This window comes from Corallococcus sp. bb12-1 (assembly GCF_026626765.1).
Lineage (GTDB): Bacteria > Myxococcota > Myxococcia > Myxococcales > Myxococcaceae > Corallococcus > Corallococcus terminator.
The window spans coordinates 226,658-342,000 of the sequence record NZ_JAPNJZ010000003.1; the positions used below are offsets into that span (position 1 = coordinate 226,658).

The 115,343-nt window shown below is 70.1% G+C and carries 74 protein-coding genes, 2 tRNA genes and 1 pseudogene (2 of these 77 running past the window's edge); 39 read left to right on the top strand and 38 right to left on the bottom strand.

Annotated features, from left to right (window positions below):
* The 21 genes from OV208_RS08615 to OV208_RS08715 form a co-directional block, all read right to left on the bottom strand.
* Nucleotides 1-570, bottom strand: partial view of a HEAT repeat domain-containing protein gene (locus OV208_RS08615; RefSeq protein ID WP_267573345.1) — the start only. It extends 1,422 nt beyond the left edge of the window; the window shows 570 of its 1,992 coding nt (coding positions 1-570); the start codon lies at nucleotides 568-570; its stop codon lies beyond the left edge, outside the window.
* A gap of 114 nt (nucleotides 571-684) precedes the next feature.
* Nucleotides 685-1,212 carry a chemotaxis protein CheW gene (locus OV208_RS08620; RefSeq protein WP_267573346.1) on the bottom strand — a complete coding sequence of 176 codons (528 nt, stop codon included), beginning with the start codon at nucleotides 1,210-1,212 and terminating at the stop codon, nucleotides 685-687.
* Nucleotides 1,209-1,772 (bottom strand): chemotaxis protein CheW, encoded by a 564-nt coding sequence (locus tag OV208_RS08625; RefSeq protein WP_267573347.1) that lies wholly within the window; start codon nucleotides 1,770-1,772, stop codon nucleotides 1,209-1,211. The genes OV208_RS08620 and OV208_RS08625 overlap by 4 nt, the downstream gene beginning before the upstream one ends.
* A gap of 35 nt (nucleotides 1,773-1,807) precedes the next feature.
* Nucleotides 1,808-4,141: a chemotaxis protein CheA gene (locus OV208_RS08630; RefSeq protein WP_267573348.1), complete on the bottom strand. Its 2,334-nt coding sequence runs from the start codon at nucleotides 4,139-4,141 to the stop codon at nucleotides 1,808-1,810.
* Nucleotides 4,138-4,512, bottom strand: coding sequence for a response regulator (locus tag OV208_RS08635; protein ID WP_120540517.1), 375 nt, complete (start codon nucleotides 4,510-4,512; stop codon nucleotides 4,138-4,140). Before OV208_RS08635 ends, OV208_RS08630 begins: the two co-directional genes overlap by 4 nt.
* Nucleotides 4,513-4,568: 56 nt before the next feature.
* Complete coding sequence (locus tag OV208_RS08640) at nucleotides 4,569-5,060, bottom strand: M17 family peptidase N-terminal domain-containing protein (protein WP_267573349.1); 492 nt, start codon at nucleotides 5,058-5,060, stop codon at nucleotides 4,569-4,571.
* Entirely contained in the window at nucleotides 5,057-5,479 is a 423-nt protein-coding gene (gene nusB / locus OV208_RS08645; protein ID WP_267573350.1) for a transcription antitermination factor NusB, read from the bottom strand. Before nusB ends, OV208_RS08640 begins: the two co-directional genes overlap by 4 nt.
* A gap of 4 nt (nucleotides 5,480-5,483) precedes the next feature.
* Complete coding sequence (ribE, locus tag OV208_RS08650) at nucleotides 5,484-5,984, bottom strand: 6,7-dimethyl-8-ribityllumazine synthase (protein WP_120533836.1); 501 nt, start codon at nucleotides 5,982-5,984, stop codon at nucleotides 5,484-5,486.
* A gap of 95 nt (nucleotides 5,985-6,079) precedes the next feature.
* A complete protein-coding gene (locus tag OV208_RS08655) occupies nucleotides 6,080-6,742 on the bottom strand; it encodes a riboflavin synthase (protein WP_267573351.1) in 663 nt (220 codons plus the stop codon).
* A 41-nt stretch (nucleotides 6,743-6,783) separates the two neighbouring features.
* Nucleotides 6,784-7,947, bottom strand: coding sequence for a bifunctional diaminohydroxyphosphoribosylaminopyrimidine deaminase/5-amino-6-(5-phosphoribosylamino)uracil reductase RibD (ribD, locus tag OV208_RS08660; protein WP_267573352.1), 1,164 nt, complete (start codon nucleotides 7,945-7,947; stop codon nucleotides 6,784-6,786).
* Between the two features lie 10 nt (nucleotides 7,948-7,957).
* Nucleotides 7,958-8,461 (bottom strand): transcriptional regulator NrdR, encoded by a 504-nt coding sequence (gene nrdR, locus OV208_RS08665; RefSeq protein ID WP_120540522.1) that lies wholly within the window; start codon nucleotides 8,459-8,461, stop codon nucleotides 7,958-7,960.
* Nucleotides 8,462-8,471: 10 nt separating this feature from the next.
* Nucleotides 8,472-9,728, bottom strand: a complete 1,257-nt coding sequence (glyA, locus tag OV208_RS08670; RefSeq protein ID WP_267573353.1) for a serine hydroxymethyltransferase — start codon at nucleotides 9,726-9,728, stop codon at nucleotides 8,472-8,474.
* A gap of 54 nt (nucleotides 9,729-9,782) precedes the next feature.
* A complete protein-coding gene (gene rpiB / locus OV208_RS08675; protein ID WP_267573354.1) occupies nucleotides 9,783-10,229 on the bottom strand; it encodes a ribose 5-phosphate isomerase B in 447 nt (148 codons plus the stop codon).
* 96 nt (nucleotides 10,230-10,325) lie between these two features.
* Entirely contained in the window at nucleotides 10,326-11,582 is a 1,257-nt protein-coding gene (gene fabF, locus OV208_RS08680) for a beta-ketoacyl-ACP synthase II (protein WP_267573355.1), read from the bottom strand.
* Between the two features lie 88 nt (nucleotides 11,583-11,670).
* A complete protein-coding gene (acpP, locus tag OV208_RS08685) occupies nucleotides 11,671-11,919 on the bottom strand; it encodes an acyl carrier protein (protein WP_120540526.1) in 249 nt (82 codons plus the stop codon).
* Nucleotides 11,920-12,022: 103 nt separating this feature from the next.
* Nucleotides 12,023-12,772: a 3-oxoacyl-[acyl-carrier-protein] reductase gene (fabG, locus tag OV208_RS08690; protein WP_267573356.1), complete on the bottom strand. Its 750-nt coding sequence runs from the start codon at nucleotides 12,770-12,772 to the stop codon at nucleotides 12,023-12,025.
* Nucleotides 12,769-13,707 carry an ACP S-malonyltransferase gene (fabD, locus tag OV208_RS08695; RefSeq protein ID WP_267573357.1) on the bottom strand — a complete coding sequence of 313 codons (939 nt, stop codon included), beginning with the start codon at nucleotides 13,705-13,707 and terminating at the stop codon, nucleotides 12,769-12,771. Before fabD ends, fabG begins: the two co-directional genes overlap by 4 nt.
* Nucleotides 13,708-13,735: 28 nt before the next feature.
* The gene (locus tag OV208_RS08700) at nucleotides 13,736-14,743 is read right to left on the bottom strand and encodes a beta-ketoacyl-ACP synthase III (protein WP_267573358.1); all 1,008 of its coding nucleotides are present in this window, start codon (nucleotides 14,741-14,743) and stop codon (nucleotides 13,736-13,738) included.
* A 51-nt stretch (nucleotides 14,744-14,794) separates the two neighbouring features.
* Nucleotides 14,795-15,856 carry a phosphate acyltransferase PlsX gene (gene plsX, locus OV208_RS08705; protein ID WP_267573439.1) on the bottom strand — a complete coding sequence of 354 codons (1,062 nt, stop codon included), beginning with the start codon at nucleotides 15,854-15,856 and terminating at the stop codon, nucleotides 14,795-14,797.
* Between the two features lie 20 nt (nucleotides 15,857-15,876).
* Entirely contained in the window at nucleotides 15,877-16,065 is a 189-nt protein-coding gene (gene rpmF / locus OV208_RS08710) for a 50S ribosomal protein L32 (RefSeq protein ID WP_267573359.1), read from the bottom strand.
* 57 nt (nucleotides 16,066-16,122) lie between these two features.
* A complete protein-coding gene (locus OV208_RS08715; RefSeq protein WP_267573360.1) occupies nucleotides 16,123-16,722 on the bottom strand; it encodes a YceD family protein in 600 nt (199 codons plus the stop codon).
* Nucleotides 16,723-16,887: 165 nt separating this feature from the next.
* On the opposite strand from OV208_RS08715, the gene OV208_RS08720 reads away from it, so the two are divergent.
* From OV208_RS08720 to OV208_RS08825, 22 genes are all read left to right on the top strand, one after another.
* Entirely contained in the window at nucleotides 16,888-17,814 is a 927-nt protein-coding gene (locus OV208_RS08720; protein WP_267573361.1) for a hypothetical protein, read from the top strand.
* Complete coding sequence (locus OV208_RS08725; RefSeq protein WP_267573362.1) at nucleotides 17,811-18,314, top strand: hypothetical protein; 504 nt, start codon at nucleotides 17,811-17,813, stop codon at nucleotides 18,312-18,314. Before OV208_RS08720 ends, OV208_RS08725 begins: the two co-directional genes overlap by 4 nt.
* Before the next feature lie 130 nt (nucleotides 18,315-18,444).
* Nucleotides 18,445-19,125 (top strand): response regulator, encoded by a 681-nt coding sequence (locus OV208_RS08730; protein WP_267573363.1) that lies wholly within the window; start codon nucleotides 18,445-18,447, stop codon nucleotides 19,123-19,125.
* A gap of 11 nt (nucleotides 19,126-19,136) precedes the next feature.
* Nucleotides 19,137-20,492, top strand: a complete 1,356-nt coding sequence (locus tag OV208_RS08735; protein WP_267573364.1) for a sensor histidine kinase — start codon at nucleotides 19,137-19,139, stop codon at nucleotides 20,490-20,492.
* Nucleotides 20,493-20,505: 13 nt separating this feature from the next.
* On the top strand, nucleotides 20,506-21,459 hold the full coding sequence (locus OV208_RS08740) for a metallophosphoesterase family protein (RefSeq protein ID WP_267573365.1): 954 nt from the start codon (nucleotides 20,506-20,508) through the stop codon (nucleotides 21,457-21,459).
* Between the two features lie 189 nt (nucleotides 21,460-21,648).
* Nucleotides 21,649-23,244 carry a S1C family serine protease gene (locus tag OV208_RS08745; RefSeq protein WP_267573366.1) on the top strand — a complete coding sequence of 532 codons (1,596 nt, stop codon included), beginning with the start codon at nucleotides 21,649-21,651 and terminating at the stop codon, nucleotides 23,242-23,244.
* A 104-nt stretch (nucleotides 23,245-23,348) separates the two neighbouring features.
* Nucleotides 23,349-25,106: a chloride channel protein gene (locus OV208_RS08750; RefSeq protein WP_267573367.1), complete on the top strand. Its 1,758-nt coding sequence runs from the start codon at nucleotides 23,349-23,351 to the stop codon at nucleotides 25,104-25,106.
* On the top strand, nucleotides 25,107-25,355 hold the full coding sequence (locus OV208_RS08755; protein WP_267573368.1) for a hypothetical protein: 249 nt from the start codon (nucleotides 25,107-25,109) through the stop codon (nucleotides 25,353-25,355).
* A gap of 91 nt (nucleotides 25,356-25,446) precedes the next feature.
* A complete protein-coding gene (locus OV208_RS08760) occupies nucleotides 25,447-26,310 on the top strand; it encodes a sulfite exporter TauE/SafE family protein (protein ID WP_267573369.1) in 864 nt (287 codons plus the stop codon).
* On the top strand, nucleotides 26,307-26,762 hold the full coding sequence (locus tag OV208_RS08765; protein ID WP_267573370.1) for a DUF1634 domain-containing protein: 456 nt from the start codon (nucleotides 26,307-26,309) through the stop codon (nucleotides 26,760-26,762). The genes OV208_RS08760 and OV208_RS08765 overlap by 4 nt, the downstream gene beginning before the upstream one ends.
* Nucleotides 26,763-26,823: 61 nt before the next feature.
* On the top strand, nucleotides 26,824-27,303 hold the full coding sequence (locus OV208_RS08770) for a SixA phosphatase family protein (RefSeq protein ID WP_267573371.1): 480 nt from the start codon (nucleotides 26,824-26,826) through the stop codon (nucleotides 27,301-27,303).
* Nucleotides 27,304-27,404: 101 nt separating this feature from the next.
* Nucleotides 27,405-28,094: a response regulator gene (locus OV208_RS08775; protein ID WP_267573372.1), complete on the top strand. Its 690-nt coding sequence runs from the start codon at nucleotides 27,405-27,407 to the stop codon at nucleotides 28,092-28,094.
* 112 nt (nucleotides 28,095-28,206) lie between these two features.
* Nucleotides 28,207-29,031 carry a phosphate ABC transporter substrate-binding protein gene (locus OV208_RS08780; RefSeq protein WP_267573373.1) on the top strand — a complete coding sequence of 275 codons (825 nt, stop codon included), beginning with the start codon at nucleotides 28,207-28,209 and terminating at the stop codon, nucleotides 29,029-29,031.
* Nucleotides 29,032-29,089: 58 nt separating this feature from the next.
* On the top strand, nucleotides 29,090-30,085 hold the full coding sequence (pstC, locus tag OV208_RS08785; protein ID WP_267573440.1) for a phosphate ABC transporter permease subunit PstC: 996 nt from the start codon (nucleotides 29,090-29,092) through the stop codon (nucleotides 30,083-30,085).
* Nucleotides 30,082-30,993, top strand: coding sequence for a phosphate ABC transporter permease PstA (pstA, locus tag OV208_RS08790; RefSeq protein ID WP_267573374.1), 912 nt, complete (start codon nucleotides 30,082-30,084; stop codon nucleotides 30,991-30,993). Before pstC ends, pstA begins: the two co-directional genes overlap by 4 nt.
* Before the next feature lie 42 nt (nucleotides 30,994-31,035).
* Nucleotides 31,036-31,779, top strand: coding sequence for a phosphate ABC transporter ATP-binding protein PstB (gene pstB / locus OV208_RS08795; RefSeq protein ID WP_267573441.1), 744 nt, complete (start codon nucleotides 31,036-31,038; stop codon nucleotides 31,777-31,779).
* Between the two features lie 32 nt (nucleotides 31,780-31,811).
* Nucleotides 31,812-32,498 carry a phosphate signaling complex protein PhoU gene (gene phoU / locus OV208_RS08800; RefSeq protein ID WP_120535119.1) on the top strand — a complete coding sequence of 229 codons (687 nt, stop codon included), beginning with the start codon at nucleotides 31,812-31,814 and terminating at the stop codon, nucleotides 32,496-32,498.
* A gap of 90 nt (nucleotides 32,499-32,588) precedes the next feature.
* A complete protein-coding gene (locus tag OV208_RS08805) occupies nucleotides 32,589-33,776 on the top strand; it encodes a glycosyltransferase (RefSeq protein WP_267573375.1) in 1,188 nt (395 codons plus the stop codon).
* A 79-nt stretch (nucleotides 33,777-33,855) separates the two neighbouring features.
* Complete coding sequence (locus tag OV208_RS08810; protein WP_267573442.1) at nucleotides 33,856-34,689, top strand: metallophosphoesterase family protein; 834 nt, start codon at nucleotides 33,856-33,858, stop codon at nucleotides 34,687-34,689.
* Between the two features lie 95 nt (nucleotides 34,690-34,784).
* A complete protein-coding gene (locus OV208_RS08815; RefSeq protein ID WP_233595729.1) occupies nucleotides 34,785-35,168 on the top strand; it encodes a response regulator in 384 nt (127 codons plus the stop codon).
* Nucleotides 35,169-35,250: 82 nt separating this feature from the next.
* Nucleotides 35,251-36,534, top strand: a complete 1,284-nt coding sequence (locus OV208_RS08820; RefSeq protein WP_267573443.1) for a hemolysin family protein — start codon at nucleotides 35,251-35,253, stop codon at nucleotides 36,532-36,534.
* 277 nt (nucleotides 36,535-36,811) lie between these two features.
* Entirely contained in the window at nucleotides 36,812-37,909 is a 1,098-nt protein-coding gene (locus OV208_RS08825; RefSeq protein ID WP_267573376.1) for a glycosyltransferase family 4 protein, read from the top strand.
* A 57-nt stretch (nucleotides 37,910-37,966) separates the two neighbouring features.
* Here the strand turns inward: OV208_RS08825 and OV208_RS08830 are convergent.
* A tRNA-Arg gene (locus tag OV208_RS08830) sits at nucleotides 37,967-38,040 on the bottom strand.
* 171 nt (nucleotides 38,041-38,211) lie between these two features.
* Here OV208_RS08830 and OV208_RS08835 point away from each other — a divergent pair.
* Nucleotides 38,212-38,877, top strand: a complete 666-nt coding sequence (locus OV208_RS08835; RefSeq protein ID WP_267573377.1) for a hypothetical protein — start codon at nucleotides 38,212-38,214, stop codon at nucleotides 38,875-38,877.
* A gap of 4 nt (nucleotides 38,878-38,881) precedes the next feature.
* On the opposite strand, the gene OV208_RS08840 is transcribed toward OV208_RS08835, so the two are convergent.
* On the bottom strand, nucleotides 38,882-40,045 hold the full coding sequence (locus OV208_RS08840) for an esterase/lipase family protein (RefSeq protein WP_267573378.1): 1,164 nt from the start codon (nucleotides 40,043-40,045) through the stop codon (nucleotides 38,882-38,884).
* 239 nt (nucleotides 40,046-40,284) lie between these two features.
* On the opposite strand from OV208_RS08840, the gene OV208_RS08845 reads away from it, so the two are divergent.
* Nucleotides 40,285-41,118 (top strand): mechanosensitive ion channel family protein, encoded by an 834-nt coding sequence (locus OV208_RS08845; protein ID WP_267573379.1) that lies wholly within the window; start codon nucleotides 40,285-40,287, stop codon nucleotides 41,116-41,118.
* Nucleotides 41,119-41,129: 11 nt separating this feature from the next.
* Here the strand turns inward: OV208_RS08845 and OV208_RS08850 are convergent, their stop codons facing one another.
* From OV208_RS08850 to OV208_RS08875, 6 genes are all read right to left on the bottom strand, one after another.
* Entirely contained in the window at nucleotides 41,130-41,663 is a 534-nt protein-coding gene (locus OV208_RS08850) for a DsbA family protein (protein ID WP_267573380.1), read from the bottom strand.
* On the bottom strand, nucleotides 41,660-42,175 hold the full coding sequence (locus tag OV208_RS08855; RefSeq protein ID WP_267573381.1) for a redoxin domain-containing protein: 516 nt from the start codon (nucleotides 42,173-42,175) through the stop codon (nucleotides 41,660-41,662). Before OV208_RS08855 ends, OV208_RS08850 begins: the two co-directional genes overlap by 4 nt.
* A 186-nt stretch (nucleotides 42,176-42,361) precedes the next feature.
* Nucleotides 42,362-43,099 (bottom strand): SDR family oxidoreductase, encoded by a 738-nt coding sequence (locus tag OV208_RS08860; RefSeq protein WP_120539926.1) that lies wholly within the window; start codon nucleotides 43,097-43,099, stop codon nucleotides 42,362-42,364.
* A gap of 15 nt (nucleotides 43,100-43,114) precedes the next feature.
* Nucleotides 43,115-44,506 carry an FAD-binding oxidoreductase gene (locus OV208_RS08865; RefSeq protein ID WP_267573382.1) on the bottom strand — a complete coding sequence of 464 codons (1,392 nt, stop codon included), beginning with the start codon at nucleotides 44,504-44,506 and terminating at the stop codon, nucleotides 43,115-43,117.
* A 13-nt stretch (nucleotides 44,507-44,519) separates the two neighbouring features.
* A complete protein-coding gene (locus OV208_RS08870; protein WP_267573383.1) occupies nucleotides 44,520-45,968 on the bottom strand; it encodes a UbiA family prenyltransferase in 1,449 nt (482 codons plus the stop codon).
* A gap of 138 nt (nucleotides 45,969-46,106) precedes the next feature.
* On the bottom strand, nucleotides 46,107-47,492 hold the full coding sequence (locus tag OV208_RS08875) for a di-heme oxidoredictase family protein (RefSeq protein ID WP_267573384.1): 1,386 nt from the start codon (nucleotides 47,490-47,492) through the stop codon (nucleotides 46,107-46,109).
* A 383-nt stretch (nucleotides 47,493-47,875) separates the two neighbouring features.
* Between OV208_RS08875 and OV208_RS08880 the strand changes: the two genes are divergently transcribed.
* The 3 genes from OV208_RS08880 (at nucleotide 47,876) to OV208_RS08890 (ending at nucleotide 53,560) form a co-directional block, all read left to right on the top strand.
* The gene (locus OV208_RS08880; protein ID WP_267573385.1) at nucleotides 47,876-50,893 is read left to right on the top strand and encodes a DEAD/DEAH box helicase; all 3,018 of its coding nucleotides are present in this window, start codon (nucleotides 47,876-47,878) and stop codon (nucleotides 50,891-50,893) included.
* A 112-nt stretch (nucleotides 50,894-51,005) separates the two neighbouring features.
* Nucleotides 51,006-51,980, top strand: coding sequence for an NADP-dependent oxidoreductase (locus OV208_RS08885; protein ID WP_267573386.1), 975 nt, complete (start codon nucleotides 51,006-51,008; stop codon nucleotides 51,978-51,980).
* A gap of 164 nt (nucleotides 51,981-52,144) precedes the next feature.
* Entirely contained in the window at nucleotides 52,145-53,560 is a 1,416-nt protein-coding gene (locus OV208_RS08890; protein ID WP_267573387.1) for a hypothetical protein, read from the top strand.
* 55 nt (nucleotides 53,561-53,615) lie between these two features.
* Here OV208_RS08890 and OV208_RS08895 read toward each other — a convergent pair whose 3' ends face one another.
* Nucleotides 53,616-53,921, bottom strand: coding sequence for a hypothetical protein (locus tag OV208_RS08895; protein WP_267573388.1), 306 nt, complete (start codon nucleotides 53,919-53,921; stop codon nucleotides 53,616-53,618).
* A 238-nt stretch (nucleotides 53,922-54,159) separates the two neighbouring features.
* On the opposite strand from OV208_RS08895, the gene OV208_RS08900 reads away from it, so the two are divergent.
* Complete coding sequence (locus tag OV208_RS08900; RefSeq protein WP_267573389.1) at nucleotides 54,160-54,447, top strand: hypothetical protein; 288 nt, start codon at nucleotides 54,160-54,162, stop codon at nucleotides 54,445-54,447.
* A gap of 24 nt (nucleotides 54,448-54,471) precedes the next feature.
* Here OV208_RS08900 and OV208_RS08905 read toward each other — a convergent pair whose 3' ends face one another.
* From OV208_RS08905 to OV208_RS08935, 6 genes and pseudogenes are all read right to left on the bottom strand, one after another.
* Entirely contained in the window at nucleotides 54,472-54,903 is a 432-nt protein-coding gene (locus OV208_RS08905) for a hypothetical protein (RefSeq protein WP_267573390.1), read from the bottom strand.
* 333 nt (nucleotides 54,904-55,236) lie between these two features.
* Entirely contained in the window at nucleotides 55,237-55,995 is a 759-nt protein-coding gene (locus OV208_RS08915; RefSeq protein ID WP_267573391.1) for a DUF5953 family protein, read from the bottom strand.
* A gap of 1 nt (nucleotide 55,996) precedes the next feature.
* Entirely contained in the window at nucleotides 55,997-56,656 is a 660-nt protein-coding gene (locus OV208_RS08920; RefSeq protein ID WP_324291359.1) for a DUF6310 domain-containing protein, read from the bottom strand.
* A 544-nt stretch (nucleotides 56,657-57,200) separates the two neighbouring features.
* Nucleotides 57,201-57,917, bottom strand: a complete 717-nt coding sequence (locus tag OV208_RS08925; RefSeq protein WP_267573448.1) for a hypothetical protein — start codon at nucleotides 57,915-57,917, stop codon at nucleotides 57,201-57,203.
* A 258-nt stretch (nucleotides 57,918-58,175) separates the two neighbouring features.
* A pseudogene (locus OV208_RS08930) lies at nucleotides 58,176-58,280 on the bottom strand (IS3 family transposase); the annotation flags it as partial.
* Nucleotides 58,281-58,412: 132 nt separating this feature from the next.
* Nucleotides 58,413-58,498, bottom strand: a tRNA-Leu gene (locus tag OV208_RS08935).
* A gap of 304 nt (nucleotides 58,499-58,802) precedes the next feature.
* On the opposite strand from OV208_RS08935, the gene OV208_RS08940 reads away from it, so the two are divergent.
* Genes OV208_RS08940 through OV208_RS08955 form a run of 4 tightly spaced genes read left to right on the top strand, consistent with a single transcriptional unit; the run spans nucleotide 58,803 to nucleotide 87,471 of the window.
* Complete coding sequence (locus OV208_RS08940) at nucleotides 58,803-67,874, top strand: type I polyketide synthase (RefSeq protein ID WP_267573393.1); 9,072 nt, start codon at nucleotides 58,803-58,805, stop codon at nucleotides 67,872-67,874.
* Nucleotides 67,871-77,206, top strand: a complete 9,336-nt coding sequence (locus OV208_RS08945; protein ID WP_267573394.1) for a non-ribosomal peptide synthetase — start codon at nucleotides 67,871-67,873, stop codon at nucleotides 77,204-77,206. The genes OV208_RS08940 and OV208_RS08945 overlap by 4 nt, the downstream gene beginning before the upstream one ends.
* A complete protein-coding gene (locus OV208_RS08950) occupies nucleotides 77,207-83,284 on the top strand; it encodes a non-ribosomal peptide synthetase (protein WP_267573395.1) in 6,078 nt (2,025 codons plus the stop codon).
* Nucleotides 83,281-87,471, top strand: a complete 4,191-nt coding sequence (locus OV208_RS08955; RefSeq protein ID WP_267573396.1) for an amino acid adenylation domain-containing protein — start codon at nucleotides 83,281-83,283, stop codon at nucleotides 87,469-87,471. Before OV208_RS08950 ends, OV208_RS08955 begins: the two co-directional genes overlap by 4 nt.
* A gap of 24 nt (nucleotides 87,472-87,495) precedes the next feature.
* On the opposite strand, the gene OV208_RS08960 is transcribed toward OV208_RS08955, so the two are convergent.
* A complete protein-coding gene (locus tag OV208_RS08960; protein WP_267573397.1) occupies nucleotides 87,496-87,825 on the bottom strand; it encodes a hypothetical protein in 330 nt (109 codons plus the stop codon).
* 63 nt (nucleotides 87,826-87,888) lie between these two features.
* On the bottom strand, nucleotides 87,889-89,079 hold the full coding sequence (locus OV208_RS08965) for an ArsA family ATPase (RefSeq protein ID WP_267573398.1): 1,191 nt from the start codon (nucleotides 89,077-89,079) through the stop codon (nucleotides 87,889-87,891).
* A gap of 250 nt (nucleotides 89,080-89,329) precedes the next feature.
* Between OV208_RS08965 and OV208_RS08970 the strand changes: the two genes are divergently transcribed.
* From OV208_RS08970 to OV208_RS09000, 7 genes are all read left to right on the top strand, one after another.
* Nucleotides 89,330-90,556 (top strand): cytochrome P450, encoded by a 1,227-nt coding sequence (locus tag OV208_RS08970; RefSeq protein ID WP_267573399.1) that lies wholly within the window; start codon nucleotides 89,330-89,332, stop codon nucleotides 90,554-90,556.
* 20 nt (nucleotides 90,557-90,576) lie between these two features.
* The gene (locus OV208_RS08975) at nucleotides 90,577-91,539 is read left to right on the top strand and encodes an alpha/beta fold hydrolase (protein ID WP_267573400.1); all 963 of its coding nucleotides are present in this window, start codon (nucleotides 90,577-90,579) and stop codon (nucleotides 91,537-91,539) included.
* Between the two features lie 73 nt (nucleotides 91,540-91,612).
* On the top strand, nucleotides 91,613-96,280 hold the full coding sequence (locus tag OV208_RS08980; protein ID WP_267573401.1) for a non-ribosomal peptide synthetase: 4,668 nt from the start codon (nucleotides 91,613-91,615) through the stop codon (nucleotides 96,278-96,280).
* The gene (locus OV208_RS08985) at nucleotides 96,273-103,757 is read left to right on the top strand and encodes a non-ribosomal peptide synthetase (protein WP_267573402.1); all 7,485 of its coding nucleotides are present in this window, start codon (nucleotides 96,273-96,275) and stop codon (nucleotides 103,755-103,757) included. The genes OV208_RS08980 and OV208_RS08985 overlap by 8 nt, the downstream gene beginning before the upstream one ends.
* A 16-nt stretch (nucleotides 103,758-103,773) precedes the next feature.
* On the top strand, nucleotides 103,774-112,170 hold the full coding sequence (locus OV208_RS08990; RefSeq protein ID WP_267573403.1) for a non-ribosomal peptide synthetase: 8,397 nt from the start codon (nucleotides 103,774-103,776) through the stop codon (nucleotides 112,168-112,170).
* A gap of 33 nt (nucleotides 112,171-112,203) precedes the next feature.
* Nucleotides 112,204-115,014: a type I polyketide synthase gene (locus OV208_RS08995; protein ID WP_267573404.1), complete on the top strand. Its 2,811-nt coding sequence runs from the start codon at nucleotides 112,204-112,206 to the stop codon at nucleotides 115,012-115,014.
* A 32-nt stretch (nucleotides 115,015-115,046) separates the two neighbouring features.
* Nucleotides 115,047-115,343, top strand: the beginning of a protein-coding gene (locus tag OV208_RS09000) for a patatin-like phospholipase family protein (protein WP_267573405.1). It continues 720 nt past the right edge of the window; the window shows 297 of its 1,017 coding nt (coding positions 1-297); it begins with the start codon at nucleotides 115,047-115,049; the stop codon falls past the right edge of the window.

The window sequence follows — 115,343 nt, forward strand, 5'->3', positions numbered from 1 at the left end:
CATCACCCGGGCGGTGGACGGAGCCTTGCGCAGCGCCGCCAGTCCCTCCAGCGCGGCCAGCCGGAGCAGCGACGTGTCCGCGTCCAGCAGCGCCTCCAGCGCCCGCACCGCGGCCTCGCCACCGATGCGCCCCAGCGCCTCGGCCGCGGACACGCGCACGTTGAGGTCCACGTCGGAGAGCGAGCGCAGGATGACGTCCTCCACCTCCGTGCGGCCCAGCTGCCCCAGGATGTCCACCGCGAGCTTGCGCTGATCCGGATCCTCGTGTTCCAGCAATTGCACCAGCGGTCGCAGCGCCACCGTGCCCATGCCGGCCAGCGCCTCCGCCGCCGCGTTGCGCGCGCCCGTCTCGCCGCGCTCGCCCAGCACGGAGATGAGCCGCGTCACGACGCCTTCCGCGTCCGGCAGGCGCCGCAGCCCTTCCGCCGCCGCGTGCCGCACGCGCCAGCTCTCGTCATGCAGTCCCTCGGTGAAGGTCTCCAGGGCCCCGGGCGCGCGGGGATCCACGACCTGCAGGGCCCGGTACCGGGCCTCCTCCTGTGCCGCGAGGGACTGCACCGCGTCGCTCATCCGCCGTACCCTCCCGGGGGCAAAGCCTGCGTGAGCCCCCATCCTGCCCGAAGAACCCCGGGGTGTAGATCCCCACCGCCATCCGAACGTCGACACGGGACGAAAGCGCCGGGCTCAACCCGCCGTCGGCCCCCGTGATTCACGGTCCAGCTCCGCGCGCAGGAGCGCCTTCAGGTCCAACAGCAGCCGGAGCCGCTCCGGCGGCCCACACACGCCCACGACGAAGGGCGTGCGGCCCGCGGCCATCAGCGCGGGCGCGGGCTTGATGTCGCCCTTGCGGATGCGCAGCACCTCCGCGACCCGGTCCACCCGCACCGCCACGCGCCGCGTCCCCAACCGGCACACGAGCAGCCGCGTGCGCTTCGTCTCCGGAGCCACCTGCCCCAACAGGCGCCGCCGCAGGTCCACCACGGGCAGCATGGAGCCCCTGAGGTGCAGCACGCCCTCCACGAAGGCGGGGGCATGGGGAATGGGGATGACGCGCTGGGGCGGGAGGATCTCCTCCACGCGCATGATGTCCAGCACGTACTCCTCGTTGCCCACGAAGAAGGCGCACAGCTGCACTTCCAGTTCGTGCGCCGGGGCGTCGTCGGCCGTCACGCCGCGCGGACGGCGGGCCATCAGGTTCACGGGGTCCGTCATGGGGCGAGCGCCTGCTCCGGATCCAACAGGATGTAGAGCTGCGAGCCCTTGCGGCCCAGCCCCGCCACGCAGTCACGGTCGCCGCGAAGCCCCGCGGGCGACAGCTCCACCATGGACGGCTTGAGTCGCACCACGCCCGCCACCGAATCCACCCAGACGCCCGCGGGCCCGGCATCCGTCTTGAGCACCAGGATGCGCGCGGCCCGGGGCGGAAGGCCCGCGTCCGGCCCCGCCACCAGCGGCGGCGCGTCCGCCAGCCGCAGCCGCAGCTTGATGTCGTAGACGGGCAGCAGCTCCCCGCGCAGGTTCATCACGCCCAGCAGCTCCGGCTCCGAGCGCGGAATCTCCGTGAGCAGCGGCACCTTGCAGATCTCCCGCACGGTGAGGATGGGCACCGCGTAGCACTCGGCCTCCAGGCGGAAGGCCAGGTACTCCGTGGGCTCCTCCTCCGGGACGCGCGAGGCCAGTCCGTCGCTGCCCGCGGCGAAGTCCATGAGGCCGCTGACGTCCTCGTCCGGGCGGTAGAAGAACGCGTCGAGCAGGGCTTCGAAACGGGACACGCTCCGGAAGATAGCAGCCCCCCGGCACGGGTGCCTCAGGCGCGGCGTCGCTCCTGCGCGATGCCCTCTTCCAGCAATTCCGCGACATCCAGCACCAGCACCGTCCGCCGGTTGCCCAGGTCGGTGGCGCCAGAGATGCCCTTGACGCCACTCAACCGTCCGCCCAGTGGCTTGGTGACGATGTCCTGCTGGCCGAACAGTTCGTCCACCGCGATGCCCAGCCGCTGCTGCGCCAGGCCCACCACCACGACGAAGTGGCGGTTCACCTCGCGCTCCGGCAGGAGGAACAGCCGCCCCAGCCGCAGGAAGGGCAGCGTCTGCCCGCGCAAGTCCAACACCTCGCGGCGCTCCACCGTGCGGATGTCCTGGGGCTGCACGGAGAGGATTTCGAGCACGCTGTTGAGCGGCACCGCGTAGGTGCGGCCACTGACGCCCACCACCAGCGCGCGCACGATGGCCAGCGTCACCGGCAGCGTCAGGTGGAAGGCCGTGCCCTTCCCGCGCTCGCTCCACACGTCGATGATGCCGGAGAGGTTGCCCAGGTTGTTCTTCACCACGTCCAGGCCCACGCCGCGTCCGGACAGCGCGCTGACGCTGGAGCGGGTGGAGAAGCCCGGCAGGAAGATGAGGTTGAGCAGCTCGCGCCGCGTCATCTCGCTGATCTGCGACGCGGTGACGAGCCCCCGGGAGAGGGCCACCTCACGCACTCGCGACTCGTCGATGCCGGAGCCGTCGTCGCTCACGCTGATGAGGACGTGGTTGCCCTTCTGCTCGGCCCGGAGCCGGAGCAGCGCGCGCCGGGGCTTGCCCACGGACAGCCGCGCCTCCGGCCCCTCCGCGCCATGGTCGATGGCGTTGCGGATGAGGTGCATCAGTGGATCGCTCAGCTCCTCGACGATGAGCTTGTCCAGCTCCACCTCGCCGCCGGTGCTGACGAAGTCGATCTCCTTGCCCGCCTCGCGAGCGATGCGCCGCACCAGCCGCGCCAGCTTGTCGAACACCTGGCCCACCGGGACCATGCGCGCTTCGAGCAGGCCCTCCTGCAGCGCCTCCAGCTTGCGCTCCAACTGCCGCGTCTCCCGCGACAGCTCCTGGCCGAACAGCTTCGACAGCGCCACCGTCCCGTCCTGCCGGGACGTCTCCGCCAGCCGCTGGAGGTTCGCCTTGATGAGCAGCAGTTCGCCCACCATGTTGATGAGCCCGTCCAGCCGGCCGATGTCCACGCGCACCGTCTGCGTGAGCGAGCGCAGCGACGTCTCTTCCGGACGGGGACGCCCCGCGGGCACCGGCGCGGACGCGGCGGACTGGAGCCCGAGCGTCGTGGCCGAAGGGCTCTCCACCGCCCGCATGCGCGGAGGGCTTCCCGAAGGCAGGGCCGTGACGCCGGACGACAGCGCCCCGGTCAGCGCGGTGCCTGGCCCCGATGTCGCGGTGGCCGCCGGCAACAGAGGCCGTGTCGCGCCTGCCTCCAGCGCCAGCGGCTGGGAGCGCGGCCCCTTCTTCTTGCGCTTCGCACGGGGCGCGGTGACCGGCCCGGTGTCCGGGCTTTCGGGAGGCGGGGGCGCCGCGTCCGGCGACCGGGGCAGGTCGAAGGCGGGGCCATCCTCACCGTCCTGCGGCGGGCGCACCGCCAGCGGTTCCAGCTCCGCAGGCGTGCCCTGGAGGCCCGCCTCCAACTCCTGGGCGGACACCTTCGCGCCGAAGATGAGGTCGAACGCGATGCCAGCGGCGCCACCGGGGCGCGAGGAGGGCAGCGTGCTGATGACCTCGCCCAGGGGCTTGAGCCGCGCGTTGAGGTCCGCGAGTCCCTTGTCGAAGTCGGAGAGGTCGAACGCGGCGCGCACCCGCCACAGCGCCACCCCGCGCCGCACGTTCTCGCGCAGCCGGTGCTCTTCGTATTCGGTGAAGACGGCGCGCACGGAGGCGTCCAGCTCCAGCCGCTCCAGCGGATCCTCTTCCACGACGGGCGGCGGCGAACCCATGCGCGCCAGCCGGTCCTCCATGGCCCGCGTGCGCCGGGTGAGGTCCTCGCCCTCCTCGCCCCGCGACGTCTCCCCGAGCAGCGACTGGAAGGTGTCCAGCGCGTCCACCAGCGCGTCCAGCACCTGGTCGTCCAGCGTCAGCCGGCCCAGCCTGAGGCGGTCGAGCAGGTCCTCCGCCGCGTGCGCGAGCTGGGTGATGCGCTCCTGGCCGAAGAGCCCCGACAGGCCCTTGAGCGAGTGCGCCGCGCGGAAGATGCCGTTGATGTGCTCCGGATCCGCCTCCTGGTCGCGGGCCTCGTCGAGCGCGAGCAAGTCCCTTCCCAGCGCGTCGAGGATCTCCGTGGCCTCGGCGACGAACTCCGCCAGCGCCTTGCCTCCGGGCGTCAAAGCGGCTTCAGGAAGCGCCGCAGGAGCGCCTCCAGGTCCTCCGGCTGGAACGGCTTCACCAGGTAGCCCGCAGCCCCCAGCGCCATCCCCCGGGTGCGGTCCTGTTCACGCCCCTCCGTGGTGATGATGATGAGCGGCACGTCCCGGTAGTTGGGGTTCTTCTTGACGAAGTTGATGAGTTCCAGCCCGTTGATGTCGGGCATGTTGATGTCGGTGATGATGAGGTCGAAGCGCTGACGGGGCAGCAGCTTCAGCGCCTCGAAGCCGCTGGCGGTGGCGACGGCCTCGATGCCGTCCACGGACTCCACGGCCGCGGCGATGTGCTCGCGCGACACCTTGGAGTCCTCGACAATCAGCACCTTGAACTTCATCGCGCGCACGCCTCGGAGGTCGGATGCTAGCAGAACCCCCGCCCGGACGCAGGACGTCACCCCTTGCGGGATGACAGCGACCCGACAAGCCCCTTGTCCGCGAGCAGGGACACCCGGGCGCCCTTGAAGGCCGGCAGGAACTGCTTCTGGTACGCCTCGGCCCGCGCCGAGTCGCTCAGGCCCGCGCTCCCGGGGACCTCCAGCGCCACCGACTCCACCTTCGCGCGGCTCAACACCTTCGCCGCTCCGGACAGGGCCTCGCCCAGCGCGGCCGCGTCCAGGCGCTTTCGCGACCCCAGGCCCACCACGAAGATGCGCGGCACGGAGAACTTCCCGTCCGAGGGCAACAGGAGCCAGTCGTCCTTCACGCCGGTGAAGAAGCCACCCTGGAGCACCCGGGACAGGACGCCGCACAGCCGCCAGTCCACGTAGCCCGCGGTGGAAGGCAGGGGGCGGTCGTCCTCGGCCACGAAGAGGCACAGGGCGTCCACCCCGGCCAGCGCGTCCAGGCCCTCCAGGCCCACGTCCAGGGTGGTCGTCTGGCTCACGGCTTCCCGAGCGCCACCGCGACGCGGTCCAGGAGGCCGTTGACGAAGGCGCTCGACTCCTCCGTCCCGAAGTTCTTCCCCAGCTCCACCGCCTCGTTGATGGTCACCTTGCGGGGGATGTCCGGGCGGTACTTCAATTCGAAGATGCCCAGCCGCAGCACGTTCCGGTCGATGCGGGACATGCGATCCAGCCGCCAGTTGTGGCTGTGGCGTTCGATGAGCGCGTCGATCTCCTCGCGGTGGGCTTGCACCCCGTCGACGAGCTCCTTGGCGAACTTCACCGCGTCCGGCTCCGGCTTGCCGTCATCCGCGGAGGCGGCCCACGCCGAATCCAGGGCATCCCGGGCGGCGCCCTGGGCCATGTCCAACTGAAAGAGCGCCTGCAACGCCCGCTCCCGTGCCGTTCTGCGCGCGCCCATGCGGTCAGCCCTTCCGTTCGGCGGCGGTCATCCGCGCGAAGAGATTGACCATCTCGATGCAGGCCACCGCGGCCTCCGCGCCCTTGTTGCCCGCCTTCACGCCCGCACGGTCGATGGCCTGCTCCACGGTATCGCACGTGAGGACGCCGAACGTCACCGCCGCCGGCTTCGGACCCGCCGCCGCGCTGAACGCCACCGAACCCACGCCCTTGGCGCACTCGCCCGCCACGTAGTCGAAGTGGGGGGTGCCGCCGCGAATCACCGCGCCCAGGATGACGAGGCCCGCGTACTGGCCGCCTTCCGCCACGCGCCGGGTGAGGCCGGGCAGCTCATACGTGCCGGGGCAGCGGTACACGTCGATGGCGTCGTCCTTCACGCCATGACGCACCAGCGTGTCCACGGCGCCCTTCAGCAGCTCCTCCGTGATGAAGCTGTTGAACCGGGACACGCAGATGGCGAACCGGCCCTGGGGGGGGAGGAAATCCCCTTCGAAATAGCGAGGCATGGCGCGCTCCTTACACCACCCCGCCCCCCGGCGTCTGCACGCGGTTTGCCGCACCGCGCCCTGCATGGGCTCCCCCCTGGAATCCGGGGCATTCCCTACCCGCGCGGGGTGAAGCCCGCCGCCCGGACCACGGCCTCCGTCAGGCCGCCGCCCTGGCCAGCCTCCGGGGCGCCCCTGAGGGCAAACAGCCGGGCCACGTACTTGCCGATGAGGTCGCCCTCCAGGTTCACCTGGGCGCCGGGGCCCTTGGCGTGCAGCGTGGTGCGCTCCTGGGTCTCCGGAATGAGCTGCACCCGGAAGCGGTCCGCCTCCACCGCGTTCACCGTGAGGCTGATGCCGTCGATGGTCACCGAGCCCTTGTCGATGAAGCAGGGCGCCAGCTCCGGGGGCAGCCGGAACACCATCACCCACGAGCCCCCTTCCGCGAAGGTCTCCAGCACCTCGCTGACGGCGTCCACGTGGCCCGACACCAGGTGGCCTCCCAGCCGGTCCCCCAGCGCCAGGGCCCGCTCCAGGTTCACCTTGTCCCCCGAGCGCCGGGCGCCCAGCGTGGTGCGCCGCAGCGTCTCCGGCGCGGCCTGCACGCGGAAGGTGTCCCCACCCTTCTCCACGACGGTGAGGCACGCGCCGTCCACGGCGATGGATTCCCCCAGCGCGAACGCTTCCGCGCCCAGCGAGGTCCGAATCCACACGTCCGTCATGCCCCCGGGGACGATGCGGGTGATGGTGCCAGTGTCCTGGATGAGGCCGGTGAACATGGCCGGATTCTATAACGGGAGCGCGAGGCCAGTGCTGGCCTTCAGAGCAGGGCGCGCAAGAGGACGTCGTCGCCCACCTTCTCCACCTTCAGGTCCTTCACCGCCAGGGCCTGGGCCATGTCCTTCACGCCCAGCTCGCCCGCCCACGACAGGCCCCCGGCCCCCACCAGCTTGGGCGCGAGGAACAGGTCGAGCGAATCCGCCAGGCGCTCGCGAATCAGCGTGCCGTACAGGCCCGCGCCGCCCTCCACCAGCACGTGGTTGAGCCCCTCCTTCGCGATGCGGCGCAGGACGGCCTTCAGGTCCACGCGGTCCTGCTTCGCGCGCACATGCCAGACCTCCACGCCCTGCGCCAGGAAGCGCCGCGCCTTGCGCCCATCCGGGTCCTCCAGCGTGGCGATGATGGTGCGCGCCGGGCTGCGCTGGGTGAAGACGGTGTGCGTCGGGGACAGCTTGAGGTGCGAGTCCACCACCACGCGCACGGGGTCCTTGCCTCCACCGCCGGGCAGCCGGGTGGTGAGGCGGGGGTCGTCCAGCCGCACGGTGTTCGCGCCCACCAGGATGGCGTCCACCTGGTCGCGCAGCTTGTGCACCCATTCGAGCGCGGGCGCTCCCGTCACCCACTGCGAGCTCCCATTCGACGCGGCCAGCTTCCCGTCCAGCGTCGATGCGGCCTTGAGCGTCACCCACGGCAGGCCGGTGCGCATGACCTTGAAGAAGGGCCGGTTGAGCGCGTCCGCCTCCGCCTTGAGGACGTGCGTCACCACCGCCACGCCGCCGCGTTTGAGCCGGTTGAGGCCCTTGCCGCTCACCAGGGGGTTGGGGTCCGACGACGCGCTGAACACGCGCCGCACGCCGGCCTCCAGCACCGCGAGGCTGCACGGCGGGGTGCGCCCGTAGTGGTCGCACGGCTCCAGCGTCGTGTAGAGGTCCGCGCCCCGCGCCTTGGAGCCGGCGGCCTCCAGCGCCACCACCTCCGCGTGCGCCGTGCCGGCCTTCTTGTGGTGGCCGCGCGCGATGATGCGCCCGCCCTTCACCAGCACCGCCCCGACGACGGGGTTGGGGCTGGTGCGGCCCAGGCCCTTGGCGGCCTCCTCCAGCGCGATGCGCATGAAGAACTCGGCCACCGCATGGTCGAAGTCCGCCGCGCGTTTCGCCCGGGGCGTCTTCGCCGCCTGCAACCGTCCCCGCGTGAGCAAGCGCATACCGCCCTTCCTAACCGTCCTTGGGCGGAGTCGAAGGCGGCTTCACCTTGCGCTCGCGCTCCTGGTCCTCGAGCAAATCTTTCAGCTCGTGCATGAACTCGGAGATGTCCCGGAAGCTGCGGTACACGGACGCGAAGCGCACGTACGCCACCTCATCCAGTTGCTGCAACCGCCGCATCACGTGCTCACCAATGGAGGACGAGGGCACTTCCTTCTCCCCCATCCCCTGGAGCATCCGCTCGATGTCCTCCACCGTCTGTTCCAACTGCGCGGCGGACACCGGGCGCTTCTCGCAGGCCTTCTTCAGGCCGTTGAGCATCTTCTCCCGGTCGAAGGCCTCGCGCCGCCCGTCCTTCTTCACGATGAGCGGGTAGAGCTCCTCCACCCGCTCGTACGTGGTGAAGCGGCGCTTGCAGGCCAGGCACTCGCGCCGCCGTCGGATGACGGAGCCCTCATGCGACTCTCGCGAGTCGATGACCTTGTTCTCCGCGTCCTGACAGAAGGGGCAGCGCACGGGGGGCGGGTTACTTCAACCGCGAGGCGTACAGCGGGAAGCCCTGGGCCAGGTCCTTCACCTGGCCGCGCACCCGCGCGAGCCCGGCGTCGTCCTGCGCATGGTCCAACGCCTCACCGATGAGCTTGCCCACCACCGCCATCTCCTTCTCGCGCATGCCGCGCGTGGTGATGGCCGGCGTGCCCACCCGAACGCCGGAGGTCACCATCGGCTTCTCCGGGTCGAAGGGGATCATGTTCTTGTTCACGGTGATGCCCGCCTTGTTGAGCACCTCCTCCGCGACCTTGCCGGTGAGCTTCTTGGAGCGCAGGTCCACCAGCATCAGGTGGTTGTCCGTGCCGCCCGAGCACAGCCGCAGGCCCGCGGACTTCAGCGCCTCCGCCAGCGCCTGCGCGTTGGCGACGATCTGCTTCTGGTAGGCCTTGAACTCCGGCGTCAGCGCTTCCTTGAAGGCCACCGCCTTGCCCGCGATGGCGTGCATCAGCGGCCCGCCCTGGATGCCAGGGAAGATCTGACTGTTGATGCTCTTGGCGAAGGCTTCCTTGCTGAGCACCATGCCGCCGCGCGGCCCCCGCAGCGTCTTGTGCGTGGTGGTGGTGACGATTTCAGCGAAGGGCACCGGCGACGGGTGCACGCCCGCGGCGACGAGGCCCGCGATGTGGGCCATGTCCACCAGCATGGAGGCGCCCACCTTGTCGGCGATCTCCCGGAACTTCGCGAAGTCGAGCGTGCGCGGATAGGCGCTCGCGCCCACCACCAGCACCTTGGGCTTGTGCTCCAGCGCCAGCGCCTCCACCTGCGCGAAGTCGATGGTCTCCGTCTCGCGCGTCAGGCCGTAGTGGACGACCTTGTAGAGCTTGCCGGAGAAGTTGAACGCCGCGCCGTGGGTGAGGTGGCCGCCGGAGTTCAGGTCCAGCGACAGCATGGTGTCGCCCGTCTTCATGAGGGCCATGAAGGCGCCCATGTTGGCCTGGCTGCCAGAGTGCGCCTGCACGTTCACCGCGTCCGCGCCGAACAGCTCCTTCGCGCGGTTGATGGCCAGCGTCTCCGCGACGTCCACCACCTCGCAGCCGCCGTAGTAGCGCTTGCCGGGGTAGCCTTCGGCGTACTTGTTGGTGAGCACCGAGCCCACCGCCTCCATCACCGCCGGGCTGACGAAGTTCTCCGAGGCGATGAGCTCCAGCCCCTCTTCCTGACGCTCGGTCTCCTGTCGGAGCACCTGGGCGATTTCAGGGTCCACCTGGGCCAGCGTGCGGGTGTTCTCCATGGGGTGCCTCCTGGCGACGAACGGGGACAGCATTGGGGACGACGTCGGGCTGCTTCAGCGCTGCTGGGCTTCGACGTCGCGAATCTTCTGGACGCGCTTCTCGTGACGGCCGCCCTCGAAGGCGGTGTCGAGGAAGGCCTCGAGGATGCCACGCGCCACGCCCGCGCCGACCACGCGCTGGCCCAGGCACAGGACGTTGGCATCGTTGTGCGCGCGGGTCATCCGCGCCTCGAATTCGGTGGTGCAGAGGGCCGCTCGCACGCCCCGGTGCTTGTTGGCCACGATGCTCATGCCAATGCCGGTGCCGCACACCAGCACGCCCAGCGTACCGGCCTCCGCGACCACCGCGCTCGCCACCTGGGAGGCGAAGTCCGGGTAGTCCACGGACTCACGGGAGTGGGGCCCCAGGTCGTCGAACGCGGCGCCGCGCTCCTTCAGGAGGGCGACCAGTTCCTGGCGCAGTTCGAGTCCCGCGTGGTCGGAGGCGAGGATGACTTTCACGGCCGGACTCCGAAGCGGCGCCCGCTCGAAGGGCGGGGCCTGGAAGGAAAGGCCCCTGCCCGCCGCCCCGTCACGGGAGCAGCGGGCCGGAAGCCATCAGGCGAAGCGCTTGAACACCAGCACCGCGTTGGTGCCACCGAAGCCGAACGAGTTGCTCATGACCGCGTCCACCCGGGCCTCGCGCGCCGTGTTGGGCACGTAGTCCAGGTCGCAGTCGGGGTCCGGCGTCGTCTGGTTGATGGTGGGGGGCAGCACGTTGTGCGTCAGCACCCGCACGCTCACCACCGCCTCCGCGCCACCCGCCGCGCCGAGCATGTGGCCCGTCATCGACTTGGTGGAGGACACCGCCAGCTTGCGGGCGTGGTCGCCGAACACGGCCTTGAGGGCCTTGGTCTCGTTGGCGTCGTTGAACTGCGTGGAGGTGCCGTGGGCGTTGATGTAGCCCACCTCCTCCGGCCGCATGCCCGCGGACTGGAGCGCCAGCCGCATGCAGCGCGCCGCGCCCTCGCCCTCCGGGGCCGGCTGGGTGACATGGTACGCGTCGGAGTTGGCGCCGTAGCCCACGATCTCCGCGAGGATGTTGGCGCCGCGCTTCTTCGCCGCCTCCATCTCCTCCAGCACGACGATGCCCGCGCCCTCGCCCATGACGAACCCGTCGCGGTCCTTGTCGAACGGACGGCTGGCGCCCGCGGGGTCGTCGTTGCGCGTGGACAGGGCCTTCATCACGGAGAAGCCGCCCATGCCCAGGGGCGTGATGGCCGCTTCCGCGCCGCCTGCGATGGCCGCGTCCGTCTCACCCAGGCGGATGGACTTCCACGCCTCACCGATGGCGTGGGCGCTGGTGGCGCACGCGGACACCGGGGCCCAGTTGGGGCCCTTGCAGTTGAAGCGCATGGAGATGAGCCCAGGCGCCATGTTGACGATCATCTGGATGATGAAGAAGGGAGACAGCCGGTCGAACCCCTTCTCCAGCCCCTTGCGGTGCTGCTCCTCAAGGGAGGAGATGCCCCCGATGCCGGAGCCCACGATGACGCCCACGCGCTCCGGGTTGTAGCCGTGGGGCGCGTCCGGGCCGATGGGCAGGCCCGACTCCTTCACCGCCATGTCGGCCGCGGCCATCGCGTACTGGGCGAACAGGTCCATCCGGCGCACTTCACGCCGGTCGATGAACTGCTCGGGCTGGAAGTCCTTCACCTCGCCCGCGATGCGCGCGTCGAGCTTCCCCAGTTCAAAACGGGTGATCGTACCGATCCCGGATTGGCCGGCCAGCAGCGCCTGCCAGTTCTTCTCGGTGCCGGTGCCCAGCGCGGAAATCATGCCGGTGCCGGTGATGACGACTCGACGGTTTGACACTTGTCCTCTCCACTGACCGCGGACCGCGATGGGACCGGAGCGCCGGTGAAGCGCGCCCCCGTGGCCCCGACACTGCTGGATGCCGCGGCTACTTCTTGTGGGTCTTCACGTAGTTGATGGCGTCGCCGACGGTCTTGATGTTCTCCGCCTCGTCGTCGGGGATCTCGACCTCGAACTCCTCTTCCATCGCCATGACCAGCTCGACGATGTCGAGGCTGTCCGCGCCCAGGTCCTCGATGAAGGAGGCCTCGGGCTTGATCTCGTCCTCTCCCACGCCGAGCTGGTCGGCGATGATGGACTTGATCTTGGCTTCGACGTTCACGGTGGCAGTCGTCATTATTGTAAATCCTCCAGCGGCCAGGTCGGACCCGGCTTGACTCACAGGCTGTCTCAAAGGCCGGCGCGGTATATCCCACGCCCGGCGGCAATCCAACCTTGGCTTACATGTACATGCCGCCGTTGACCTTCAGGACCTCGCCGGTGATGTAGGACGCCGCATCACTCGCAAGGAACACCACCGCCCCGGCGACCTCTTCCGGGTTGCCCAGGCGGGCGAGCGGGATGCCCCCCACCATCTTCTGGCGCAGCTCGTCGTCCAGATGGGACGTCATGTCCGTCGCGATGAAGCCCGGGGACACGGCATTGACCCGGATGTTGCGGCTGGCCAGCTCCTTGGCGACCGACTTGGTCATGCCGATAAGCCCCGCCTTGGCCGCCGAGTAGGCGGACTGCCCCGGGTTGCCCATCTCCCCCACCACGGAGGTGATGTTGATGATGGCCCCGCTCCGCTGCTTCATCATCGGGCGGCTGGCGGCGCGAATCAGCGCGAAAGGACCCCGGAGGTTGGCATCCAGCTGCTTGTCCCAGTCCTCATCCTTGACGCGCATGACCAGGCCGTCCACCGCCAGGCCCGCGTTGTTCACCAGCACGTCCAGGCGCCCGTGCGTCTTGATGACGCCGTCCACTGCGCCCGCGCACGCGGCGGTGTCCAGCAGGTCGAAGCGGATGGCCTCCGCCTTGGCGCCCGCCTGCTGGAGCATGCCCACGGTCTCCTGGGCGGCGGCCTCGTTGCCCACGTAGCTGATGACCACCGTGGACGTGCCCGCCTTCGCGAAGGCCAGCGCGACTGCCCGGCCGATGCCGCGCGAGCCGCCCGTGACCAGCACCACCTTCTCGTTGAAGCCGCTCATGCTGCCCCCAACGCGGCGAGCACCTTCTCCAGGGTCGCGGCGTTCTCGACGTTGAACGATTCGATGTCCTTGGTGATGCGCTTGATGAGGCCGCCCAACACCTTGCCCGGCCCCAGCTCCACCACGTGCGTGACGCCGTTGGCCTTCAGCGTCTCCACGCACTCAATCCAGCGCACCGGCGCGCTCACCTGCGCGAGCAGCAGCGGGACCACGCGCGAGGCGTCCGAATTGGGCGTGGCCTCCACGTTGCTCACCACCGGCACCCGCGGCGCGAGGATGCGCACGCCCGCGAGCACCTCCGCGAGCTTCGGCTTCACCGGATCCATCAGCGCGCAGTGGAAGGGCGCGGAGACGGGCAGCGGCATCACGCGCTTGGCCCCGGCCTCCTTGCACTTGAGGCCCGCGCGCTCCACCGCGGCCTTGTGGCCGGCGATGACGGTCTGCTCGGGCGAGTTGTAGTTTGCGGGCGAGACGATCTCCCCTTCCGCCGCGGCGTCGCAGGCGGCCTTCACCGCGTCCGGCGCGAGGCCCAGGATGGCCGCCATGGCGCCCACGTCCGCGGGCACCGCCTCCTGCATGAACGTGCCGCGAGCGCGCACCGCCCGCGCCGCGTCGCGCAGGTCCAGGGAGCCCGCGGCCACCAGCGCGGAGTATTCCCCCAGCGAGTGGCCCGCGACGAAGAGCGGGGCCGGGCCGCGCGCCTTGAACACCGCGTGCACCGCGGCCGACACCGTGAGGATGGCGGGCTGGGTGGTGGCGGTGAGCTTCAGCGCGTCTTCCGGGCCGTTGAAGCAGGTGGAGGAGAGCTTCTCGCCGAGCGCGTCGTCCACGGCGTCGAAGACGGCGCGCGCTTCGGGGAACTGCTCGTAGAGGTCCTTGCCCATCCCCACGGCCTGACTGCCCTGCCCGGGAAACACGAACGCGACCTTCGCCATGTTGCGGTCCTTCCTTGTGTCGTCCTGCCTACCAGCGCACCACCGCGCTGCCCCACGCCATGCCCGCGCCAATGGCCATCATCGCGATGACGTCACCGCGCTTGAGGCGGCCAGCGCGCTGCGCCTCGTCCAGCGACATGGGCAGCGAGGCGGACGACGTGTTGCCGTACTTGTGCAGGTTGAGCCAGCATTTTTCGCGCGGGATTTCCAGACGCTGCAGCACGGCTTCCAGGATGCGCAGGTTGGCCTGATGCGCGATGACGTGGTCCACCTGCCCCGGATTCATCCCGTGGGACCCCAACGAAGCCTGGGTGGATTCCACCAGCGCACGCACGGCGAAGCGGAACACCTCCTTCCCGTTCATCTTGAGCTTGTGAAGATTTGCATCCACGTTGTCCGCGGTGACGGGGGTGCGCGAGCCGCCCGCGGGGATGCAGAGGAGGTCGGCCATCGAACCATCGGTGCGCAGGCAGGTGGAGAGGATGCCGCGGGGCGCCATGGCCTCCGGGCCGTCGTCCGAAGCAGACCCTGGGCCCAGCACCATCGCGCCCGCGCCGTCCCCGAAGAGGACGCAGGTGTTGCGGTCGCTCCAGTCCACCGCGCGGGTGAGCAACTCCGCGCCCACGACGAGCGCCCGCTTCACCTGCCCCGTGCGCACGAATTGATCCGCCACGCTCAGGGCATAGAGGGCCCCGGCGCACGCGGCGGACACGTCGAAGGCGAACGCGCGGCGGGCCCCCAGCTTCGCCTGCACCAGCGCGGCGCACGACGGCATGGGCATGTCCGGAGTGACGGTGCCCACGACGATGAGGTCCAGTTCCTCTGGCTCCACGCCCGCCATCTGGAGCGCATGGCGGGACGCCTGCACGGCCAGGTCGCTCGTCGCCTCGTCCGGCGCGGCCTGACGGCGCTCCTGGATGCCGGTCCGCTCGCGGATCCACGTATCGGACGTGTCGACGAGCTGCTCCAGGTCCTGGTTGGTCAGGACACGGGCAGGAGCATAGGAACCGGTACCGAGGATCTGGGTGCGTGACACGGGTTTCTCCGATGGAAGCGCCGTCGGCGCCCATCCCCCGGGCCACGCGCGCTAATCAGGAACCTCTTCCGTCTCCGCCTTCCTTCCCCGGGTGTGGGGAGGAAGCCAGGAGGCGGCATTGGCGATGCAGCGCGTCAGCTCCTCCTGCACCCCCGCGCGCACGTGCTGGAGCGCGGTGACGAGCGCGTTGTGGATGGCGCGAGGGGACGACCGGCCGTGCGCGACGATGCCCACCCCCTGGAGCCCCAGGAGCGGCGCGCCGCCATATTCGGCGTAGTCCATGACGCGGCGCAGGCCCGCGAGGGTGGGCTTGAGCAACAGCGCGCCCAGCTTCTCTGGCAGGCCACCGCGTTTTTCGATCGCCGAGCGCAGCAGGCCGGTGATGCCCATGCCCACGCCCTCGGACGTCTTGAGGACGATGTTGCCGGTGAAGCCGTCGGTGACGACGACGTCCACGTCCCCGGAGAACAGGTCCTTGCCCTCCACATAGCCCACGAAGTCCAGGTCCGAGCGCCGCAGGAGCGCGCTGGCGTCCCGCGTCAACTGCGTGCCCTTGGAGGCTTCCTCGCCGTTGGAGAGCACCGCCACGCGGGGACGCTGCACGCCCAGGCGGGTGCGCAGGTAGGCCTCGCCAAGCACGGCGAACTGGGCCAGGTGCGAGGGGCGGCAGTCCACGTTGGCGCCCGCGTCCAGCAGCAGGCAGCGGCCGTTGCCCTTGAGGGCCGGGAACAGGGCCGCGATGGCCGGACGCTCCACGCCGGGAATCCGACCGAGCGTCAACATGCCACCGGCCATCACCGCGCCAGAGTTGCCGGCGGAGACCAGGGCGGACGCCTCCCCTTGCCGAACGAGCGCGAAGCCCACCCGGAGCGAGGAGTCCCGCTTGCGTCGGAACGCAGCGGTTGCGGGGTCGTCCATCTCCACCACTTCCGACGCGTGGTGGAGCTGGACGTTGGCAGGAGCACCGGCGCGCTCCAATACGGGGCGTACACGCGTAGCGTCCCCGACCAGCACGAGTTCGTGCCCGGGATACGCTCGCGCGAACAGCACGCCCCCTTCCACGACGGCGTCAGGGGCGTGGTCGCCACCCATCGCGTCGAGGACGAGCCGCACCGGCGTCATCCGCCTTTCAACTACTCCGCGGCGGTCGCGATGACTTCACGGCCCCCGTAGTTGCCACAGGCCGCGCAGGCGCGGTGCGGCATCACGGGCTCCTTGCACTTGGTGCACTTGATGACCTGCACGGCGAACCGCAGGTTGTTGTTGCCCGCCCGACGACGGTCCCGGCGCATCTTCGACGTCCGCTTCTTGGGAACTCCCACGACTCACCTCGGCATGGACCCGTCCCCCCTCGCGACCTGCGAGGGGCATAGGGACCGTCAGTTCAGCTTGATGTTCATCAGCGGCGACAGTCGAGGGTCGGAGACCTTCGGCGTGCATCCGCACTTCTTATCATTGAGGTTCTGGCCGCACTGCGAGCAGAGCCCCTGGCAGTCTTCACGGCAGACCGCGTTCATCGGCAGGGCGAGCAATACCTGTTCTCGGACGATCGGATCCAGATCGATCTTCTTTCCGTCGAACACCTGCTCATCCGTATCGTTGATGGCGAAGGTGCCGCCCGACTCACCCTGGGCGCGCTCCTTCTTCTCCATCACCTTCTCGTCGTCGTCCTTGAAGTCATCGCCCCGGGCCAGGGACTCGGGCACCAGATTGATGGTGAAGGACACCGGGATGGACATCTTCACGTCGGTGATGCAGCGCTTGCAGGGGGCGTTCACGTCGAGCGTGAAGCTGCCCTGCAGCAGCACACCGCCGCTGAGCTTGCGCAGGAAGGCATGGAGCGTGGACGGCTGGGTGGCCTGGAAGCCGGTGTCATGACCCGACGCCGCGCCACCCAGGACGTCCGACAGGAGCCCAAGAGCGATGGGCTCGTCGAGCTTCAGCCCCGCATCTTTGATTTGTTCAATCTTTACGAGCATCTACGAGGCGTCCCATCCAAAAGGGCGCGCAACATAGAGGGAGTCCCCCCGTCAGTCAACACGCCGGATTTTCACCCTGGTCCCGGGACGGTGCCACCGCCCCGGATGGGCGCCGGCCTTCGTCGCGTGGATCCCTTCAACAGCGCTCTGGTAGGTTTACTTCTGATGCGCACCCCCGCCCGACGCTGGCGGGGCGCACTCTGCGTCGCGGGACTCGGGCTGACGCTCGCCCTGCCGGCGCAGGCCCGTGTGCCCCTTCCCCCGCCTCCCCTCTTCCAGCTGGGACCGGCCAGTCCCGCCATCGCCGAGGCGCGCGAGCTGTTGGAGGCCGGCCGCTTCAAGGAAACGCTGGACGTGGTGCAGCGCGGGCTGGATGCCCCCGACGTCACGGACGACGAGCTGGTGGAGCTCTACCGCCTGCAGGGCCTCACCGCCCTCTACGTGGGGGACGAGGCCCTGGCGCGAGGCGCCTACGAGAAGCTGCTCCAGGCCCGGCCGGACTTCGAGCTGACCCGCTCCGCGCCCCCCAAGATTCGCGCCCTGTTCGCGAAGCTGAAGGACGACCTGAAGAACCGCCGCGTCCTCCCCGTCACCCTGGAGGTGGACCCCATCCCGGACCCCGCCCCCGGAGAAACGGTCCAGGTGGAGGCCACGCTGCGCGACATGGCGCTGGGCGCTCGGGCGCGCCTGTTCTACCGGCGCGCGGGGGCCCAGGGCTTCTCGTCGGTGGACTTCGTTCGCGACCGCTCCCAGCCGGAGCGCTACCGCGCCGTGCTGCCCTCCTACGAGCTGCCCGTGGAGAGCACCTCCTATGAAGTGGAGTACTACTTCGAGGTCGTGGACGCGGCGCAGCGCCGTCTGGCCGGACGTGGGGACCCGTTCCATCCCCTCCTCTTCCAGGTGGTCTCCCGGAACGCTCCGGCCGCCACGCTGACCGAAGGCCAGGGACGCCCCTGGTACAAGAGCCCCTGGGTCTGGGTGGCCGTGGGCGCGGTGGCCATTGGCGGCACCGCGGGCGTGGTCGCCCTCACCTCCTCCGAGGACCGGGGCCGGGTTCCCATCACCATCCGCGTGGAGGACGCCCTCCCATGAGACACCAAAGAAGCTTGTGCCTGCTGCTGGGCTGGGGTGCCCTGCTCGCGGGCTGTGGGCCGGACGCCGCTCCGGACACCCTGCCCGTGGGACTGGAGATCACCTTGAGCCGCGCCGTCGCCAGTCAGGTGGGCGCCTACCAGGTGGCCGTGCTGAAGGACGGCGCGAAGCGCCACTGCACGGAGCTGCAACGCACCTGCCTGTCAGCCCAGGTGGAGTCGGGCGCGCTGCTGGAGCTGAAGGACGCGGACGGCAAGTCGGGGCGCACGCTGCGCTTTCCCTCCGCGCCCGGAGGCGCGGCGATGGAGCTGGCCGTGGACGTGCCGGTGGGGCGCGACTACGCGCTCGTCATCGAGGCCCTGTCCGCCGACACGCCGACTCGCTTCCTGGGCAGCTCCTGCAACTACCTGCGCGAGGTGAACGCCGGTCGCAACGCGGCGCTGGTGGCGGCGCCCATCGAGCTGACCGAACAGGCGTGTGATCCGGTGTTCTCGCGCTGAGGCCTCCTGCCCCTTCCAGGGGGAAGCGGGCAGGCATGGTGCGCGGATGTCACATGGTTGTCCCCAGCGGGCCGAAACCAATCTGTTACGGGACGCCACGCATTCCATCCCCCTCGCGGGAGCAACCTTCATGGCGCGCATCCTCATCATCGAGGACGAGCAGGACCTGGCCGGGCTCGTCGAATACAACCTCCGCGCGGCGGGCTTCGAGACCGACACGGCGAACACCGGCGCCGGGGGCCTGGCTCGGGCCCGGGCACAACCTCCGGACCTGGTGCTGTTGGACCTGATGCTGCCCGACGTGGCAGGCGGTGAGGTCCTCCGCATGCTCAAGAACGACGCGGAGCTCAAGAAGGCCGCGGTCGTCATCGTCAGCGCCAAGGGCCAGGAGGCCGACCGCATCCAGGGTCTGGAGCTGGGCGCGGACGACTACGTGGTGAAGCCCTTCTCCGTGCGCGAGCTGCTGTTGCGCGTGAAGGCCGTGCTGCGCCGCGCGGACGCGGAGGAAGGCCCCGCCGCGGTGCTGGGCGCGGGCGACATCAGCCTGGACACGTCCCGCCACCAGGTGCGCGTCAAGGGCGAGGAGGTGGTGCTCACCGCGCTGGAGTTCCGCCTGCTGCGCACCCTGCTGGAGCGCATGGACCGGGTGCAGACGCGCGAGGTGCTGCTCTCCGATGTCTGGGGCATCCAGGCGGAGATCCACACCCGCACCGTGGACACACACATCAAGCGGCTGCGCGAGAAGCTGGGCCCCGCGGGCGACATCATCGAGACCGTGCGCGGCGTGGGCTACAAGCTCAGCCCTCCCTGAAACGGCCCGCCATGCCCCTGCGCTCCACGCTCCTGGCCCTGCTGGTCCCCGCCCTGCTGGTGGCCACGCTGCTCGTGCTGTTCGGCCAACCCACCGGCGCGCTCGCCGCCGGCCTCGTCACCCTGGCGGGCTCCGCGCTGGCGCTGGGCACCAGCCGCGTGGCGATGGAACGCCAGCTGCGCGCCCTGACCCAGAAGACGCAGTCCCTGGCCGAAGGCGTGATGTTCCCCGCCGGCGTGGAGCGCACCGACGACCTGGCGCAGTTGGAAGACGCCATCGACACGCTGGATGACCGGCTGTCCACCCAGAACGCGGCGCTCAACCAGGAGGCGCGCACCCTCACCGCCGTGCTGGACGGCATGGCCGAGGGCCTCTGGGTGACGGACGCGGAGGGCACCGTGGTGCGCCACAACGACGCGCTCTCGGAGATGCTGCGGCCCGCGCAGGGCGCCATCGTAGGCCAGCGGCCGCTCGCGCTGATCCGCAACGAGGCCCTCAACGACGCGGTGGCCCGCGCATGCCAGGAGGGAGCTTCGACGCGGCTGGAGCTGACGCTCGAGGGCCTGTTCTCCCGCACGCTGGCCGTGCGCGTGACGCCCGTGGGCCGCGACCTGCCCGGCAGCGCCGCCGTCTTCCACGACGTCACCGAGCTGCGCCGACTGGAGAAGGTGCGCAAGGACTTCGTGGCCAACGTCTCCCACGAGCTGCGCACGCCCATCACCGCCATCCGAGGCTATGCCGAAACGCTCCAGAGCGGCGCGCTCAACGACGCCCAGGTCGCCCCCCGCATGGTGGAGATCATCCACCGCCAGTCCGAGCGGCTCTCCGAACTGGTGGAGGACCTGCTGGAGCTGTCCCGCCTGGAGGCTCGCGAGATGACCTTCCAGCGCACGGAGGTGCCGCTCGCGCTGGCCGTCTCCCGCGCCGCGGAAGGCGTGCGCCCCAAGGCCGAGGGCAAGAACCAGCACCTGGGCCTGCACATCCCGCCGGGGCTGGTGGCCCTGGGGGATGGGCGGGCCATCGAGCAGGTGCTCCTCAACCTGCTCGACAACGCGGTGAAGTACACGCCCGCCGGTGGACGGGTGGACGTGGACGGAGCGTATGAGGGCGGCCGGTGCGTGGTGCGGGTGCGCGACACAGGCGTGGGAATCGAGCCCAAGCATCTTTCCCGGATTTTCGAGCGATTCTACCGGGTGGACAAGGGTCGCAGCCGGGACATGGGGGGCACGGGGCTGGGCCTTTCCATCGTGAAGCACCTGATGGGTGCGATGGATGGCGAGGTGAAGGTGGAGAGCCAGCCGAACGCGGGCAGCACCTTCGTCATTTTTCTACCCTCGGCGGCTGGCCCGACGGCTGCGACGGGCTAGGATGGGGGCGGCCATGCGGGTCGCCATCCTCGCGGACATTCACGGAAACCTTCCGGCCTGCGAGGCCGTGCTGGACGACATCACCAAATCGGTGGCGCCGGATTACATCGTCGCGGCCGGAGACCTGGCCCTGCGCGGCGCCCATCCTCGCGAGACGGTGGAGCTGCTCTTCAGCCGCTGCAACGCGCTGATCATGGGCAACACGGACGCGTACCTCGCCGGCAACTACCTGGGCGGCGCGTACCGCGAACGGGACCACTGGAAGACGGAGCTGTTGCGCTGGACACGCGACCAGCTGGGCGACCAGTTGTTGCAGCAGTTGGGACAGATGCCCTTCTCGCTGCGCTACACGCCGCGCAAGGGGCAGGACCTCTTCATCTGCCACGCCAACCCGCGCAACCTGGAAGAGTCGCTGGACCCCACGCTGGACGACCACGCCGTGCGCCGCTTCTTCACGCACCTGGACGCGGCCGCGTGCGCCTTCGGCCACCTGCACTTCCCCTACCGTCGGCGCGTGGGCCGGATGCTCATCGCGGACGTGGCCAGCGCCGGCATCCCGCGCGACGGTGACCTGCGCCCCGCCTACGGCGTCTTCACCTTCACCCCCAAGGGCTGGCGCGTGCAGATCCGCCGCGTGCGCTACCCGGTGCGCAAGGCCACCCAGGCCCTCACCGCGCGCCGCGTGCCCGGCGGACCGCTGCTCATCCACAAGCTCGTGGAAGCGCGATACCGCCACCACAACGCCCTGATGGAGGCCGCGCGGCGGCACTCGGGGCTGCCTCCTCCGGGGCCCGTGCTGCGGCCGCCTCCCGGTGCCGCCGCCTCCTCGCGGCCCACGGTCGCCGCGCCCTTCGAGAACCACCCGCCGCCGGAAATCGACCCGTCCACGCTCCCCACGGACATGGATGGCACGGTGACGGGTGCGGCGCCGCTGCCGCTCGACGCGCTCGGCGACCTGGACGGGTGAGCGTTCCGCCCACCGGGTGCGTGCGCGTGGGGCGGTCCCGTCCGGGAATGGACAGGCCCGCCGTCGCTTCTGACGGACAGCGGGCTTTGTTCGGCTCGAATTCCGTCGTGCGCACCGCACGCACAGGTGCGCGCGGGCGCCGGGAGCCTTAGCAACAAAGAGGCGACGACACTCACAGAGGGAGGGGACATGGTCTGGTGGACGGTCGGACTGTCGGTGGTGGCGGTATCCCTGGCCACGGCGGGTGCGCAGCCGCCTCCCCCCACCGAACCGCCGCAGGCCCAGCCCCAGGCCAGCACGCCGGAACCCGCGCCCTTCTGCGAGGGCGAGTACGCGGACAGCTACAGCGCGCTGTCAGCCCAGGCCCGCGCCTTCGAGCAGTCGGTGAAGAAGAAGTACACGTACTGCGTGCGCAGCACCGCCGTGTACGAGTGCCTGTCCTACGGCGCGGAGGGCAACATGCGGCGCACGCGCACGTCGGTGTCCGCGCACGGCACCGCGTTCGCGTACCGGCAGCAGGCCGGGGAGACGCTGCTGCTCACCAACGAGCACGTGGTGGAGTGGCCGGACGTCACCAGCGACGCGCATCCCGTGGAGAACGTGGCCTCCGGCTGCAAGCGCGTGAAGGACGGCCTGAGCATCGTGGAGAACGAGGCGGACGCGTACGACCGCGATGACATCCCGCTGTCCAAGGCGGTGGTGGATCCGCAGCTGGACCTGGCCGTCATCAAGTCGAAGACCCCGCTGACGGTGCTGCCGTGGAAGGTGGGCCGGAGCGCGGGCGTGCGCGAGCGCGACGTGGTGGACGTGCGCGGCTTCCCCCTGGGCGTCTTCAACGCCACCAACATGGGCAAGGTCATCTCCGCCTACGACCGCGACGAGTACAAGGAGTGGTACCACGACGACTTCGTCATCGACGCGCTCCTGTCGCAGGGCAGCTCGGGGTCGCCCGTGCTCGCAATCTCCTGCAAGACGGGCGAGTTCGAGCTCGTCGGCGTCTACCACGCGGGCTACTCGCGCGGCAGCGCGCTCAACGTGGTGGTGGGCATCGACCAGGCGCGCGACCTGATGAACAACCTGCGCCGGACGCCCAAGCGCGCCGAGGCCAACACGCCGCTGGATGCGCTGGCCCGCGCGCGCATGACGAAGCGCGCGGAGGTGTCCGCCACGCCCTTCTTCCCCTTCGGCTCGCGCACCGCGGCGGTGTTCCCGCGCGCGGACGGCTCCCTGCTCTTCGCGTTGTACAGCCAGGACTTCCCGCGCCGCGTGCATCCGCTCGTCGTGCTGGAGGACCTGCCCGTGGCCTCGGTGGACGAGGGCTTCGGGCGCTCGGGCCGCGTCTGGTTCGGCGGAGAGCGCGGCCTGCTCGAGCGCAAGCGCGCGGAGCAGGATGCGGAGCTTCAACAGCAACTGGCCCGCCTGCTGGATGCGCTGCGCCGGGACGCGACGCTCGCGTTCTCCTACCAGGACTCCCTGCCTGCCTCGGACGAGTCGCGGCAGACGTTCGACACGTCGGCCCGCCTCAACAAGACGCTGGAGCGCACCATCGTCGCGCACCGCGACCTGAGTGACGCCGCCGCGGAGCTGGCGGACCGCTTCGCGCCGGACGTCACCGAGTCCGCGACCCGGACCGAATCCGTGCTGAAGAACCCGCCGGCGGGCATCCACCTGGGCCTCACCTCCGAACAGGCGGGCCCCGCCCCCGCAGCCTCGCCTTCCCCCCGGGAATCCGGAGCACGGCAGCCCGCGCGCCGCGCCTCGGGAGAGCCTCCGGCGCGCAAGTAACCCTCCCGTCCACCTGACGGCCGGACGGGCGAGGCCCTGGAGGCAGTGCATCGTTTCCAGGGAAGGCCCTTAGCGCGTCCCTGCATTGGACAAGTGTGGAGGCCATGCCTGAACCCGCAGCAGTCCACCCGGATTTGAGGACGGGGGCCCCGTCGCCCTGGCTGCGGCGGATCCTCCGGGGCCTGCTGGGACAGGAGCGGCGGTTCTGGGTCCTGGTGGTGGGCGTGGGCCTCATCTCCGGCCTGGGCGCGGTGGCGCTCCTCGCCGTGCTGCGCTTCACCCAGCACCTGTTCTGGCAGAGCAACACCGAGCACTTCCTCGCAGGCGCGCTCGCGTCCCCGGGCTGGCGCCGGTTCCTGGTGCCGGTGCTCGGCGGCGCGCTGGTGACGCTGGTGTCGCTCATCGTCGGGCAACCCCTGCGAGGCCACGGCACCGCGGGCATCATCGAATCCATCTGGGTGAAGTCCGGACGGCTGCCCTTCCCGCGCGCGCTGCTCCGGGGCTTCGTCTCCATCATCGCGGTGGCACTGGGGGCTCCCCTGGGCCGCGAAGGTGCCCTCCTGCAGACGGGCGCGGCCAGCGGTTCGGCGCTGTCCGGGTGGCTGCGGCTGGGGCCGGGACAGGCGCGCCTCCTGGTGGCGTGCGGCGCTTCGGCGGGCATCGCGTCCGCGTACAACGTGCCCATCGGCGCGGCGCTCTTCGGCCTGGAGGTGCTGCTGGGCAGCTTCGCGCTGGAGCTCTTCGGCCCCATCGTCGTGTCGTGCGTGGTGGCGACACTCGTGTCGCGCACGCTCATCGCGGATCATCCCAGCTACGTCATTCCCCACTACGCGCTCACCCACCCACGCGAGCTGCTGCTGGCCCTCATGCTGGGCGTGCTCGTGGGCGGGGCCTCCGCGCTCTACGTCCGGGGCATCAACTTCACCTCGGACCTGCTGGACCGCCTGCCCGCGTGGCTTACGCCCTTCATGCCGCTCGTCGCGATGACGCTGGTGGGCGCCACCGCGCTCGCGGGGCCGTACCTCATGGGCAACGGCTACGACTCCGTGAACATGGCCCTGCATGGGACGCTGCCGCTCACGCTGCTCTTGCTCCTGCCACTGGCGAAGCTGGCGGTGACGTCGCTGTGCGCGGGCGCGGGCGTGCCGGGCGGGCTCTTCACCCCGTCCCTCTTCTTCGGCGCGCTCTTGGGCGGCGCGTTCGGGATGCTGGTGGAGCGGGTGCTTCCGGGTGGGGCGCCCAGTGGCGCGTACGCGCTGCTCGGCATGGGCGCGGTGCTGGCCGGCACCACGCACGCGTCGGTGTCCGCCGTGTTGATGATCTTCGAGATGACGGGCGACTACGACCTCATCCTCCCGCTGATGCTCGCCGCCGTGGTGGCCGCCGTCGTCAGCCGCCGCCTGGAGCCGGAGTCGCTCTACACCTCCGTGCTCGTGAAGCGCGACGTGCACGTGCCCGCCTCCGTGCCGCACTGGCTGCGCGAGGAGGGCGTGCGCTCGATGCTCTCTCCGGTGACGCTGCGGGTGCCACCCTCCGCGCCCTTCGATGAGGTGGTGGTGCTGCTGCTGGAGCAGCCTCCGGGCGCGGACCTCTATGTCACCGACGCGGAGGGGCGCCTGCTGGGCGTCATCACCCTGGACGCCCTCAAGGGCCACCTGCCAGACCATTCCCTGCTCCAGGCCACCGTGGCCGCGGACGTGATGGACAGCGGCGTGCAACCCATCACCCCGGACCTGTCCCTGTCGGAGGTGGCCGCGCGCTTCGGTCGCACGTCGCTGGAGCAGTTGCCCGTGGTGGACGGAGACCGTCACCTGCTGGGTGCGCTCTCCAAGGGCGACCTGCTCAAGCGGGGGCGCTTCTAGATGGAGAACCGGACGCGCGCGTGGAGCATCGTCGCCATGAGCCTGCTGTGCCTCGTGCTGACCTACGTGCTGCTGCGCTCCCCGCCCCACCCCGGGCACCACGAAGAGCCCCCGCCCGAGGAAGCGCCGACCCGCGGCAATCCCTACCGGGGTTGGCCCCTGTTCCAGGGGTGGCCCGTGCCCCAGCCTCCCGACGCGAAGCCGGACGCGAAACCCGGGGCACCGCCGGAGCCACGGCCGGAGCGCTGACGACCCGCCCTCGCGCGCGGTGACACTTCAAGGCAGGCAACCAGCCAGCCTCCGAGTGAACCGGCTTGCATGCGGGGAGCCCGGGAGGAAGATGGCCACCGCCTTGGACGCCACTCCGTTCAACTTCGTCGCCATCGTGTTGCTGGTCTCCATGGGCGCGGGACTGCTGGGCTCGCTGCTGGGCCTGGGCGGAGGCCTCATCCTCATCCCCGTCCTCACGCTCGGGCTGAAGGTGGACATCCGCTACGCGGTGGGGGCCTCCATCGTGTCCGTCATCGCGACCTCCAGCGGCGCGGCGGCGGCCTATGTCCGCGACGGGCTGGCGAACCTGCGGGTGGCCATGTTCCTGGAGCTGGCCACCGTGGCGGGGGCCGTCACGGGCGCGATGCTCGCGGGCGTCGTGGACGGCCGCGCGCTGTACTTCCTCTTCGGCACGGTGATGGCGTACTCGGCGCTCGCGATGCTGCGCAAGCTGCGCGAGGACGGCTCGCCGCGCGAGGAGCCCGCGCCCGATGCGCTCGCGGACCGGCTGGCCCTGCATGGCAGCTATCACGACGCGTCCACCGGACAACTGGTGGCGTACCGCGTCCACCGTCCCCTCACCGGCCTGGGGCTCATGTACGTGGCGGGCACGGTGAGTGGCCTGTTGGGCATCGGCTCCGGCGCGCTGAAGGTGCCGGCCATGGACCTGGCGATGAGGCTGCCCATCAAGGTGTCCACCGCCACCAGCAACTTCATGATTGGCGTGACGGCGGCGGCCAGCGCGGGCATCTACTTCGCGCGCGGCGACATCGACCCGTTCATCGCCGGCCCCGTCTGCGTGGGCGTGACGGTGGGCGCCTTCGCCGGCTCGCGCTACCTCACGAAGCTCAAGAGCGGCTCGCTGCGCAGGCTCTTCGTCGTCGTCCTGCTGTGGGTGTCCTACGAGATGCTGGCCAAGGGAGTTCGCGGATGAGCCTGCAGGTTCCCGCCCCCCCCTCCGCCGAGGAGACCGCCGCCGCGGGCCATCCCGCGGTTCATCCGGAGGTGGTGCCACTCACGCCGGAGCTGCTCATCAGCAACCTGCTGCGCGGCGGGGTGCTCCTGAGCCTGTCGCTCGTCGTGTGCGGCATGGCCATCACCTTCTTCCGGCACCCGGACTACTTCTCCTCGCCGGACGCGCTCCAGCGCCTCCCCTCGCCGGACTCCGTGCCCCACCGGTTGCCGGACGTCTTCGAGGGCATCATGGCGGTGCGCGGACAGTCCTTCGTGATGGCGGGCCTGCTGGTGATGATCACCGTGCCCGTGCTGCGCGTGGCGCTGTCGCTGGGCATCTTCCGCGCGCAGAAGGACCGCACCTACGCCGCCATCACCACCGGTGTGCTCGCGCTGCTCCTGCTCGCGTTCTTCCTGGGCGGTGTGGAGTAGTCCACCTGTCCACCTGTTCGTCACACGCCCGGAGGCCGGCCCCGCGCTACAACCCGCGCCCATGGCCGACCACGACCTGCCCCTCCTGCTGGTGCGCCACGCCGTGGCCGAGGACTCCCACGTCCTGGGCGACGAGGCTCGCGCCCTCACCCCGAAGGGCCGCGACGCCTTCCGCCAGCACGCGCGCAAGCTGGCCCGCCGCACCCCGCTCATGGGCATCCTCACCAGTCCCCTGGTGCGCGCGGTGCAGACCGCGGAGCTGCTCGCGGAGGCCCTCTGCCTGTCGCACGTGGAGGTCCACCCCGCCCTCGTCCCCATGAAGGGCGCGGCCCGCCACATCCTGAAACTGGCGCGCGAGGTGGGTCCGGGCTGGGCGCTGGTGGGACACAACCCCTCCCTGGAGCGTGCCGCCGAGCTCGCGCTGGGAAAGTCCCTGCCGGACAAGCTGCGCAAAGGCTGCGCGGTCGCGCTGCGGCCCGAAGGGCGCGAATTCTCCCTGCAATGGATCGCGGCGCCGGGACGCTCACTGTGGCGCCCGTGAGCCATCTTGTAGGCCGTGGCATCCCCCCGTGACGGACGTGACGCAGTTGTTGCCGGCGCGTCACGTCCGCGCGAAGGGACGGGCGCACAGTACGCCGCGCCATGTCCCACGTTCTCATCGTCGACGACGAGCGCGACCTCGCCGAGCTCATCGACTTCAACCTGCGCGGCGCCGGCTTCTCCACGCGCCTGGCCTTCACCGGGGAGGCGGCGCTGGCGGCCGCTCGCGAGCAGTCCCCGGACGTGGTGCTGCTGGACCTGATGCTGCCGGACCTGTCCGGCATCGAGGTCTGCCGCCACCTGCGCGCCAACTCCCAGTTGCGTGACGTGCTCATCGTCATGCTCACCGCGAAGAGCGAGGAAGCGGACCGCATCCGCGGCTTCGAGGTCGGCGCGGACGACTATGTCGTCAAGCCCTTCTCCGTGCGCGAGCTGGTGCTGCGCCTCAAGGCCATCCTGCGCCGCTCCGCCACGCCCAAGGAGAGCGTCCCCCCGTTGTCCCTGGGGCCGCTGCGCCTGGACGTCACCGCGCACCGCTTCTACGTGGAGGGCCAGGAGACGTCCCTCACCGCGCTGGAGTTCCGCCTGATGGAGCACCTGATGGCCCGCCTGGGCCGCGTGCAGTCACGCGAGCAGTTGCTGGAGGAGGTCTGGGGACTGTCCAGCTCCCTGGAGACGCGCACCATCGACACGCACGTGATGCGCCTGCGCGACAAACTGGGCAATGCGCGTGCCCTGCTGGAGACGGTGCGCGGCGTCGGCTACCGCATCGTGGATCCGACCGCCGGGTAGCGGCCGTCACCCATTTGTCACCCAAGAGCCGTCAAGCGGACACATCCGCACCGTAGATCGTCACGCGTCGCCGACTGCTTACCCTCCAGTGGTCCTCCTGAGGAGACACCCCATGAAGAAGACCCTGCTCTCAAGCCTCGTCGCCTTCGGCCTGACCGTCCTCCCGCTCGCCGCCCAGGCGGGCACGGTGACGGTCAAGGGCTCGGACACGATGGTCATCCTCGTCCAGCGCTGGGCCGAGGCGTTCATGAAGAAGAACCCGTCCATGAAGATTCAAGTGACGGGCGGCGGCTCCGGCACGGGCCTGGCGGCCCTGCAGAACGGCACCACCGACATCGCCATGTCCAGCCGCGAGATGAAGAAGGCGGAGGAGGACAAGCTCAAGGCCACCGCCAAGGCGGAGCCCACTCAGCTCGCGGTGGCCCGGGACGGCGTCACCTTCTACGTCCACGAATCCAACAAGCTGGACGCGCTCACGGTGGAGCAGCTGCGGGACATCTACCTGGGCGACACCACGTCGTGGAAGGCCGTGGGCGGCGCGGACGCCCCCATCGTCCTGTACTCGCGTGAGAACTCCTCCGGAACCTACGTCTTCGTGAAGGATACCGTGCTCGCCGGTGAGGACTTCTCCTCCGCCGCGCAGACGCTCCCGGGCACGGCCGCCGTCGTCAACGCGGTGTCCAAGGAGAAGAACGGCATCGGCTACGGCGGCGCCGCGTTCGCCAAGGGCATCAAGGAGCTGAAGGTGAAGAAGGGCAACGAGGCCTTCGCCCCGTCCGCGGAGAACGTGAAGAGCGGCAAGTACCCGCTGTCGCGCGACCTGTACTTCTACCTGCGCAACAAGCCCGCCGGCGACGTGAAGGCGTTCATCGACTTCACGTTGTCCCCCGAAGGCCAGGCCATCGTCACCCAGGTCGGCTACTTCCCTGTGAAGTAGTGGCCGTCACACGATTGTCACCCGGCGCGAGGGCTCCATGTTCGATAGACAGGCCGTCATGCAGGAGCAGGACCTCTCGCCCCCGGTGGCGCTGCCCATGCTGTCGCCCGAGGCCCGACGGCGGCAGCTGAAGGAGAAGCTCATCGCCTGGGGCATCACGGCGGTGGCCTTCTCCGGTATCGCCGCGCTGGTGCTCATCCTCGTCTTCGTGGCGAAGGAGGCCCTGACGCTCGTCACCGACACGGCGGCGCGCGAGGAGGCGAGCTTCTCCAAGATGTTCCTGCCGCAGTGGGTGCGGAAGGGAAAACCACTGGCCTACGTGTGGCAGCCTGTGTCCAACGTGCCCAAGGTCAGCATGATTCCGCTGTTCATCGGCACGCTGAAGACGACGGCCGTGTCCATGCTGGTGGCCGTGCCGCTGGGCATCTTCGGCGCGCTGTTCGCCGCGGAGTTCGCGCCCCGCCGCCTGCGTGAAGTCCTCAAGCCCACCATCGAACTGCTCGCCGGCATCCCGTCCGTGGTGCTGGGCTTCTTCGCCCTGATGGTCATGGCCTCCTTCCTCCAGGAGACGTTCGGCTTCACGTCCCGGCTCAACGCGGTGGTGGCGGGCCTGGGCCTGGCGCTGGCCATCGTCCCGGTCATCTTCACGGTGACGGAGGACGCGCTCACCGCCGTGCCGCGCAGCTACCGCGAAGCTTCCCTGGCCCTGGGCGCCACGCCCTGGGAGACGGCCTGGAAGGTCGTGCTCCCGGCGGCGGCGCCCGGCATCCTCGCCGCGTGCGTGCTGGGCTTCGGGCGCGCCATCGGTGAGACGATGATCGTCCTGATGGCCTCCGGCAACGCGGCGATTACGTCCGCGAACCTGGGCGACTCCGTGCGCTCGCTGTCGGCCACCATCGCCGCGGAGATGGGCGAGGTGGTGGTGGGCAGTCCCCACTACGCGCTGCTGTTCTTCATCGGCGTGGAGCTGTTCCTCTTCACCTTCGTGCTGAACATGCTGGCCGGCATCTGGACGAAGAAGGTCATCCAGCGGCTCAAGGGAGGTGCCGGGTGAAGCACGCCACGCGCCGTGTGGTAGGGCTTTCGCTCGTGTCGCTCACGGGGCTGGCCGCGTTCGTCATCGTGGCGATGCTCGCCCTCATCCTGCTGGACGTGGTGCAGGGCGGCGCGAGCCACATCTCCTGGAAGTTCCTCACCGAGTCTCCCACCGACGGGATGATGGGCGGCGGCATCTTCCCCGCCCTCTTCGGCACCGCGGCGCTCACGCTCCTGATGACGGTGGCGGTGATGCCGGTGGGCGTGCTGACGGCGGTGTACCTGCACGAGTACGCGCCGCCGGACGGCAAGCTGGCCCGCCTGGTGCGCGTGGCGGTGGCGAACCTGGCGGGCGTGCCCTCCATCGTGTTCGGCCTCTTCGGCCTGGGCTTCTTCATCCTCTTCGTGGGCAGGGGCCTGGACCGCGCCCTGGGCTATGAGGAGCTGCACTGGGCGCAGCCGGGCATCCTCTGGGCGTCGCTCACGCTGGCGGTGCTCACCCTGCCCGTCGTCATCGTGTCCACGGAAGAGGCGCTGCGCGCCGTGCCGCTGGACCACCGCACCGCGAGCCTCGCGCTGGGCGCCACCCAGTCGCAGACGCTGGCGCGGGTGGTGCTGCCGGGCGCGCTGCCGGGCATCCTCACCGGCGCGGTGCTGGCCATCTCCCGGGGCGCGGGCGAAGTGGCCCCCATCCTCTTCACCGGCGCGGCCTACTTCCTGCCCGACCTTCCCTCCAGCCTGAACTCGCAGTTCATGCACCTGGGCTACCATACGTACGTGCTGGCCACGCAGTCGCCGGACGTGGAGGCCACCCGTCCCCTCCTCTACGCCACGGTGATGGTGCTGCTCCTGCTCACCTTCGCCCTGAACCTCGTCGCGGTCCTCATCCGCGCGCGCACGCGCCGCAAGGCCGCGAGCGGGCACTGACACACACCCATGCCCCCTACCCCCGCCACCCCGCGCAACAAGATGGAGTCCCGGGAGCTCACCCTGCGCTACGGCAGCAAGGTGGCCATCAAGCAGGTCAGCCTGGCCATCCCCGAGCACAAGGTCACGGCGCTCATCGGCCCGTCCGGTTGCGGCAAGTCCACCTTCCTGCGCTCGCTCAACCGGATGAACGACCTGATTTCGGGCGCCAACCACGAAGGCAGCGTGTTCCTGGACGGCCGCAGCATCCATGACCGCGCGCTGGACGTGGTGGACCTGCGCCGCCGCGTGGGCATGGTCTTCCAGAAGTCCAACCCGTTCCCCAAGTCCATCTTCGAGAACGTCGCCTACGGCCTGCGCGTGGGCGGCCTCAAGGACAAGGTGAAGCTGGCCGCGCGCGTGGAGAAGTCCCTGCGAGGCGCCGCGCTGTGGGACGAGGTGAAGGACCGGCTGGAGGAGAGCGCCCTGGGCCTGTCCGGCGGCCAGCAGCAGCGCCTGTGCATCGCGCGCGCGCTCGCGGTGGAGCCGGAGGTGCTGTTGATGGACGAGCCCGCGTCGGCCCTGGACCCCATCGCCACGGCCAAGATTGAAGAGCTCATCCACGAGCTCAAGGCCACGTACACCATCGCCATCGTCACCCACAACATGCAGCAGGCCGCGCGGGTGAGTGACCGGACCGCTTTCTTCTACATGGGCGAATTGGTGGAGTGCGGCCCCACGGAGCAGATCTTCACCAACCCCCACGAGAAGCGCACCGAGGACTACGTCACCGGGAAGTTCGGCTGAAAAGCGCGCGCGACGGAGAGCAACGAAACGACATGGCGGCCACGCATACCGACAAGGCATTCGAGCAGGACCTGCGCAACCTGCGCGAGAAGCTGCTCGCCATGGGGGCCAAGGTGGAGGCCCTCGTCGCGCAGAGCGTCCGCGCCCTCACCGACCGGGACTCGGCCCTGGCGGAGAAGGTGGTGGGCGCCGACCGCGAGGTGAACCGGCTGGAGGTCGACATCGACGACCTGTGCCGCCGCATCCTCGCCCTGCGCCAGCCGGCCGCCAGCGACCTGCGCCTCATCACCACCGCGCTCAAGATTGTCACCGACCTGGAGCGCATCGGCGACCTGGCGGTGAACATCGCCGAGCGCGCCATGGACCTGAATCAGGTGCCCCCGCTGGCGCCCTACGTGGACACGCCGAAGCTGGCGGACCTGGCGCAGCAGCAGGTGAAGAAGGCCCTGGATGCGTTCGTGTCCGGCGACGCGGCCAAGGCGGAGGAGGTCCTCAAGGGCGACGACCTGCTGGATGCCCTCTTCCTGAAGATCTTCAACGAGCTCCTCGCGTACATGATGGAGGACTCGCGCAACATCCGCCGCGCCACGGCGTTGATGTTCATCGCCAAGCACCTGGAGCGCGTGGGCGACCACGCGCTCAACGTGGCGGAGATGGTCATCTACATGGTGCGCGGCAAGGACGTGCGCCACCCGAAGAGCCGCGAGTTGCCCGAGTAGTTCGCGGTTCACGGCGGCGTCACGGCGAGTTGGCCGTCCCGCCGTCCCGCCGCCCCGGGCCCGCCTTGTGGGCTGCGTAGGGTGGCGGACATGCTCATCGCCTCCAGCATCCTCCTGGCAGCGTCCGTCGTGGGCCTCCTGGCCCTGGTCCTCCAGGCGCTGTTCGTGCGCCGCCACCGCCGCGAGCCTCCGGCGGTTCCCACCCACACGCCGGGCCTGTCCATCCTCAAGCCGCTGTGTGGCGTGGACGACGACCTGGAGGCGAACCTGGAGCAGTTCGCGCGGCTGCCCTACCCCCACTACGAAGTCCTGCTGGGCGTGAAGGACGTGCGCGACCCGGCCTGGGCGGTGGCGAAGGCGGCCCAGGCGAAGTGGCCCCACGTGATGAAGGCGGTGCTCCAGGAGGGCGAGCCCGGCCTCAACCCGAAGGTGAACCAGTTGGTGACGCTGTCGGCGGAGGCGAAGCACGACCTCTGGGTGGTGAGCGACAGCAACACCCGCGTGGGCGCAGGCTACCTGGAGGAGATCGCCGCCGCGTTCGAGGACCCCTCCGTGGGCTGCGTGACGCACCCGGTGGCGGGCCTGGGGGAGCAGACCTTCGGTTCGCTCCTGGACAACCTGCACCTGTCCTCCAGCGCGGCGGCGGGGATGATCGCCGCGAAGCACCTGGCGGACCGGGACATCGTGGTGGGCAAGTCCATGGCGCTGCGCCGCGAGGACGTGGAGTCGCTGGGCGGCTTCTTCTCCGTGAAGGACGTGCTGGCGGAGGACTACGTCATCGGCCAGTGGGTGACGCGCAAGTTGGGCAAGCGCGTGGTGCTGGCGCGCTCCCCTGTCTTCAACGTGTCGCTGCGCAAGAGCGTGGACGCGTTCTTCCAGCGCTACCTGCGCTGGAGCGTCATCCACCGCACAGCGGTATCGCCCACGACGTACGCGGCGCAGGCGCTGCTCAACCCGGTGCCGCTCGCGGTGCTGGGCGCGCTCTTGCATCCGTCCGCGCTGACGGGCCTGGCGGCGCTGGCGGTGGTGCTGGGCAAGGTCTGGGTGGACGTGGCGGTGTTCCGCGCGCTGAGGCCGCAGCCGGTGGGATGGCGCGCGGCGCCAGCGGTGCTGGTGAAGGACGCGCTCTTGTTCGCCGCGTGGTGGCACGGTGCGTTCAGGCGCACGGTGGACTGGCGCGGCACGCGGTTGCGCGTGGTGTCAGGCACGCGCCTGGTGCCGTTGCGTGCTCGGACGCGGACGGCCGAGGCGTGGATCACCAGCAACGGGGTGGGTTGAACGCTCGGGTCCCAACTTTTCACGAACCTTCGTGCAGCAACCCTCGCCGCGCCTGCAACCGATGCCTATTTCCTTGAACATGCCCTCCTTGAAGCTGGCCCACCTCTCGGATCTCCATCTGGACATGAGCCGCGAGAGCGATGCGTCGGCGGCCTCATTGGTGAAAGCACTGGCGACCCAGGACGTGGATCACGTGGTCGTGACGGGCGACCTCACGCACCGCGGCTCCAACGCCGAGTTCCAGCGCTTCCGCGAACACTTCGCCCCGTGGATGGACACCGGGCGCCTCACCTTCATCCCCGGCAACCACGACCGTCCAGGAGAGGACGTGGGCAGCCGCTTCATGGAGGGTCGCAAGGTCCACACCGTGGAGAAGGCGGGCCTCTTCATGGTCTGCGTGGATTCCACCGGTGACCACAATCGGAACTATTTCTCCAGCCATGGGGAGCTGACGCAGGACGTGGTGGAGCAGGTGGAGAACGCCCTGTCCGCCGCGCCGCGGCGGTCGCTGGTCGCGGTGCTGCTGCACCACCACGTGTTGCCGCTGCCGCTGGAGAGCTTCCCGGAGTGGATCGCGACGAAGGTGGGCCTGCCGCACGCCTCCGAACTGGCGCTGGGCAAGAAGCTGCTGGAGCGCGTGAGCGGCAAGTGCGACCTGGTGCTGCACGGCCACCGGCACATCCCGCATGCGATGGACCTGGGCACTCCCGGGGAGCGCCCGCTGCGCATGTTCAATTCGGGCAGCAGCACGGACCTGGGCCGCTTCCGCGTCTTCAGCCACATGGCCGGTCGGCTGGTGGACGAACCGACGTGGTGCCAGGCGTCGGAGCCGGCGAAGCCGCGCACGGCGGTCCACAACGTGAGGCCCGCGCTCCAGTACCTCGTGGGCCAGCTGGGCATGGCGCTGTTCTAGGGCCTGGCTGGCTGCCTGCTGGAGCGGGAGTCGGGACGCAAGTGTCGCGAATGCCAGTGGGCCCCCAGAAGGTTGTCCTCAGGTCAGGAGGATGCTTGGGGCGACTCGCTGTGAATGACGGAGCTCGGAAGGTCCTGGTCGTGGATGACGACGCGGACTGGCGGGAGTTTCTCCGGGTGAGCCTGGAGGACCTCGGCTATGAGACCACCGAGGCAGCGGATGGCCAGGAGGCGCTGGACTCCCTCAAGCGGGGAGAGCGCTTCGGCGTCATGCTGCTGGACTTGAACATGCCGGGCATGAGCGGCCTGGAGGTCGTGGAGAAGCTGCCACGGGTGTCGACGAACCCGCGCATCGTCTTCCTGACCTCGGCGGCGGCCCAGGATGTGGGCAGCGCACTCATGTCGGGTCCCCACTACTACCTGCCCAAGGGTGCGAGCCGCGATCAATTGTCGCTGCTCCTCCAATCATTGGGGGTGTAGGACAGGGAGGCGTCATCCGCCGCGGCCCCGGGTGGATCCAGCCAGGAGGCCTGCCATCGTCACGGAGCTCATCATCATCCTGCTGTTGGTCCTCGCGAACGGGGTCTTCGCGGGCGCCGAGCTGGGCCTCTTGTCCGTGCGCAAGACGCGGCTGAAGGAGCTGCTGGAGCAGGGCAGCAAGTCCGCGAAGGCGGTGTCGGCGCTCCGGGATGATCCGGAGCGGCTGCTCGCCACGGTGCAGATTGGCATCACGGTGATTGGCTCCACGGCGGCGGCCTTCGGCGGCGCGAGCATCGCGCTGCGGCTGGGCGGCGTGCTGGAGGGCATGGGCGTGCCGTCGGTGACGGCGCACCAGGTGTCCTTCGCGCTGGTGGTCGCGCTGGTGTCGTACCTGTCGCTGGTGCTGGGCGAGCTGGTGCCCAAGTCCCTGGCGCTGCGCTACTCCGAGCAGTACGCGCTGACGCTGGGCCGGCCGCTCAAGGCGCTCTCATGGGTGATGCGGCCGCTGGTGTGGTTCCTCACGGCCAGCTCCAACGTGGTGCTCAAGCTCTTCGGGGACAGGACGAACTTCACCGAGTCCCGCCTGTCTCCGGACGAGCTGCAGCAGTTGGTGGAGGAGGCGTCGAAGCAGGGCACGTTGGATCCGCGCGCGGGGGAGATTGCTTCGCGGGCCTTCGAGCTGGGCGACCTCACCCTGGGCGAGGTGATGGTGACGCGCGAGCACGTGGTCGCGCTGCGCCGGCACGCGAGCGCGGATGAGATCCGTCAGGTGCTGCTGGAGCACGGGCATTCGCGGATGCCGGTGTACGAGGGCACGTTGGACAACGTGGTCGGCTACATCGTGGCCAAGGACCTGCTGGGGGTGGCCTGGGAAGGGCACCTCATCGTGCTGGAGGACGTGCTGCGCCCTCCCCTGTTCCTCGTGGAGTCCATGCGGGCCATCGCGGCGATGAAGGAGATGCAGCGCCGGAGGATGCAGCTCGCGGTGGTGGTGGACGAGCACGGCGGCGTGGTGGGGTTGGTGACGGTGGAGGATCTGGTGGAGGAGCTCGTCGGGGAGATCCTCAGCGAGTCGGAGATTCCCGAGGAGCGCGTGCGCCGCGAGAGCCCCACGCTGGCAGTGGTGCAGGGCGAGGCGAGCCTGCGCGAGGTGAACCGAGTGCTGGGCCTGGCGCTGGAGGAGAGCGAGGACTACTCCACCGTCGCGGGCCTGTGCATCGCGCTGGCGGGAGGCGCGATTCCGGAGCCGGGCGCGAAGCTGTCCATGACGGATGGCACCGTGCTGGAGGTGATGGAGGCGTCGCCGCGCCGGGTGCGCCAAGTGCGCTTCCATCTGCCGGAGACTCCGGTGCAGCCGGAGGCCTGAGCGGCGGACGCTTTCGAACCTGCGGCCTTTGGCTCCGGAGGCCAACGCCCCCTTCGCATCGGGTCCTGCGGGCTACCGTCAACCCCTCCCCCGGGGCCGTGTGCTCCGTGCACCAGGCGCCATGAGCGTGGCTCGCGCGTGAGAATCCGGACGCGCGAAGGGGTGCCCCGCTGGCGATTGCGCATCCGGTCTCCCTAGACAGTGGGCGCCCTGCGCCCTTTCGCGTGCGGCGTCCACGGGCGAATCAGCGCCCTGCTCCGGAAGGAGGGCGAACCAGATGACCGCACCGGTCCCCCGCATCGCGTTCGCCATCGAGACGACGCTCGGCAATTCGGTCTTCCTCCAGAACCTCCAGCGCGCGATGGCGCGGCGCAATGACATCACGCCCGTGTGGCTGCCCATCGACGAGCATGTGGACGACGTGTGGGAGCAGCTCCCGCTGGTCCGCTCCCGCCTGTCCGTGAGGGGCGGCCTGCGGACGCGTTCCGCGTTGCAGCAGGCCCTCGCGCAGGAGCCCGTCGACGCGTCGGTCGTGCACACGCAGCGCATGGCACACCTGGCCCACGACTTCATGCGCCGCGTGCCGAGCGTGATTTCGACGGACGCCACGCCCAGCGGACTGGAGGACTACCTGCGCTACTACGGGATGCGCTCCCAGCACGCCGGCTGGCTGGGCCGGGCGAAGAACCTGCTGCACCGCCGCACGTACGCCCTCGCGAAGGGCATGTTGTCCTTCTCCGAGTTCACCAAGCGCTCCCTGGTGACGGAGTACGGCGTGCCCGACGCGCGCGTCCACGTCGTGTGGCCCAGCGTCGACACCACCCTGTGGCGCCCGGATCCGGAGCAGCGGCCGCGCGACGGCGTGGTGCGCCTGCTCTTCGTGGGCGGGGACCTGGGCCGCAAGGGCGGCGAGTTCCTGCTGCGGTGGGCCCGGGAGACGCGCCAGCGGGACTGGCAGCTCGACATGGTGACGTCCGCCCCCTTCGAAGCGCCGCCCGGGGTCCGCGTCCATGTGGGCGTCCAGCCCAACGCACCGGAGCTGATCCGCCTCGCTCAGGCCGCGGACCTCTTCGTGCTGCCGACGCTGGCGGACATGTCCTCCTGGGCCATCGCCGAGGCGAAGTCCGCGGGCCTCGCGGTGGTGACCACGCCCGCCGGCGGCGTGGGCGAGTTGGTGCGCGATGGCGTGGATGGGCGCATCGTGCCGGTGGGCGACTACGAAGCGCTCGCGAACGCCCTGGACACGCTGGTGGCGGACCCGGACGCGTTGCAGGCCATGGGGCGCGAGTCCCGCCGGATGGCCGAGGAGCACCTGGACCTGGACGCCACCTGCTCCCGGATGCTCGCCTTCATCCGGCACGTGACGGGCGTTTGAACGGAAAAAGGCCCGGAATCAGTGGGTTTCCCCAATGATTCCGGGCCTTTGTTTCTGCGCGCGATGCAGGATTCGAACCTGCGGCCTTTGGCTCCGGAGGCCAACGCTCTATCCAGCTGAGCTAATCGCGCAGGACTGACTTCCGGTGTGGGAGGAGTAACCGAAGTCCCAGAACGACGCAAGCACGCAATCCGGGGCCCGGGGGGCCGTCGCGGGACGCGGGGCGGCGCTGCGCACTCCTTCACAGATGGGCCCTCCGACAGACGGCGTCCCGGGGGGGTGATGCACTAAACCTGCGCCCCATGAACCGCGCTCCCCTGCTGTCCGCCTGCCTCCTGGTCACCTGCCTGGCCTGCACCGAATCCCCCCGTGCCCCCGCCAGTCCGTCCCTGCCAGCCCCGACGCCCACCGACACCGCGCGGCCCACACCGTCCCCCCCCGCGCCCGCCACGCAAGAGCCCGACGCCGGGGCCCTGGCCGATGCGGGGACGACGGCGACCGCGACGTGTTCCGCGCGCGAGCTGAGCCCCGTGCCGAAACCGACCGCGAAGCCCCTGCCCGCGCCAGCGGCGTCCATGCGCGAGCGCATCATCGCGGCGGCGGTGGCCTGCGACTACGCGGCGCTCCAGACGCTGGGCGACGAGAAGGGCAAGGCCGTGCGCTTCTCCTATGACCCCGACCAGGACATGGCCACCACCTGGCGCATCCAGGAGGAGTGGGCGGAGGCCCCGCAGCCGGTGCTGTCGCGGCTGGTCCAGGTCCTCAACCTGCCCTTCTACCAGGAGGGCAATCTCCTCTACTGGCCCACCGCGTTCCGCGAGGGCGCCACCGACGCGGACTGGCGCGCGCTCAAGGGCCTCTACCCCGACGACCAGCTCAAGGCGATGCGCAAGGACAAGAGCTACCTGGGCCTGCGCGTCGGCATCACCGTGGACGGGGACTGGCAGCTCGCCGTCGCCGGGGACTGAAGGCTCAGTCGCCGGTGAGGAACCGCGCGACGGCCGCCTGCACCTCTTCGTCACCCACCATCCCCACGTGGTCGGCCTTCGTCTCCAGCCGGTCCACGTGCAGGGGTGACGGGGGCAGCGCGCGGGTCATCAGCACGGAGCCGTCGCCCGCCGCGATGATGGGGTCCTCGAACGTGGGCTTCCCGTCGATGACCCGGAAGGACTTGATGAGCTGCTGCCCCACGCCCACCACCGCCAGCGTGCGGAAGGGCGGCGGCGGCCCCTCCCGCTCCGACAGCGACCGGGCCAGGCCCGCCCTCGCCTCCAGCATGCGCTCCAACTGCTCGCGGTACGCAGGGTCCGCGCGCAGCCCCGCGTCCTGGAACACGCCCCAGCCGCCCTGGACCCACGCCTCCGGAGCGTACGCGTCGAAGGCCACCGGCTGACCGCTCGCGTCCACGAAGAAGTCGCTTTCGGCGGGGAGCAACTGGAACGCGGACGCGAAGGTGAACAGCGCATCGGGTGACAGGAGCGCGTGGTTGCGGCCCACCGGCGTGCCCAGCGTGAAGTCGTCGAACATGCCCGGCGCCCCACGGAAGGGCGTGCCCAGGAACACCACCCGCTTCACGTGCCGCGCGCCCGCCCACGTGGGCTCGCCCGTGTCGTCGCCCTGGCCGTAGCGCAGGCACTGCAGGGTGATGAGCCCCCCCATGCTGTGCGCCACGATGTTCACCTTCACCTTGCCCCCACGCGCCTCGGCCAGAGAATCCAACAGCGCGCACAGCCGCTTCGCCGTCTCCCGGTTGTCCTGGCGCCAGTCGTAGTCGAACACGACGAAGCCCGGCAGGTGGTCGCGCCCGAACTCCAGGAAGCCCTTGTAGACGTCGTACTTCGCCACCCACGGCAGCACCGTGAAGCGCGTCACCGGCCCGTCCGACTCCAGAGCGCCGAAGCGGGGCGCGGGTCGCTGGCCGGGAAACGGCAGCGCCAGCGAGCGCTCCCCTCGTGACAGCACGTCCCCCACCGACACCCAGGCCCGCTCGCGCTCCGCATCCGTCGACGTGAGGAACGAGCCCCGGTAGCCGTGGATGAAGACCGTCACCTCCTCACCGGTGGGCGGGGGCACCGCGACGCGGGAGGCGGTGCAGGCGCTCAACAACATCAGGACCGGGAGTGAAAACAGGCGCATGGGCCCACGGTCTCGCTCAGCACCGCGCCGCGCGCAAGGACCGGCTGGAGGGCCGGTGCACATGACACGTCAGCGCGAACCCGTGTGCGTGTCAGGTCGCCGCTGACACGTCCAGGAGGTCAGGATTGCCCTCCCAACAACACTCTTCCGCCCTGGTGGGCCCTTGCGCGTCCTGGCCTGCCAAGTGCAAAAGGCGACAGAAGAGCGGCCCGCCCCCGGGTCGAGGGAGTTCACGGAAGATGGATGCCATTGTCGAACAGTTGAAGGCGCTGGCCCTGACGGAGGCGCTGCCGCTCCTCATCAAGGTGATCGTCGCGCTGCTGGTCTGGTTCGTCGGCCGCACGGTCATTGGCGGCTTCCGCAAGGTGCTGGACATGGCCCTTCAGCGGCGGCAGTTGGATGCCACGCTGATCCGCTACATCGGGTCGCTCTTCACCGGCGCCCTCACCATGATGCTGGTCATCGGCATCCTGGGCGTGATGGGCGTGGAGACCACATCCTTCGCCGCGTTGATCGCCGCCGCGGGTATCGCCATCGGCGCCGCGTGGTCCGGACTGCTCGCCAACTTCGCCGCGGGCGTCTTCCTGCTCGTGCTGCGTCCCTTCCGCGTGGGCGAGGAGATCTGCGCCGGCGGCGTGACGGGCATCGTGCAGGAGATTGGCCTGTTCGTGACCACGATCGACACGTCCGACAACGTGCGCATCTCCGTGGGCAACAACCAGATGTTCAGCGACAACATCATCAACTACAGCCACCACCCGCACCGCAAGATGACCGTCAAGGTGCCGCTGGTGCACAGCGCGGACGCGCGGACGCTGATGCGGGCCCTGACGGACCGCATGGCCAGCGTGACCGGCGTCCAGGCGAAGCCCGCGCCCCAGGTGGAGGTGGGCGAGTTCACCGTCCACGGTCCCGTGCTGGCGGTGTGCATCTTCTGCAAGCCCACCGAGTTCAACGACACGCAGGCCAACGTGGGCGAGGCCATCGTGGAGATCCTCCAGTTGGCCAACTACGGCGCCTCCTTCCCCGCCCCGGCCCTGGCCGAGCCTCCGCAGGAAGCGAAGGCCGGCTGAAGTCCCGGCGGTCAGCGGGAGGCGCCCAGGCCTCCCGTCATCGCCGCCAACAGGGACGCGGTGCTGAAGTCGCCGTCGTGCCGGTGCCCGTTGATGAAGAAGGTGGGCGTCCCGTTCACGCCGCTGCGCACGCCGTCCATGAAGTCGCGCCGGATGCGCTCCTCGTACCGGTGCGACGCCAGGTCCTCGCGGAAGCGGTCCACGTCCAGCTCCAGCCCTTCCGCGTGGGAGAGCAGCACGGGCAACTCCAACGCGTCCTGGTTCTCGAAGAGCAGGTCGTGCATCTCCCAGAAGCGGCCTTGTGCGCCCGCGGCCTCGGCGGCTTCCGCGGCCTGGAGCGCCAGCGGGTGCGCCTGCGTCAGCGGGAAGTTGCGGAACACGAGCGCCATGCGGTCCCCCAACGCCTCCTGCAACCGCTTCACCTCTCCATACGCCCTTCCGCAGTAGGGGCACTGGTAGTCGCCGAACTCCACCAGGAGGAGGGGCGCGTCGCGCTGGCCCTGGAAATGATCCTCCTGCCCGGTCGGTCTGTGCAGCCGGCTCATGACCGCGCCTCCCGCGACGATGCCCCGGCGGACAGCTTCTCCAGCGCCTCCAGCACGCCGTCCACGCCGGGGTTCACCTCCGGGCGCGACACGTCACTCCAGGCAATCACCCCGCCGCCGTCCAGCACGTACAGGGCGCGCTCGGAGACGCCCTCCCCTTCGCGCCACGCGTGGTAGCGCTGGGACATCTCCCCCTTGGGATGGAAGTCCGCGAGCAGGGGGAAGCGCAGCTTTCGCTCCCGGACGAACGCCTGGTGGCACCAGACGCTGTCCACCGACACGCCGAACACCCGCGCACCGTGCCGCTGGAGCTCCGGGAGCACCTCGTTGAAGAGGGCCAGCTCATCGCTGCACACCGGGCTGAAGTCCGCGGGGTAGAAGACGAGCACCACGGGAGACCCCGCGCAGGACGCCAACGACACCGACTGCTCGGGGGTGGCGGCGAGCTGGAATGAGGGGGCCCGGGTACCGGAAGGCAGCGGGAGGGACAGGGACGGCGTGGCAGTGGCCATGGAAGAAGTCCTCGCTGCGGTGAATCTGGGAGGGCCGTCCGGCCCCCGCCAACCCATGCCGCATCCAGGGCTCGACCCGTGGCTCTGACAGCAGCCAGCCGCCGGCACACCGCAGGCCCATGCCTTACAGCAGGCGACCCGGAAGGGGCTCGCGCTCCCGCCCGGGTGTGGACCACCGGCTGGAGCCTAGAGCTTCAGCCGCTTGAACACCGGCTCCGGGATGCTGCGGATGATGAGCATGATGAGCGCCCAGAAGCCGGGCACGTAGACCTCGTTCTTGCGCCCATCCGCGGCCTTCAGCAGGCCACGCGCCACCTGCTCCGGCGAGGCGAAGAGCTTGTTCTTCGGCACGTGCGCCGTCATCGGTGTGTCCACGAAGCCGGGCTTCACCGTCACCACCGCCACGCCGGACTTCGCCAGCCGGTTGCGCAGACCCTGGAGGAACACGGTCAGCGCGCCCTTGGACGCGCCGTACACGTAGTTGCTCTGCCGGCCGCGGTCGCCAGCCACGGACGAAATCACCACCAGCGTGCCGGCCTTCTGCGCCTCGAAGCGGTTGGCCAGCTCCGTCAGGAGCGACGCCGCGGAGAGGAAGTTCGTGCGCAGCACCACCTCCGCCGCCGCCCACGAGCGCTGGCTCTCCTCCTGGTCGCCCAGCACGCCATGCGCCAGCACCGCCCCATCCAGGCCGCCCAGCGCCTGCCACGCGCGCTCCACGAGGCTCCCGTGCGCTTCGCAGTCGTTCAGGTCCAACGCGCGGAACTCCACCTTCGGCGCGCCGCGCGTGGACGCATCCTTCGCCACCGCCTCCAGGTTCGCGGCGTTGCGGCCCACCAGGTACAGCGAGGCCCCGCGCGCGGCGAGCAGCCGCACCGTGGCCTGGGCGATGGCGCTCGTGGCGCCGAGGACGATGACTTTCTTCATGGGGACGGGAGCCTGTCAGCGAAGGGCGAGCAGTGACACCGGAGGAACCGCGCTGTCACCGCGTCCCTCCAGCGAAGGCAGGGGCAGCGACACCGGATTCACCCGGCGCCAGAAGGAGGACGAGAAGGCCGGGTCGACGTACGGCGCGAACCGTTCACGCTGGGGGAAGTACGCCGCGAAGCTCTCCGGGCTCATGCGCGCGTCCTTGGCCGGATACACCGCGCCGCCCGCTTCGCGCGTCACGCGATCCAAGGCCTCCACCAGCCGCCAGGTCTTCTCGCCCCGGTTGGCGAAGTCCAGGGCCAGCGTGATGCCGGGGCGCGGGAAGGACAGCCAGCCGGGAGACGGCAGGTCGCCGAACGTCTTGAGCACGGACAGGAAGCTGGGCAGCCCACCCCGGGCGCTGCGCTCCAGCAGCTCCTTCACCGCGTCGCGCGCGGTGGCGTGGGGCACCACGCACTGGAACTGGAGGAAGCCCCGGCGGCCATAGATGCGGTTCCACCCGTGCACGGCGTCGAGTGGGTAGAAGAACGGATCGTAGTGGATCAGCTGCTGGGACGGGCGTCCGCGCTGGCGGTGGTAGTACAGCAGGTTGAAGGCAGCCACCGACAGCCGGTTGAGACAGAAGGCCGGCAGGTCCACGGGCACCGCGAGCCCGGCGCCGTGCGACAGGTGGCTCCTGGCCAGGGGCAGCCGTTCGAACTGCGTCGGCGCGAAGTTGCCCCGGTAGAACAGGCCGCGCCCCAGCTTCCGGCCGCGCGCCAGACAGTCCACCCACGCCACGGTGAAGTCGTGGTCGGCCTCGGATTCGCGCGACACGCGGAAGAAGCCGTCCAGGTTCTCGAAGGGTACCGTCTCCTGGACCACGAAGGGGTTGCGGATGGGCACCATCTGCACCTCCGCCCAGGTGACGAGCCCCGTGAGCCCCAGGCCCCCCACCGTCGCGCCGAACCAGTCCGGGTTCTCGTCGGGAGCGCACATCCGCCGGCTGCCATCCGAGCGCAGCAGTTCGAATCTCCGCACGTGCCTGCCGAAGGTCCCGGAGCGGTGGTGGTTCTTGCCGTGCACGTCATTGGCGATGGCGCCGCCCACCGTCACGAACTTCGTGCCCGGCGTCACCGGCAGGAACCAGCCCCGGGGCACGCACAGCCGCAGGAGCGTATCCAGCGACACGCCCGCCTCGCAGCGCACCACGCCCGTCGTGGGGTCGAAGTCGATGAGGCGATCCAACCCGTGGGTGAGCAGCAGCGTGCCTGCGGCGTTGAGACACGAGTCGCCGTAGCTGCGGCCCAGGCCGCGAGGCAGCAGCGTGCCCTCCCCGTGAGGCAGCGCATCCGAGCGCCACACGAGCGAACGCGTGTGCTGTTCCACGTGGGGGTAGCGCCCCCAGGATTCCGCCGGGCTCATCGCGAGGCTCCTGTCACGTCGCCACCCACAGCACCAGCGCCGCGACGACGCCCACGACGTAACTGACCCGGTCGCGCAGCGCGAAGATGAGCGGGTCCTCGTTCACGAGGCCCCGGTGGGCCAGCACCCAGATGCGGCCCACCCAGTACAGCATCACCGGGCAGAGCAACCACAGCCGCTCCGGATGGCCATACAGCGCCGTCACTTCCTTGCTGGTGATGTAGAGGGCCAGCACCAGCACGGACACCTGCCCCGCCGCCGTGCCCAGGCTCGCGAGCAATTCGTAGTCCTGCGCCAGATAGCCGCGTCCGTGGGCGGACACCTCGTTGGACTGGCGCAGCCGCCGCACCTCGCTCAGGCGCTTGAGCAGGGCCAGGGACAGGAAGAGGAAGGTGCTGAACATCAACAGCCAGCTGGACGTGGGCACGCCCACCGCCAGCGCGCCGCCGAAGATGCGCACGGTGTACAGGCCCGCCAGCACCAGCACGTCCAGCATCACCACCTGCTTGAGCCGCAGCGAGTACGCCAGCGTCAGCACCGAGTACACGCCCAGGAGCGCGGCGAACGACAGGGGCAGCGTGCCCAGGGCCACCACCGCGGAGAGCCCCAGCAGCACCGGCGCCAGCACCACGCCCGCCCGTATCGGAAGGTCACCGGAGGCGAAGGGGCGCCGGGACTTGGTGGGGTGCCTCCGGTCCGACACCAGGTCCAGCAGGTCGTTGATCACATACACGCTGGAAGCGCAGAGGCTGAAGGCCACGAAGGCGAGCACCGCGTGGGGCGCCATGTCTCCCTGGGTCGCCTTGTGCGCCGCCAGCAGCGGCACGAAGACGAGCGCGTTCTTCGCCCACTGGTGCACGCGCAGCGCCCGGACCCAGACGCGCCAACCCGTAGGCGGCGCCTCGAAGACGCGGTGCACGGGTGGGCCCAGGGCCTGGGCCTGACGCAGCACCCCGGCCGTGGCGTGCACCACCACGACCCGCCGGGACTCACGCCACAGCGGCAGGTCCACGGTGTCGTTGCCCGCGTAGTCGAACGTGCCCAGCGCTTCGCGAAGGCGCGCGAGCTTGCGTGCACCGGACAGGTTCACCCCGGCTTCGCTGGCGAACACGTCGCTGAACAGGCCCAGGTGTGCCGCCACGTCGTCGGCGATGCGCCGGTCCGCCGCCGTGGCCAGGACGAGCCGCCGGCCCCGGGCGTGCTCCTCGCGAAGGAAGGCCAGCACGGCCTCGGTGTAGGGCAGCGACGTGACGTCCAGCCGCGCGCGGCGGGCGACCTCCGCCTTGAAGAAGGCCTTGCCCCGGAGCACCCACAGCGGCGCCAGCAGCAGCAGCCACGGCGCGTGTTTGAAGAGCACGAGCAGGTTCTCGTGCAGCGTGTCCGTGCGCACCAGCGTCCCGTCCAGGTCGACCGCGAGCGGGACGTCGGGAGCGTCGTCAGGGATGGGAGCGTGGGGCTGCATGAAGGGGGAACGCAGGGTAGCCCAAGGACCCGGGGCGTCCACCGTTCCGTACCTGGGAGGGGCCGGAAGTCCCTTCCAGACGACGGGCTTCCTGGCCGCCGGTCGGACGGGGGACCAGGGGCTGGCCTTCCTTCAGCGCTAGAGCGACTTCAGGAAGGCGAGCAGCGCGGCCCGGTCCTCGGGGGGCAGCCGCACGTAGCGGTCCTGGGACGGGGCCGCCTCGCCGCCGTGCCAGAGCACGGCCTCCTCCAGGTTGCGGGCCCGGCCGTCATGGAGGAAGCGCGTGTGCTTGTTCACGACCTCCACCAGTCCGATGCCCCACAGCGGAGGGGTGCGCCATTCGCTGCCGGTGGCGAGCCCGTCCGGGCGTCCGTCCGCCAGGTCCTCGCCCATGTCGTGCAGCAGCAGGTCCGTGTAGGGGTAGATGACCTGACGGGACACCTCGTCGAAGCCCTCCACGACTTCCGTCTCCTGGGGCGTGTCGACGTGGCAGGCCGCGCACCCGACGGCGCGGAACACGGCGTGGCCACGTTGCACCTCGGGGGTGTCCCAGTCGCGCCGCTTCGGCACGGCCAGCAGGCGCATGTAGAGCATCAACAGGTCCAGGTCGTCCGCGGACACCTCGGGTTCGCCGGGGACCTGGCGGCCCTGCTCCTGGGGATAGAGGGACGTGGTGACCCCCATGTCCGCGACGAGCGCGTGCGCCACCTGCTGGCGCAGCGTGGGCTGGTTGGCCTTCCACCCGAAGCGGCCCAGGCGGGAGGTTCCGGTGTCCAGGTCCAGCACCTGGTTCGCACGGCCAGAGATGCCATCGCGGTCCCGGTCGTCGGGGTCGGCTCGCGCGAGCAGCGCCGCTTCGGGAAGGGCCTCCAGCAAGCCCAGGCCGAAGTTGACGGGGGACACGCGCGCGGAGAACCGGGCGCCGTCGCCCAGGGGACCGTGCACGAGGCCCTGGAACTGGTAGCGGGGCCGCACGAGGGAGTACGTCTCGCCGGAGGCGAACGTGCCGCGCGTCGCTTCGAAGTCGACGCGCACGTGGCCTTCGGGGGCACGGCCGTCCACGGCGCGAGCGTCGAGCTGGGCGCCGTACAGCGGGTGCGGACCGGTGCCATCGGACGCGCTCAACTGGAACGCCAGCGAGACGGGGACTTCGGAAGGGGTGGCGGGGGGCTGACCCCGGCCGTCCTTCACGTGGCAGGTCATGCAGGAGGGCGCACTGAACAGCGGGCCCGCGGCGACAGGCCTTCCACCGCGAGCCTCGCTCCAGTCACGGTCGAACACGCCCTTGCCGGCGTGGAAGTCCGGCCAGCGCGAGTGCGGCATGTTCATGGGCGAGCGCCCGAAGGCGTTGCGGCCCGGATCCGCGACGGTGGTGGCGCCGCCTGACTGCTCCACGGACGGAAGGACGATGGCGGGCAGCGGCCCCAGGACCAGGGGGACGGGGCGGCGGACCACGGTGGCCCATGCGGCGCCGACGAGAAGAGCGCCAGCGGAGATGCCAACAATGGACCAGGGCACACGCATCGGTATCTGGAAGTATTGCACCTCTCACGCCATGTCCCCAGCCACCGCGCCCCGACTCGGCGGTGAGCCTGGATGTGACACGGCCATCCCGTCGGCTGTAGCGCGAGAGGTTACAAAGGGGGCCGGGGTTGTATCAGCCTCCGTCACAGCCGCCTTCCTCCCACCAGGACAAAGGCATATCCGTGCGTGTGATTGCGGTGACACCCCGAGCTGGATCCACCTTGCGAGGCGGAACGCCACCTGGACACGCGGAGTTGCACGGTCGAGGCCTCCGCTGGCCCCAGACCGAGGGAGGCCTACACGGGGACTCCAAGTGTGAGTGTCCTCGACCGGGTTGTGCTGTTGCGCGCGGCTTCACGGGGGACTAGGCACGGGGTCCTCGTATGTCGGCGCTCGCGGAACTGCTCGATTCCCTCCGGGAAGAATCCCGCCCGGACACCTGGTCCGCCGGCATGGCGCTCGCTCGCGCGGGCGCGGTGTCGGTGCTCTCCGTCGGCGAAGAAGAGACCGTGGTGCGCGTGCGCGTCCCGGGGCGTCCAGCGCCCGTGAAGTCCGTGCTCTACCCGGAGGACGAAATCTGGGAGTGCGACTGTCGCGGCAAGCACGACCCCTGCGAGCACGTGGTCGCGGCCGCGTTCTTCCTCCACCAGGCCGAAGGCCGCCGCGTCCCGCCCCCTGCCCGTCCGGGCACCGCGCCGACCGCCGCCCGTCCCGGCACCACGCCCGCCCCCGCGCGTCCCGGCACCGCGCCGAAGCCCGAGCGCATGGTGTACCGCTTCAAGCGCATGGACGGCGGCCTCCAGTTGGAACGCCTGGTGGTCCGTCCGGACAACACCGCGCGCCTCCTGGCCCGCAGCCTGACGTCGCTCCTGAACAACCCCGTGGAAGCCGCGCGCATCCAGGTGGACCCCTGCGACCTGCTCGCGGACAAGCTCCTCGCGCAGCCCACGAAGGGCGCGCTCCCGACGAGCCGGCTCGACGCCCTGCTGCACGTGCTGGAGAAGGCGCGCACCGTCCTCTTCGACGGCGCGCTGGTGTCCGTCTCCAACGAGCCGCTCCTCCCCCGGGTCACCGTCGAGGACCGCGGCGAGCAGACGGTGCTCAAGGTGGAGCGGGATCCACGCATCACCGAACTGGTCAGCCCCGGCGTCGCGCTAAGCGCCGGCATGCTCTGCCGTCTGGGTGAACAGACCCTCACCGGCGCGAGGCTGGAGAACCTCCCCCAGGAGCGCGTCTTCTCCGCCGAGCAGCTGGCCGACCTGACGGGCAAGGTGCTGCCGGACTTCGCGCGGCGCATGCCGGTGGACGTGAAGAGCCGGCGGCTGCCGCCCATCGACCGGACGCTCAAGCCGCGCATCTCGCTGGAGCTCGACAAGCTGGACGCGGGGCTCTCCGTGCTGCCCACGCTGGTGTACGGCTCACCGCCCACGGCGCGCATCGACAACGGGCGCATGGTGTACCTCCAGGGCGCCGCCCCCGTGCGCGACGAGCCCACCGAAACGAAGCTCATCCACCAGCTCCGCGACGAGCTGAACATGGCGCCGGGCCGGCGAGTGACGGTGCACGGCAAGGAAGCAGTTCAGCTCGCGGACAAGCTGCGGCGCTGGCGCGGCGGTCTCACGGGCGACGCGGCGGGCGTGGTCAGCCCCGACGTGAAGCTGCGCCCCACCCTCACGCTGGACACGACCACCACCGCGGACGGGGTGCCCCGCGTGGGCTTCGCGCTCGACTTCCAGGTGGAGGGCCTGGGGCCCGGCGTGACGCGCTCGGTGGATGCCGCCTCCGTGATGCGCGCCTGGGAAGAAGGCCTGGGGCTGGTGCCGCTGGAGGGCGGAGGCTGGGCGCCGCTGCCCACCGGCTGGCTGAAGGCCCACGGTCAGCGCGTCACGGACCTGCTGGCCGCGCGCGAGACGGACGGGCGCATCGCCAACCACGCCATCCCCCAGCTCACCGGGCTGTGCGACGCGCTGGAGCACCCTGCCCCGCCGGGACTGGAGCGACTGGCGCCGCTGGTGCAGGGCTTCGAGAAGCTCCCCGAGCCCCGCCTCCCGAAGGACCTCACCGCGACGCTGCGCCCGTACCAGTTGCAGGGCGTGAGCTGGCTCACCTTCCTGCGACAGGCGGGACTCGGCGGCGTGCTCGCGGACGACATGGGCCTGGGCAAGACGCTCCAGACCATCTGCACGCTGGGCCCCGGAACGCTCGTCGTGGCGCCCACGAGCGTGCTGCCCAATTGGGAGGCGGAGGTGAAGCGCTTCCGCCCGGGGCTGAAGGTGTCCGTCTACCACGGCGTGAACCGGGCCCTGGACGAGACGGCGGACGTGACGCTCACCACGTACGCGCTCCTGCGCCTGGACGCGGCGGTGCTCGGCGCGAAGACGTGGGACACGGTGGTGCTGGACGAGGCCCAGGCCATCAAGAACCCAGACAGCCAGGTCGCGCGCGCGGCCTATGAACTGGACGCGAACTTCCGCGTGGCGCTCAGCGGCACCCCCATCGAGAACCGGCTCGAGGAGCTGTGGAGCCTGATGCACTTCACCAACCGGGGGCTCCTGGGCGGACGCAAGGCGTTCGACGAGCGCTGGGCCCGGCCGGTGTCGGACAACCAGAAGGGCGCCGCCGAACAGCTCCGCGCGCGCATCCGACCCTTCGTGCTGCGCAGGCTCAAGCGCGACGTCGCGCCCGAACTGCCGCCCCGCACCGAAGCCGTCCGCCACGTCACCCTCACCGAGCAGGAGCGCGCCGTCTACGACGCGGTCCACGCCGCGACGCGCGAGGAGGTGGTGTCCCAGTTGGAGGAAGGCGGCAGCGTGATGAAGGCGCTGGAGGCCCTGCTCCGACTGCGGCAGGCGGCCTGCCATCCCGCGCTGGTGCCGGGACAGCAGGCGAGGACGTCCTCGAAGGTGCAGGCCCTGGTGGAGGCGCTCGGCACGGCGGTGGCGGACGGGCACAAGGCGCTCGTGTTCTCGCAGTGGACATCCATGCTGGATCTCATCGAGCCCGCGCTGAAGGAAGCCGACATCGGGTTCATCCGCCTGGATGGCAGCACGGCGAACCGGGGCGCGGTGGCCAGCTCCTTCCAGGAGGAGAAGGGAGCCCCCGTCATGCTCATCTCGCTGAAGGCGGGAGCGACGGGGCTCAACCTGACGGCGGCGGACCACGTCTTCCTGGTGGATCCCTGGTGGAACCCTTCCGTGGAAGCCCAGGCAGCGGACCGGGCGCACCGCATCGGCCAGCAGCGCCCGGTGATGGTGTACCGGATGGTGTCCCAGGGCACGGTGGAGGAGAAGATATTGCTCCTCCAGGACAAGAAGCGGGCCCTCTTCGAAGCCGCGCTCGGAGGCTCTACCGGAGGCGGCGCAGCGCTCACCCGCGCGGACCTCATGCAACTGCTGGCCTGACGGCCTGCCCTCCAACTGACGGGAGTGGGACCTGAAGGGACGGTCCCTGACCGCCCCATGGCAAGTGCGCACCGTCTCGGGGAGTCGGACTTTCCCGAGAAGGAGTCACAGCATGCCTACGTCCATTCCCGATCAGATGAAGGCCGCGGCGCTCGACCGCTTCGGCGGCCCCGAGGTCCTCGGTATCAAGACCGTCCCCGTTCCCACCTGCGGCGACGACGAAGTCCTCATCCGTGTCGAGGCCGCCGGGATTGGCGCCTGGGACTTCATGGAGCGTGAAGGCCAGATGGTGGAGATGCTCGGAGGCGAGCCGAAATTCCCCTACGTGCCCGGCACCGACGGCGCCGGAGAGGTGGTCGCGGCAGGCAAGGCCGTGAAGGACCTCAAGGTCGGAGACCGCGTCTTCGGCTTCGCGCTCGGAAGCCCCAAGGGAGGCTTCTACGCGCAGTACACCGCCGTGAAGGCCAGCCAGGCAGCGCGGATCCCCAAGGGGCTGAAGGTGGAACAGGCGGCGGCGCTCGGGGCGGATGGCATCACCGCGCTCCGGGGCCTGGAGGAGCTTCTCCAGATCCAATCCGGCCAACGCCTGCTCATCTTCGGAGCCAGCGGCGGCATCGGGCACCTCGCGCTGCAGTTCGCCCGGAGGCTGGGGGTGAAGGTGCTGGCGGTCGCGTCGGGGGAGGACGGGGTGGAGCTGGCCCGGCGGCTCGGCGCGGAAGCCGTCGTTGACGGCCGAAAGGGCGACGTGGCCGCGGCCTGCCGCGAATTCGCCCCGGACGGACTCGACGCGGCGCTCGTCCTCGCACCGGGAGACACCGCCGAGGCGGTCCTCCAGCACGTCCGCAAGGACGGGCGCATCGCCTGGCCGAACGGAGTCGAGCCCGCGCCGAAGGCACCCGCTGGGATCAAGGCCACCGCCTACGACGGCCTCCCCAGCCCGGAGCTCTTGAAGCGAATGAACCAGCTCATCGAAGCGGGCCCCTTCCATCTGGAGATTGGACGCATGTACGCGATGGAGGAGGCCGCCAAGGCCCAGCAGGAGGTGCTCAAACACCACCTGGGCAAGTACGCGCTGCGGATCCAATGACACAGCGCTCCACGCCCCGGGTGTACGGCCCCACGAGGCCGACGCCGGGGGCGGCGGGTTCACCTGCGCACGGAGCGTGAGCGCCCCGCGAAGCGCCAGGAGTAGGCGGGTCACCTCAATCCAGGCGAAACTGGTTCACCCTGCCCTCAACCCCAAGGTGAACCATGCTGCACCTGCCCGCCCTCTTCACGGCGCTCGCGCTCGCGGGAGCGCCGACGCCCGCCCCGGATGAAGCCACGTTGTGGAAGGCCGCCTTCGCATTGGACGGCTCGCCCCCGGCGGTGCTCGCGGACGCGGAGTCCAAGCTGCTCCAGGCAGGCACCACCGCGTATGACATCCTGACGAAGCTGGCCCGGGTGGGAGGGAGGGCTCAGGCGGTGTCCGCCGCGGGCCCGGTGCCCTTCTGCATGAGTTCGCCCCAATTCCGGGTCATGTCGGGGATGCGCTCCAACGGCGGACCCAGGCTTCCTGGCAAGGCCGCGGAGCTCGCGGGACGTCTGTTGATGAAGGATGAAGCGCTGCGCAGGCGGGCCCAGACGTCGGTGGAGCCCTTCGACCGGGCCCTGGCGCTGCTCTCCACGGCGCGGAGTCCCGAAGCCCAGGCACAAGCCCTGGCGGCGATGCGAAAGGAACCGGACGCGGAGTTGCGCCTGTGGGCGAGCGCGGCGGCGACCTGCTTCGTCCGCTCGGCGGAGCGCCGCGGCGATTCCTCGCTCGATGCGATGCGCATCGAGGAGAAGCACCTGGCCGAGCTGGCCGAGGACGTTGGGGAACCCCTGCGGTGCGTGGAGCCCGCCGAACTGGCGCCAACGCTGGTGGACGAGCTGGCCGGGGGGATGGCCACGGCCGGAGGCTGGTCTTCCTCCAACGACTCGTTCCAGTTGGACGCGGAACGCGCGAACGGCGAGAGGGTCTTCCTGAGCCCCGCGTGCGCCCTGGCGGCCTACGACGCGGTGGCCGCGCGAGGAACGTACATCGAGTCGTTGGTGATGCCCCTGGCCACGCACCTGAGGAAGGGCCAGGACCTGAGGAAGGCCGCGGGCGAACGGGCGGCGCGCGACCTGAAGCACTACCCGGAACTCAGGCGCAACCACCTGGCGGCGGAGCTGGTGAACGCCGGCCACACCGTGTCGACGAAGGTGACCTGGAAGGAAGACCGGGGCTTCAACAGTCGGGATGAATTGGAGGCCGCCCTGCGTCAGGGAAACCCGGACGCCAAGGCCGCCCTCGACCGGATGCTGTTCTGTCGCAGCAAGATTGGCGAGAACGAGCTGTCATTGCTGGGCTATCTGGGAACGAAGCAGGCGGCGGAGACCGCATATGGGATTGCGCAGCGTTGCCCGGACTCCGTGGCGGCCGCCACCGCGGCGCTGGTGCGCCTGAAGGACCCGAGGGCGTCGCAGTTCCTACCCAAGGCGCTGGAGAACTGGGGCTTCGACCAGGAGGCGCTGCGACGCTCGCTCGTGGAAGCGTACACGTCGAAGCTGGGTCAGCAGTTGAAGGACCTGGAGGCCAAGGGCAATGACAAGGCCCGTGACATGGTGGAGTTCCTGAAGGACTCCGGGGTGATGAAGCCGTAGTCCGGTGGGCAGGGCCCGGCGGGGTGTCCCACCTGGGATGCCGCCGGGAGGGCCCTCAATGGGGCCCGGCGTCCTCGGACTCGGGGGTCAGCATCCGCACCGCCACGGTGCGGCACTCGGCGCACGCCACCCCGGAGCGCTCCCAGTGCACCTGGGCCTCCAACTCGCTCGGGTCCTCGGTCCCGGCCTCCATCTGCTGGACGAGCTCGGCGAGCGCATCCCCGGGGTCGCCGTCCGCCCCCTCCGGAGGGTCGAGCACGTCCTGCTCCCCTTCGAGCACGAGGCTGAAGCGGTAGTACACCTCATGGGCCGCCAGGACACGCCGGCAGGCCGCACAGGTCTTTGGTCGCGGACCCATCATGGGGGGTGAGCGTACCCAGGAAGTCCGACGTCCGCTCCCCGCCTTTGGACCACGACGTGGGATTCGAGGGGGGACCGCTTGACGTTTGGGGGTTCGTTCCTAACTTCCGGCGCACGAAAAGGAAGCGTTCAACAGACGCCACTTCGCACCCCGGGTGCGGGGTCCTCTTCACCTGGAAGGCGGTCTTGCGTCGCGAAGGCGCGACCGCCCTCCCGGATCCATCCTCACAGGAGCAACAATGCGCAAGCACCTCAGGAACCTGCTGGTTTCGGCCATCGCGTTGACGGGAATGGCCGGCTGTGGCGTGGACGCCGCGCTGGACTGCAACGCCATCTGCGACAAGTACGCGTCCTGCTACGACAGCGACTACGACACGTCCGCCTGTGAGAGCCGTTGCCGCGACAATGCGTCGGACGACGAGGACTACAAGCGAAAGGCAGACGTCTGCGATGCCTGCCTCACGGACCGGGCCTGCACGTCGGCGACCTTCTCCTGCGGAGCGGACTGCGCCGCCATCGTGCCCTGAGCCTGACGCCCAGGGCACGCCCCGCTAGGGATTGATGGTGAGGATGTCGGTCGAGATCCGGATGGGAGAGGCCCAGTTGACCACCATGCGGAACTCGACGCGCCCCTCCTTGACGACGACATTCTGCACCGCGATGGCCGCTGCGCCATTGAAACGATTCCCGGCGTTGTCGACCTCGCTCGCTGAGATATAGACGTGTGAGCCTGCGCGAATGGAGGACCAATTGAGTCCGAAGTTCACGGTCCCATTCGTATTGGGCCACGCGTCAAAGCGAATGGCGGCCCCCGTCATCGTGCCATAGAGCGTCTCGAGTGGCTTGGCATCCCCAGGCAGGGTCACTTCGTAGTCGACCTTCTGCTGCGGCGAAGGAATGGGGAGCCTTGGGGGTGCAGCATGGGACTGGAGCCCAGCCATACCGAGGGTCCCGATCACAACCACGAGGTACTTGGACTTCATCGTCATCATCCCAATCCCGGCTCGACAGGACGCGGGCCGCTGACATCTGATTGCCCTATCTGACGGCAGCACTCCAGACGGCCAGGGGATGAGGCCTGCGTTGTCTTTCTAGCAGGAGGCTGGATTCCACGACACGGGGCTCCAGCAACACACGCTCCGCGTCAAAGAGGCGGCCATCCCCACCGCATTCCGTCGGTGAGGAGAACAGGAACACCGTCGGTGTGTCCCCTGCAACATCGACGACGGGCAACGGCTCGGCGGGCGTGCTGGCGACGGTGACAGGACGTTTCCGCTTCCTACAGCCGGAGCGGCACCCCAAGCCCCTGAATCGAGTCAAGGCGCTTCACGTCCGCCGATCTCCGGGAAGCGCTCGTAGGTCCGCTTGAGCGTGTCCAGGTGGGCGGGGTTGTCCAAGTCGAGCGGCGCGTCGGTGAGTTGCACGACCCACCCGCCCGTTGCCGTGCGCCGTGCCCGCGATAGCAACTCGGAGTCGCGGGCCGGGTCTGGGAATCCGAGGGCCTTCGCGGCAGCGGCAGACCAGTAGTTCAGCCACCCAAGAAAGTGCGGAATCTCAGGTGTGGACATGTCCCATGGGAGCTTGAGCGACGGCAGCCCGTGGGGCGGAACGTGCAACTCATCGCCAGGATGGCGGAACTGTTGCGCCACGATCCCACCATAACCGCTCGGCGTCGCATGCCCCCATACCGCGCGGGCGCCCTCCGCTACGCCTGCAAGCACATCAACAGCCCCCGTGATGCAGACTGCGTCGAGTGGCAGGTCCGCATGGATTTCAAAATGCGGCGGGCTCCCTGCGGCAAGACCGTTTGGGTTTTCCAGTCCAGCAACCGTCACGAGATGGTTATCATCATCATTGCAGAGGAACGGGAACCCTCCATTTGCCATGTTGGCCGCGACCCACTCGTCGCGTTGAGGCAATGCGATGAGGTCTTCCTTTTCCGACATCGCCCACCCCAAGCGCAAGCCGGGCAGCGCACGTTCCATTGCATGGACAACTGCGGTCGGGCGGTCGTCATTGTTCTTGAGCGCAGGCGCATGGGCGACAATGATGAGGGTTCTATGAGCGACCGTCATTTCAACACCAATCCATGATGACAACTTTCAGAGTGGGGTCTTCGTCGAGCAGCACAGCCTTATGCGCGACGCTTCGCACTCCAATGACGAAGTTGTACCCGCAGTCCCTTGCTAGCCTGGCTTCACGCCTCAGTTCAGGCAGCTTCATCCTGACAAAGAACCTTTGAGAACGTGGCGGCTGTTTTTCAAAGTCATCCGTCTTGACATCCCACAGTGTGCGAGTGACGAGAACCAGCCCGTCGAAGTTCTTCCCATTGACGAGCACATCCCAGCCAGAGAAGGTGTTGTTGGGAATCTTGTCAGCGCATTCGTTGTGTGGATCATTGCCGCCCCAATGTCGCACCGGGACGGGCCTGCAGTCGGGGTGGCGCTCGCGCTCCGGTGGTTCGGGCGGCACAGGGGGAAACCAGTCCTGCCCCGCTGGCTCGGGCTTCAGCTTGGGCTTGTGTTGTGCTTCAGATTCCCGGGTTGCCACCTTCGTTTCTCGTGAGGTCCCTGCTTCCTCTGGGTAGGAGTGGCGGAGTTCGTATGCATCCAGCGCTTCTTTGATGGCGACGCCGACCACCACCACGCCAAGCACGATCACGGCTCCCACAACGATCTCAGGAGCGGCCAGCACGCAGAACCCGACTCCCATGGCGCCGGCGCCAACGGAGGCCACCGCGCATCTTCCTGCAGTGTCGTGGAACTCGATCCGGTCATGATCAAGGGTCCGATAGCACTTTTCCACCAGCGCGGGCCAAGGCTGGGAAGCCTCACGGACGACGCACCGTCCCCCGTCAGTCCACGGCAGCGTCGCCGCCCGCTCAAGGTTGGCGAGTCTCTGGCTCCGAGATCCCCGCGCGCTGGGAGGCGGTGCCGACGTGGCGCACGCCGAAAGGAAGAGTAGGAGTGCGGCGCAGGCGCGGAGTCGCATGGTTACGTCCTTTCAAGCGAGCCAGCGAGCTGCGGGTCAATGCTGGCCGCATGTGGAGCATGCCAGCATCTCAGAACAGCATGGATAACATGAATTAAATAATACACAGTAACATGGCCCGGAGCGCACCAGCGGCGCGATGAAACGCGAGCGCTGTGGACATGAAAGGGAGCCTCCGCAGCTTCACAGGAACAAACCTGATGGGCTTGGAGTGCTCAGCACGGCCGGCGGCGCAGTCGCGGAGCAGCGGCATCAGGGCATCCCGCCAGCGTTCATGAAGCGCCCACGCCTACTTGCTGCTCGCTTCCGCGTACAACACGAACCCATCGACGGGCATTGGGGCATGGGGGACGAGCGTCTCCACGAGAAAGAGGTTGTCGCAGTGCTTGGCGTTCGGCCCGCCAAATACGGTCTTGATGGCCGGCTCTACGCACTCTTCAGCGGGAAGAAACGCGCTGCCAGATTGAGCGAGCCGGCGAACGATGTGCGCGGGATGTACCCGCCACTCCTGGCTCTCGGGGTCGATTCGAGTGCCTAGCTGGCCGAGCCATCGCACGAGATCCGCCCGCTGTGACTCCCAATGCTTGTCGAAGTCCGTCAGGGGGGAGTTGGCGCGGGAGAGGTAGAGCCATCCGGTAACACGCGCCTCCGGCATGGCCGACTCTGCCCATGCGGCGACTGCTGATGGCTCAATGATACGAAATCGTGTCTCCAAACGCTCCATTGGCGGTTCGCTGTTCCAATAGCGCGTTACATCCTGACCGACGAACCCCGAGAGTTCGACGCGCCCACCAGCATCTACCTCCATCAGGAACTCTGGGGTGCTGTCATAGATGTTGTACTGAAAGGCGGGCACGCCCAGGCGCGAGGAAAGGCGTGCGAGCAGCGGCGGAGTTCCCTTCATCAGGAGTTCGAAAGGGGCGGTGCGCAGGACAGTCCATCCGGGAGCTCCGTGAAAACCCGCCAGGCCCCAGCGCTGCACCTCGTCACCGAGCCCGTACTGCATGCGGTCGTGCCGTTCCCGGGTCCGCGGCTTGGGTGTTGTCAATCGCCGCCCTCCCTCCACCAACAAGCGTGAGAGCTCTCTCTCTACCCGGGCGATATCCGCACACTGAATGAAGGCCACGTTCAGCCACGTTCCCATGAATGATGAGTCTCCCACGTGAGGCGATGACGGTCGACGAGAAGCGGAACCTGTCAACGTGAATGAGACAGTGAGACTGAGAGATTCGTGCGCAGCCCCCTGTGAGCTGGGGAGCGGCGCGGGGTTGTTGATCCAGACGGTGTTTGGAAGGGCCTGGGGCTTCAGAGGGCCGTTGGAGAAGCGCTCGGGGTGCGCGGCGAAGGCGGCGGCGAGGACGGTGGCGCGGGCCGCGAGGCGCGTGTCCGTCAGGCCGTGCTGTTCGTCGCAATCAAGGCAGGGCTTTGGCAAGGGGAGCTGATCGGGCTCCAACACAGTCGGAGGTTATCGCCAGCCGCCTGTAACGACTGACCGGCAGAGTGCACGGGCCGGGGATCGAACCCGGACGACCCTTTCGGGTCAGCGGATTTTAAGTCCGCTGCGTCTGCCAATTTCGCCACCCGTGCGCCACCACGCCCAGCATCCTAGAGCCTCTTCCCGCGGGGAAGAAGAACGGTGACCCGTTGCGTTGGGGAACAGGGGGCCACCGCCCTGGGGCGGGCCTGATCCGACCCCCGACCCGCCGGGTCCGCCCCGTGCGGCCATCACGCACTGCATCGCGTTCCCCTGCCGCTGGGGTCTCGCGCGGAGCCCTTCCCGGACGCTGATCACATTCCAGGATACTTCGCCCTCCCTGCTTCTGCCCTGATATGAAGTGCCCCCCTCATCGCTCAGGTTCATGAGCGAGGGCTCCCCCCGGGTGAGGCTGCCATGCTGCGACTCATCAATCGCTACGCCCATGGCTTCGTGTCGGTCCCCGTCATCGTCGCATGCAAGCAAAAGGGGCTCTTCTCCAGCCTGGAGCAACCCAAGACCCTGGAATCCCTCGCGGAAGCGCTGGGCGCGAACACCGGGCACATCCAGGCCGCGCTCCGGATGCTTCACGCACTGGGTTGGCTTTCACGCGATGAGGCTGGCACCTATCAGGTCACCCCCGAGGCCGGACTCCACCAGCAGCTCCCTTCGGATCTGCTCGAGCTGAGCGGCCTTTCCATGGCCCGCTACCTGTCGCCCGGAGAGCCAGGCGGCCCCCTCTCGCGGTGGATTGCCCGCTCACGACAACGGTGGAACGTCACGGATCCGTTGCTCGCGGATCTCCTGGACGGGGTCCTGCTCGTCCCCCTGTTGTCCTCGCTGGGTCGCGCGGGCCCTGGACCCTCGGCCCCTGGGACGCTGCCCTGGCCTGTCGGCGTGAGCCCTTCGGTCCGCGAGGAATTGGACGCCCTGTTCCTGAGCAAGGGTTGGGCGGAGCCCGTGCCAGAGGGCCTCCAGCTCACCGACGCCGGGCGCTTCCTGACGCAGCGCGGCCTCATCGCCGGGACCACTGCCTCCTACGCTCCGATGCTCGCGCGGATGCCTGAATTGCTGTTCGGGGATGCCCAGGCCGCATTCGAGCGGGCGCACGGCGGCGCCGAAAGCCATGTCGACCGCACCACCAACGTCGTCGCCAGCGGCTTCCAGCACGAGCGCTTCTTCCAGGAGGTCGATGACGTCGTCCTCGCGATGTTCGACCGCCTGCCCCTCGAAGCCCAGCCCCGGTACGTCATCGACATGGGCTGCGGGGATGGGACGTTCCTGCTGCGCATTCATGCGCTCATCCGCTCACGCACCGCCCGGGGCCAGCACCTGGAGCAGCACCCCGTCCTCTTCATCGGCGCGGACGTCAACGAAGCGGCGCGCGCCGCCACCGCGAAGACCCTGGCGGAGGTGCCCCACCTCGTCGTCCATGGAGACATCGGAGACCCGGCCCGGCTGATGGCGGACCTGCGCGCGCTCGGACTTCCAGAGCTCGAACGCACCCTGCACGTGCGCTCGTTCCTGGACCACGACCGCCCCTACATCCCTCCCGCTCGGCCTCGGGAGACGGAGGCGCGGGCCCGGCTTCCGCTCCAGGGCGTGTATGTGGATCCGAAGGGGGCGCTCATCCCTCCCGGCGTCATGTTCCAGAGCCTCGTCGAGCACTTCCAGCGCTGGGCGGACGTGGTGACGGAGCACGGCCTGCTCCTGCTCGAGGTCCACAGCCTCCCGCCTGAAACGGTCCACCGCTTCCTGGACCAGTGCGAGAACCTCCACTTCGACGCGTACCACGCGTTCTCGAAGCAGTACCTGGTGGAGCCCCACGTCTTCCTGCTCGCCGCGGCGGAGGCGGGCCTGTTCCCGAAGCTCGGCTTTCCTCGCCGCTCGCCTCGGACGTTCCCCTTCACCCGCATCACCCTGAGCCACTTCGAGAAGCGCCCCTACACCGTGCGCCACGCACGGCTGGAGGATCTGCCCGCCCTGCTCCAGTTGGAAGAGGCGTGCATGCCTCCTGCGCTGCGGGCCTCGGAGCGGCAGCTGCGGTCCCGGCTGGAGCAGTCCCCGGAGGGCAACCTCCTCCTGGAGCTTGAGGGCCGCACGGCGGGCGTCGTCTATTCGCAGCGCATCACGGAGGAGTCCCTGCTGGCGCGGGCGAGGCACTCGGAGCTGGGCGCCCTGCATGCGCCGGGCGGAGCGCTCATCCAATTGTTGGGATTGAACGTCCTGCCGGAGATGCAACGCTTTGGGTTGGGGGATCAACTCCTCGAATTCATGCTCCAGCACTGCACGCTGCTGAGCGACGTCGAACGCGTGGTGGGCATCACCCGCTGCCGGGACTACCCGGCACATGCGCACCTGCCGCAGCGGGACTACCTCCAGCTGAAGGACGGCAGCGGCAAGCGCGTGGACTCCATCCTCCGGTTCCACGAGGCGCACGGCGCCTCCATCGTCGGACTGGTGCCCGACTACCGCCCGGAGGACACCGACAACCAGGGCGCGGGCGTGCGGATCTCCTACGAGCTGCGCACGCGGACGCGCGGCCAGGGGGCCCCGGTCTCCACCCCAGGGGCCCAGGGGCGCCCCGCCGTCACGGACACCGTCGAGGCCGCCATCCGACAGGTGCTCGGCGAGCGACGCACGGCGGCGTTCGCGCCCCGCGCCTCCTTGAACGAGATGGGCCTGGACTCGCTCGACCTGATGGAGCTGGCCTCGCTGCTCGGTCGGCACTTCGGCGCGTCGGTGGAGTCCACCCTCTTCTTCCGTCACGGGACCCCGGCCGCCCTCGTCCAGCACTTCGAGGAGCAGGCCCGGGGCGGCGCCTCCACCGCCCGCGCTCCCGAGCGGACGCGGGTCCAGGACGAGGCCTCCGACGAGCCCCGCGGACTCTCCGGTGAGGGCGCCTCGCGGGCGGAGACGTCGCACGAGCCTGTCGCGATCATCGGCATGGCGTGCCGCTTCCCAGGGGGTGCCACCAGCCCTGCTGCCTACTGGTCGCTGCTGCACCAGGGCACGGACGCCATCAGCGCCATCCCCCACTCGCGCGGGGAGTTGCTCTCGCTGCATGCCTCGCGGCCGGGCGCTGACGACCCCTTCCCCCGGCACGGCGGGTTCCTGGAGCGCATCGACGGATTCGATGCCTCGTTCTTCCGGATCTCACCCCGGGAGGCGGGCTCCATTGATCCGCAGCACCGGCTGCTGCTCGAGGTGTCCTGGGAGGCACTGGAGAACGCGGGGCTGAATCCCGAATCCCTGGCGGGCACGCCCACCGGCGTGTTCACCGGCATCTTCTCCCACGACTACGAATCGCTTCAGCTCCGGCAGCAGTCGCCGCAGGAGCTGGGCCCGTACTTCGCGACCGGCAACTCCAGCGCGCTCGCTTCGGGACGCCTGTCCTATTTCCTCGGCCTCCAGGGCCCCGCCATCACCGTCAACACGGCGTGCTCTTCTTCCCTCGTCGCGGTCCACCTGGCGGCCCAGAGCCTGCGCCAGGGCGAGTGCACCGTGGCGCTCGCGTCGGGCGTGAACCTGCTGCTGTCTCCGGAGCTGAATGTCACCTTCGCCCAGGCGGGGATGCTCTCGCCGGATGGGCGCTGCAAGACCTTTGACGCGGGCGCCAATGGGTACTCGCGCAGCGAGGGCTGTGGCGCGGTCATCCTGAAGCGCTTGTCCCAGGCGCTCGCGGACGGAGACACCGTCCTCGCGGTGCTCCGCGGAACGGCCATCAACCAGGATGGCGCGAGCAACGGCCTCACCGCTCCGAACGGGCTCGCCCAGGAGGCCGTGATCCGCAAGGCCCTGGCCGACGCGCGTGTGGCGCCTTCGGAGGTCTCCTACGTCGAGGCCCATGGCACCGGCACGCCGCTGGGAGATCCAGTGGAGCTCAACGCCCTGGGCGCGGTGTACGGCGCGGGGCGAACGCCCGAGCAGCCCCTGACGATCGGTTCGGTGAAGACGAACATCGGCCACACCGAGGCGGCGGCGGGGCTCGCGGGGTTGCTCAAGGTCGTCCTCTCGCTCCAGCACGAGACCCTCCCCCGCCACCTGCACCTCGCGCGGCTCAACCCGCAGATCCGGCTCGACACCATTCCCGCGCGCATCCCCACCGAGCCACTGCCCTGGCGCGGCGAGCCGGGACGCCGCCGCATCGCGGGCGTGAGCGCGTTCGGCTTCAGCGGCACCAACGCCCACGTCATCGTGGAAGAGGCACCCGCACCAGCCCCGCGTCGCGACCCGGTCGCACACCGACACCACCTGCTGGCGCTCTCCGCCAGGAGCGGTCCCGCGCTGCGGCAGCTCGCCCGTGCCCATGAAGAGGCCCAGGCCAGCGCGCACGCGCCCTCGCTCCAGGACCTCTGCTTTACGGCCAGCACGGGGCGCGCGCACCTGGACCACCGGCAGGCCTTCGTCGCACAAACTCCCGAGCAGTTGCGCGAAGCCCTGGCCACGTTCGCCAGCCAGGAGCCGGGACCCCGTCCGTCCGTGGGCAAGCGGGCGTTCCTCTTCACCGGACAGGGCGCGCAGTCCGTGGGCATGGCTCGCCAGCTCCACGAAACGCAGCCCGTCTACCGGCGGGCCTTCGACCGCTGTGACTCGCTGCTGCGTCCCCTGCTCGGGGCCTCGTTGTGGGACGTGCTGTATCCGGCGTCGGGGGCCTTCTCGCCCCTCCATGAGACCCGCTTCACCCAGCCCGCCCTCTTCGCCGTGGAGTACGCGCTGGCCGAGCTGTGGGGCTCCTGGGGCATCGTGCCGGACCTGGTCATGGGGCACAGCCTGGGCGAGTACGTCGCGGCCTGCGTGGCCGGCGTGTTCAGCCTCGAAGAAGGACTGCGGCTGGTGGCCAGCCGGGCGCGGCTGATGCAGGCCCTCCCCTCCGGTGGGACGATGATGGCGCTCCTTGCTGGCGAGGAGCAGGTCGCCGAAGCGATCCGCGCCAGCGGGGCGCCCGTGTCGATCGCCGCCATCAACGGCCCGGCCAGCGTCGTCATCTCCGGCCCCGACGAGGCCGTGCGAGGACTCGCCGCGACGCTGAAGGAGCGCGGCGTCCAGGGCAGCGCGCTGACGGTCTCCCACGCCTTCCACTCCGCCCTGATGGAGCCGATGCTGGCGGAGTTCGAGCGCGTCGCCTCCGGCATCGACTTCCGGCCTCCGCGCATCGGCGTCATCTCCAACGTCACCGGGGCGCTCGCGGGTCCGGAGCTCACCACCGCGGCCTACTGGTGCCGCCATGTCCGCGCGCCCGTCCGGTTCGCGGAAGGGATGCGGACGCTCCACGCACTGGGCTGCGACACCTTCCTGGAGCTGGGCCCGAAGCCCACCCTGCTCGGAATGGGGCGACAGTGCCTGCCCGAGGACGCCGGCGTCTGGCTTCCCAGCCTGCGGCCCGGCATCGACGACGAGCAGCAACTGCTCCAGAGCCTGGCCACGCTCTATGCGCGAGGGGCCCGGGTGGACTGGACCGCACTCCATCGCCACGAGCCGGGGCGCAAGGTCTCGCTGCCGACCTATCCCTTCCAGCGCGAACGCGCCTGGTTCAGCTCGTCCCCGACGACGGTCGCCACGCCCCGTGCGCGCGAGGGCGGTCGGAGCCATCCGCTGCGAGGCCGGCGGCTCCGCTCCGCGCTGGAGGCGATCCAGTTCGAGTCCACGCTCCACGCCAACGCCCCCGCGTACCTGGCCGAGCACGTCGTCCACGAATCCATCGTCCTGCCCGGCGCGGCCTACCTGGAGATGGCGCTGTCCGCGGGCTCCGCGGTGTTCGGCTCGGAGGCCTTCGCCCTCGAGGACATCGTCCTCCAGCAGGCGATGCTCCTGTCACCCGACGAGCCCCGGACACTCCAGACCGTCCTCGTGCCCGAAGAAGGTGCTCGCGCGTTCGCCTTCCGCATCTCCAGCATCGGTCCGGAGGAGGACGACGCGGAGCAGCCTACGTGGACCCTCCACGTCTCCGGCAGGCTGGTGAGCCGCCCCGTGTCCCCGTCCACTCCCGACCTGGAGGTCGCTGACCGCCGGATCCCCGGTGGCCAGAAGGTGGACGGCTTCTACACGCGCATGGATGCGCGCTCCATCCACTACGGGCCCAGCTTCCAGGCCGTCGAGGAACTCTGGGGACGCGAGGGAGAGGCGCTCGGCCGGATCCGGCTTCCTGGGCACATCGCGAGGGAGGCTGGCGACTACCTGCTGCATCCCGTGCTGCTCGATGCCGCGCTCCAGGTGACCTATGGGGCCCTCTCCACGGGGACGTACATGCCCGTGAGCATCGAGCGGTTCACGGTGGACGCGACCCCGGGCACCGAAGTGTGGAGCCGGGCCCGCCTCCACGCAGGTGCGCGCGAGGGGGCGGAGACCTTCACCGTCGACCTCGACTTCTTCACCTCCGAGGGCCGACCGCTGGCGCGCGTCGAAGGCATGCTGTTCAAGCGGGCCACCCCGGAGGCCTTGCAGGGCCGCGCGGCGAAGCCCTGGCAGTCCTGGCTCTACACGTCCGAGTGGCGTGATCAGGGTCCGGTGCTCCTGCCCGCGCGCGAGGGCGGACCCTTCCCCGAGGAGGCTCGCATCCCCCTGCGGGCCGAGCTGGCGCGGCTTGTCGCCGGGCAGGATCTCACGGCCCAGGACTCGCTCTTCCACCGACTCGAAGCGCTGAGCGCGGCCTACGTCGTGCAGGCCTTCCAGCAGCTCGGCTGGACGTTCCCGCGTGGAGATCAGTTCACGACCCCCGCCCTCGCATCGCGGCTGAACGTCGTCGCCCGGCACCATCGGCTGCTGGGCCGGCTGCTCGAAATCCTCTCGGAAGAAGGGGTGCTGCGGCGCGACGGTGCGCACTGGCAGGTGCTGCGAACTCCCGAGGAAGCCTCACTTGAAACCTGGGTGGGCCGTCCGGGCGCACACCCGCCCGCGGTGGAGCTGGAGCTGCTCGATCGCTGCGGGACGTCCCTGGGTGCGGTGCTTCGCGGGGAGCAGGATCCACTCCAGCTCCTCTTCCCCGAAGGCGACCTGTCGACCACCGCCCGGCTCTACGAAGGGTCCTCTTCGTTCCTGCCGATGAACCAGTTGGTCCGGAGCACCCTGTCCTGGTGGCTCTCACAGCGCCCCCAGAAGCCCTTGCGCATCCTCGAGCTTGGCGCGGGGAGCGGCGGGACCACGGCCCATGTGCTGCCCATCCTTCCTCGCGAGCGGACCGAGTACGTCTTCAGTGACGTCTCTCCGATGTTCGTCTCCCAGGCCCGGGAGCGGTTCGCCGCCTGGCCCTTCCTGCGGGGCAAGGTGCTCGACCTCGAACAGGATCCGCGCGCGCAAGGCTTCGAGGAACACACGTTCGACCTCATCCTGGCCGCCAACGTGCTCCATGCGACACGGGAGCTGCACACGAGCCTGGAGCACATCCAGCGACTGCTCGCGCCCGGTGGCTCCCTGGTGCTGCTGGAGGTCACCGCGCCCGCGCGCTGGACGGACCTCACCTTCGGACTCACGGAGGGCTGGTGGCGATTCACCGACACCGAGCTGCGGCCGGAGCATCCGCTGCTGTCCGCGCCCCGCTGGCAGGAGGTGATGGCGCGAAGCGGCCTGCCCCACTCCGAGATCATCGCGTTGTCGGATCCCAAGGGAGGAATGCTCTCCCGGCAGGCGGTCCTCCTCGCACGCGCCGGGGAAGCGACGGCCGTGGAGCCTCGTGCTCCAGCGAACCCCTGGCTCGTGCTGGCGGATCGCGGGGGCGTGGCGGATCAGCTCGAAGCGCTGCTGAAGACCCGGGGCGAATCCTGCATCCGGATCCACTCCGCGGAAGCGTTTGCCCAACGCTCCGAGCAGGAGTTCGAGGTCGCGGCCTCCCATGCCGGCGACTTCGAGCGCGTGCTCCGCCACGTGCTGGGCACCGGGGTCGTCCCGCGAGGCGTGGTGCACCTGTGGAGCCTGGATGCGAAGCAAGGCACCGGGCCCGAGGACGTCCTGGCGCTGGAGGAAGCCGCGCGACACAACGTCGAAGGCGCCCTGCATCTCGTGCAGGCCCTGGCACGGGTGGCCATGCCTCGGACCCCGCCCGTGTGGCTGGTGACTCGCGGCGCCGTGCCGGCCGGCCCTGGCGCCCGGGTGCCAGGGGTGGCGCAAGCTCCGCTCTGGGGTCTGGGGAAAGTCATCGCGCTCGAACACCCGGAAGCGTGGGGCGGGCTCGTGGATCTGGATCCCGACGCGCCCGTGGATGCCGGAGCGCTGCTGGCGGAACTCACATCGTCGGGCGGCGAGGAGCAGCTCGCGTTCCGGGGCGGACATCGTTACGCCTGCCGCCTCGCACCGCGCGGTGCGCAGGAGCCTCGTGCGCCCACCGTGAAGGCGGACGGCGCCTATCTGATCACCGGAGGGCTCGGCTTCCTGGGGCTCCAGGTCGCGCGCTGGCTGGTGCGTCAGGGCGCGCGGCATCTGGTCCTGGTCGGCAGGGGTACGCTTCCGGAACGCTCCCGGTGGCCCCACCTCCCCGAGGGCTCCGAGGAGAAGCGCCGCGCGGAGGCCATCCTGGCCCTGGAGCAGCAGGGCGCCACGGTGGAATGCCATGCGGTGGATGTCGGCGATGCGGAAGCCCTCTCACGCCTTCTGAAGTCGACGACGGCGGTGCGGCCCGCGTGGCGCGGCGTCATCCACTCGGCGGGGGTCGCCGGCTATGAACCGCTCACCGACACGACGCCTCGGGCGCTGGCGAGCATGTTCCGTCCCAAGGTGGCGGGAGCCTGGCTGCTGCACCACCTGACGCGGGACCTGGAGCTGGACTTCTTCGTCTGCTTCTCCTCGGCCTCCTCCACCTGGGGCGCCCGGGGACATGCCAGCTACGCCTCCGCGAACCAGTTCCTCGACGCCCTGGCGCACCACCGGCGCGCGCTCGGCCTGCCCGCGCTGACTGTCAACTGGGCGCTCATCGGCGAGGGCGGCATGCTCCCCGAAGGGTACGGCAGCACGCTCCGTCAGATTGGCGTCGAAGCGATGCGCGTGGAGGACGGCCTGCTGGCCATGGGACAGGCCATGGCCACGGGCGCGGCCCAGGTCACCGTGGCCCGCGTGAACTGGAGCACCTTCAAGGAAGTGTACGAGGCACGGCGGCGCCGGCTGCTGCTGGAGGAGCTCGCGATCCGCGCCCCCCTGCCCGTCCCCGTCACGGTGAAGCAGGCTCCGAGCGCATCGCTCCTGCAACAGCTCGCGGAAGCGCCGCCGGAGGAGCGCGCCGGGAAGCTGAGCACCTACGTCCAGGAGCACGTCGCGCGGGTGCTCGGGCTGGGGGTGCGGCAGCTCGACGTGCGGCAGTCGCTGCATGTCCTGGGGCTCGACTCACTGATGGCCATCCAGTTGAGGACCCGGCTGCGCCACGACCTGAAGGCCGATGTGCCGGTGGTGAAATTCATGGAGGGCTTCAGCGTGGTCAGCCTCGTCGATCTCCTGGGACAACACCTGACCACCCTGCTGGCCCCCGCCCCCGCGGACGCCGGCTGGGTGGAGGGCGAGCTATGACGCCGTCGCGTCTGCTGCGCGACCTCTCCGGGCAGGGCGTGGAGCTGTGGGCCGAGGGCGACAAGCTTCGCTACCGCGCGCCCAACAACGTCCTGACGCCGGCCATCCTCGCCGACCTCAAGCACCACAAGGCCGGGCTCCTCGAACTGCTCCGGGAACGGGCGGCTCCGGTGCGCCGCCACCCGCTCTCCCAGGGCCAACGCGCGCTCTGGTACCTGTACCAGGTCGCTCCCGACAGCCCGGCCTACAACGTCGCGTTCGCGGGCCGCCTGCGCTCGGAGGTGGACATCCCCACGCTGCGCGAGTCGCTCCAGGCCCTCGTGGATCGCCACGCCACGCTGCGCACCACCTTCCCCCTGTCGGAAGGCCAGCCCGTCCAGCACGTGCACGCGAAGCGCGAAGCCCACCTGGAGCTCGTGGACGCGTCGGGCGGGTCACAGGAGCAGCTCTCCGCGCGCGTGTCCGCCTCCTACCGGCGGCCGTTCGACCTGGAGCAGGGGCCGCTGATGCGGGTGGAGCTGTTCACCCTCTCGCCCCGGGAGCACGTGCTGCTGATGTCGCTCCACCACATCGTCATCGACTTCTGGTCCTTGATGGTGCTGGTGGATGAACTCGGCGCCCTGTACCAGGCGCGCAGGCAGGGCACGCGGGCGGAGCTGGCTCCGCTCACCCGCGCGTACTCCGACTACGTCGACTGGCAGGCGGAGCTGCTGGCCGGCCCTGATGGCGAGCGGCTCGAGCGATACTGGAAGGAGCAGCTTTCAGGCGCGCTGCCCGCGCTGAACCTGCCGGTGGACCGTCCGCGCCCGCCCGTGCAGACGTACCGGGGCGCTTCGCATGGCTTCCGGCTGGGGCGCACGCTCACGCAGGAAATCAAGGCGCTGGCCCGGTCCGAAAGCGCCACCGTCTACACGGTGCTGCTGGCCGCGTTCCAGGTCCTGCTCCACCGCTACACGGATCAGCAGGACATCCTCGTGGGCTCGCTGATGGCCGGACGCGGCCAGTCCGAGTTCGCCGAGGTGACGGGCTACTTCGTCAACCCCGTCGTCCTGCGCGCGGACCTGTCCGGCGACCCCACGTTCAGCGACTTCCTCGCGCAGGTGCGGCAGCGCGTCCTGGGCGCGATGCGCCACGAGGACTACCCCTTCCCGCTGCTCGTCGAGCGGCTCCAGCCCAACCGCGACGCGAGCCTGTCTCCCGTCTTCCAGGTGCTGTTCGCGTTGCACAAGCCGCCCCGGCTGGAGCCGCTGATGGAGCTCTGGGCACCGGCGGGCGGACACGCCTCGCTGGAGTGGGCGGGCCTCCAGTTGGAACCCCTCGCGATGGGGCAGCAGGAGGGGCAGTTCGACCTGACGTTGGAGATGATGGAGACGCAGGACGGGCTCGGCGGCTTCTTCAAGTACAACACCGACCTCTTCGACGCCGCCACGCTCCGCCGCATGGAGGAGCATTACGTGGCGCTGCTCCGGGGCGTGCTGGAACAGCCGCGCCGGCCCATCTCCCGGCTCCCCCTGCTCTCCGAGGACGAAGCCGCGCGGCTCTTGCGGACCTGGAACGACACCCGGGCCGACTTCCCGACCGGGCAGCGGATCCACGAGCTATTCGAGGCCCAGGCCGCGCGGACCCCGGAGGCCGAGGCGCTGGTGGATGGCGGGCGGCGGCTGGACTACCGCGAGCTGAACGCGCGCGCCAATCGGCTCGCCCGGCACCTGCGCTCGCTCGGGGTGGGGCCCGAGGTGCGGGTCGGCGTCTGCGTGGAGCGCTCGCTGGAGCTGGTGCTGGGATTGCTGGCGATCCTCAAGGCGGGCGGCACCTATGTCCCGCTGGATCCCGCCTACCCCGAGGAGCGCCTGCGCTTCATGATCGGGGATGCGCGCACGCCCGTGCTCCTCACGCAGCGCAAGCTGTTGGAGCGCCTGCCCTCCCAGACGGCCACCTGTGTCTGCGTGGGGCCGGACGACGTTCCTGGCGCGGATCAGGACGACACCAACCTGGGCGACACGTCGCGCGCGGAGAACCTGGCGTACGTGCTGTACACCTCCGGCTCCACCGGCACGCCGAAGGGCGTGTCCATCACCCACCACAGCGCCGTCACCCTGCTGCACTGGGCGCGCACGGTGTTCACGCCCGAGGAGTACGCGGGCGTCCTCGCCTCCACCTCCATCTGCTTCGACCTCTCGGTCTTCGAGCTCTTCGTCCCGCTGAGCTGGGGCGGCAAGGTGCTGATGGCCGAGAACGCCCTGCACCTGCCCACGCTGGAGGCCGCGGCGGAGGTCACCCTCATCAACACGGTGCCTTCGGCCATCAACGAGCTGTTGAAGGTGGGGCGGCTGCCGCCCTCGGTGCTCACCGTGAACCTCGCGGGCGAACCCTTCTCCAGCGAGCTGGTACGCCGCATCCACCGGGGGGGTTCGGTCCGGCGCGTCTACAATCTCTACGGGCCCTCGGAGGACACGACCTACTCCACCTTCGCGCTGCTGGATGGCGCCTCCCAGCGCGCGCCGACCATCGGACGGCCCATCGCCAACACGCAGGTGTACCTGCTCGACAGGCACCTGCAGCCGGTGCCGACCGGTGTGGCGGGAGAGCTGTACCTGGGAGGCGAAGGACTGGCCCGGGGGTACTTCGAGCGGCCCGCGCTGAGCGCGGAGCGCTTCGTCCCCAACCCCTTCGGCGCGAGCCCCGGCTCGCGGCTGTACCGGACGGGGGACTTCGCCCGCCACCTGCCCGACGGCAACCTGGAGTTCCTCGGCCGGCAGGACAAGCAGGTGAAGATCCGCGGCTTCCGCATCGAGCTGGGAGAAATCGAGGAGGCCCTGCTCGCGCACCCCTCGCTGCTCGAAGCCGTGGTGGTGGCCCGCAACGAGCCGCTCGGCCGGCGACTGGTGGCCTACGTCGTGCCGCGCGAAGGGCAGACCCCGGTGCCCGCGGAGCTGCGGCGCTTCCTGAAGGAGCGGCTGCCCGACCACATGGTGCCGGCGACGTTCATGACGTTGGCCCGGCTGCCGTTGAACCCCAATGGCAAGGTGGACGCGCGCGCGCTGCCCGTCCCCACGCGCGTCAGCGACGACGCCCACGCGCCCCGCGAGGCGCCCCGCACCGACGCGGAGCTGCGGCTGGCCCCCATCTGGAGCGAGGTCCTCCGGCTGGAACGCGTGAGCCGTCACGACAACTTCTTCGAACTGGGCGGCGACTCCATCCTGGGCATCCTGGTCGTCACCCGGGCGCGTCGGGCCGGACTCCAGCTCACGCCCCAGCACATCTCCCAGCACCAGACCCTCGCGGAGCTGGCCGCCGTCGCGGTCTCCACCCTCCCCACCGCCGTGGCCGAACAGACCGCGGTCACGGGCGAAGTCCCGCTGACGCCCATCCAGCACTGGTACTTCGAGCTGGAGCCCGTGGAGCCGCACCACTTCAACCAGTCCCTCCTGTTGAAGACGCCGCCCGGATTGAATCAGGAGGGGCTCGCGCGGGTGCTCGAACACCTGCTGGGCCATCACGATGCGCTGCGCCTGCGCTTCATCCGCATGGGCACCGGCTGGAGCCAGCGGCTGGCCGCCCCCGGTGAGCCCGCCGCGCTGCACCGGGTGGACCTGGGCGCGCTCCCCGAGGACGCGCGGGCCCACGCGATGGAGGCCGCCGCGAACGAGGCGCAGGCCCGCCTGGATCTGCGACAGGGCCCCCTCTTGCGCGCGGTCCTCTTCGACCGGGGCGAGGGAGAGTCGGGGCGGCTGCTGCTCGCCGTCCACCATCTGGCGGTGGACGCCGTCTCCTGGCGCATCCTGCTGGAGGACCTGGAGACGCTCTACACACAGCTCGGCCGTGGAGAGGCGCTCCAACTGCCGCCCAAGACGACCTCCTTCAAGGAGTGGGCAGCGCGGCTGGAGGAGCATGCCCGCTCCCCGGAGCTGGCGCGTGAGCGGGACTTCTGGGCCGCACCGCGCGGTTCCGTCCCCACGCTGCGCCCCGAGCTAGGAACACCAGCGGAGGCGAACACCCTGGGCGCGAGCGCGACGGTCCTCGTCAGCCTGGGTGCCGAGGAGACCCGCGCCCTGCTGCGCGATGTTCCGGCCGCGCATGGCACGCGGATCAACGACGTGCTGCTCTCGGCGCTCGCGCGAAGCTTCCACGAGGCCGCGAACGTGTCGCCCCTGCTCGTCGCGCTGGAGGGGCACGGACGCGAGCCGATGGGCGAAGGGGTGGACCTCTCCCGCACCGTGGGCTGGTTCACCTCCGTCTTCCCCGTGCTGTTGGGGCAGGGGCGGATCGCCGATCCCGTGGAGGCACTCCACTCGGTCAAGGCGCAGCTCCAGGCCATCCCCCGGAGGGGCATCGGCCACGGGCTGCTGCACTACCTGGGGCCTGACGAAACGCTGCGGCGCCAGCTCGCGGAGGGCCCCGCGCCGGAGCTCAGCTTCAACTACCTGGGCCAGTTGGATCAGCTCCTGCCCGGGGACGCCGTGTTCTCGGTGGCCGACGAACCGAGGGGGCGGGAGCATGGCCCCCGCAACCGTCGGCGCTACCTGCTCGACCTGGTGGCCGCCGTGCGCCAGGGCCAGCTCCAGGTGGAGTGGATCCACGCGCCTGGCATCCACTCGAAGGCCACCATCGAACGCCTCGCCCAGGCGTTCCTGAAGGCCCTGCGCGACATCATCCAGGGCGAGCGTCCCGTCCGGACCCCGGAGACAGCGTCTGGGGACTTCCCCGCCGCGGCCCTGACGCCGGCTGAACTCCAGACGCTGCGCTCCCGCCTCCACGCGGCGGGCACGGAGCCCGGGAACATCGAGGACATCTACGCGCTGGCGCCCATGCAGCAGGGGCTGCTGTTCCACTCGCTCTACGCGCCGGAGACGGGGATCTACTTCGAGCAGCTCACCCTGCGCTTCCGCGACGGGCTGAACGCGGGCGCCTTCCAACGCGCATGGACGCAGGCGGTGGAGGACAACCCCCTGCTGCGCACCTCGTTCCACTGGGACGCGCTCGCCCATCCGGTGCAGGTGGTCCACTCCCGCGTGGAGCTGCCCTGGCGTGAGCTGGACTGGCGCGGACTGAGCGAGAGCGAGCGACAGGGGCGCATGGCCTCCCTGCTCGAGGACGACCGCCAGCGCGGGTTCGCCTTGGATCGGGCGCCGCTGATGCGCTGCACGCTCATCCGGGTCGGCGACGAGGCTTGTGAGTTCCTCTGCAGCCATCACCACCTGCTGATGGATGGCTGGTCGCTCTCGCTGCTGCTGCGTCAGGTGCTCACCGCGTACCACGCCGCGCGACAGGGCCAGCCAACGCCGGCGAACGCCGTGCCGGCCTTCCGCGCGTACATCGACTGGCTCCACCGGCAGGACCTTCCCGCGGCGGAGCGCTACTGGCGCCAGACGCTCGCGGGCTTCACCGCGCCGACGCCGCTGCCCTCCGCCGAGCCGGCCCGCGCGGACATCCGCCGGGGCGCCCGCGCAAGCCACGTGCTGCGTCTGCCGGGGTCCCGACTCGAAGCGCTGGCCCGTGAGCACCGGCTCACGCCCAACACGCTGGTGCAGGGCGCGTGGGCCCTGATGCTGAGCCGCTACGGTGGCACACAGGACGTGGTCTGGGGCGCGACCGTCTCCGGACGTCCGGCGGAGCTGCCGCGCATCGAGGACATGGTGGGGCTGTTCATCAACACCCTGCCCCTGCGTGCGCACGTGGCCCCGGACGCGCAGCTCGTGCCGTGGCTCCAGCAGCTCCAGGCGCGGCTCCAGCAGGGCAGCCAGTACGCCTACGCGCCGCTGGCGGAGATCCAGCGCTGGAGCGAAGTGCCCCAGGGCACCTCGCTCTTCGAGAGCATGGTGGTCTTCGAGAACTACCCCATGGACGGCGCGGTCGCGGACCTGGAGATCCTCAACCTGCACGACCTGGAGCGGGCCCACTACCCGCTCGCGCTCGTCGTCCTTCCCGGCGCCCCGTTGAACGCGCGGCTCAGCTACGACCCGACCCGGCTGGGAGTCGCGACGATCAGCCGCATGGCGGCCACCTTCGAGACGCTGCTCGCGGCCCTGCTCGCGCACCCGCACCAGCGCGTAGGCGAACTGCCCGCCATGGCGGAGAGCGAGCGGCGGCTCGTGGTGGAGGAGTGGAACCAGACGTGGACCGACTTCCCCCGTCAGCAGCCCCTCCATCGCCTCGTGGAGGCGCAGGTGGCGCGGACGCCGGAGGCCGTGGCCGTGGAGTACGGGGAGCGGCGTTGGACCTACCGTGAGCTCAACGGGCGGGCCAACCAGCTCGCGCACCACCTGCGCGCGCTGGGCGTGGGCCCTGAATCGATGGTGGCGCTCTGCGTGGAGCGCTCGCCGGAGATGCTGGTCGCCATGCTGGGCATCCTCAAGGCCGGGGGCGCCTACGTCCCGTTGGATCCGAGCTACCCCGCCGAGCGCATCGCCTTCATGCTCGCGGACACCCGCGCCCCCGTGCTGCTGACCGAGGAGCGCCACGCCGAGGGCCTGCCGCACACCGGGGCGCGGCGCGTGCGCCTGGATGCGGACTGGGAACAGGTCGCCCGCGAGAGCGCCGAGAACCCGTCCTGGGACGTGGATCCGGAGCAGCTCGCCTACGCCATCTACACGTCCGGCTCCACCGGGCAGCCCAAGGGCGTCATGGTGACGCACCGGGCGGTGAACCGGCTGGTGCTCGGCGCGCGCTACGTGAAGCTGGAGCCGACCGACCGGATCGCCCAGGCGTCGAATGCGTCCTTCGACGCCGCGACCTTCGAAATCTGGGGAGCGCTGCTGCATGGCGCCGCGGTGGTGGGGGTGGGCCGTGACGTGACGCTGTCCCCGCCGGAGTTCGCCACGTTCCTCGAAGCGCGGCGGATCAGCGTGCTGTTCCTGACCACCGCGCTCTTCAACCAGGTCATCCGGGAGGCGCCCCGGGCCTTCCGCTCGCTGCGCTACGTCCTCTTCGGGGGCGAACAGGTCAACCCCCGCTGGGTGCGCGAGGCCCTGGAGCAGTCCGCGCCCGGTGAGCTCCAGCACGTCTACGGCCCCACCGAGAGCACCACGTTCGCAACGTCCTGGCGCGTGGACCGGGTGCCTCCCGGCGCGACCAACCTGCCCATCGGCGGACCCATCTCCAACACGCGCGCGCACGTGCTGGACGCGCAACTGCAACCGGTCCCCATCGGCGTCCCGGGCGAGCTGTACCTTGGAGGCGAGGGACTGGCGCGAGGCTACCTCCACCACCCGGAGCACACCGCCACGCGCTTCACGCCGGATCCGTTCGCGAAGGAGCCCGGAGGCCGGCTCTACCGGACCGGGGATCGCGTGCGCCTGTTGCCGGACGGCGCCATCGAGTTCCTCGGCCGAGGCGACCATCAGGTGAAGCTGCGCGGCTTCCGCATCGAGCTGGGAGAGATTGAAGCGACGCTGCTGCGGCATCCCTCGGTGCGCGAGGCGGTGGCGCTCGTGCGGGAGGACGTGCCGGACAACCGGAGGCTCGTGGCCTACGCCGTCCCCCACGCCGGGCAGGTGCTCGACCTGGCGGAACTCGGCCAGTTCCTCCAGGAGCGGCTGCCCGCGTACATGGTGCCGTCCGCGCTCGTGAACCTGCCAGCGCTGCCGCTCACGCCCAACGGCAAGACGGACTCACGCGCCCTTCCCGCGCCCCAGGCACCTTCGGAGGAAGCGGGGAGCTTCGTCGCGCCCCGCACTCACGCCGAGCAGACGCTGGCCGCCATCTGGGCGGAGACGCTCAAGCTGGAGCGCGTGGGCGTCCAGGACAACTTCTTCGAGCTGGGCGGGGATTCGATCCTCAGCATGCGCATCGTCGCTCGCGCCACCCAGGCCGGACTCAAGCTGCTGGTGCGGGACATCTTCGAGCACCCCGTCATCGAGGAGCTGGCCGCCGTGGCCACTCCGCTCCACGCCGCCCCCGAGGAAGCCGAGGCCAGCGGCGCGGTGCCGCTCACGCCCATCCAGCGCTGGTTCTTCGAACTGGACCTGCCCTCGCCCCACCACTTCAACCAGTCGTGCCTGCTCGAAGCCGCCGGCCGCGTGGAGGTGGAGCACCTGTCGAGTGCGCTCCAGCACCTGCTGCGACAGCACGAGGCCCTGCGCCTGCGCTTCACCCGCTCGCCATCGGGCTGGCAGCAGCACGTCGCGCCGCCGGAGGACGCGGTATCGCTCGAGTTGCTGGAGGCGCGTGGAGGTGACGAGCAGGCGGTGCAAGAGGCCGCCGGGCGACTCCAGGCCAGCCTGTCACTCGCGGAGGGACCGCTGATTCGGGCGGCCCTGATCCGGGTGGAAGGCTCCCCACGGGAGCGCCTCCTGCTGGCGGCGCACCACCTGGTCGTGGACTCGGTCTCCTGGCAGATTTTGCTGGAGGACCTGGACGCCGCATACCGGCAGCTCCAGCGCGGCGAACCCGTGCGACTGCCCGCGCGGACCACGTCGTTCCCGCACTGGGCCCGCCGTCTGGAGAAGGATGGCCCCACGCGAGTCGCCAGCTCCGCGCAGCATTGGCTGGGATTGGCGGGGACGGCCCTGGTCCCGCTGCCGGTCGATGCGCCCCAGGAGGCAGCACACGACACGCTGGGCACGATGGCCACGGTCTCCAGCTGGCTGACACCGGAGGAGACCCACTCCCTGCTCCGTGAGGCGCCCCGGGCCTACAACAACCGGATCAACGAGCTGCTCCTCGCCGCGCTGGCCCGGAGCTTCTTCCAGTGGACCGGACACGCCCGTGTGTTGGTGGACCTGGAGGGCCATGGCCGGGAGGAGCTGTTCGACGGACTGGACCTCTCCCGCACCGTGGGCTGGTTCACGTCCACCTTCCCCGTGCTGCTGGAGCAGGGCGGTCTGTCGTCACAGGGACAGGCCCTGCGGCAGGTGAAGGAAGCGCTGCGGAGCATCCCGGATGCGGGCATCGGCTACGGCGTGCTTCGCTTCCTCGGAGAGGGTGCGTTCCGCGAACAACTGCGGGCCCTGCCCCGACCGCAGGTGAGCTTCAACTACCTGGGACAGCAGGCCCGGGCGCAGGAGGACGGCGCCGCGTTCCGGGCGTCCCCTGGGACGCTCGGGCTGGAACATGATCCGAGCGGACGGCGCCCGCACCTGCTCAGCATCATCGCCGTCGTGACGGAGGGACGGCTGCGCGTGGACTGGCTGTACGGCAGCCGCGTCCACCACCGCTCCACCATCGAATCGCGGGCCCGCGACTACCTCGAAGCCTTGCGCGGGCTCATCACCCATTGTCGGTCGCCCGATGCGGGCGGCTATTCCGCCTCGGACTTTCCCGACGCCAACCTGAGCCAGTCCCAGCTCGACCTCATCCTGGATGAGCTCGAGCAGGACTCCACGGAGGACTAGGTGAGCAAGCCTCAAGTCGAACAGATCTACCCGCTCTCGCCCTCGCAACAGGGAATGCTCTACGAGAGCCTCGCGGCCGCCGAGTCCGGCATCCACGTGGAGCAGCTCGTCTGGCGCATGGAGGGGCCCCTGGACGAGGCCGCCCTCGAACGCGCCTGGCAGCACGTCGTGGAACGGCACGCGGTCCTGCGCACCGGCTTCGCCTGGAAGCAGCAGTCGGAGCCCGTCCAGGTCGTCCTGCCTCGCGTCTCGGTGCCCCTGCGCGGCCAGGACCTGCGGGCGCTGCCTCCCGACGAACAGCAGCAGCGGCTGGAAGCGGAGCTGGAGTCGGAGCGCCTGCGCGGCTTCAAGCTCGCGAAGGCGCCGCTGATGCGGCTGGCCCTCTTCCGCTTCAGCGATGACGAGGCCCGGTTGGTGTGGACCTTCCATCACCTGTTGCTGGATGGCTGGTGTCTGCCCCTCCTCCTTCAGGAGGTCCTGAGCTGTTACCAGGCCTTCCTCCAGGGCCAGACGCCCCGCCTGGGAACGAGCCGACCCTTCCGGGACTATGTCGCGTGGTTGAAGCGACAGGAGCCCGAGGCCGCGCGCCGCTTCTGGTCCGAGCGCCTGCGAGGCTTCACCCGGCCGACGGCGCTCGGGAGGCCCGCGGCGCAGGAAACTTCCGACACGGGCTATGGCGTCGTGCAGGCAGGCCTGCCTCCAGCGCGGACGGAGGCGCTCCTCGCGAAGCTCAAGCAGCAACGGCTCACGCCCAGCTCCTTCTTCCAGGGGCTCTGGGCCGTGCTGCTGAGCCGGTACAGCGGACACACGGACGTGGTCTTCGGCACGACGGTGTCTGGCAGGCCGCCGGAGCTGGAGGGCGTGGAGTCCATCATCGGCCCGTTCATCAACACCCTGCCCGTGCGCAGGGTCGTGGAGCCCTCGCGCGAGCTGTGGTCCTGGTTCCAGGAGGGGCAGACCCAGCGCAACGACCAGCGCGCCTTCGAATACTGCTCCGCGGGACAGGTCCACGAGTGGAGCGAGGTGCCCGGAGCGCTCCCGCTCCACGAGAGCATCCTCGTCTACGAGAACTATCCGATGGAGGCCTTCCAGGCCTCGTCGTCCGGTCCCGGCCTCGCGCTGGCCGACCTGCGCTCCATCGGCGCGAGGACGCGCCATCCGCTCACCCTGCTCATCCTCCCGGGCTCCGAGCTGACCGTCCGGCTCGTGCATGACCGCTCACGGCTGGATGCGGCGGCGGCCGAGCGCGTCCTCCAGGGCCTGCTGGCGCTGTCCGTCGCGGTGGTGGACGGAGCGCCGGAGCGGCTGGGCGCCCTGCTGTCCCTGCTCCCGGACGACCTGATCCCCGCCGTGCATGCGCCCCGCGAAGCCACGCCCGCGGACTCCCTCACGGAAGGCGGAGAGCCGAGCACCCCGCTGCAACTGCGTCTGGCCCGCCTCTGGACGGAGCTGCTGGGCGTGGAGCGGGTGGGCATGCGGGACAACTTCTTCGCGCGAGGAGGACACTCGCTGCTGGCCGCGCGCCTCGTGGGTTCGGTGAACGAGGCGTTCTGCGTGCAGCTGCCGCTGGTGGGCCTCTACGAGTCGTCCACCTTCGGCGCCCTGGCCGAACGGATCGCCTCGCTCCAGCGGACGGCGCCCACGTCGTTGACCCCGGGCAGCCCGGCCCTTCCCCAGGTGAAGCCCGCCCCGGAGGCCCGCTTCGAACCCTTCCCGCTCACCGACATCCAGCAGGCCTACTGGGTGGGCCGCTCGGGCGACTACGAGCTGGGGCAGGTGTCCACGCACATCTACTTCGAGATCAACGGTCAGGGGCTGGAGGTCTCCCGCCTGGAGCAGGCGTGGCGCCGGCTCATCGACCGTCACGACATGTTGCGCGCGGTCATCCTCCCGGACGGCCGTCAGCAGGTGCTGAAGCAGGTGCCGCCCTATCACCTGCGGGTCCTGGAGCTGCGTGGACAGGACGAAGCCTCACGCACCCGTCAGCTCGACGCGGTCCGCGAGGAGATGTCCCATCAGGTGCTCCCAGCCGACCGCTGGCCGCTGTTCGAGATCCGCGCCTCGCTGCTGGACGACGGGCACCTGCGGCTCCACGTGGGACTGGACGCGCTGATCGCCGACGCCTGGAGCATGTTCTGTCTCTTCCAGGAGTGGGCGCGGCTCTACCAGCAGCCGGAGGCGCAGCTGCCAGCGCTGGAGCTCACGTTCCGGGACTACGTGCTCGCGGAAGAAGGGCTGCGGCGCACGCCGCTGTATGAACGCTCGCGCGCCTACTGGATGGAGCGGGTGGAGCGCATGGCGCCAGCCCCCGAACTGCCGCTAGCGAGGACGCCCGACGCGGTGGGCGCGGGCCGCTTCCAGCGCCGGGGCTCACGGCTGTCCCGCGAGGACTGGCAGAAGCTGAAGCAGCGGACCGCCGAGGAGGGCCTGACGCCCTCCGCCGTCCTCTGCACGGCGTTCTCCGAGGTGCTTGCCCGCTGGAGCAAGAGCCCCCGCTTCACGCTCAACCTCACCCTCTTCAACCGCCTGCCCCTGCACCCGCAGACCCATGAGATCGTCGGGGACTTCACCTCGCTGTCGCTGCTGGAGGTGGATGCCTCGCTCCTGGAGCCCTTCACGGCGCGAGCCCAGCGCGTCCAGCAGCAGCTCTGGCAGGACCTGGACCACCGCCACTTCGGAGGCGTGCGGGTGCTGCGGGAGCTGGCCCGCCGGCAGGGAGGCACCCAGCGCGCGCTGATGCCCGTGGTGTTCACCAGCACGCTGGCGCTCGGCGCCGCGGGCCAGGAGGCCTCCGTCCTCAATCAGTTCGGCGAGATGACCTACGCCGTCGGCCAGACGCCGCAGGTCTGGTTGGATCATCAGGTCATCGAGCAGGACGGAGCGCTGCTCTTCAACTGGGACGCGGTGGAGGCGCTCTTCCCGCCCGGCCTCCTGGACGACATGTTCGCGGCCTACTGCCGCTTCCTCGCGCGCCTGGTGGACTCCGGGGCCGCGTGGCACGAACTCCACCCGGAGCTCACGCCCCCGGCGCAGTTGGCGCGCCGGGCCGCCGTCAACGCCACCGAAGCCCCCCTGTCCGAACAGCTCCTGCACGGGCCCTTCCTGGAGCAGGCCCGGAGCCGTCCGCGCGACGTCGCGGTCATCACGCCGAGCGCCACGCTGACGTACGGAGAGCTCGACACGCTGGCCCGGCATCTGGGCCACCAGTTGCGGGAAGCGGGCGTCCAGCCCGACACGCTGGTCGCGGTGGTGATGGAGAAGGGCTGGGAGCAGGTCGTCGCCGTGCTCGGCATCCTCATGGCCGGCGCCGCCTACGTCCCCGTCGATCCCGCGCTCCCGAAGGAGCGGCGTCAGGCCCTGCTGGCCCAGAGCCAGGCCACGTGGATCGTCACCCAACCGTGGATCGATGAGCGGGGCGAATGGCCCGAGGGCTCGCGGCGGCTGCGCGTCGACCGCGCTCCCCTCGCCCTGCCTCCGCCTCCGCCCCTCGCTTCCGTCACCTCTCCCCACCACCTCGCCTACGTCCTCTTCACCTCCGGCTCCACCGGACAGCCCAAGGGCGTGATGATCGACCACCGGGGCGCCCTCAACACCCTGCTCGACATCAACTCCCGCTTCCGCCTCTCCGCCTCCGACCGCGTCCTCGCCCTCTCCGAGCTGGGCTTCGACCTCTCCGTCTTCGACATCTTCGGCCTGCTCGCCGTCGGCGGCTCCCTCGTCCTTCCAGACCCCGCCCTCGCCCGCGACCCCTCCCACTGGGAGGAACTGCTGCGCCGCCACTCCGTCACCGCCTGGAACTCCGTCCCCGCCACCGTGGTGATGCTCGCCTCCCACCTCCAGGGACGCGCTCCTCCGCCCTCCCTTCGCCTCTGCCTGCTCAGCGGCGACTGGATTCCCCTCTCCCTTCCGGACCAACTGCGCTCCCTCTGGCCCTCCCTGCTCCTCATCAGCCTGGGCGGCGCCACCGAGGCCTCCATCTGGTCCATCTTCCATCCCGTCGATTCCGTCAGGCCCGACTGGAAGAGCATTCCCTACGGCACCCCCCTCACCAACCAGCGCTTCCACGTCCTCGACGAGCTGCTGCGCCCCGTCCCCGACTGGGTGCCCGGCCATCTCTTCATCGCAGGCTCAGGCCTCGCGCTCGGCTACTGGCGTGACGAGACCCGCACCCAGGCCAGCTTCATCACCCACCCGCGCACCGGCGAGCGCCTCTACAAGACGGGAGACCTCGGCCGTTACTGGCCCCACGGCGCCATCGAGTTCCTCGGTCGCGAGGACTTCCAGGTCAAGGTCAACGGCTTCCGCATCGAGCTCGGTGAAATCGAGGCCGCGCTCGCACTTCACCCCTCCCTTCGCGAAGCCGTCGTCACCGCGGTCGGCGAGCCCGGAGCCAACCGCCACCTCGTGGCCTACGTCGTCGCGAAGGACGCGCCCGCCTCGGACGTCTTCCCGGTGTCGAGCGCGGATCCATCCCAGGCCGGGAAGACCTGGCAGGAGTCCGTTGACGCGGGGCTGGCCCAGGCCCGACAGCCGCAGCACGACGTGGATCGGGACGCGTTCATCGGACTGTGGCGAAGCCTGGATGCGCTGTACCTGGCCGAGCTGTGCGACGCCCTGCGGAAGCTGGGCGTCTTCGTGGCACCGGGTGAGCGGCACGACGTGGACGGGCTCATGGCCCGGGGCCGGGTGGCCTCGCGCTATCGCAAGTGGGTGTCGCGTGGCCTGCGCGTGCTGGCCGAGGAAGGCGTGCTGCGCCAGGACGGGGAGTTCTTCGAAGCGGTGCGGCCCCTGCCCGCGGGAGGTTCGCCCGAGCTGGCCTCGCGCGTCCGCACCCAGCTTGCCGCTGGACTGGGCTTCTCCCCGAAGGAGAGCGACTGGTTCCTCCAGGGCGTCGCGGATCTTCCCCAGGTGCTCACGGACGGCGCGCGCTCCGCGCAGGTCTACGCCGCCGAGGAGACGCCGCTCGTCTACCGCAAGCTCTTCCAGCGCTCCAACGAGGTCCTCGCCAGCGTGCTGCGCGCCGTGGTGGCCACCGGCGCCCAGGACAGGCCGCTGCGCATCCTGGAGGTGGGCGCGGGCTACGGTTCGACGACCGAACACCTGCTGCCGCTGCTGCCGCCCGCGCGCTGCCACTACACCTTCACCGACATCTCAACGTTCTTCCTCACGGCCGCCCGGAAGAAGTTCGCGGACTTCCCCTTCGTCGAATACGGCCTGCTGGACCTGGAGGCGAGTCCCCGGACCCAGGGCTATGAGCCCCAGTCCTTCGACATCATCATCGCGTCGAGCGTGCTGCACGACACCCGCCACCTCAAGGACAGCCTCGGCAACCTCCGGACGCTCCTCGCTCCAGGCGGACTGCTGCTGGTGCTGGAGGAGACGAAGTTCTTCCGCTCCTTCGACCTGATCATGGGCCTGCAACAGGGCTTCGACCGCTTCGAGGACACGCGGTTGCGCACCCACCACCCGCTCCTGCCGAGCGACCAGTGGGTCCACCTGCTGCGCGATGCCGGATACACCCAGAGCGCGTTGCTGAGCCACCCCGGCTCCCTCGCCGACGTCGTCGGGTTCGACGTGCTGCTGGCGCAGGCACCGCTCTCTGTCCGCCGCTTCGAACCCGACGCCCTGCGCGACCACCTCTCCCGGAAGCTGCCGGACTACATGGTCCCCGACTTCTACGTGCCGCTGGACGCGCTGCCACGGACGAGCACCGGGAAGCTCGACCGCAAGGCCCTGCCGGCCCTGGCCGCGCCCAGGCCCTCCGCGCCCGAGGACCTCGCCGGTCCCCGCACGCCCACCGAGGAGTTCCTGGTGAAGCTCTGGACGGCCCTGCTGGGCCTGGAGCGGGTGGGCCTCCACGGCAACTTCTTCGAGCTGGGAGGCGACTCGCTGCTGGCCACGCAGCTCACCGCCCGCGTGCGCGAGGCGTTCGAGATGGAGCTGCCGCTGCACGGCCTCTACGCCCACCCCACCGTCGCCACGCTGGCGGAGTACATCGACACGGTCCGCCAGGCGTTGCGCGCCACGACATCCATTCCCGACACGAGTTCAGAGCCCAGAGAGGAGGGTGAGCTGTGAGAAGCATCATGGAGGTGCTGTCCGAGGTGAACCGCCTGGGCATCAAACTGTGGGAGGAAGACCATCGCCTGCGCTTCAGCGCGCCCCAGGGAGCGCTGAGCCCGGAGCTGCGCAACGAGCTGGTGGAGCGCAAGGCGGAGCTGCTCGAACTGCTCCACACCTCGGTGGAGCTGCCGCGAGCGGTGCCGGAGCCCGAACGGCGTCATGAGCCCTTCCCGCTCACGGACATCCAGCAGGCGTACTGGGTCGGCCGCGCGGGCGCCGTCGACCTGGGCGGCGTCTCCACCCACGTGTACTTCGAGCTGGAGGGGCGGGGCATGGACGTGGAGCGCCTGGCTCGCGCGTGGAATCGGCTGGTGCAGCGGCACGAGATGCTGCGGGCCATCATCCTCGCCAGTGGCCAACAGCAGTTCCTGGCCCAGGTGCCCGCCTACGTCATCGCCACCAGCGACCTACGCCGGGCGGACGCCGGGGAAGCCACGCGCCTCATCGACGACGCGCGGCAACAGATGTCCCATCAGGTGCTGCCGACGGATCAGTGGCCCCTGTTCGAACTCCGGGCGACGTTGCTGCCAGAGGAGCGCGTCCGCCTCCACATCAGCATCGACGTCGTCATCGCGGACGGCGCCAGCATGACGCGCCTCTTCCAGGAGTGGTCCCAGCTCTACGCGCAGCCGGACCTCCCGCTCGCGCCGCTGGAGCTCTCCTTCCGGGACTACGTGATCGCGGAGGAACGCCTGCGCGACACGGAGTTGTACACGCGCTCACGCCACTACTGGATGGAGCGCCTGGAGGGCTTCCCGTCCGCTCCGGAGCTTCCGCTCGCCAGCAACCCGGCCACGCTGGAGAAGTACCAGTTCCAGCGACGCAGCGGCCGGCTGGAGCCCGCGACGTGGCGGCAGCTCGCGGCGCGCGCGCGCAAGGCGGGCCTCACGCCCTCTGGCCTGCTGATGGCCGCCTACGCCGAGGTCCTCGCGACGTGGAGCAAGGGCAAGCGCTTCGTCCTCAACCTCACCCTCTTCAACCGCCTGCCGCTGCACCCGCAGGTCCACGACATCGTCGGCGACTTCACGTCCATCAACCTGCTGGAGGTGGATGGCACGCTGCCGGGCACGTTCACCGACCGGGCCACCCGGCTCCAGCAACAGTTGCTGAAGGACATGGACCACCGCTTCTTCGGAGGCGTGCAGGTGCTCCGCGAGCTGGCGCGCCGCGAGGGCGGCACTCCGCGCACGCTGATGCCCGTGGTCTTCACCAGCGGCCTCGCCCTGGGGAGCTCCGGACAGGGAGCCTCCGCGCTGAACGAGCTCGGGACGCTGGTCTACGGCATCAACCAGACTCCGCAGGTGTGGTTGGACCTCCAGGTCCTCGAACAGGACGAAGGGCTGGCCATCAACTGGGACGCGGTGGAGGCGCTGTTCTCCCCCGGGATGCTGGATGACATGTTCGAGGCCTACCGCCAGCTACTGGAGACGCTGGCGGCGGGAGAGAAGGCCTGGACGGACGCCACGCTCAGCCTCACGCCCGCGGCGCACCTGGCTCGGCGCGAGACCATCAACGCCACCGGGGCCCCGCTCCCCGACGGCCTCCTGCACACGCCCTTCCTCCAGCAGGCCGCGCTGCGTCCCCAGCAGCCCGCCATCCTCAGTGGAGACCTCTGCCTCACCTACGGCGAGGTCGCGAAGCTCGCCACCGACCTGGCCCACCGGCTGCGGGAAGCGGGCGTCCAGCCCGATACGCTGGTCGCGGTGGTGATGGAGAAGGGCTGGGAGCAGGTCGTCGCCGTGCTCGGCATCCTCATGGCCGGCGCCGCCTATCTGCCGGTGGCCGCCGAACTTCCCCTGGAGCGCCGCCGCCACCTGCTGAGCGTGGGAGAGGTCCGCGTGGTGGTGACCCAACCGTGGATCGATGAGCGGGACGAATGGCCCGAGGGCTCGCGGCGGCTGCGCGTCGACCGCGCTCCCCTCGCACTGCCTCCGCCTCCGCCCCTCGCTCCCGTCACCTCTCCCCACCACCTCGCCTACGTCCTCTTCACCTCAGGCTCCACCGGACTGCCCAAGGGCGTGATGATCGACCACCGGGGCGCACTCAACACCCTGCTCGACATCAACTCCCGCTTCCGCCTCTCCTCCTCAGACCGCGTCCTCGCCCTCTCCGAGCTGGGCTTCGACCTCTCCGTCTTCGACATCTTCGGCCTGCTCGCCGTCGGTGGCTCCCTCGTCCTTCCAGACCCCGCCCTCGCACGCGACCCCTCCCACTGGGAGGAATTGCTGCGCCGCCACTCCGTCACCGTCTGGAACTCCGTCCCCGCCACCGTGGTGATGCTCGCCTCCCACCTCCAGGGACGCGCTCCTCCGCCCTCCCTTCGCCTCTGCATGCTCAGCGGCGACTGGATTCCCCTCTCCCTCCCAGAGCAGCTGCGCTCCCTCTGGCCCTCCCTGCTCCTCATCAGCCTGGGCGGCGCCACCGAAGCCTCCATCTGGTCCATCTTCCACCCCGTCGATTCCGTCAGGCCCGACTGGAAGAGCATTCCCTACGGCACCCCCCTCACCAACCAGCGCTTCCACGTCCTCGACGAGCTGCTGCGCCCCGTCCCCGACTGGGTCCCCGGCCATCTCTTCATCGCTGGCTCTGGCCTCGCGCTCGGCTACTGGCGCGACGAGACCCGCACCCAGGCCAGCTTCATCACCCACCCGCGCACCGGAGAGCGCCTCTACAAGACGGGAGACCTCGGCCGTTACTGGCCCCACGGCGCCATCGAGTTCCTCGGTCGCGAGGACTTCCAGGTCAAGGTCAACGGCTTCCGCATCGAGCTCGGTGAAATCGAGGCCGCGCTCGCACTTCACCCCTCCCTTCGCGAAGCCGTCGTCACCGCCGTCGGTGAGCCCGGGGCCAGCCGGCGGCTGGTGGCCCACATCGTTCCCGGGCCGGGCCTCAATGCTCCTCACGCCAGCAGCAACGACGGGCACCCGGTCGAGGCCGCGCCGCTCGGAGAGACTGTCCTCCAGGATCCCGTCGAGCGGCTGCAATTCAAGCTCCGGCAACCCGGCATCCAGCCCCTGACTCCGGACACGCAGGGCATCGCGCTGCCGGGCCCAGAGGTGGATGAGGCGCTGGTGCAGGCCTACCTGGAGCGGCAGACCGTTCGCGAGTTCCGCTCCGAACCCCTGGCCCTGGAGACGCTCGGCCAATTCCTGGCATGTCTGCGCCAGATTCCCATCCCGGGGGCACCGCTTCCCAAGTACCGCTACCCCTCCGCCGGTGGCCTCTATCCCGTCCGGGCCTACCTCAGCGTCAAGCCGGGCCGCGTGAAGGGATTGGAGGAAGGCCTCTACTACTACCACCCCGTCGAGCACCGGCTGGTGAAGCACCCCGGGGCGGGCGAGCTGCGCGCCGCCCACTACGGCGCGTACAACGAGGCCGCGTTCGACAAGGCGGCCTTCAGCCTGCTGCTGGTGGGGCAGCTCGACGCGGTGGAGCCCATGTATGGCGAACGGGCCCGGGACTACTGCCTCATCGAAGCGGGCGCCATGGGCCAGCTCCTGAGCGAGCACGCGACGCGGCACCAGCTGGGCCTGTGCGCTGTCGGCAGCTTCGCCTCGGACGGGATGAATGCGTTGCTGGCGCTGAGGCCACGGCAGGTCCTCCTGCACGGCTTCGTGGGCGGAGAGATTGATGCAGCCACGCTGAAGGCGTGGATGCAGCCGCGCCCCTCCAACGGCCCCGGCGTGGAGGCCCCGCTGCGCGAATTCCTGCGCAAGAAGCTGCCGGACTACATGGTTCCCACCCACTGGGTGCTCTGGGAGCAATTGCCCAGGACCCCGAACGGGAAGATCGACCGCAAGGCGCTCGCGTCCCGGGATGTGAGCACGGCAGCCACGCGCGCCCTGCCCGAGGCCCCTCGAACCCCGCTGGAGGAGAAGCTCCTGGCGCTCTGGCGGGAGCTGCTTGGAACCCAGACCCTGGGCATCCGGGACAGCTTCTTCATGCTGGGAGGGGACTCCCTGCTGGCCACCCGGCTGGTCGCCCGCCTCCGTGAGGAATTGGGCGTCGACGTGCCGCTGGCCAGCTTCTTCCGGACCCCGACCGTCGCTGGGATCGCCGAGTCCATCGAGCTGATGCAGTGGGCCGCCAACCCCGCCCCCCCGACCACGCCCGAGGCGGACGTCGAGGAGGTGGAGTTCTAGGCCCGGGCTTCCCTGCCGACCGCGCTACTTGATGCCGACCTTGATGAGCTTGGGGCTCTCCTCGGTCGGCGTCGCCTTCGCGGTCATGACGGTCTTCAGGCGACGATCCACCGTGGAGAGCAGGCTGCGCAGCACCTGCGACTGGGTCTCCAGCATCTGCTTCTGGAGGATCTCGAAGGTGTTCTTCTGCATCTCCGCCAGGTCCGACACCGACTGGAGCAGGGACTTGAACACCGGGGGCGCGTTCACCGGAACGCTGGGGCTCGTGGGCTCGGCGGCGGGAGAGGCGTCGTCGCGGGCCTCCAGCTGCTGCTGCGGGGACGCGGCGGGATCCGTGATGATGAGGCTGGCCATTCGAAATCCTCCTGATGGTGTGAAAGCTAGGGCACGTCGGACAACGGGGGACCTGGACGGTCCCTACTTCGCGAAGCGAACGACCAGCCGGCCGTTCTCCATGCTCGCTCCCTCGGTGCGCAACGGAATGATCGCGCGGGGCAGCAGGACGTTGCGCTTGAAGGTACCGACGCGGATGACCAGGTCCTCGTTCTTCCGGCTGAGGTCGATCTGCTCCTTGGTCACGAAGGGCATCTGGAGCTCCAGCTGGTAGTCGCCGCCCGGCTTCTTGGTGAACCCATAGGAGGGCGCATCGATGAAGAAGTCCGCCGGGTCCCGCTCCGCGTACAGCAGCTGTGAGAACTTCTCCAACTGGGCGACGCCCACCACCTCGTTGGAGAGCAACGGCAGGCTGGAGACGGGGACCGGAGAGAAGTAGTCCTTGATGTCCTGGGACTGGGCCTGCTGGGCCTGGGCCCACTGAGAGAAATAGCCCTCGCCCTGCGGCAACAGCCGGTTGATGACCACCGAGTCGGTGGTGATGCCGTACATGCAGAAGTACATGAAGGCCCGCTGCGTCTCACGGACCACCATCTTCTCCGGGTTGGTCACCAGACGCACCGACGTGACCTTCGGATCGCGCAGCATTTGATCAATACCGCCCATCCGCTCGAACAGCCGCTGGAGCGCCGTGAAGTAGGCGTCATCCGGCAGGTAGCTCTTGGCGGACTCGCTGAGCACGGAGGCCATGGGCCGCAGCAGCTTGACCAGCGTCTGGTCCATCTTCAGCCGCTTGCGCGCGTACCAGTCCAGGGTGGTGCTGAAGCTCACGAAGCGAAGCGCCTCGCTGGTGGGCGGACAGTCCAGGACGATGACGTCATAGCGCTTCTCGGTGACGTAGCGGTTGAGGTGCAGCAGCGCCACCATGTCTTCCATGCCGGGCATGATGGCGACCTCTTCGGCCACCACCTCGTCCAACCCACCGCCCGTCATCAGCGCGGCGCTGTAGCGGTAGATGTCCTTCCAGTTGCGCTCCATCTCCTCCTGGACGTCGATCTCCTGGAGGTCCAGGTTCTCCGCCACCCGCTTCGGCAGGCCCTTGTGTTGTTGGAAGAGTTGCTCTCCCTGATCGAAGGAGTCCGACAGGCTGTGGGCCAGGTCGAAGGAGAGCACGAGTGTCCTGTGGCCCTTCTTCGCGGCGGCCCAACCCGTCGCGGCGGCGACGGTGGTCTTGCCCACCCCGCCCTTGCCCGAAACCAAGATGATGCGTGGCATGAATCCTCCGTCGAGCTGCTGGGGGCTTCTGCAAAAGACTGACTGGAACGCGCGGGCCAGGGCCCGCGCAAGCCGTGGTGGAGCCTACGCTCGCCACCTTCAAGTACAAGCTTCACCTTCATGCCACGAACATGCGACGCAGCAGGTGGGGTGTGATGGATTCATGCCGCGTCGCGTCCGGTGCTTCCTGCTTCGTTCGTTGACGTGTGGCGAGGTGCATCCCTATCGTCGGACAATGCCAGACCCCTCCGTGAGCAACCGTCCGCAGGCCCCCGAACTGGGACTGATGACGCGCGAAGGAGCGGTCCGCGCCGCGGACATCTACCAGCGGCTGCGCGAGGCCGCCCCCGTGTCCTGGTCGCCGACCTTCATGGGCTGGCTGATCATGGGTCACGCGGAGGTGACGAGCGCGTTCCGCCACCCGCAGCTGAGCTCCGAACGCGTGGACGCGACGCTCGAACCCCAGCTTCGCCGCGCCGCGCCGGGCACCACCGACCACCTGCTGCGCTTCACGCGCAGGTTCATCACCATGAAGGATGGGACGGCCCACGCCACGACGCGCAGGTGGGCCAGCCGGGGGTTCGGTCCCCAGCGCCTCGCCAGCTGGCGCCCCGTGGTGGAGCGGACCACCCACGACCTGCTGGACGCGGTGGCGGCCCGCGGAGAGCTGGATGTCGTCAAGGACTTCGCCGACCCGCTCCCCGGGCGCGTCATCACCGCGCTGTTCGGCGTGGCCACCGCGGACCAGCCGATGTTCCACGAGTGCTCGGAGCGGATCGCCGCGTTCTTCGGGGGCGCGCTGCACCAGATGGAAGCCGCCGCGCCGCGCGCCAATGCCGCCATCGCGCGGCTGGACGCCTACTTCCGGGGTCGGCTCGCGCAGGAGCGGCATCAACCGGGAGAGGACCTGCTGGGTCTGTGGATCGCGGGGCACGAGGGCGCGGAGCTGGACGAAGAGGACGTGGTGGCCCAGTGCATCGCCACGCTGGTGGGCGGCAACATCACCACCACGGATCAACTGGCGATTGGCGCGCGCGTGTTCCTGGAGCATCCCGAACAGCTGCGCCTCCTGCGCGAACAGCCGGAGCTGGCGCGGCCGGCGGCGGAGGAGCTGGTGCGCTTCGAGGGCTCGGTGCCCTTCATGCACCGCATCGTCAAGGAGGACTTCGAGTTCGGCGGCAAGCCCTTCAAGAAGGGGCAGACCGCGTTCCTGGGCATCACCTCCGGCAACCATGATCCGCGCGTCTTCGAAGCGCCGGAGCGCTTCGACATCCTGCGCAAGCCAGGGCCCAACCTCGGCTACGGTACGGGGCGCCACACCTGTCTGGGCATCCACCTGGCGCGTCTGGAATTGGAGGTCGCGTTGCAGACGTTGTTCCAGCGCCTGCCAGGGCTCCGGTTGGATGAGCGCCGACCTCCCCGGGTGAAATTCAACCTGCTCACCCGGGGCCTCGAGTCCCTCATGGTCAGGTTCTGACCCCGTCTGGAGAAGAAGCCTTGGACCGTCCGTCCCCTGGAGCACAAGCGCTGTCGCCGGTGAAGCAGCGGCTGCTGGAGCAGCTGCGCGGCCAGCAACAGGCCGCGCGTACCGGCACGCCCCGGGGCCGCGCCGAGCTGCCCGTCGTCGCCCTCAACGCGGAAGGGGACCGGGTCCCCTTCTTCTGCGTGGCCCCCGCCGGTGGCAGCCCGCTGTGCTACCTGGAGCTGGCGCGGGCCCTGGGGCCGGATCAACCCTTCTACGGCTTCCAGTCCCAGGGACTGCTGGACGGCAAGCCGATGCTGTCGAGCGTGGAGGACATGGTCACGCTCTACCTCCAGGGTCTGCGCGCCGTGCAGCCCGCGGGGCCCTACCTGCTGGGAGGGTGGTCGTTTGGCGGCATCGTCGCCTTCGAGATGGCCCGGCGCCTGGAGGCCGAGGGTGAGAAGGTCGCCCTGCTGGCGCTGCTGGACGGCGGCGTGGTGCACGCGGACAAGCCCCTCAAGCTGCACCGGCCCCGCGACCTGGCGCTGTGGTTGATGATCCTGGGCAACTACGTGTCGAAGCTGAAGCCGCCGACCTCCTACGAAGAGCTGCGCGTCCTGGCGCAGTGGGTGGGCGTCAGCCTGCCCCTGTCGCCCCGGGAGAACCTGCAGGGTGGCGTGGCCTCGCAGTGGCGCTTCATCCGGCGCATGGGCCACGACCTGCTCAACGCCGTGCAGATGTTCACGACGAACACGCGGGCGGGCAGCCGCTACGTTCCCGGGCCTTATGGCGGTGGTCGCGTCGCGCTTCTGCGCACGCCGCAGGACGTCCATGTGGAAGCGGATCCGCTGATCAACGGCGTGCGAAGGTATTGCACCGGCGAGCTTGAGATCTACGAAACGCCCGGCAGCCATCTGGCCCTGATGATGGACAAGGACCAGGTCGAAGCGCTCGCGAAGCAACTGCGCTGGTGCCTGGAGCGGGCGGTGGCACCGTAGCCGTCCGCGGGCCGCCGTGGGACCGGCCCCTCCGGCATGGGGTCAGGAACGACATGGAAAGGGACGACCGCACGTGAGACGCGTCGAAGAGCTTCTGTCGGAGCTGCGTCAGAAGGGCATCACCCTCCACATGGAGGGAGAGAAGCTGCGGTGCCGGGCTCCACGTGGGGCGCTCGACGCGCGCATGCGCGCGGCCGTGGAGGAGCACAAGGAGGAGCTGCTCGCTTTCCTGCGCCGTGCCACCCCCGCCGCGCCGCTGCCCCAGCTGGTCCCCGCTCTCGCGCAGCGCTTCGAACCCTTCCCGCTGACGGACGTCCAGCACGCCTACTGGTTGGGTCGCAGCGGCGCCTTCGAGCTGGGCCAGGTCTCCACCCACGGCTACTGCGAGCTGGAGAGCCGCGGCCTGGATCCGGTCCGGCTGGAGGCCGCCCTGCGCCAGCTCATCGCGCGGCATGACATGCTCCGGGCCGTCATCCTCCCGGATGGACGGCAGCGGATTTTGGAGTCCCCGCCGCCCTACCAGCTCGCGGTGGTGGACCTGCGCGGACAGCCCGGGGAGGTCATCGAGGCCCGGCTCGCGGCCCTGCGGCAGGAGATGGCGCACCAGGTCCTCCCGTCGGACCGCTGGCCCCTGTTCGACATCCGGGCCTCGCTCATGGACGGGCAGCGGCTGAGGCTCCACCTGAGCCTCGACGCGCTCATCGCGGACGTGTGGAGCATGGGGCTCATCTTTCGCGAGTGGGCCTGGCTCTACCACCACCCCGGGCAGCCCCTGCCGCCGCTGGCGCTGTCCTTCCGCGACTACGTCCTCGCCGAGCAGGCCCTGCGGGAGACGGAGCACCACGCGCGCTCCAAGGCCTACTGGATGGGCCGGCTGGACACCCTGGCCCCCGCGCCCGAGCTGCCCCTGTCCAAGAGCCCCAGCGCGCTGGAGGAGACCGTCTTCGAGCGCCGGGCCTTCCTCTTGTCCCGCGAGGACTGGCAGGCGCTGAAGCATCAGGCCACCCAGGCGGGCCTCACGCCCTCCGTGGCGATCTTCGCCGCGTTCGCGGAGGTGCTGGGCACCTGGAGCAAGAACCCCCGGTTCACGCTCAACCTGACGCTCTTCAACCGCCTGCCGCTGCACTCCCAGGTGGACGGACTCGTCGGGGACTTCACGTCGCTGACGCTGCTGGAGGTGGACCACTCGCGCCCGGAGTCCTTCACGGACCGGGGCCTGCGGCTGCAGGAGCAGCTCTGGCGGGATCTGGATCACCGCCACTTCAGCGGCGTGCGCGTCCTGCGGGAGCTGGCGCGTCGCGAGGGCGGTGGCCAGAAGGCGCTCATGCCCGTCGTCTTCACCAGCACCCTGGCGCTCGGCGCCGCCGGGCAGACCTCGCCCGAGGAGGACTGGCTGGGCGAGGTGCTCTACGGCATCGGGCAGACGCCCCAGGTCTGGTTGGATCACCAGCTCGTGGAGCAGCGCGGCGGTGCCCTGCTCTTCACCTGGGATGCCGTGGAGGCGCTGTTTCCTCCGGGCCTGTTGGACGACATGTTCGGCGCCTACGAGCAGTTGGTGCGCCAGCTGGCCATGGGCCACACCGGATGGAGCGCGGAGCGCACCGCGCTGTTGCCCGCCTCCCAGTTGGCGGAGCGCCAGGGCGCCAACGCCACCCTGCATCCGCCTTCCGAACAGCTGCTGCACGGCCTCTTCGAGGAGCAGGCCCGGCGCCATCCCGACGCGCCGGCCGTCATCACCCCGGAGCGCACGCTGTCCCATGCCGACGTGGCCCGGGTGGCGCGTCAGGTCGCCACCTCCCTGCGGGAGCGCGGCGTCGGCGCGAACACGCTCGTCGCCGTCATCATGGACAAGGGCTGGGAGCAGGTCCCCGCCGTGCTCGGCATCCTCATGGCGGGCGCGGCGTACCTGCCCATTGATGCGCGGTGGCCCGCGACGCGCAGGGCCGCGCTGCTGGAGCAGGCCGGCGTCGTCCTGGCCGTGACGCAGACCGCCCTGGAGGACACCCTGGAGTGGCCCCCGGGCGTGCACCGGCTGTCCCTCGATGAGCAGGCGCTGCACGCGCCCGACCCCGGACCGCTCCCTTTCGTCGCGCAGGATCCGGACGGGCTCGCGTACATCATCTACACGTCCGGCTCCACGGGGGTCCCGAAGGGGGTGATGATCAGCCATCGCGGCGCGGTCAACACGCTGCTCGACATCAACCGCCGCTTCGCCATCGGGCCTGGGGATCGCACGCTCGCCATCTCCGCGCTGACGTTCGACCTGTCGGTCCACGACATCTTTGGAATGCTGGCCGCGGGCGGGGCCGTCGTCATCCCGAGCACGGACGAGGCGCGGGATCCCGCCTGCGTGGCGCGGCTCATGACGGAGCACGGGGTGACGGTGTGGAACTCCGTGCCCGCCCTGATGCAGTTGCTGGTCGACTACCTGGGAGCCCATCCCGGGCAGGTGCCGCCGGGCCTGCGCCTGTGCCTGCTCAGCGGTGACTGGGTGCCCCTGGCGCTGCCTCCCTCCATCCGGTCGCACTGGCCCGAGGCGCGGACCGTCAGCCTGGGAGGCGCCACCGAGGCCTCCATCTGGTCCATCTTCCACCCCATCGGGGAGATTGCCCCGGACTGGAAGAGCATCCCCTACGGCAAGCCGCTGGCGAACCAGCACCTCCACGTCCTCAACCCGGCGCTCGAACCGTGCCCGGTCTGGGTGCCGGGGGCGCTCTACATCGGCGGACAGGGCCTGGCGCTCGGCTACTGGCGCGACGCGGAGCGCACGCAGGCCAGCTTCATCACCCACCCGCGCACCGGCGAGCGGCTCTACAAGACGGGCGACCTGGGACGCTACCTGCCGGGTGGCGACATCGAGTTCCTCGGCCGCGAGGACTTCCAGGTCAAGGTCAACGGCTTCCGCATCGAGCTGGGGGAGATTGAAACCGCCCTGCTGCAACACCCGGACGTGAAGGAGACCGTCGTCACCGCGGTCGGTGAGCTCCGCGGTCCCAAGCAGCTCCTCGCCTATGTCGTCCCAGGCGGGAGTCAGGGCTCACGACTGCTGGAGGGTGAGCACGCCGAACCGGGAGAGGTCCACGCCCGATGGCGGGCGCTCATCGAAGCGGGCCGCGCGGAGGCCCGCCGGGACACGCAGGACATCGAGGGCTTCACCGCGCTCTGGGGCGCCCTGGATGGCATCTACCTGGACGCCGTCTGCCGCGCCCTGCGCGAGCTGGGGGCCTACGCCACGCCGGGCGAACGTCATGAGCGCTCCGAGCTGATGGCGCGCTGTCGCCTTTCACCCCGGTATGAGCGGTGGCTCGCGCGAGCCCTCCAGGCCCTCACCCGCGAGGGGCACCTCCTCCAGGAGGGGGAGCGCTTCACCAACCCGGCGCCGCTTCCGGTGAAGCCGCGCGAGGCTCGGCGCGAGGAGCTGGGCCGGCACCTGAAGGCCAGCGCGGGCTTCGCGATGGGGGACGTGGAGAAGTTCCTCGACGTAGCCGAGGGGCTGGCGGACATCCTCACCGAGCGCGTCCACTCCGCCCAGGTCTACGCCGCGGAGGAGACGCCGCGCGTCTACCAGAAGCTCTTCCCCCGGGCGAACGCCACCGCCGCCCAGGTGATGCGCGCGGTCGTCGAGCAGCTACCGGCGGAGCGCCCCCTGCGCATCATCGAGGTGGGAGGCGGCTACGGCACGGCCACCGTCCACCTGCTGCCGCTGCTGCCCGCGGAGCGCACCAGCTACGTCTTCACCGACATCTCCCAGTACTTCCTCCAGGAGGCGCGAAAGCAGTTCGCGCGCTTCCCGTTCCTCGCCTACGAGCGGCTGGACGTGGAGAAGCCGCCCGTGGCCCAGGGCTTCGAAGCGCACGCCTACGACGTCGTCGTCGCGGTCAGCGTGCTGCACGGCACCGCGCGCATCGAGGAGAGCCTGCGACACCTGCGCTCGCTGCTGGCGCCGGGCGGGGTGCTGCTGATCATCGAGGAGACGCGCTTCTTCCCCTCGTTCGATCTGGGCATGGGATTGCAGCAGGGCTTCGACCGGTTCGTGGACGACGAGCTGAGGAGCGCCCACCCGCTGCTGTCGCGCGAGCTCTGGCAGCGCATGCTCGCCCAGACGGGCTTCGAGGAGAGCGAGGTGCTGCACCAGCCGGGCACCCTGTCGGACTACCTGGGGTTCGACGTCATCCTGGCGCGTGGGCCGCTGTCGACGCGGCGGGGCCGGTGGGATGTGTTGCGCGAACACCTCTCCCAGCGGCTGCCGCCGTACATGGTGCCGTCCTCCTTCGTGATGCTGGACGCGCTGCCGTTGACGGCCAACGGCAAGGTGGACCGGCGGGCCCTGCCCCTGCCAAACGCGACTCGCGCGGCCCGTGCGGAGGCAGGCACGTCGCCGCGCAATCCCACCGAGGCGGCCCTGGCGAGGATCTGGGCGGAGGTGCTCGGACTGGAGCGGCTGGGCGTCCACGACGACTTCTACGAGGTGGGCGGAGACTCCCTGCTGGCCACGCAGATCTCCACGCGCGCCAGGGATCACTTCCAGGTGGAGGTGCCGCTGCGGACCCTTCTGGAGCTGCGCACGGTCGCGGCGCTCGCGGCCCACCTGGACGCCGCGAACGCAGGGCACACCGCCGCCGTCGATGACCTCAAGGCGCGGGTGGCCGCGGGCGCGCTGGAGGGCGCGGAACTGGATGCGCTCCGGGAGCTGCTCGCGGAAGTGGACGCCGCGCCCGGCGATGAGTCCCGTCATGGATGACCTGCTCAAGCAGTTGCAGCGCCTGCCCCCGGAGCAGCGCGAGCAGATCCTCCAGAAGCTCGCCCGGCGGCAGCCCGCGTCCGCGAGGGAGAAGGTCCCAGCGGAGTCCGCCATCCCCCGGGTCGCGCGACAGCCGAGGATGCCGCTGTCGTTCGCTCAGCAGCGGCTCTGGTTCCTGTGCCAGTTCGAGGGCCAGAGCCTCGCCTACAACATCCCCGGCGTCCTGCGCCTCGACGGGCCGCTGCGACACGAAGCGCTTGAGCAGTGCCTGAACACCATCGTCCAGCGCCACGAGGCCCTGCGGGCCTCGTTCCTGCTCGACGCGGACGCCCCCATCCAGGTGATTGCCCCGGAGCTGGCGGTGCCGCTGCCCGTCGTGGATCTCCAGGGCCTGGACAGCGCCGCGCAGGATGACGAAGTCCAGCGACGGGCCACGCAGGAGGCGCGCACGCCCTTCTCGCTGGACCGGCCGCCCCTGCTGCGGCTCACGCTGCTGCGGCTCGCCCCGGAGCGGCATGTCCTGCTCCTCACGTTCCATCACATCGTGTTCGACGGGTGGTCCATCCACCTGTTCGTCCGGGAGCTGACCCAGCTCTACGCGGCCTCAATGAATGGAACGCCCGGCCCGCTGCCGGAGCTGACCCTCCAGTACGTCGACTTCGCGTGCTGGCAGCGGGAGTGGCTGCGCGGCGACAAGCAGGAGCGCGAGCTCGCCTACTGGAAGAAGCAGCTCACCGGGGCACCCGCGCAGGTCGCGCTGCCGACGGATCGCCCCCGGCCTCCCGTACAGTCCTTTCGCGGGGACGCCGTGTCCTTCCATCTGGGGCGCAGGCTCACGCAGCAGCTCAAGGCGGTGGGGGAGAAGACAGGGGCCACGCTGTTCATGGTGCTGCTGGGCGCCTTCGCGGGCCTGCTGCACCGCTACCGGGCCGGCGACGATCTCGTGGTGGGCACGCCCATCGCCAACCGGGGCCGCCGCGAGCTCGAATCGCTCATCGGCTTCTTCGTCAACACGCTGGCCCTGCGCATCGACCTGGGCGGGGATCCGTCCTTCCTCCAGCTCGTGGAGCGCGTGCGGCGCGTCACCCTGGACGCATACACCCACCAGGATCTCCCCTTCGAGCGGCTGGTCGAAGAGCTGCACCCGGAGCGCAACCTCAGCAGCAACCCCGTGGTGCAGGTCCTCTTCGCCCTGCAGAACACGCCCGCCGGCCTAATTGAACTGCCGGGGCTCATCGTCACGCCGCTGGAGATGCCGGCCGTCACGGCCAAGTTCGACCTCACGCTCCTGATGGAGGACACGGCCGAAGGGCTGCGGGGCTGGTTGGAATTCAGCACGGACCTCTTCGACCCCGCTTCGGTCCGCCGCATGGCCTTGCACTACGAGAACCTGCTGGCGGGGATCGCCGCGGATGCGCATCAGCCCCTGAGCGCCCTGCCCCTGCTGACGCGAGCAGAAGCCCAGCAGGTGGTGGAGGAGTGGAACCGCACCGACGTGGTGTACCCGGAGCAGGACTGCCTGCACGCGCTCATCGAAGCCCAGGTGCGCCGCACTCCCGACGCCACCGCCCTCGTCTTCGAAGGCCACTCCCTCACCTACCGCCAGTTGGATGAGCGCGCCAACCAGCTCGCCTGGCACCTGCGCTCCCTCGGCGTCGGCCCCGAGTCCTCCGTCGCCGTCTGCCTGGAGCGCTCCGTCGAGCTCGTCATCGCCCTGCTGGGCGTCCTCAAGGCCGGCGCCGCCTACGTGCCCCTGGACCCGGGCTACCCCGCCGAGCGCCTCGCCTTCATGCTCTCCGACTGCGCCGCCCCCGTCCTCCTCACCCAGCGCGCGCTCGCCTCCACCCTCCCGACTTCCTCCTCCGCCGCCCGCGTCCTCTTCCTCGACGAGGCCGCGCCCCTGCTCGCGCTCCAGCCCTCCGGCCCGCTCGCGCTCGCCCTCGCACCCGACGCCCTCGCCTACGTCATCTACACCTCGGGCTCCACCGGCCAGCCCAAGGGCGCCATGAATTCCCACCGCGCCGTCGCCAACCGCCTCCTCTGGATGCAGCGCTCCTTCCAACTCGGGCCCAACGACGCCGTCCTCCAGAAGACGCCCTTCAGCTTCGACGTCTCCGTCTGGGAATTCTTCTGGCCCCTGCTCAGCGGCGCACGCCTCGTCCTCGCGCGCCCCGGCGGACACCAGGACAGCGCCTACCTGGCCCACCTCATCCACCAGCAGCGCATCACCACCCTCCACTTCGTCCCCTCCATGCTGCGCGCCTTCCTGGAGCAGCCCGACCTCTCCGGCTGCTCCGGCCTGCGCTACGTCTTCACCTCCGGAGAAGGCCTCCCCGCCGACGTCCAGCAGCGCTTCGCCTCCCGCCTCTCCGCCCAGCTCCACAACCTCTACGGCCCCACCGAGGCCGCCATCGACGTCACCGCCTGGCACTGCGCCCTTCCCAGCCCCACCCCTGTCGTCCCCCTGGGCAGGCCCGTCGCCAACACCCGCGTCTACGTCCTCGACGCCCACCTGCGGCCCGTCCCGCTCGGCGTCCCAGGTGAGCTCTTCCTCGCGGGCGTCCAGCTCGCTCGCGGATACCTGCACCGCCCCGCACTCACCGCCGAGCGCTTCATCCCGGACCCCTTCAGCCCCACCCCCGGCGCACGCCTCTACCGCACCGGAGACCTCACCCGATGGCTCCCCGGCGGCGTCCTCGAGTTCCTCGGCCGCCTGGATGAGCAGGTGAAGCTGCGCGGCCTACGCATCGAGCTGGGGGAGATTGAAGCCGCACTGCGCCTGCATCCCGCCGTCTCCCAGGCCGTCGTCCTCGCTCGACGCGATTCCCCGGACCGACTCCAACTCGTCGCCTATGTCGCGCCGCACGCGGACCCGTCCGTCCTCACCGACGACCTGCGACGCTTCCTGTTGGAGAAGCTGCCGGACTACATGGTGCCGGCGTTCTTCGTCGTGATGGACGCCCTGCCGCTCTCACCGAACGGCAAGGTGGATCGGCGCGCCCTGCCCGCGCCGCGCGTGGATCCGGAGTCTCCCGCGGAGTCCTCGGCACAGCCTCGCAGCCCCACCGAGGAGGCCCTGGCCACGATCTGGAGCCACGTGCTGGGACGGGAGCGGATCGGGCTCGCCGACAACTTCTTCGGACTCGGGGGCGATTCCATCCTGGGCATCCGGATCATCACCGCCGCGAGGGCCATCGGGCTGGAGCTCGCCCTGCCCCAGCTCTTTCAACACCAGACGCTCCAGGCCCTGGCCCGCGCGGCCGAACAGGGACCGAACCCCGTCCCGGAGCGCCCCAGACTCCAGCCCTTCGAGCTCGTGTCACCGGAGGAGCGCGAGCGCCTGCCGCCCGGGCTCGAGGACGCCTATCCCCTGGCGACGCTGCAAGCGGGGATGCTCTTCCACAGCGAGCTTCGCCCCGACACGCCCGTCTACCACGACGTCTTCAGCTACCACCTGCGCGCGCGCCTGGAGCCGGACCTGCTCGTCCAGGCCCTCCACGAATTGGTGGAGCGACACCCCATCCTGCGGACCGGCTTCGCGCTGTCTGGCTTCAAGCAGCCCCTGCAATGCGTGCACGCGAAGGCGGAGCCTCTCGTGGGCTTCACGGAGCTGGGGCACCTGGACGCAGCGGCGCAGGAGGCTGCCGTGGAAGCCTGGAGCCTCCAGGAGCGGGCCACGCCCTTCGACTGGATGCGGCCTCCGCTGATCCGCTTCCAGGTCCATGCCCGCGGCGCGGAAGGCTTCACCCTGAGCCTCGGGTTCCACCACGCCATCCTCGATGGGTGGAGCGTGGCCACGCTGGTCACCGAACTGCTCCAGCGCTACCTGGCGCTGACCGGCCGGGACGCGGGCACACCGGCGCCTCCGCTCGGGCAGCACTACCGGGACTTTGTCGCCCTGGAGCAGCAGGCGCTGACGTCCGACGCGACGCGGGCCTTCTGGAAGGAACGACTCGCGGAGGCGAGCCCGTCGCGGCTGCCGCGCTGGCCGGGAGATCGCACGGCCCGGACGGGAACGCAGGGCGAGCTGGAGGTGCCGCTCTCCGATGCGCTCTCCCAGGGGCTGAAGCGGCTGGCGGGACTGGCGGGAGTGCCGCTCAAGAGCGTGCTCCTGGCCGCGCACCTGCGGGTGCTGCGCCACCTCGGCGAACAGCGGGTGCTGACGGGCCTCGTCTCCCACGGGCGCCTGGAGGAAGCGGATGGGGAGCGGGTGCTGGGTTTGTTCCTGAACACCCTGCCCATCGTGATGGACCTCCCGGCGGGCACGTGGATCGAACTGGCACGTCAGGCCTTCCAGGCCGAGCGCGCCGCGATGCCCTTCCGGCGGCTGCCCCTCGCGGAGATCCAACGCCTGGCGGGAGGACAGACCCTCTTCGAAACGGTCTTCAACTTCGCCCACTTCCACGTCTACCAGGGCGTCGTCCAGCAGGAGGGCATCGAGATCGCGGGCGGGAAGTTCTTCGAACAGACGCACTTCACGCTCGCCGCCAACTTCCAACTCGACCTCTTCGGACGTCAGGTCCGGCTGCGGCTGAGCTACGACGCGGGAGAACTCGACACGATGCAGGTGGAGCGCCTGGGCGGCTACTACGCGCGGGTCCTCCAGGCCATGGCGAGCAAGCCCGAGGCGCGCCACGAAACCGCCTCCTTGTTGACGCACGAAGAAGCGCAGCAGGTGGTGGAGGAGTGGAACCACACCGACGTGGTGTACCCGGAGCAGGACTGCCTGCACGCACTCATCGAAGCCCAGGCGCGCCGCACCCCCGACGCCACCGCCCTCGTCTTCGAAGGCCAATCCCTCACCTACCGCCAGTTGGATGAGCGCGCCAACCAGCTCGCCTGGCACCTGCGCTCCCTCGGCGTCGGCCCCGAGTCCTCCGTCGCCGTCTGCCTGGAGCGCTCCGTCGAGCTCGTCATCTGCCTGCTGGGCGTCCTCAAGGCCGGCGCCGCCTACGTGCCCCTGGACCCGGGCTACCCCGCCGAGCGCCTCGCCTTCATGCTCTCCGACTGCGCCGCCCCCGTCCTCCTCACCCAGCGCGCGCTCGCCTCCACCCTCCCGACTTCCTCCTCCGCCGCCCGCGTCCTCTTCCTCGACGAGGCCGCGCCCCTGCTCGCGCTCCAGCCCTCCGGCCCGCTCGCGCTCGCCCTCGCACCCGACGCCCTCGCCTACGTCATCTACACCTCGGGCTCCACCGGCCAGCCCAAGGGCGCCATGAATTCCCACCGCGCCGTCGCCAACCGCCTCCTCTGGATGCAGCACTCCTTCCAGCTCGGGCCCAACGACGCCGTCCTCCAGAAGACGCCCTTCAGCTTCGACGTCTCCGTCTGGGAGTTCTTCTGGCCCCTGCTCAGCGGCGCTCGCCTCGTCCTCGCGCGCCCCGGCGGCCACCAGGACAGCGCCTACCTGGCCCACCTCATCCTCCAGCAGCGCGTCACCACCCTCCACTTCGTCCCCTCCATGCTGCGTGCCTTCCTGGAGCAGCCCGACCTCTCCGGCTGCTCCGGCCTGCGCTACGTCTTCACCTCCGGCGAAGGCCTCCCCGCCGAACTCCAGCAGCGCTTCGCCTCCCGCCTCTCCGCCCAGCTCCACAACCTCTACGGCCCCACCGAGGCCGCCATCGACGTCACCGCCTGGCACTGCGCCCTTCCCAGCCCCACCCCCGTCGTCCCCCTGGGCAGGCCCGTCGCCAACACCCGCGTCTACGTCCTCGACTCCCACCTGCGGCCCGTCCCGCTCGGCGTCCCCGGGGAGCTCTTCCTCGCGGGCGTCCAGCTCGCTCGCGGATACCTGCACCGCCCCGCACTCACCGCCGAGCGCTTCATCCCGGACCCTTTCAGCTCCACGCCGGGCGCGCGCCTCTACCGCACCGGAGACCTCACCCGGTGGCTGCCCGGCGGCGTCCTTGAGTTCCTCGGCCGCCTGGATGAGCAGGTCAAACTGCGTGGACTGCGCATCGAGCTGGGGGAGATTGAAGCCGCCCTGCGCCTGCATCCCGCCGTCTCCCAGGCCGTCGTCCTCGCTCGGCGCGATTCCCCGGAACGACTCCAACTCGTCGCCTATGGCGTTCCCTCGATGGAGCAGGCCCATCCGCTGCTGCGCAGGGTGCGCTGGCAGAAGGAGGGCCTGCTGGAGGAGACCACGCTCCGGGACCTGCCCAACGGGATGACGGTCACCCACCTCAACCCGGGTGAAACAGACTTCCTCTACGAGGAGATCTTCCACCAGAACAGCTACCTGCGGCACGGCCTCACGCTGCGGGACGGGGACTGCGTCTTCGACGTGGGCGCGAACATCGGCCTCTTCACGCTCTTCGCCGCACAGCAGGCCCGGAAGGTCCGCGTCTTCGCCTTCGAGCCCATCCCGCGCATCTTCGAGAAGCTGCGCATGAACGTCGCGCTGCACGGCGTGGATGCCGTGCCCATCGAGGCGGGCCTCTCCCGTGAGCAGGGACGCGCCACCTTCACGTACTACCCGCATGTCTCCATCGTCTCGGGCCGCTTCGCCGACGCGGGCGAGGAGCGCGCGGTCGTCGCCGCGTACCTCCAGGGTCAGCAGGGCACATCCCCGGGCACCGCGCCCGACAAGGCCCAGGTGGACGAACTGCTCACCTCCCGCCTGCGAGGCGAGCTGGTGGACTGCCAGCTGCGGACCGTGTCCGACGTCATGCGCGAGCACGGCGTGGAGCGCATCGACCTGCTGAAGGTCGACGTGGAGAAGAGCGAAGCGGATGTCCTCGCGGGCATCGCCGAAGAGGACTGGCCCCGCATCCGACAGGTGGTCGTCGAGGTCCACGACAAGGACGGCCGGCTGGAGCAGCTCACGCGGTTGCTGAAGCAGCATGGCTTCGAGCTCGTCGTCGAACAGGAGGAGGGCCTCCAGGACTCCGGCCTTCACGGCATCTGGGCGCGTCGGCCCGAAGCCACGGCTCCCGCGCGCGCGTCGCAGACGCCCGGCCCGCTGCCCTTCAGCAGCCCGCGCACCTGGGCCGAGGACCTGCGGCAGTCGCTCGCGCGCACGCTGCCGGAGTACATGATTCCGGAGTTCTTCGTGCCCCTGGACGCGCTGCCGCTGTCTCCGTCCGGGAAGCTGGAGCGCCGCGCCCTGCCCGCGCCGGACGTCTCCTCGCTCCGTCAGGGGCGGGAGCTGGTCCTTCCGCGCACGCCGGATGAACAGCTCATCGCATCCATCTGGCAGGGCGTCCTGGGCCTCACCGAGGTCGGCGTCGACGAGAGCTTCTTCCGGCTGGGCGGGCACTCGCTGCTGGCCACGCAGGTGCTTTCCCGGTTGAGGGACGCACTCCAGTTGGAGCTGCCCCTTCAGTTGATTTTCGACGCTCCCACCGTGGCCACCCTGGCCCAGGCCCTCGCTGCGCACCGCCAGAGCGCGGCGCCGCGCCCCTCACCGACCGCCATCCCCAGGCTCTCCCGGGAGCGCCACCGCGCGAAGAGCCCTCCGCCGAACAAGCCTGGCACCTGAGCCCAAGAGCCTCCCCATGTCCGCCGACACGCTGGAAGAAGCCTTCTCCTTCGCACCGTCCTTCGCGCAGGAGCGCCTCTGGTTCCTGGACCAGATGGAGCCGGGCAACCCGTTCTACAACATCCCTTCACCCCTGCTGCTGACAGGCCCGCTGGACCTGGAGGTGCTGCGCGCGAGCCTCGGCGAGCTGCTGCGCCGCCACGAATCCCTGCGCACCACGTTGATCCGCGAGGAGGGCCGGCCCGTCCAGCGCGTGGCCGCCGAGCCGCGGCTGGCCCTGCCCGTCACCAGCCTGGAGCACCTGCCCGAAGCCGAGCGCGGCGCCGAGGTGAAGCGCCGGGTGGGCGAGGAGGGCGCGCGCCCCTTCGACCTGGAGCACGGCCCGCTACTCAGGGCCCGCGTGCTGAAGCTCTCCGGCACGTCCCATGTCCTGCTGCTGGTGATGCACCACATCATCTCCGACGGGTGGTCCCTGGGCGTGCTGCTGCGGGAGCTGGCCACGCTCTACGGCGCCTTCGCCCAGGGCGCGCCCAGCCCGCTGCCGGAGCTGCCCATCCAGTACGCGGACTTCGCACACTGGCAGCGGGAGTACCTGGCCGGCGAGGTGCTGGAGAAGCAGCTGCGGTACTGGAAGCAGCAGCTCACCGGCGCGCCGCCCCTGGCGGCCCTGGCCACGGACAGGCCCCGCCCGGCGGTCCAACGGTACCGGGGTGAGGCCGAGCCCATCGAACTGCCTCGCGCGCTCACCACCGCGCTCAAGCAACTCAGTGACAGCTCTGGCGCCAGCCTCTTCATGACGCTGCTGTCCGGCTTCTCCGTCCTGCTCTCCCACTACGAGGGGAGCGAGGACATCGTCGTGGGCTCGCCCATCGCCAACCGCACGCGCGCGGAGCTGGAGCCGCTCATCGGCTTCTTCGTCAACACGCTGGCGCTGCGGGTAGACCTCTCCGGGGACCCCCGCTTCACGGAGCTGCTGCGCCGGGTGCGCCAGCTGACCCTGGACGCCTACGCCCACCAGGACATGCCCTTCGAGCGGCTGGTGGAGGTGCTGCGTCCGGAGCGCAGCCTGAGCCACAACCCCATCGTCCAGGTCGTCTTCGCCTTGCAGAACGCCCCCGCGCCCGGCGTGGAGCTGCCGGCGGGCTTGCGGATGAGCCAGATGGAGTACGACAGCGGCTGGGTGCGGTTCGATCTGGAGCTGCACCTCTGGGAGACGCCGACAGGGCTGGGGGGCCGCTGTCTGTACAACACGGACCTGTTCGACGCGGCCAGCATCCAGCGGCTGCTCGGCCACTACCGCAACCTGCTGGAGGGGCTCGTGGCCCAGCCCCAGGCCCGGGTCTCCGCGCTGCCCATGCTGACGGCCGCCGAGCGGACCCAGCTGCTCGACACGTGGAGCGGCACCCGGTCCGCGCCTGCTTCGGGAGACTGCATCCCGGACCTCTTCAGCGCGCGGGCCCTGGCCGCGCCGGAGCGCGTGGCCTTGAGCCTCGGCACGCGACAGCTCACCTACGGGGAGCTCGAAGCCCGCTCCAACCAGCTCGCGTGGCACCTGCGGACGTTGGGGGTCGGTCCGGAAACGCCCGTGGCGCTCCAGGTCGAGCGCTCGTTCGAGATGGTGGTGGGGCTACTCGGCATCCTCAAGGCGGGGGGCGTCTACGTCCCGTTGGATCCAGCCGATCCTCCCGCGCGTCGGCGGGCGCTGCTCGAACTTTCGGGCGCATCCCTCATCCTCACGCAGCAGCGGCTGGCCGCCCCGCTGCGTGACACCGGGGCCCGGGTGCTCCTGCTCGACGAAGCGGACGGAGCGCTCGCGTCCGCCCGCCAGGACCGCTTCCCGGTGTCCCTCCACCCGGAGCAGCTGGCGTACATCCTGTTCACCTCGGGCTCCACGGGGGAGCCCAAGGCCGTGTGCGTGCCCCACCGGGGCGTGGTCCGGCTCGTCAAGGACGCGGACTACGTCCGGATCCACCCGGACGACGTCTTCCTCCAACTGGCGCCGCTGGCCTTCGACGCCTCGACCTTCGAAATCTGGGGCAGCCTGCTCAACGGCGCCCGGCTGGCGCTCATGCCGCCCCATGCGCCGACGCTGGAGGAGATCGGCGCGGCCCTCCGCCAGCACGGGGTGTCGATCCTCTGGATGACCGCGGGCCTGTTCCGCGTGATGGTGCAGGAGCGCCTGGAAGATTTGCGGCCGGTGCGCCAACTGCTGGCGGGCGGTGACGTGCTGCCGGTCGCCGAGGTCCACCGGGTCCTGGAGTCGCTGCCGGGCTGCCGTCTCATCAACGGCTACGGGCCCACCGAGAACACCACCTTCACCTGCTGTCATCCCATCACCCGGCGGCCCACTGGCGCGGTGCCCATTGGCCGCCCCATCTCCCAGACCCACGTCTACGTCCTGGACGCGAACCTGCGGCCCGTTCCTCCCGGGCTGGTGGGGGAGTTGTACGCGGGGGGCGAGGGCGTGGCGCGCGGGTACCTGGGCCGTCCGGACCTCACCGCGCAGGCCTTCGTGCCCCACCCCTTCAGCGACGTGCCGGGTGCGCGGCTGTACCGGACAGGAGACCTCGCGCGGTGGCTTCCGGACGGCACGCTCGCGTTCGTCGGCCGCGATGACGGACAGGCGAAGCTGCGCGGCTTCCGGATCGACCCGGGCGAAATCGAGAGCCTGCTCGCGCGCCACCCGGCCGTCAGGCAGGCCGCGGTCGGGATTCGCGAGGACACCCCGGGCGACAAGCGGCTGGTCGCCTACGTCGTCCCCGAACCGGACCAGGGCCCGCCAGCGGAGGCTGTCCAGGGGCTCGTCGCGGACCACGTGTCCGGCTGGCAGAAGCTGTTCGACCAGACCATCTACGGCAACGAGCAGGCAGCGCCGGATCCGCTCTTCAACACCCAGGGCTGGGTGAGCAACTACGACGGGCAACCGCTCCCCGTGCCGCACATGCGCGTCTGGGCGGAGGACATCGTGGGACAGGTGCGCGCGCTGCGGCCGGAGCGCGTGCTGGAGCTCGCCTGCGGCACCGGCATGCTGCTCTTCCAGTTGGCGCCCCACTGCGCGAGCTACGTGGGGACGGACTTCTCCCAGGTGTCGCTGGACTACGTGCGGCGCCAGGTGGAGTCCCAGGGCACGCGCTTCGCGAACGTGCGGCTGGAGCGCCGGCTGGCGGACGACTTCCAGGGCATCGAGCCGGGCTCCTTCGACGCCGTCATCCTCAGCTCGGTGGTGCAGTACTTCCCGGACATCGACTACCTGTTGAAGGTGCTCGAAGGCAGCCTCCGCGCCGTGCGCGAAGGGGGCTTCATCTTCCTGGGCGACCTGCGCGACTTCACCCTGCTGGAGGCGTTCCACACGTCGGTGCAGCTCCACAAGGCGGAGCCGCACGTCGCCGCCGGGGAGCTCGCGCGGCGCATCCGCAAGCAGGTGGCGCAGGAGACAGAGCTGACGGTGGACCCCGCCCTCTTCCCGGCCCTGCGGGCCCGGTTCCCGGAGATAGGCCAGGTCCAGGTGCGGTTGGAGCGGGGGCGCGAGCACAACGAGCTGACCCGGTTCCGCTACCACGCCGTCCTGCACCGGGGCGCCGCGGCCCGCGCGGACGCGACGCCGGAGACCCTGTCCGCGTCCGTCGGGCTCGACGCCCTGGGCGAACGCCTGCGCCAGGGCGCGCCCGACGGGCTGCGCGTGCTGGGGCTGCCCAACGCCCGCCTCCAGCCGGAGCTGCGGGCCCTCCAGGAGCTGTCGTCCCCTGCCGGCGCCCGGACCGTGGAGGACCTGCGGCGAGAAATCGAGGCCGCGCCCCCAGGCGTGGACCCCGAGGACCTCTGGCTCCTGGGCGAACAGCTCGGCTACGACGTCGCGCCGTGCAAGTCGGACGCGGAACCGGGCCGCTTCGACGTGCTCTTCACGCGCCCGGGCCGGGCATCACGCTCCGCCGAACACCTGCCGCTGACGGCCGGCCCCGCGCACCCCAGGCCCTGGAGCGCCTACGCCAACCGGCCGCTCCAGCCCCGGACCCATTCGCACCTCTTCCAGCAGCTCAAGGACCACCTGGAGCAACACCTGCCGCGCTACATGGTGCCCGCGGCGTTCGTGGTGATGGACGCGCTGCCGCTCAACGCCAACGGCAAGGTGGAGCGCGCGGCGCTGCCCATCCCCGAGCTGCCCCAGGCCACGAGCGAAGCGCAGGTCCTGCCCCGCGACGCGACGGAGCAGACGCTCGCCACGCTCTGGGTCGGCCTCCTCGGGCTGTCCCAGGTGGGCGTGCACGACGACTTCTTCGAACTGGGCGGCCACTCGCTCCTGGCCACGCAACTGCTGTCCCGGATGCGGGAGCGCTTCCACGTCGAGCTCCCGCTGCGCAGCCTCTTCTCCGCGCCCACCATCGCCAGGCTGGCCGTGCTGGTGGAGGCGGCCCTCCAGGAGCAGCGAAGCAGCCAGGGTGCCAGTGCCCAGGAGCCGCTGCCCACGCTCGTCGCGGACCTGGCGGGGCTGCACGAGCCCTTCCCCCTCAATGACATCCAGCAGGCCTACTGGCTGGGACGCGGCGAGGCGTTCTCCCTGGGCAATGTCGCGGCCCACGTCTACTTCGAACTTGAGTGCGAGGCGTTGGACGTGGAGCGCTACGCCCAGGTGTGGCGCCAGCTGATCGCGCGGCACGACATGCTGCGCATGATCATCACCCCGGACGGCCGCCAGCGGATCCTTGAGAAGGTGCCCCCCTTCCAGCTCGCCACCCGGGATCTGCGCGACCTGCTCGAAGCGGAGCGCGCCGCGGTCCTGGAGGACGTGCGCCAGGAGCTGTCCCACCAGGTGCTCGCGACGGACCGCTGGCCCCTCTTCGACATCCGGGCCAGCCTGCTGGGCGGGGAGCGTGTCCGCCTCCACCTGAGCTTCGACGCGCTCATGGCGGATGCCCACAGCCTCTCGCTCCTCTTCCGCGAATCCTACGCCCTCTATCGCCAGCCGGAGCGGTCCCTGCCGCCGCTGGAGGTGTCCTTCCGGGACTACCTGCTCGCGGAGGAGGCCCTGCGAAACACCCGCGCCTGGCAGCGCTCGCGGGACTACTGGTGGAACCGCCTGGACACGCTGCCCCCGGCCCCCGAACTTCCGCTGGCCAGGAACCCCGCGACGCTGGAGCAGCCGCGCTTCCAGGTGCACCAGGAGCGGCTCGCGCCCGACGTCTGGAAGCGCCTGAAGGCGCGCGGCCAGGAGGCGGGGCTGACGCCCTCCGGACTGCTCCTGGCCGCGTTCTCGGAGCTGCTCGCGACGTGGAGCCGGCGCGCGGACTTCACCCTCAACCTCACCCTGTTCCGCCGGCTGCCGCTGCACCCCCAGGTGAACGACCTCGTCGGAGACTTCACCTCGCTGGTGCTCCTGGCGGTGGACACCTCGCGCCCCGGGCCCTTCCAGGAGCGGGCCCGGGCCATCCAGCAGCGGCTCTGGGAGGATCTGGAGCACCCCTACGTCAGCGGCATCGGCGTCCTGCGGGAGCTCAACCGCCGGCAGGGAAACCTGCCCGGCGCATCGACCATGCCCGTGGTCTTCACCAGCACGTTGGGGCTGGAGTCGCTCACGCCCGGCGCGGAGGTGTTGGAGGAGCTGGGCCGGCCGTTGTTCGCCAGCAGCCAGACGCCCCAGGTGTGGCTGGATCACGGCGTGACGGAGCGCGAAGGCGCGCTGCTGCTGATCTGGAGCGTCGCCGAGGAGCTGTTCCCCCCCGGGATGATCACCTCCATGTTCCAGGCCTACGGCGCGCTGCTGCGAAGGCTGGCGGACTCGGAGGCCGCCTGGCGCGAACAGCGACCCCTCCTGCTTCCTCCAGAGGAGCTGGCGGCGAGGACGGCTGCCAACGCCACCTCGGTGCCCCTCGGCGCGGAGCTCCTGCACACCCAGGTGCTCGCGCAGGCCCGGCGCACCCCCCAGGCCACCGCCCTCATCGCGCCCTCACGCACGCTGAGCTACGCGGAGCTGGACGCACAGTCGGCCCGGCTGGCCGCGAGGCTCCGGGAGCAGGGCGCGCGCCCCAACCAGTTGATCGCCGTCGTCATGGACAAAGGTTGGGAGCAGGTCGTGGCGGTCCTCGGCATCCTCCGCGCCGGGGCGGCGTACCTGCCGCTCGATGCCCGGCTCCCAGCGGAGCGCCTGCGTGGGCTGCTGGAAGACGCCGGCGTGGAGCAGGTGGTGACCCAGCCATGGATCGCCGAACGCGCGGCGTGGCCCGCCACGCTCCGGACCGTGCGGGTGGATGAGGGCCTCTCACGCGGCGAGCTTCCTTCGCTCGGAGCGCCGCTCCAGGGCCCGGAGGATCTCGCCTATGTCATCTACACCTCGGGCTCCACCGGCAGGCCGAAGGGCGTGATGATCGACCACCGGGGCGCCATCAACACGGTGCTCGACATCAACCGGCGCTACGGGCTCGGTCCCGAGGACCGGGGGCTGGCGCTGTCCTCGATGAGCTTCGATCTCTCCGTCTGGGACGTCTTCGGCGTGCTGGCGGCGGGCGGCGCGCTCGTCCTCCCCGAGTCGAATGAACACCCGGATCCGGACCACTGGGCGGAGCGCGTGGCGCTCGAGCACGTCACGGTGTGGAACTCGGTGCCCGCGCTGATGGAACTCTACCTGTCCGCGCTGGAGCGGCGCCAGGAGCAGGCCCCCACCTCACTGCGGCTCGTGCTGCTGAGCGGCGACTGGATCCCGCTGAGCCTCCCGGGCCGGCTTGCGGCCGTGGCGCCCGGGGCCCGGGTGATCAGCCTGGGAGGTGCCACCGAGGCCTCCATCTGGTCCATCGCCCATCCCATCGAGCGCGTCGACCCGGCCTGGCAGAGCATCCCCTATGGCCGCCCCCTGGCGAACCAGCGCTTCCATGTCCTGGACGCCGGACTCCACCCCCGGCCAAACGGCGTCGCGGGCGAGCTGTTCATCGGCGGCGTCGGCCTGGCGAAGGGCTACTGGCGCGATGAACAGAAGACCCGCGAGCGCTTCATCACCCATCCGGTGACGGGCGAGCGGCTCTACCGGACCGGAGACCTCGGGAGGTACGCAGCGGACGGCACGCTCGAGTTCCTCGGCCGCGAGGACGCGCAGGTGAAGGTGAACGGGTTCCGGGTCGAGCTGGGGGAGATTCGCGCGGCCCTGCTCGAACACCCGCGCATCAAGGACGCCGTCCTCACCGCCAACGGCGAGCGCTTCGAGGCCAAGAAGCTGGCCGCCTACCTCGTGCTGAAGGAAGACGGCGGACAGACGCCCGCGAAGCAGGAGGACGCGCACGCTGGAGGCATTGCCCTTACGGGTGGGGACCGTCCGCGCGAGGACTTCTTCCGGCGCCGCAGCCACCGACGGTTCGACCCCGCCGCGCTGGAGGCGGAACAGCTCGGGCGGCTGCTGGGCGCGCTGACCGCGCACCGGGCCCCGGGGCCGCGCGGGCCCAAGTACCGGTACGGCTCTCCGGGAGAGCTCTACCCGGTGCGGACCTACGTGTTCATCAAGCCGGGCCGCGTGAAGGGGCTGTCCGCGGGCACCTACCTGCATGACGCCGCCAGCCACCAGCTCATTCCCCTCTCGGAAGGCTGGACGGGGGACTCGGACAGACCGCTGGTCGCGCCAGACAACCAACCCCTGCTCGACGGCGCGGCCTTCTGGCTGTTCCTGGTGCTGGACCGCCAGGCCAGCACGCCGAAATACGGGGACATGGCCCTGCATTACGGACTCATCGAGGCGGGTCTGATGACCCAACTTCTGGAGTTGGAGGCAGCGGATTGCGGGCTGGGGCTCTGCCAGCTTGGGAGCCTGGATGTGGAAGTGATTGGCTCCCGACTGCGGTTGGACGGGCGGCACGCCATCCTCCACTCGCTGCTCGGAGGACGGGCGCTCCCGGGGGAAGCCGTCGCGACCGCCTCAGGAAACCCGCCGGAGCGTGCGCCCTCGACGGGGGGACTGGAGCAGGAGCTGCGCGTCTTCCTTTCCACGCGGCTGCCCGACTACATGATTCCAGCCACCTTCACGCCGCTGGACGCGCTGCCTTTGACGCCCAACGGCAAGGTGGACTTCAAGGCCCTGCCGGAGCCTTCGCAACCGCCCTCCGCCTCGCGGGTCCGCGTCGCGCCGCGCAATGAATTGGAGGCGCGACTGGCGCAACTGCTGACCCAGGCATTGGGCATCGACAACCCTGGCGTGTACGAGAACTTCTTCGAGCTGGGCGCCCACTCGATGCAGCTTGTCAGGTACCATGAGCACATCCGCGAGGCATTGCAGCTGGACTTCCCCTTGGTGGAGATGTTCCACCATCCCTCGCTCAGCGCACTGGCGGAGTTCCTGTCGCGCCCCACCGAGGAGGACCGCGACGTCGAGGCGTCCGACGAAAGAGCCGAGCGCCGCAAGCAGCTCCAGCAACGTCGTGGCCGTCCCCGCGGCAGGTAGTGCCCGCCCCACCGTCCTTCGAGAGACGTCCGAATGAAGCCCACCTCCGTCCCCCAAGCTCCAGACCTGTCCGATGACGCTGACGCGCAAGGCCACGGCGTCGCCATCATCGGCATGGCCTGCCGCTTCCCCGGGGCGCGCACCCCGGCGGAGTTCTGGGACAACCTGGCGCGGGGGGTGGAGTCCATCACCCGCTTCACGCCCGAGCAGCTTCGGGAGGCCGGCGAGTCCGCCGAACTGCTGAAGCACCCGCGCTACGTTCCGGCCGCGCCCATCCTCGACGACATCGATCAATTCGACGCGGGCTTCTTCCGCTTCAGCCCGGCCGAGGCCCGGGTGTTGGATCCCCAGCAACGCTTCTTCATGGAAGTCTCCTGGGAGGCGCTGGAGCACGCGGGCTATGTGCCGGAGTCCTTCCCGGGCACCATCGGCGTCTACGCGGGCTCCAGCACCAGCCAGTACGCCAGCCTCATCCGCCCGGGGAGCGCGGAGGCCGCCAACCCCTTCGCCCTCTTCGGCAACGACAAGGACTACCTGACGACGCAGCTGTCCTACCGTCTGGATTTGAGGGGCCCCAGCCTCGGAATCCAGACGGCCTGCTCCACGTCGCTCGTCGCGGTGCACCTCGCCTGCCAGAGCCTGCTCGGCGGCGAATGCGACCTGGCCCTGGCGGGCGCGGTCTCCATCAGCGTGCCCCACCTGCGGGGCTACGTGCATGAAGAGGGCAGCAGCGTGTCCCCCGAGGGCAGTTGCCGGGCCTTCGATGCGAAGGCGAACGGCACCCCCTTCGGCAGCGGGCTGGGCGTCGTCATCCTCAAGCGCCTCTCGGAGGCAATCGAGGATGGGGACACCATCCACGCCGTCATCAAGGGCTCGGCGCTGAACAACGACGGAGCCCTCAAGGTGGGCTTCGCGGCGCCGGGTGGAGACAGTCAGGCGCGCGTCATCCGCGAAGCGCTGGTCGTGGCGGACTGCGAGCCCGCGTCCATCTCCTACGTGGAGGCCAATGGGACGGGCACGCCGCTGGGAGACACGATTGAAGTCTCCGCGCTGAACCGGGCCTTCGGGCTGCCCGCCACCGCGCGCGACACCTGCGCGCTGGGGTCGGTGAAGACAAACATCGGGCACCTGTCGGTCGCCTCGGGCATGGCCGGGCTCATCAAGACGGTGCTGGCGCTGGAGCATCAGCAGGTGCCCGCCAGCCTGAACTTCGACAGCCCCAATCCACGGCTCGACTTCGCGCAGGGTCCCTTCTTCATCAACACCGCGCTGAAGGACTGGCCCGCCCCCCGAGGCCCGCGACGGGCCGGCGTGAGTGCCTTTGGCATTGGCGGCACGAACGCGCACCTCATCCTCGAGGAGGCGCCTCCCGCCACGGAGTCCGCTCCTGCCCGGAGCCAGCAACTCCTGCTGCTCTCGGCCCGTTCAGCCCAGGCCCTGGACGCGGCCGCCTCCCGTCTGGCCACGCACCTGGAGCAACACCCCGGACTTCCGCTGGAAGGGGTGGCGCACACGCTGCACAGAGGCCGCCGCCACTTCGATCACCGGCGCGCCGTGGTGTGTGGCGACAGCCGGGAGGCAAGCCAGGCGTTGAGGCGGACGGTGACGGTCACCCGGTTGCCACCGGAGCCGCCGCAGGTGCACTGGCTGCTTCATGGCGGGGGCACGGCCGCGCTGGAACTGGGCCGAGCGCTCTACCCGGTCGAAGCACGCTTCCGCGAGGCCGTCGATCGCTGCGCGTCCATCGTCGGGCGGCTGCTGGGCCGGGATGCGCGCACGCCGTTTCTCGGGACCTCGAAGGCCGCAAGCGTGGAGCCGTGGTTCGAACACCTGGCCCCGGGCATCGTCGCCTACGGGCTGGCCCAGGTGTGGAGCGCCTGGGGCGTGCGGCCCGCGAGCATCGTCGCCTACGGCTCCACCGAAGCGGTGGCCGCCAGCCTCGCGGGAATCATGTCCCTGGAAGACGCCCTGGCGTGGACCTGCGCGCGCAACCCCGCGCTCCAAGGACAACCGTCCGAACGCCCCCCGAGGCTCACGCCCCCGACGCTGCCCCTGCGCATCGGCCGGCAGCGCGAGTGGCTCACCGAGGAGACGGCCACGCTTCCGGGCACCTGGGCCCGCCCCTGGGGTGAACCCAGGCCTTCGGAGGGCGACCTGCGGGCACTCCTCCAGGAGCGCCAGGGCGTCATCCTGTGCCTGGGGCCGCTCGCGGACGACGTGCGGCTCGCGGGAGAGCCCCGGCTGCTGGCCCCGTCCGCCAGCACCGCGGACCGCCACGCCGCCGAAGCGGACCTCCTGGGCTGCGCGGGGCGGCTCTACGAATGGGGCCTGATGCTCGACGGACAGGCGCTGTACGCGGAAGCAGCGCCGCGCCGCCTGCCGCTGCCCACCTACCCCTTCGAGCGCCAGCGCTTCTGGGTGGAGTCTCCCCCCGCCCCCACCACCACGGTCCCGGAGGCAGCGGAGCTCCCCCCCGTGACGTCGGGGACCACCGCGCCCCTGCGCTTCCGTTCGCTCGCGCAGATTGAACATGCGCTCACGGTCCTCTGGAAGGATCTGCTCGGCGCCGAGCAGGTGACGCCGAGGAGCAGCTTCGCGAGCCTGGGAGGCTCATCCCTGCGCATCACGGAGCTGCAGCGAAGGCTGGGTGCCACCTTCGAGATTGAAGTCCCGCTCGCCGTGCTCATGAGGGATCCCTCCCTCGCGGAGCTGTCCGTGGCGGTGCTGTACCGATGTCTGGGCAACAGCCAGCAGGGCCTGCTCGCCCACCTGCAGGAGCTCTCGGATGAGGATGCCGAGCAGTTGCTGCACCACGGCCAAGGCCTCGAAAGAAGCCAGCGTTGAACCCCCTTCCCGCGCCAGAGAGGTAGCCCACCATGACCACGAAGCGACCCAAGGCAATCCTGACCATGGATGGAGGAGGCCCCAACAACCTCCTCACCACCCTGCTCCTGCAACGCATCGAGAACGCGCGGCCGGGGTTCCTGCAGGGGATCGATGTGATCTCCGGCACCTCCTCGGGCAGCGTGACGACGTTGATCCTCGGCGCGAGCGAGGACCGCGTGGCCGGCATCAACCAGGCCGTCAGCGTGATGAAGGACTCCACGTCCACCATCGGTCCGCACCCGCTCCCGCAGGCGTTGCTCGGGCTGACGGGGACGGCCCCCTTCATC

Coding starts and splice junctions, on each gene's coding strand:
- OV208_RS08755 (WP_267573368.1), top strand. CDS start 25,107: ATGGAGAACCGGACGCGCGCGTGGAGCATCGTCGCCATGAGCCTGCTG.
- OV208_RS08945 (WP_267573394.1), top strand. CDS start 67,871: ATGACGCCGTCGCGTCTGCTGCGCGACCTCTCCGGGCAGGGCGTGGAG.
- OV208_RS08765 (WP_267573370.1), top strand. CDS start 26,307: ATGAGCCTGCAGGTTCCCGCCCCCCCCTCCGCCGAGGAGACCGCCGCC.
- OV208_RS08915 (WP_267573391.1), bottom strand. CDS start 55,995: ATGACGGTCGCTCATAGAACCCTCATCATTGTCGCCCATGCGCCTGCG.
- OV208_RS08845 (WP_267573379.1), top strand. CDS start 40,285: ATGGATGCCATTGTCGAACAGTTGAAGGCGCTGGCCCTGACGGAGGCG.
- OV208_RS08965 (WP_267573398.1), bottom strand. CDS start 89,079: ATGCCACGCATCATCTTGGTTTCGGGCAAGGGCGGGGTGGGCAAGACC.
- OV208_RS08720 (WP_267573361.1), top strand. CDS start 16,888: ATGCGCACCCCCGCCCGACGCTGGCGGGGCGCACTCTGCGTCGCGGGA.
- fabG (WP_267573356.1), bottom strand. CDS start 12,772: ATGAGCGGCTTCAACGAGAAGGTGGTGCTGGTCACGGGCGGCTCGCGC.
- OV208_RS08985 (WP_267573402.1), top strand. CDS start 96,273: ATGGATGACCTGCTCAAGCAGTTGCAGCGCCTGCCCCCGGAGCAGCGC.
- OV208_RS08715 (WP_267573360.1), bottom strand. CDS start 16,722: ATGCTCGTAAAGATTGAACAAATCAAAGATGCGGGGCTGAAGCTCGAC.
- OV208_RS08810 (WP_267573442.1), top strand. CDS start 33,856: ATGCCCTCCTTGAAGCTGGCCCACCTCTCGGATCTCCATCTGGACATG.
- OV208_RS08750 (WP_267573367.1), top strand. CDS start 23,349: ATGCCTGAACCCGCAGCAGTCCACCCGGATTTGAGGACGGGGGCCCCG.
- OV208_RS08855 (WP_267573381.1), bottom strand. CDS start 42,175: ATGGCCACTGCCACGCCGTCCCTGTCCCTCCCGCTGCCTTCCGGTACC.
- OV208_RS08995 (WP_267573404.1), top strand. CDS start 112,204: ATGAAGCCCACCTCCGTCCCCCAAGCTCCAGACCTGTCCGATGACGCT.
- OV208_RS08725 (WP_267573362.1), top strand. CDS start 17,811: ATGAGACACCAAAGAAGCTTGTGCCTGCTGCTGGGCTGGGGTGCCCTG.
- pstB (WP_267573441.1), top strand. CDS start 31,036: ATGGAGTCCCGGGAGCTCACCCTGCGCTACGGCAGCAAGGTGGCCATC.
- OV208_RS08635 (WP_120540517.1), bottom strand. CDS start 4,512: ATGAAGTTCAAGGTGCTGATTGTCGAGGACTCCAAGGTGTCGCGCGAG.
- pstC (WP_267573440.1), top strand. CDS start 29,090: ATGCAGGAGCAGGACCTCTCGCCCCCGGTGGCGCTGCCCATGCTGTCG.
- OV208_RS08770 (WP_267573371.1), top strand. CDS start 26,824: ATGGCCGACCACGACCTGCCCCTCCTGCTGGTGCGCCACGCCGTGGCC.
- OV208_RS08840 (WP_267573378.1), bottom strand. CDS start 40,045: ATGCGCCTGTTTTCACTCCCGGTCCTGATGTTGTTGAGCGCCTGCACC.
- glyA (WP_267573353.1), bottom strand. CDS start 9,728: ATGGAGAACACCCGCACGCTGGCCCAGGTGGACCCTGAAATCGCCCAG.
- OV208_RS08940 (WP_267573393.1), top strand. CDS start 58,803: ATGCTGCGACTCATCAATCGCTACGCCCATGGCTTCGTGTCGGTCCCC.
- acpP (WP_120540526.1), bottom strand. CDS start 11,919: ATGACGACTGCCACCGTGAACGTCGAAGCCAAGATCAAGTCCATCATC.
- OV208_RS08875 (WP_267573384.1), bottom strand. CDS start 47,492: ATGCGTGTGCCCTGGTCCATTGTTGGCATCTCCGCTGGCGCTCTTCTC.
- fabD (WP_267573357.1), bottom strand. CDS start 13,707: ATGGCGAAGGTCGCGTTCGTGTTTCCCGGGCAGGGCAGTCAGGCCGTG.
- OV208_RS08775 (WP_267573372.1), top strand. CDS start 27,405: ATGTCCCACGTTCTCATCGTCGACGACGAGCGCGACCTCGCCGAGCTC.
- OV208_RS08890 (WP_267573387.1), top strand. CDS start 52,145: ATGCTGCACCTGCCCGCCCTCTTCACGGCGCTCGCGCTCGCGGGAGCG.
- OV208_RS08925 (WP_267573448.1), bottom strand. CDS start 57,917: ATGCAGTACGGGCTCGGTGACGAGGTGCAGCGCTGGGGCCTGGCGGGT.
- OV208_RS08960 (WP_267573397.1), bottom strand. CDS start 87,825: ATGGCCAGCCTCATCATCACGGATCCCGCCGCGTCCCCGCAGCAGCAG.
- OV208_RS08825 (WP_267573376.1), top strand. CDS start 36,812: ATGACCGCACCGGTCCCCCGCATCGCGTTCGCCATCGAGACGACGCTC.
- ribE (WP_120533836.1), bottom strand. CDS start 5,984: ATGCCTCGCTATTTCGAAGGGGATTTCCTCCCCCCCCAGGGCCGGTTC.
- OV208_RS08835 (WP_267573377.1), top strand. CDS start 38,212: ATGAACCGCGCTCCCCTGCTGTCCGCCTGCCTCCTGGTCACCTGCCTG.
- nusB (WP_267573350.1), bottom strand. CDS start 5,479: ATGGGCGCGCGCAGAACGGCACGGGAGCGGGCGTTGCAGGCGCTCTTT.
- OV208_RS08730 (WP_267573363.1), top strand. CDS start 18,445: ATGGCGCGCATCCTCATCATCGAGGACGAGCAGGACCTGGCCGGGCTC.
- OV208_RS08900 (WP_267573389.1), top strand. CDS start 54,160: ATGCGCAAGCACCTCAGGAACCTGCTGGTTTCGGCCATCGCGTTGACG.
- OV208_RS08990 (WP_267573403.1), top strand. CDS start 103,774: ATGTCCGCCGACACGCTGGAAGAAGCCTTCTCCTTCGCACCGTCCTTC.
- OV208_RS08620 (WP_267573346.1), bottom strand. CDS start 1,212: ATGACGGACCCCGTGAACCTGATGGCCCGCCGTCCGCGCGGCGTGACG.
- OV208_RS08740 (WP_267573365.1), top strand. CDS start 20,506: ATGCGGGTCGCCATCCTCGCGGACATTCACGGAAACCTTCCGGCCTGC.
- OV208_RS08655 (WP_267573351.1), bottom strand. CDS start 6,742: ATGTTCACCGGCCTCATCCAGGACACTGGCACCATCACCCGCATCGTC.
- OV208_RS08880 (WP_267573385.1), top strand. CDS start 47,876: ATGTCGGCGCTCGCGGAACTGCTCGATTCCCTCCGGGAAGAATCCCGC.
- OV208_RS08760 (WP_267573369.1), top strand. CDS start 25,447: ATGGCCACCGCCTTGGACGCCACTCCGTTCAACTTCGTCGCCATCGTG.
- OV208_RS08735 (WP_267573364.1), top strand. CDS start 19,137: ATGCCCCTGCGCTCCACGCTCCTGGCCCTGCTGGTCCCCGCCCTGCTG.
- OV208_RS08870 (WP_267573383.1), bottom strand. CDS start 45,968: ATGCAGCCCCACGCTCCCATCCCTGACGACGCTCCCGACGTCCCGCTC.
- OV208_RS08885 (WP_267573386.1), top strand. CDS start 51,006: ATGCCTACGTCCATTCCCGATCAGATGAAGGCCGCGGCGCTCGACCGC.
- ribD (WP_267573352.1), bottom strand. CDS start 7,947: ATGCGCTTGCTCACGCGGGGACGGTTGCAGGCGGCGAAGACGCCCCGG.
- OV208_RS08745 (WP_267573366.1), top strand. CDS start 21,649: ATGGTCTGGTGGACGGTCGGACTGTCGGTGGTGGCGGTATCCCTGGCC.
- OV208_RS08805 (WP_267573375.1), top strand. CDS start 32,589: ATGCTCATCGCCTCCAGCATCCTCCTGGCAGCGTCCGTCGTGGGCCTC.
- phoU (WP_120535119.1), top strand. CDS start 31,812: ATGGCGGCCACGCATACCGACAAGGCATTCGAGCAGGACCTGCGCAAC.
- OV208_RS08780 (WP_267573373.1), top strand. CDS start 28,207: ATGAAGAAGACCCTGCTCTCAAGCCTCGTCGCCTTCGGCCTGACCGTC.
- OV208_RS08850 (WP_267573380.1), bottom strand. CDS start 41,663: ATGAGCCGGCTGCACAGACCGACCGGGCAGGAGGATCATTTCCAGGGC.
- OV208_RS08905 (WP_267573390.1), bottom strand. CDS start 54,903: ATGAAGTCCAAGTACCTCGTGGTTGTGATCGGGACCCTCGGTATGGCT.
- OV208_RS08895 (WP_267573388.1), bottom strand. CDS start 53,921: ATGATGGGTCCGCGACCAAAGACCTGTGCGGCCTGCCGGCGTGTCCTG.
- OV208_RS08865 (WP_267573382.1), bottom strand. CDS start 44,506: ATGAGCCCGGCGGAATCCTGGGGGCGCTACCCCCACGTGGAACAGCAC.
- OV208_RS08860 (WP_120539926.1), bottom strand. CDS start 43,099: ATGAAGAAAGTCATCGTCCTCGGCGCCACGAGCGCCATCGCCCAGGCC.